The 111,979-nt window shown below is 67.5% G+C and carries 102 protein-coding genes, 5 tRNA genes, 1 pseudogene and 1 riboswitch (1 of these 109 cut by a window edge); of the genes and pseudogenes, 55 read left to right on the plus strand and 53 right to left on the minus strand.

Translation table 11 applies throughout. The annotated features are described in order from the left end of the window. A pseudogene (locus tag BLS74_RS21030) lies at positions 1-365 on the minus strand (hypothetical protein); the annotation flags it as partial. After that, positions 362-1,237 (minus strand): DUF6502 family protein, encoded by an 876-nt coding sequence (locus tag BLS74_RS21035; protein WP_348272435.1) that lies wholly within the window; start codon positions 1,235-1,237, stop codon positions 362-364. The pseudogene BLS74_RS21030 and the gene BLS74_RS21035, both read right to left, overlap by 4 nt. Positions 1,238-1,762: 525 nt before the next feature. Between BLS74_RS21035 and BLS74_RS33940 the strand changes: the two genes are divergently transcribed. Both BLS74_RS33940 and BLS74_RS34820 read left to right on the plus strand, forming a co-directional pair. After that, positions 1,763-2,098 (plus strand): hypothetical protein, encoded by a 336-nt coding sequence (locus BLS74_RS33940; protein WP_139191721.1) that lies wholly within the window; start codon positions 1,763-1,765, stop codon positions 2,096-2,098. Positions 2,099-3,162: 1,064 nt separating this feature from the next. Next, on the plus strand, positions 3,163-3,492 hold the full coding sequence (locus BLS74_RS34820) for a hypothetical protein (protein WP_212733683.1): 330 nt from the start codon (positions 3,163-3,165) through the stop codon (positions 3,490-3,492). On the opposite strand, the gene BLS74_RS21055 is transcribed toward BLS74_RS34820, so the two are convergent. The 5 genes from BLS74_RS21055 to BLS74_RS21075 all read right to left on the minus strand — a co-directional run bounded on the left by BLS74_RS21055 (position 3,489) and on the right by BLS74_RS21075 (position 10,390). Next, positions 3,489-4,799: an MFS transporter gene (locus BLS74_RS21055; RefSeq protein WP_093109099.1), complete on the minus strand. Its 1,311-nt coding sequence runs from the start codon at positions 4,797-4,799 to the stop codon at positions 3,489-3,491. The genes BLS74_RS34820 and BLS74_RS21055 overlap by 4 nt on opposite strands. Before the next feature lie 49 nt (positions 4,800-4,848). Then, a complete protein-coding gene (locus BLS74_RS21060) occupies positions 4,849-7,572 on the minus strand; it encodes a CoA-binding protein (RefSeq protein WP_093109100.1) in 2,724 nt (907 codons plus the stop codon). 16 nt (positions 7,573-7,588) lie between these two features. Continuing rightward, positions 7,589-8,884 (minus strand): ATP citrate lyase citrate-binding domain-containing protein, encoded by a 1,296-nt coding sequence (locus tag BLS74_RS21065; protein WP_093109101.1) that lies wholly within the window; start codon positions 8,882-8,884, stop codon positions 7,589-7,591. Positions 8,885-9,008: 124 nt separating this feature from the next. Further along, entirely contained in the window at positions 9,009-9,776 is a 768-nt protein-coding gene (locus BLS74_RS21070) for a class II aldolase/adducin family protein (RefSeq protein WP_093109102.1), read from the minus strand. 23 nt (positions 9,777-9,799) lie between these two features. Beyond that, positions 9,800-10,390 (minus strand): HD domain-containing protein, encoded by a 591-nt coding sequence (locus tag BLS74_RS21075; protein ID WP_093109103.1) that lies wholly within the window; start codon positions 10,388-10,390, stop codon positions 9,800-9,802. A 145-nt stretch (positions 10,391-10,535) separates the two neighbouring features. On the opposite strand from BLS74_RS21075, the gene BLS74_RS21080 reads away from it, so the two are divergent. Next, entirely contained in the window at positions 10,536-11,210 is a 675-nt protein-coding gene (locus BLS74_RS21080; RefSeq protein WP_170855675.1) for a Crp/Fnr family transcriptional regulator, read from the plus strand. On the opposite strand, the gene BLS74_RS21085 is transcribed toward BLS74_RS21080, so the two are convergent. Continuing rightward, on the minus strand, positions 11,207-12,385 hold the full coding sequence (locus BLS74_RS21085) for an ABC transporter substrate-binding protein (protein WP_093109105.1): 1,179 nt from the start codon (positions 12,383-12,385) through the stop codon (positions 11,207-11,209). The two genes, BLS74_RS21080 and BLS74_RS21085, sit on opposite strands and share 4 nt — an antisense overlap. A 234-nt stretch (positions 12,386-12,619) precedes the next feature. Here BLS74_RS21085 and BLS74_RS21090 point away from each other — a divergent pair, with 234 nt between their 5' ends. The 5 genes from BLS74_RS21090 to BLS74_RS21110 all read left to right on the plus strand — a co-directional run bounded on the left by BLS74_RS21090 (position 12,620) and on the right by BLS74_RS21110 (position 17,257). Further along, the gene (locus BLS74_RS21090) at positions 12,620-14,101 is read left to right on the plus strand and encodes a DUF4331 domain-containing protein (RefSeq protein WP_093109106.1); all 1,482 of its coding nucleotides are present in this window, start codon (positions 12,620-12,622) and stop codon (positions 14,099-14,101) included. 10 nt (positions 14,102-14,111) lie between these two features. Continuing rightward, positions 14,112-14,390 (plus strand): hypothetical protein, encoded by a 279-nt coding sequence (locus tag BLS74_RS21095; RefSeq protein ID WP_093109107.1) that lies wholly within the window; start codon positions 14,112-14,114, stop codon positions 14,388-14,390. Between the two features lie 14 nt (positions 14,391-14,404). Then, a complete protein-coding gene (locus BLS74_RS21100; protein WP_093109108.1) occupies positions 14,405-15,571 on the plus strand; it encodes a tetratricopeptide repeat protein in 1,167 nt (388 codons plus the stop codon). After that, positions 15,558-16,703, plus strand: coding sequence for a HupE/UreJ family protein (locus BLS74_RS21105; RefSeq protein ID WP_244503947.1), 1,146 nt, complete (start codon positions 15,558-15,560; stop codon positions 16,701-16,703). Before BLS74_RS21100 ends, BLS74_RS21105 begins: the two co-directional genes overlap by 14 nt. 122 nt (positions 16,704-16,825) lie before the next feature. Beyond that, positions 16,826-17,257 carry a hypothetical protein gene (locus tag BLS74_RS21110; RefSeq protein WP_093109110.1) on the plus strand — a complete coding sequence of 144 codons (432 nt, stop codon included), beginning with the start codon at positions 16,826-16,828 and terminating at the stop codon, positions 17,255-17,257. A gap of 3 nt (positions 17,258-17,260) precedes the next feature. On the opposite strand, the gene trmB is transcribed toward BLS74_RS21110, so the two are convergent. The 4 genes from trmB to BLS74_RS21130 are packed head-to-tail and all read right to left on the minus strand — an operon-like array spanning position 17,261 to position 20,997. Continuing rightward, entirely contained in the window at positions 17,261-18,001 is a 741-nt protein-coding gene (gene trmB / locus BLS74_RS21115) for a tRNA (guanosine(46)-N7)-methyltransferase TrmB (protein WP_093109111.1), read from the minus strand. Further along, positions 18,001-18,915 carry a tRNA glutamyl-Q(34) synthetase GluQRS gene (gene gluQRS, locus BLS74_RS21120; protein WP_093109112.1) on the minus strand — a complete coding sequence of 305 codons (915 nt, stop codon included), beginning with the start codon at positions 18,913-18,915 and terminating at the stop codon, positions 18,001-18,003. The genes trmB and gluQRS overlap by 1 nt, the downstream gene beginning before the upstream one ends. After that, a complete protein-coding gene (locus BLS74_RS21125; RefSeq protein WP_139191722.1) occupies positions 18,912-19,985 on the minus strand; it encodes an NAD(P)/FAD-dependent oxidoreductase in 1,074 nt (357 codons plus the stop codon). Before BLS74_RS21125 ends, gluQRS begins: the two co-directional genes overlap by 4 nt. A 58-nt stretch (positions 19,986-20,043) precedes the next feature. Next, entirely contained in the window at positions 20,044-20,997 is a 954-nt protein-coding gene (locus tag BLS74_RS21130; RefSeq protein WP_093109113.1) for a LysR family transcriptional regulator, read from the minus strand. A gap of 143 nt (positions 20,998-21,140) precedes the next feature. On the opposite strand from BLS74_RS21130, the gene BLS74_RS21135 reads away from it, so the two are divergent. The 4 genes from BLS74_RS21135 to BLS74_RS21150 are packed head-to-tail and all read left to right on the plus strand — an operon-like array spanning position 21,141 to position 23,826. Beyond that, on the plus strand, positions 21,141-21,842 hold the full coding sequence (locus BLS74_RS21135; protein ID WP_093109114.1) for a pirin family protein: 702 nt from the start codon (positions 21,141-21,143) through the stop codon (positions 21,840-21,842). 39 nt (positions 21,843-21,881) lie between these two features. Then, the gene (locus BLS74_RS21140) at positions 21,882-22,325 is read left to right on the plus strand and encodes a DoxX family protein (RefSeq protein WP_093109115.1); all 444 of its coding nucleotides are present in this window, start codon (positions 21,882-21,884) and stop codon (positions 22,323-22,325) included. A 17-nt stretch (positions 22,326-22,342) separates the two neighbouring features. Beyond that, entirely contained in the window at positions 22,343-22,912 is a 570-nt protein-coding gene (locus BLS74_RS21145; protein ID WP_093109116.1) for a flavodoxin family protein, read from the plus strand. Next, positions 22,909-23,826: a pirin family protein gene (locus BLS74_RS21150; protein WP_093109117.1), complete on the plus strand. Its 918-nt coding sequence runs from the start codon at positions 22,909-22,911 to the stop codon at positions 23,824-23,826. Before BLS74_RS21145 ends, BLS74_RS21150 begins: the two co-directional genes overlap by 4 nt. Here BLS74_RS21150 and BLS74_RS21155 read toward each other — a convergent pair. Then, positions 23,823-24,608 (minus strand): sulfurtransferase, encoded by a 786-nt coding sequence (locus BLS74_RS21155; RefSeq protein ID WP_093109118.1) that lies wholly within the window; start codon positions 24,606-24,608, stop codon positions 23,823-23,825. The genes BLS74_RS21150 and BLS74_RS21155 overlap by 4 nt on opposite strands. Before the next feature lie 63 nt (positions 24,609-24,671). Here BLS74_RS21155 and dnaE point away from each other — a divergent pair, with 63 nt between their 5' ends. After that, positions 24,672-28,172, plus strand: coding sequence for a DNA polymerase III subunit alpha (gene dnaE, locus BLS74_RS21160; RefSeq protein ID WP_093109119.1), 3,501 nt, complete (start codon positions 24,672-24,674; stop codon positions 28,170-28,172). Positions 28,173-28,181: 9 nt separating this feature from the next. Here dnaE and tolA read toward each other — a convergent pair whose 3' ends face one another. The 13 genes from tolA to BLS74_RS21225 form a co-directional block, all read right to left on the minus strand. Next, entirely contained in the window at positions 28,182-29,132 is a 951-nt protein-coding gene (tolA, locus tag BLS74_RS21165) for a cell envelope integrity protein TolA (RefSeq protein ID WP_093109256.1), read from the minus strand. Positions 29,133-29,152: 20 nt separating this feature from the next. Then, positions 29,153-29,590, minus strand: coding sequence for an ExbD/TolR family protein (locus BLS74_RS21170; protein ID WP_093109120.1), 438 nt, complete (start codon positions 29,588-29,590; stop codon positions 29,153-29,155). Positions 29,591-29,606: 16 nt separating this feature from the next. Continuing rightward, a complete protein-coding gene (gene tolQ, locus BLS74_RS21175; RefSeq protein ID WP_093109121.1) occupies positions 29,607-30,320 on the minus strand; it encodes a protein TolQ in 714 nt (237 codons plus the stop codon). Further along, positions 30,317-30,781 (minus strand): tol-pal system-associated acyl-CoA thioesterase, encoded by a 465-nt coding sequence (ybgC, locus tag BLS74_RS21180; RefSeq protein WP_093109122.1) that lies wholly within the window; start codon positions 30,779-30,781, stop codon positions 30,317-30,319. Before ybgC ends, tolQ begins: the two co-directional genes overlap by 4 nt. Continuing rightward, entirely contained in the window at positions 30,778-31,977 is a 1,200-nt protein-coding gene (locus tag BLS74_RS21185) for a pyridoxal phosphate-dependent aminotransferase (RefSeq protein ID WP_093109123.1), read from the minus strand. Before BLS74_RS21185 ends, ybgC begins: the two co-directional genes overlap by 4 nt. Further along, positions 31,974-32,507, minus strand: coding sequence for a transcription antitermination factor NusB (nusB, locus tag BLS74_RS21190; protein ID WP_093109124.1), 534 nt, complete (start codon positions 32,505-32,507; stop codon positions 31,974-31,976). Before nusB ends, BLS74_RS21185 begins: the two co-directional genes overlap by 4 nt. Further along, complete coding sequence (ribH, locus tag BLS74_RS21195) at positions 32,504-32,968, minus strand: 6,7-dimethyl-8-ribityllumazine synthase (protein ID WP_093109125.1); 465 nt, start codon at positions 32,966-32,968, stop codon at positions 32,504-32,506. Before ribH ends, nusB begins: the two co-directional genes overlap by 4 nt. Before the next feature lie 31 nt (positions 32,969-32,999). Next, positions 33,000-34,160, minus strand: a complete 1,161-nt coding sequence (ribBA, locus tag BLS74_RS21200) for a bifunctional 3,4-dihydroxy-2-butanone-4-phosphate synthase/GTP cyclohydrolase II (RefSeq protein WP_093109126.1) — start codon at positions 34,158-34,160, stop codon at positions 33,000-33,002. After that, entirely contained in the window at positions 34,157-34,810 is a 654-nt protein-coding gene (locus BLS74_RS21205; protein ID WP_093109257.1) for a riboflavin synthase, read from the minus strand. The genes ribBA and BLS74_RS21205 overlap by 4 nt, the downstream gene beginning before the upstream one ends. Positions 34,811-34,852: 42 nt before the next feature. Then, a complete protein-coding gene (gene ribD / locus BLS74_RS21210) occupies positions 34,853-35,971 on the minus strand; it encodes a bifunctional diaminohydroxyphosphoribosylaminopyrimidine deaminase/5-amino-6-(5-phosphoribosylamino)uracil reductase RibD (RefSeq protein ID WP_093109127.1) in 1,119 nt (372 codons plus the stop codon). A 429-nt stretch (positions 35,972-36,400) separates the two neighbouring features. Further along, a complete protein-coding gene (gene nrdR / locus BLS74_RS21215) occupies positions 36,401-36,844 on the minus strand; it encodes a transcriptional regulator NrdR (protein ID WP_093109128.1) in 444 nt (147 codons plus the stop codon). A gap of 15 nt (positions 36,845-36,859) precedes the next feature. Then, positions 36,860-38,104, minus strand: a complete 1,245-nt coding sequence (glyA, locus tag BLS74_RS21220) for a serine hydroxymethyltransferase (protein ID WP_093109129.1) — start codon at positions 38,102-38,104, stop codon at positions 36,860-36,862. 41 nt (positions 38,105-38,145) lie between these two features. Beyond that, positions 38,146-38,272, minus strand: a riboswitch (ZMP/ZTP riboswitch). Between the two features lie 39 nt (positions 38,273-38,311). Next, positions 38,312-39,145 (minus strand): lytic transglycosylase domain-containing protein, encoded by an 834-nt coding sequence (locus BLS74_RS21225; protein WP_093109130.1) that lies wholly within the window; start codon positions 39,143-39,145, stop codon positions 38,312-38,314. 596 nt (positions 39,146-39,741) lie between these two features. On the opposite strand from BLS74_RS21225, the gene BLS74_RS21230 reads away from it, so the two are divergent. Together BLS74_RS21230 and BLS74_RS21235 are read left to right on the plus strand one after the other, a co-directional pair. After that, positions 39,742-43,548 (plus strand): DUF748 domain-containing protein, encoded by a 3,807-nt coding sequence (locus tag BLS74_RS21230; protein ID WP_093109258.1) that lies wholly within the window; start codon positions 39,742-39,744, stop codon positions 43,546-43,548. An 89-nt stretch (positions 43,549-43,637) separates the two neighbouring features. Continuing rightward, a complete protein-coding gene (locus tag BLS74_RS21235) occupies positions 43,638-46,445 on the plus strand; it encodes a DUF349 domain-containing protein (RefSeq protein ID WP_244503948.1) in 2,808 nt (935 codons plus the stop codon). 12 nt (positions 46,446-46,457) lie between these two features. Here BLS74_RS21235 and BLS74_RS21240 read toward each other — a convergent pair whose 3' ends face one another. From BLS74_RS21240 to BLS74_RS21260, 5 genes are all read right to left on the minus strand, one after another. Next, entirely contained in the window at positions 46,458-47,243 is a 786-nt protein-coding gene (locus BLS74_RS21240) for a M90 family metallopeptidase (protein WP_093109132.1), read from the minus strand. Beyond that, on the minus strand, positions 47,243-48,004 hold the full coding sequence (locus tag BLS74_RS21245) for a UDP-2,3-diacylglucosamine diphosphatase (protein WP_093109133.1): 762 nt from the start codon (positions 48,002-48,004) through the stop codon (positions 47,243-47,245). Before BLS74_RS21245 ends, BLS74_RS21240 begins: the two co-directional genes overlap by 1 nt. A gap of 7 nt (positions 48,005-48,011) precedes the next feature. After that, positions 48,012-48,521: a peptidylprolyl isomerase gene (locus BLS74_RS21250; RefSeq protein WP_093109134.1), complete on the minus strand. Its 510-nt coding sequence runs from the start codon at positions 48,519-48,521 to the stop codon at positions 48,012-48,014. 16 nt (positions 48,522-48,537) lie between these two features. Beyond that, positions 48,538-49,110, minus strand: a complete 573-nt coding sequence (locus BLS74_RS21255) for a peptidylprolyl isomerase (RefSeq protein ID WP_093109135.1) — start codon at positions 49,108-49,110, stop codon at positions 48,538-48,540. Positions 49,111-49,182: 72 nt separating this feature from the next. Then, positions 49,183-49,764 (minus strand): tetratricopeptide repeat protein, encoded by a 582-nt coding sequence (locus BLS74_RS21260; protein ID WP_093109136.1) that lies wholly within the window; start codon positions 49,762-49,764, stop codon positions 49,183-49,185. A 190-nt stretch (positions 49,765-49,954) separates the two neighbouring features. Between BLS74_RS21260 and cysS the strand changes: the two genes are divergently transcribed. The 6 genes from cysS (at position 49,955) to BLS74_RS21290 (ending at position 55,450) form a co-directional block, all read left to right on the plus strand. After that, positions 49,955-51,331: a cysteine--tRNA ligase gene (gene cysS / locus BLS74_RS21265; RefSeq protein ID WP_093109259.1), complete on the plus strand. Its 1,377-nt coding sequence runs from the start codon at positions 49,955-49,957 to the stop codon at positions 51,329-51,331. A gap of 17 nt (positions 51,332-51,348) precedes the next feature. Then, positions 51,349-51,999: a DNA-3-methyladenine glycosylase family protein gene (locus tag BLS74_RS21270; protein ID WP_093109137.1), complete on the plus strand. Its 651-nt coding sequence runs from the start codon at positions 51,349-51,351 to the stop codon at positions 51,997-51,999. A 15-nt stretch (positions 52,000-52,014) separates the two neighbouring features. Beyond that, complete coding sequence (locus BLS74_RS21275; protein WP_093109138.1) at positions 52,015-52,995, plus strand: acetyl-CoA carboxylase carboxyltransferase subunit alpha; 981 nt, start codon at positions 52,015-52,017, stop codon at positions 52,993-52,995. Between the two features lie 35 nt (positions 52,996-53,030). Further along, the gene (gene tilS, locus BLS74_RS21280; RefSeq protein ID WP_093109139.1) at positions 53,031-53,981 is read left to right on the plus strand and encodes a tRNA lysidine(34) synthetase TilS; all 951 of its coding nucleotides are present in this window, start codon (positions 53,031-53,033) and stop codon (positions 53,979-53,981) included. 85 nt (positions 53,982-54,066) lie between these two features. Then, complete coding sequence (locus BLS74_RS21285; protein WP_093109140.1) at positions 54,067-55,335, plus strand: aspartate kinase; 1,269 nt, start codon at positions 54,067-54,069, stop codon at positions 55,333-55,335. Positions 55,336-55,357: 22 nt separating this feature from the next. Next, positions 55,358-55,450 (plus strand) — tRNA-Ser (locus tag BLS74_RS21290). 749 nt (positions 55,451-56,199) lie between these two features. On the opposite strand, the gene BLS74_RS21295 is transcribed toward BLS74_RS21290, so the two are convergent. Then, positions 56,200-56,403 (minus strand): hypothetical protein, encoded by a 204-nt coding sequence (locus BLS74_RS21295; protein ID WP_139191723.1) that lies wholly within the window; start codon positions 56,401-56,403, stop codon positions 56,200-56,202. A 267-nt stretch (positions 56,404-56,670) separates the two neighbouring features. Here BLS74_RS21295 and BLS74_RS21300 point away from each other — a divergent pair, with 267 nt between their 5' ends. From BLS74_RS21300 to fetB, 3 genes are all read left to right on the plus strand, one after another. Then, entirely contained in the window at positions 56,671-57,267 is a 597-nt protein-coding gene (locus BLS74_RS21300) for a phosphatase PAP2 family protein (RefSeq protein WP_093109142.1), read from the plus strand. An 87-nt stretch (positions 57,268-57,354) separates the two neighbouring features. Then, positions 57,355-57,963, plus strand: coding sequence for an ABC transporter ATP-binding protein (locus BLS74_RS21305; RefSeq protein ID WP_093109143.1), 609 nt, complete (start codon positions 57,355-57,357; stop codon positions 57,961-57,963). Between the two features lie 55 nt (positions 57,964-58,018). Then, positions 58,019-58,828 carry an ABC transporter permease gene (fetB, locus tag BLS74_RS21310; protein WP_093109144.1) on the plus strand — a complete coding sequence of 270 codons (810 nt, stop codon included), beginning with the start codon at positions 58,019-58,021 and terminating at the stop codon, positions 58,826-58,828. A 9-nt stretch (positions 58,829-58,837) separates the two neighbouring features. Here the strand turns inward: fetB and BLS74_RS21315 are convergent, their stop codons facing one another. Further along, positions 58,838-60,064, minus strand: a complete 1,227-nt coding sequence (locus tag BLS74_RS21315; protein WP_170855676.1) for an NAD(P)/FAD-dependent oxidoreductase — start codon at positions 60,062-60,064, stop codon at positions 58,838-58,840. After that, on the minus strand, positions 60,057-60,179 hold the full coding sequence (locus BLS74_RS35540) for a hypothetical protein (protein WP_280142649.1): 123 nt from the start codon (positions 60,177-60,179) through the stop codon (positions 60,057-60,059). The genes BLS74_RS21315 and BLS74_RS35540 overlap by 8 nt, the downstream gene beginning before the upstream one ends. 96 nt (positions 60,180-60,275) lie before the next feature. Here BLS74_RS35540 and BLS74_RS21320 point away from each other — a divergent pair, with 96 nt between their 5' ends. Continuing rightward, positions 60,276-61,106: an IclR family transcriptional regulator gene (locus BLS74_RS21320; RefSeq protein ID WP_093109146.1), complete on the plus strand. Its 831-nt coding sequence runs from the start codon at positions 60,276-60,278 to the stop codon at positions 61,104-61,106. Positions 61,107-61,139: 33 nt separating this feature from the next. Here BLS74_RS21320 and BLS74_RS34500 read toward each other — a convergent pair whose 3' ends face one another. The 5 genes from BLS74_RS34500 to BLS74_RS21340 form a co-directional block, all read right to left on the minus strand. Continuing rightward, positions 61,140-61,316 carry a hypothetical protein gene (locus BLS74_RS34500; RefSeq protein WP_170855677.1) on the minus strand — a complete coding sequence of 59 codons (177 nt, stop codon included), beginning with the start codon at positions 61,314-61,316 and terminating at the stop codon, positions 61,140-61,142. Positions 61,317-61,411: 95 nt separating this feature from the next. Continuing rightward, on the minus strand, positions 61,412-62,218 hold the full coding sequence (locus tag BLS74_RS21325) for a PPK2 family polyphosphate kinase (protein WP_093109147.1): 807 nt from the start codon (positions 62,216-62,218) through the stop codon (positions 61,412-61,414). Between the two features lie 49 nt (positions 62,219-62,267). Then, positions 62,268-62,693, minus strand: a complete 426-nt coding sequence (locus tag BLS74_RS21330) for an RNA-binding S4 domain-containing protein (RefSeq protein WP_093109148.1) — start codon at positions 62,691-62,693, stop codon at positions 62,268-62,270. Positions 62,694-62,698: 5 nt separating this feature from the next. Next, entirely contained in the window at positions 62,699-64,111 is a 1,413-nt protein-coding gene (locus tag BLS74_RS21335) for a sensor histidine kinase (RefSeq protein ID WP_093109149.1), read from the minus strand. Further along, on the minus strand, positions 64,108-64,788 hold the full coding sequence (locus tag BLS74_RS21340; protein WP_093109150.1) for a response regulator transcription factor: 681 nt from the start codon (positions 64,786-64,788) through the stop codon (positions 64,108-64,110). The genes BLS74_RS21335 and BLS74_RS21340 overlap by 4 nt, the downstream gene beginning before the upstream one ends. Before the next feature lie 102 nt (positions 64,789-64,890). Between BLS74_RS21340 and BLS74_RS21345 the strand changes: the two genes are divergently transcribed. From BLS74_RS21345 to BLS74_RS21370, 6 genes are all read left to right on the plus strand, one after another. Continuing rightward, on the plus strand, positions 64,891-65,850 hold the full coding sequence (locus tag BLS74_RS21345; RefSeq protein ID WP_093109151.1) for a Bug family tripartite tricarboxylate transporter substrate binding protein: 960 nt from the start codon (positions 64,891-64,893) through the stop codon (positions 65,848-65,850). A 77-nt stretch (positions 65,851-65,927) separates the two neighbouring features. After that, on the plus strand, positions 65,928-66,488 hold the full coding sequence (locus tag BLS74_RS21350) for a tripartite tricarboxylate transporter TctB family protein (RefSeq protein WP_093109152.1): 561 nt from the start codon (positions 65,928-65,930) through the stop codon (positions 66,486-66,488). Between the two features lies 1 nt (position 66,489). Then, positions 66,490-68,010, plus strand: coding sequence for a tripartite tricarboxylate transporter permease (locus BLS74_RS21355; protein ID WP_093109153.1), 1,521 nt, complete (start codon positions 66,490-66,492; stop codon positions 68,008-68,010). Between the two features lie 145 nt (positions 68,011-68,155). Further along, complete coding sequence (locus BLS74_RS21360; RefSeq protein ID WP_139191724.1) at positions 68,156-68,488, plus strand: hypothetical protein; 333 nt, start codon at positions 68,156-68,158, stop codon at positions 68,486-68,488. A 108-nt stretch (positions 68,489-68,596) separates the two neighbouring features. Beyond that, positions 68,597-69,667, plus strand: a complete 1,071-nt coding sequence (locus BLS74_RS35545; RefSeq protein ID WP_093109155.1) for an alpha/beta fold hydrolase — start codon at positions 68,597-68,599, stop codon at positions 69,665-69,667. Between the two features lie 141 nt (positions 69,668-69,808). Further along, on the plus strand, positions 69,809-70,762 hold the full coding sequence (locus BLS74_RS21370; RefSeq protein WP_093109156.1) for a hypothetical protein: 954 nt from the start codon (positions 69,809-69,811) through the stop codon (positions 70,760-70,762). Between the two features lie 6 nt (positions 70,763-70,768). Here BLS74_RS21370 and BLS74_RS21375 read toward each other — a convergent pair whose 3' ends face one another. Genes BLS74_RS21375 through BLS74_RS21390 form a run of 4 tightly spaced genes read right to left on the minus strand, consistent with a single transcriptional unit; the run spans position 70,769 to position 76,922 of the window. Beyond that, complete coding sequence (locus tag BLS74_RS21375) at positions 70,769-71,134, minus strand: hypothetical protein (protein ID WP_093109157.1); 366 nt, start codon at positions 71,132-71,134, stop codon at positions 70,769-70,771. A gap of 39 nt (positions 71,135-71,173) precedes the next feature. Then, positions 71,174-74,299: an efflux RND transporter permease subunit gene (locus BLS74_RS21380; RefSeq protein WP_093109158.1), complete on the minus strand. Its 3,126-nt coding sequence runs from the start codon at positions 74,297-74,299 to the stop codon at positions 71,174-71,176. Next, positions 74,296-75,447: an efflux RND transporter periplasmic adaptor subunit gene (locus tag BLS74_RS21385; RefSeq protein ID WP_093109159.1), complete on the minus strand. Its 1,152-nt coding sequence runs from the start codon at positions 75,445-75,447 to the stop codon at positions 74,296-74,298. The genes BLS74_RS21380 and BLS74_RS21385 overlap by 4 nt, the downstream gene beginning before the upstream one ends. Continuing rightward, positions 75,444-76,922 carry an efflux transporter outer membrane subunit gene (locus BLS74_RS21390; protein ID WP_093109160.1) on the minus strand — a complete coding sequence of 493 codons (1,479 nt, stop codon included), beginning with the start codon at positions 76,920-76,922 and terminating at the stop codon, positions 75,444-75,446. Before BLS74_RS21390 ends, BLS74_RS21385 begins: the two co-directional genes overlap by 4 nt. A gap of 237 nt (positions 76,923-77,159) precedes the next feature. Here BLS74_RS21390 and BLS74_RS21395 point away from each other — a divergent pair, with 237 nt between their 5' ends. From BLS74_RS21395 to BLS74_RS21430, 8 genes are all read left to right on the plus strand, one after another. Beyond that, positions 77,160-78,683, plus strand: coding sequence for a sigma-54 interaction domain-containing protein (locus tag BLS74_RS21395; RefSeq protein ID WP_093109161.1), 1,524 nt, complete (start codon positions 77,160-77,162; stop codon positions 78,681-78,683). Positions 78,684-78,834: 151 nt separating this feature from the next. Next, positions 78,835-80,031, plus strand: coding sequence for a substrate-binding domain-containing protein (locus tag BLS74_RS21400; RefSeq protein WP_093109162.1), 1,197 nt, complete (start codon positions 78,835-78,837; stop codon positions 80,029-80,031). Between the two features lie 4 nt (positions 80,032-80,035). Continuing rightward, entirely contained in the window at positions 80,036-80,800 is a 765-nt protein-coding gene (locus BLS74_RS21405; RefSeq protein ID WP_093109163.1) for an ABC transporter ATP-binding protein, read from the plus strand. Beyond that, positions 80,797-81,522: an ABC transporter ATP-binding protein gene (locus BLS74_RS21410; RefSeq protein WP_093109164.1), complete on the plus strand. Its 726-nt coding sequence runs from the start codon at positions 80,797-80,799 to the stop codon at positions 81,520-81,522. Before BLS74_RS21405 ends, BLS74_RS21410 begins: the two co-directional genes overlap by 4 nt. Continuing rightward, positions 81,519-82,502, plus strand: a complete 984-nt coding sequence (locus BLS74_RS21415) for a branched-chain amino acid ABC transporter permease (RefSeq protein WP_093109165.1) — start codon at positions 81,519-81,521, stop codon at positions 82,500-82,502. Before BLS74_RS21410 ends, BLS74_RS21415 begins: the two co-directional genes overlap by 4 nt. A 49-nt stretch (positions 82,503-82,551) precedes the next feature. Further along, complete coding sequence (locus tag BLS74_RS21420) at positions 82,552-83,616, plus strand: branched-chain amino acid ABC transporter permease (RefSeq protein ID WP_093109166.1); 1,065 nt, start codon at positions 82,552-82,554, stop codon at positions 83,614-83,616. Beyond that, complete coding sequence (locus BLS74_RS21425; protein WP_093109167.1) at positions 83,613-84,488, plus strand: alpha/beta fold hydrolase; 876 nt, start codon at positions 83,613-83,615, stop codon at positions 84,486-84,488. The genes BLS74_RS21420 and BLS74_RS21425 overlap by 4 nt, the downstream gene beginning before the upstream one ends. 46 nt (positions 84,489-84,534) lie before the next feature. Continuing rightward, positions 84,535-85,041 carry a DUF1993 domain-containing protein gene (locus tag BLS74_RS21430; protein ID WP_093109168.1) on the plus strand — a complete coding sequence of 169 codons (507 nt, stop codon included), beginning with the start codon at positions 84,535-84,537 and terminating at the stop codon, positions 85,039-85,041. A gap of 2 nt (positions 85,042-85,043) precedes the next feature. On the opposite strand, the gene hemH is transcribed toward BLS74_RS21430, so the two are convergent. Continuing rightward, entirely contained in the window at positions 85,044-86,075 is a 1,032-nt protein-coding gene (gene hemH, locus BLS74_RS21435) for a ferrochelatase (RefSeq protein WP_093109169.1), read from the minus strand. A gap of 15 nt (positions 86,076-86,090) precedes the next feature. Between hemH and BLS74_RS21440 the strand changes: the two genes are divergently transcribed. Beyond that, positions 86,091-86,816, plus strand: a complete 726-nt coding sequence (locus BLS74_RS21440) for an HAD family hydrolase (RefSeq protein ID WP_093109170.1) — start codon at positions 86,091-86,093, stop codon at positions 86,814-86,816. A 6-nt stretch (positions 86,817-86,822) separates the two neighbouring features. On the opposite strand, the gene BLS74_RS21445 is transcribed toward BLS74_RS21440, so the two are convergent. From BLS74_RS21445 to BLS74_RS21460, 4 genes are all read right to left on the minus strand, one after another. Continuing rightward, positions 86,823-87,305, minus strand: coding sequence for a hypothetical protein (locus BLS74_RS21445; protein WP_093109171.1), 483 nt, complete (start codon positions 87,303-87,305; stop codon positions 86,823-86,825). Then, entirely contained in the window at positions 87,305-87,985 is a 681-nt protein-coding gene (locus BLS74_RS21450; RefSeq protein ID WP_244503955.1) for a C39 family peptidase, read from the minus strand. The genes BLS74_RS21445 and BLS74_RS21450 overlap by 1 nt, the downstream gene beginning before the upstream one ends. Positions 87,986-87,998: 13 nt before the next feature. After that, positions 87,999-88,346, minus strand: a complete 348-nt coding sequence (locus tag BLS74_RS21455; protein ID WP_244503949.1) for a hypothetical protein — start codon at positions 88,344-88,346, stop codon at positions 87,999-88,001. Between the two features lie 81 nt (positions 88,347-88,427). After that, positions 88,428-89,432, minus strand: coding sequence for a hypothetical protein (locus BLS74_RS21460; protein ID WP_093109173.1), 1,005 nt, complete (start codon positions 89,430-89,432; stop codon positions 88,428-88,430). Positions 89,433-89,982: 550 nt separating this feature from the next. Here BLS74_RS21460 and BLS74_RS21465 point away from each other — a divergent pair. Together BLS74_RS21465 and BLS74_RS21470 are read left to right on the plus strand one after the other, a co-directional pair. Beyond that, a complete protein-coding gene (locus BLS74_RS21465) occupies positions 89,983-91,281 on the plus strand; it encodes a SlyX family protein (protein ID WP_093109174.1) in 1,299 nt (432 codons plus the stop codon). 11 nt (positions 91,282-91,292) lie between these two features. Next, entirely contained in the window at positions 91,293-92,723 is a 1,431-nt protein-coding gene (locus BLS74_RS21470; protein WP_093109175.1) for a sigma-54 interaction domain-containing protein, read from the plus strand. Here BLS74_RS21470 and hpnE read toward each other — a convergent pair. From hpnE to hpnC, 3 genes are read right to left on the minus strand one after another with little or no spacing between them, the layout of a single operon-like run. Further along, the gene (hpnE, locus tag BLS74_RS21475; RefSeq protein WP_093109176.1) at positions 92,639-93,913 is read right to left on the minus strand and encodes a hydroxysqualene dehydroxylase HpnE; all 1,275 of its coding nucleotides are present in this window, start codon (positions 93,911-93,913) and stop codon (positions 92,639-92,641) included. The genes BLS74_RS21470 and hpnE overlap by 85 nt on opposite strands. Beyond that, a complete protein-coding gene (hpnD, locus tag BLS74_RS21480) occupies positions 93,910-94,749 on the minus strand; it encodes a presqualene diphosphate synthase HpnD (RefSeq protein ID WP_093109177.1) in 840 nt (279 codons plus the stop codon). Before hpnD ends, hpnE begins: the two co-directional genes overlap by 4 nt. After that, positions 94,746-95,660: a squalene synthase HpnC gene (gene hpnC, locus BLS74_RS21485; protein WP_170855674.1), complete on the minus strand. Its 915-nt coding sequence runs from the start codon at positions 95,658-95,660 to the stop codon at positions 94,746-94,748. Before hpnC ends, hpnD begins: the two co-directional genes overlap by 4 nt. 129 nt (positions 95,661-95,789) lie before the next feature. Between hpnC and BLS74_RS21490 the strand changes: the two genes are divergently transcribed. The 13 genes from BLS74_RS21490 to BLS74_RS21550 all read left to right on the plus strand — a co-directional run bounded on the left by BLS74_RS21490 (position 95,790) and on the right by BLS74_RS21550 (position 110,818). Next, positions 95,790-97,634 (plus strand): potassium transporter Kup, encoded by a 1,845-nt coding sequence (locus BLS74_RS21490; protein WP_093109262.1) that lies wholly within the window; start codon positions 95,790-95,792, stop codon positions 97,632-97,634. 103 nt (positions 97,635-97,737) lie between these two features. Continuing rightward, on the plus strand, positions 97,738-98,904 hold the full coding sequence (locus tag BLS74_RS21495) for an efflux RND transporter periplasmic adaptor subunit (RefSeq protein WP_093109178.1): 1,167 nt from the start codon (positions 97,738-97,740) through the stop codon (positions 98,902-98,904). A 10-nt stretch (positions 98,905-98,914) separates the two neighbouring features. Next, on the plus strand, positions 98,915-102,109 hold the full coding sequence (locus BLS74_RS21500; RefSeq protein ID WP_093109179.1) for an efflux RND transporter permease subunit: 3,195 nt from the start codon (positions 98,915-98,917) through the stop codon (positions 102,107-102,109). A 111-nt stretch (positions 102,110-102,220) separates the two neighbouring features. After that, a tRNA-Leu gene (locus BLS74_RS21505) sits at positions 102,221-102,307 on the plus strand. A gap of 28 nt (positions 102,308-102,335) precedes the next feature. Beyond that, positions 102,336-103,649 (plus strand): trigger factor, encoded by a 1,314-nt coding sequence (gene tig, locus BLS74_RS21510; RefSeq protein WP_093109180.1) that lies wholly within the window; start codon positions 102,336-102,338, stop codon positions 103,647-103,649. A 94-nt stretch (positions 103,650-103,743) separates the two neighbouring features. Beyond that, positions 103,744-104,352: an ATP-dependent Clp endopeptidase proteolytic subunit ClpP gene (clpP, locus tag BLS74_RS21515; RefSeq protein ID WP_093109181.1), complete on the plus strand. Its 609-nt coding sequence runs from the start codon at positions 103,744-103,746 to the stop codon at positions 104,350-104,352. 138 nt (positions 104,353-104,490) lie between these two features. Continuing rightward, complete coding sequence (clpX, locus tag BLS74_RS21520) at positions 104,491-105,756, plus strand: ATP-dependent Clp protease ATP-binding subunit ClpX (RefSeq protein WP_093109182.1); 1,266 nt, start codon at positions 104,491-104,493, stop codon at positions 105,754-105,756. A 123-nt stretch (positions 105,757-105,879) separates the two neighbouring features. After that, the gene (lon, locus tag BLS74_RS21525) at positions 105,880-108,321 is read left to right on the plus strand and encodes an endopeptidase La (protein ID WP_093109183.1); all 2,442 of its coding nucleotides are present in this window, start codon (positions 105,880-105,882) and stop codon (positions 108,319-108,321) included. A 54-nt stretch (positions 108,322-108,375) separates the two neighbouring features. Next, a tRNA-Gly gene (locus BLS74_RS21530) sits at positions 108,376-108,451 on the plus strand. Positions 108,452-108,506: 55 nt separating this feature from the next. Then, positions 108,507-108,580: transfer RNA gene (locus BLS74_RS21535), tRNA-Cys, on the plus strand. 86 nt (positions 108,581-108,666) lie between these two features. After that, a tRNA-Leu gene (locus BLS74_RS21540) sits at positions 108,667-108,759 on the plus strand. Positions 108,760-108,781: 22 nt separating this feature from the next. Then, positions 108,782-109,414 carry a DUF6806 family protein gene (locus BLS74_RS21545; protein WP_093109184.1) on the plus strand — a complete coding sequence of 211 codons (633 nt, stop codon included), beginning with the start codon at positions 108,782-108,784 and terminating at the stop codon, positions 109,412-109,414. A gap of 69 nt (positions 109,415-109,483) precedes the next feature. Further along, positions 109,484-110,818, plus strand: coding sequence for an MFS transporter (locus tag BLS74_RS21550; RefSeq protein WP_093109263.1), 1,335 nt, complete (start codon positions 109,484-109,486; stop codon positions 110,816-110,818). On the opposite strand, the gene BLS74_RS21555 is transcribed toward BLS74_RS21550, so the two are convergent. Then, positions 110,785-111,546, minus strand: a complete 762-nt coding sequence (locus BLS74_RS21555; RefSeq protein WP_093109185.1) for a PA3715 family protein — start codon at positions 111,544-111,546, stop codon at positions 110,785-110,787. The genes BLS74_RS21550 and BLS74_RS21555 overlap by 34 nt on opposite strands. An 8-nt stretch (positions 111,547-111,554) precedes the next feature. Beyond that, positions 111,555-111,979: the 3' portion of a glutamate racemase gene (gene murI, locus BLS74_RS21560; RefSeq protein WP_093109186.1), read on the minus strand. The gene runs 400 nt beyond the window's last position; only the last 425 of its 825 coding nucleotides appear in the window; the start codon falls outside the window, past its right edge; it ends in the stop codon at positions 111,555-111,557.

Raw genomic sequence — 111,979 nt, forward strand, 5'->3', positions numbered from 1 at the left:
GCGGTGTCCGTGTCGTAGCGCAGTCCGCTGACGATGATGCTGCCCGCGCCATCGACCCCGCCGATGCCGGCCGCATCGGCGGTGCTCACGCCGGTACCGCCGGAGCCCACGCCCGATCCGTCGTCGCCGCCGGAGGCCGTTGTCGAGCCGCCATCCGTGCCGGACGAGCTTCCGCCCTGGCCGTCGCTGGTGCCGCCGCCGCCGAGCGACTCGGCGGTCAATCCTGCAATGCCGGCGCTGCCGAACGCTGCGCTTCCGGCTCCGCTGCTGCTGCTGCTGCTGCTGCTGCTGCCGCCACCGCCGCAAGAGAGCAGCAAGCCGGTCAACAGCGCCAGCAAGCCATTGCGCAGCGAGTTGTTCGTCATGCTTTTCTTCCCCGTAGTCGTTTCGAGGGCGTGGCAGCCGGTGCTTCAGCGCGCTCGGCTGCGCCGTCTTCATAGTAGGTGTAAATGCCGACCCTGATGCGGCCCGAAGCCGTTTTCTCGGCCTCTTCGAAGGCGCGCGTCATTTCCCGGGTCAATTCGTGATGAAGTTGGCTCCACCGCTCGCGCACGAGCTCGTGGATGCGTTCGCAGTCCTCCAGCGCAATCCCGGCTGCGAATACCGATCGTTCGAGCAAGGGCGGCTCTGCGCCGAGCGTGTTGGCTACGCCCGCGAGCAGGTGATCGCGCGTGTTGTCGCCCAGGAAGGCGAGCATCGTCTTCAAGTCCTTCGCCGGAACGAAGGCGGTGGCGTTGAGCTCGGCGCGGCCCTCGTGCTCGATCGCCATGTTCAAACGCACCAGCTCGTCGAGGATGGCGCGGTGGTGCACGTTGCCATGGCTGGCGCGCCGGGCAACGGTTTCGAACGATGACGCCTGGGCTTCGGCCACGATGGGCAGGGACCGGTGCGCAGGGTCGTCGTCGATCATCTGCAGCCACAGGGTCAGGGTCTTGGCCGCGGCTGACATCTCGGTGTGCGGCAACGGATCTTCCGGCTCACGCACCTTCGTGGTCACGGCCTTGCGGTTCAAGCCTGTCGTCACCGACAGCTGGCTGATGTTCGGCTCGGCGCCCTTGTTCTGGAGCCACGCACGGCGCGCTTCGTCGATCAGGAGATCCCGCAGCAATTCCTCCAGATGGGGATGCTTGACACCGAAGGCCAGCGCGAGCCTGACCAACGGACGCATGACGCGTGCGCAAGCCGCCAGGACCCAGGCAAGTTGGCCTTCTGTGATCTGTGCCTTGTCGCTGGGCAATCGGTCCTCGGACAGTGACGGGCTTAACGCCTAGTTACCAACTGGACAGCGACTTGCGTCGCTGTCTTACAAAAAGAAGCACATCACTATAAGACAAGAGAACTACAGATGTGAAGATTTCACATCCAAGGTGCTTCCTCAGGAGAGAAAAATGTCAAAGCCTGTCACACGTAGCAAGAAAAAGATCACGCCCTGGAGGAGCGGCCGCCCGGTCGTTGCGTGGCGACGCAGCATGGCGGCGCCGCGAGTCTCGATCGCTGCGCATGAAATGAGCGCGCACCGGGCCTTTGCTGCAGCGACGCACGTCAGGAAAGCGATACAGGACCGCATCGTTCGCGCCTTCCGGAGGCACATCGAGGGTGCGGGGCGCGGGCCCACGGACGCAGAGCTGCTGATGTTCGCAAGACGCGCGATCGCGGAGCAACGATTGGGGCGCAGTCTTGCGCAAGCCAAGGCAGACCGGTACTGCGGCGCCGGGCAAACCTTCGGTGAACCTGCATCTGTCTTTCGTCGAGGAGAGCATCCATGACTGCCGCTTCTGTTTCTTTTGGCGAGCCTCCAGTCACGTCTTCGGGCGTCGCCTTTGGAAACCTCATCGATCTGGCGAGGTTGCAATCAGGCACTGCGTCAGCCGAAATCTGCGAGGCCTGCAGCACCATAAACATGGGCTCTGCGCGGTATTGCAAATGCTGTTCGCACAAGCTGCCGGCCTTCTATGCCAGCAGAGATGCAGGCAAAAAAGTGCCGCTGCCGAAGGAGTCGCGCATCGTCCTGCGGCGGGCATGGGCCTTGGACTTTGCAGCCTTCTGGCTCGTGATCAATTCACTGGTAATCGTCACGAAGTTCATCCCCATCCCATAGCGCTGCTTGCACTGTCCGACGGATCATCGGAATGACCAAGTTCTGCGAGTCGTGCCACACGCCCAACAGAGACAGCGCAAGGTATTGCCGGGGTTGTGCGGGCAAGTTCTCGGGCATCCGCTCAGGCACGACAACGTTCGATACCACCACGTCCAGTGAACCGCTCGCGGTGCCAACGGCGCCGCGCTATTCGTTGGCGTTGAAGGCTGTTGCTCGCGAGCCGCGGAGCACTGGTGCACTGAGACGCGTGGGATGGATACCCGTGCCGCCAGGTGTCGACGTGTCCATCGTCTTGTTGTTGATCGTGCTGGCGCTGCTGCATGGCGCTTTCGTCCTCTGGTACTTGAGCCGCGATGCGACGCGCATTGTCCCGCCTTCGAGCGCGGCCTCATCCCTGTTGCAGCCGGCCAGCCCGGCTGCGGAGCAAGCAGCAGTTGCTTCTTCGCCGCCGCCTGCCGCGTCCGTGGACCCCGCGCCGGTGGCCTCTGTTCACCCGGCGACGGCGGCAACAAGAGGCACGCCACAGCAGCCTGATGTGCCGCAGGCTCTATCGAGCGTGGGCTCACCAGCTGAAGCCTCGGTTGATCAAGACGATCTCGTTCCCCAGCCGGCTCGAACCACGGTGGCGACTGTTCAGGTTCAGCCCAGAACGGCGCGTGTCGAAGCAACGCCGGTGCCAGCGCCGATGCCGATGCCGATGCCGATGCCAAGAGCGCAGCCACCTATCCAACCCCGAACTGCCACGGCAGACGCACCCGAAGCCAAGGGCGACGCGCCTGCCGCTCCGGTCGTGGTGTTGGCGAGCCCACCTGTGGCCGATGCGCGCCCCAGCCTCAGCGAGGCGCGACCTGCGGCGCGCTCAGGCACACAGCTCCAAGCCGCCGCTCGTCCGGCAACAAGAAGCTCGACCGCCTGCGACCGATACAACCCCTTTGGAGAGGTGCCCTGCTGGAACTTCAGGCAGGCAGGTCAGGCGCCTCAGGCATCACAAGCCGGGACTGCCGGCGCAGTGATCATCTCCAAAGGTTCGGGCGGAGGTATTGGCGCCGATCCCGGCGGCAGCGGTGGCGGTAGCTCCTCGGGTGCTGGCTCCGGCGCTGGCGCTGGCGGTGGTGCCGGTGGTGCCGGTGGTGCCGGTGGTGGCGGTGGTGGCGGTGGCGGTGCCGGCGGTGGTGGTGCCGGTGGTGGTGGCGGCGGTGGTGCCGGTGGTGGTGGTGGTGCCGGTGGTGCTGGCGGCGGTAGTGCCGGTGGTGGTAGTGCCGGTGGTGGTGCCGGTGGTGGTGCCGGCGGTGGCGGTGGGCCTGGCGGCGGCGGTGGGCCCGGTGGTGGCGGTGGGCCCGGTGGTGGCGGCGGGCCTGGTGGCGGCGGCGGACCCGGAAGATGACTTGATCTAGGCTCTGACCACCCTCCCGGCCTGGCGCCGGTACAGCGCCAGCGTCGCAATCAGCCCGCAGACCGCCGCGAAGCTCATCCAGTAGGCCGGCGCCGCCTTGTCCGCAGTCGCCTCGATCAACCAGGTCGACACGGCCGGCGTGAAGCCGCCGAAGATCGCGGTGGCGAGGCTGTAGGCCAGCGAGAAGCCGACCACGCGCACCTGCGCCGGCATCACTTCGGTGAGCGCGACCACCATCGCACCGTTGTACATGCCGAACAGGAACGAGAACCACAAGAGCACGTCGAGCATGCGGCCGAAGCTCGGCGCCGCCGCCAGCCAGGACATGGCCGGATAGGCGGTGAGGACGGCCAGCACGGTCATCGCGACGAGCAGCGGCTTGCGGCCGATGCGATCGGAGAGTGCGCCGCCCACCGGCAGCCAGATGAAGTTGGTGACGGCGACCAGCAGCGTGACGACCAGGCTGTCCTTGGCGCTCAGGTGCAGCACCGTGCGGCCGAAGGTCGGCGTGTAGACCGTGATCAGGTAGAAGGTGGCGGTGGTCATCGCCACCAGCAGCATTCCGGCGAACACGATGCGCCAGTTCTGCCGCATCGATGCGGCCACCTCGCGCGTCGTCGGATGGTGTTTGCGGGCCTGGAACTCCTCGGTCTCCTGCAGCGAGCGGCGCAGCACGAAGATGCAGGGGATGATCGCGCAGCCGACGAAGAAGGGCACGCGCCAGCCCCAGCCGGCCAGCGTCTCGGGGCTCATGAGCTCGTTGAGTGCGAAACCCAGCGCCGCGGCCAGCACGATCGCGACCTGCTGGCTCGCCGATTGCCAGGCGGTGTAGAAGCCCTTGTGCCCGGGCGTCGCCATCTCCGAGAGGTAGACCGAGACGCCGCCCAGCTCGGCGCCCGCCGAGAAGCCCTGCAGCAGCCGGCCCAGCAGCACCAGGGCCGGCGCGAGCAGGCCGATCGAGGCATAGCCCGGGACGAAGGCGATCAACACGGTGCCGCTGGCCATGATCGCGAGCGTGACGATCAGGCCCTTGCGGCGCCCGACCTCGTCGATGTAGGCACCGAGGACGATGGCGCCCAGCGGCCGCATCAGGAAGCCGGCGCCGAACACCGCGAAGGTCAGCATCAGCGAAGCGAAATCACTGGTGGCGGGAAAGAAGGCCTTCGCGATGTAGGTCGCATAGAAGCCGAACAGGAAGAAGTCGAACTGCTCGAGGAAGTTGCCGCTCGTCACGCGGAGCACCGCGCCGAGCTTGGAGCCTTGTTGAACGGACGCGGGCGCGCCGTTGGCCAGGATGGCTGTGGTCATGATGGATCGTGCTTGCGGCATGCTGACCAGAGCCTGAACAGGCCCTGGCTCAGGCGACGAACTTGCAGAGCGAGGCGGCGGTGCGCGTGTCCATGTTGCGTCCGCGGTTCAGGTGGTCGTCGATCTCGGCCGCGCAGCCGAGCATGCGCGGATAGAGGAAGATGGTGAAGGCTGCGGTCTCGAGCTCGCGTTCGCCGATCTCGCCTGACTGCAGCGGCTGCCACAGCATCTTGAGCAGCAGGGCCGCGATCACCGCGTCGACGTTCACGCAGTAGACGTTGCGCGAGACGCCGGCGTCGAACAGCTGCTGCACCAGCGCCCGGTAGAAATCGTGGAACACGTTGCAGTCGCCGCGCGCTTCCTGCAGCTTGGCGATGAACACTTCGCGCGGATCGAAGTTGACCGGCTTGTCCTTGAACACCGGATGGTTCACGCCGGGCAGCTTGGCGATGTCGAGGCTGCCCACGGTCTTCTTCTGGCTTTTGTATTGCGCGTACTGCTCCACCGCGCGCGCGGCCAGCGCCTTCAGGTCGATGCCGTGGTCGCTGGCGCTCGGATCCTTCAGGCCGCTCGCCTTGAACTGCTCGTTGAGGTAGGCGATGCCCTCATAGCCGTTGCCGCCGTGCGCATAGCCGGTGTGCGTGAGAAAGCCGACCAGCGCCTTGTTGAGCTGCACGCGCTCGGGCTGCTCGGGTCCGTCGGCCGAGACCGCGCCCTTGGCGCCCTGCGCCGAGATCGCGCCCGGGCCGTTGGTCAGGAGCAGGCCGACCAGCGTCTGGAAGGCGAACAGATCCTTCTCGCCCGGCGTGTGGCCCAGGAGCGCCGCGAAGGCGATCTCGCCCAGGCTGAGGCTTCCCAGCATCTGCTCCTGCGCGATGCCGCAGAAGCGCCCGGCCTCGTGCTTCGAGGCCTCGGCCGAAGCGCCGATCAGCGTGCCAAACAGTTGCAGCCACCAGGGGAAGTTCTCGGCGGTCAGACGCGAGATGCGCTTGCGCGAGAGCGGGCCCCAGGCCAGCGTGGCCGAGATCGCGGCCAGCACCGCGGCTTCGGTCGGATGGCCCGGTTGGTTCTGCAGCCAGCGCAGGAACACCGAACGCGCGCCGCGTGCCCGGACGCCGGCGATCAGGGCCTGGGCGCGGGCATCGGGTGTCTCGGTCGTGAGCTCGGGCGGGTCCGAGGCATCGACCGTGCCGACGTCGAAGCTCTCGCTCAGCGAGGCGCCGAACTCGGTGCCCAGCCCGGCGGCATGGAAGCGCTCGAGCATGAACTTGAGCGCAGCGCGCGCCGCTTGCTGCCGCTTCGGCCCGACGATGGCGGCCGCGGCGGCCAGCACCGCGTTGGGCGCGTTGCCGGCCTCGCGGCTGGCTTCGGCTGCCGCCAGCTCGGGCCGGCCATGCAGGTTGACGAAGGCCGCGATCGCGGGTGCGATCAGCTTGCGGTCGTTCTCGCCGCCGGCGTCGTGCACCAGCGCCAGCGCGACGTTCGACTCCAGCGGCAGCGTGGCCGCATCGAGCATGCTGGTGCCGTGCAGGCTGCTGACCTGCGTCTTCGCGTCCATCTGCGAGGCGCCGGATGCATCCTTCATGGCCTGGCGCGGCACCACGCCGCCGATCTGCGTGTTGAGCAGCGCCACCTGTTCGTTGTAGGGCGCGACCGCTTCCACCACCAGCGGACGCAGTTCATCGGGCAGATCCAGCCCTTCGTCGGAACCGAACCAGGGCTTGAGCGCCAGGTTTCCTTCGGCCGCGAAGTCGGGCATGGTCGCATTGGCGCGCATCACGGCCGTGAGCGCGGCCGGGATGTGGGCGATGTTGGTCACCAGCGCGCCCTTGGCAGAGAACACCGGGTTGTCGGGCGTGAAGATCGCGTCGACGCCGAACTTGTCCATGAACCAGCGTTCCTTGGCCAGCGCGTCGTCCGAGCCGCCGGCCATCGCGCCGGCATGGCCGACCGCGCGCGTGAGCTTGCTCTTCCAGCGGCCCACCACGCAGGCCACCACCGGCTTGGTGAACTGGGCATCGAACTCGTAGTAGCCGCCGGGTTCGCAGTAGAGCACCGCGGCCTTGCTGCGCGCATCGTTGGCCAGCGCGAAGGCGAACTCGGGCGCCGCGTAGTGGATGTAGACGTCCTTGCCCGATGAGATGACCGTGGTGGTGCCCCAGCCCGCCATGCGCAGGTACTGCGCGATGGTGGTCGAGAAGCCGCCCGAGTTGGAGAAGATCGCGATCGAGCCCGGCCTGAGCGAGTCGCCGGGCTTGTCGCCGCCCAATGCGCCGCCGATGCGCACCTGGTTCCACGAGTCGGCCACGCCGAGCCCGTTGGCGCCGAAGATGTCGATGCCGTTCTGCTGCCCCATGGCGCGGATCTCGCGCGCGTCGTGCACGGCGATCTTCTCGGTGATGATGAAGATCTTGCGCAGGTCGGGGTTGACGCGGATCAGTTCGGCCACGCCGTCGCGCGCGGCCGAGGGCGGCAGATAGACCACGCCGCAGTTAAAGCGGTGTCCCGCGGCCAGCGCGTCGCGCACGTTGTTGTAGACCGGGATGTTGCCGATGCTCGTCTCGAGCACCGCACCGCCCTTGCCCGGCGCCGTGCCGCACACCACGTTGCCGCCGGAGTACACATGGCTCACCGGCGTCACCTCGCTCGATTCACCGCCCAGGATGTTGAGCACGCAGACGCGGTCGTCGCGCGACGCCACCTGCGTGAGCGAGCTGATGCCGACGTGGTACTTGAAGTCGCCGACGCCTTTTTTTTGCCAGTTGGCTTGCATGGTGATCTCTCCTGCGTCAGTCGGCGTTGGCGGTTGCGGGGGCCTGGATGCCGAGCCGGGCCGCGATCTGTTCGCGTCCGCCGTCCTTCATCCAGTTGTTGACCTTCTTCGCGAACTGGATCACCTCGCTCATGTCGGAGTCGAAGCCGAAGAGGCGATAGGGCAGGCCCAGCGCATCGCAGGTGTCGCGCAAGGCGCCCATGCCGCGCACCAGGTTCGGCCCGCCGCGGCCCAGCACCACGTAGAGCGGCGTCGGCCCGTGCTGGCTGAAGTGCTCGCGCAGCGCATCGGCCATGGCGCGCAGGGTCTCGAAGATGTCGGTGTTGTTGCTCTTGCCGCCGATGATGAAGAGCACGTTGGCCTGCCTGAGCCAGTGCTTGAAGCAGATGCGCGCCACCTCCTTCATCTTCTCGTAGGGCGGGTTGCCGCCGAAGTCGGAGCTGATGATCGCGTCGTCGCCCAGCATTTCGGTCACCAGCGAGTTGGCGCCGCCGCCGAAGGTGGGCGCGAGCACCGTGCCGCGCTCGTTGATCACGTAGACATCGCTCTGGCCCTGGTGGGTGCGCAGCGTGTTGATCTCCTGCTCGAAGTCGGAATAGTCGGCCGCGAACAGGTGCGGCGGCAGGCCCAGGCGCAGCCAGCGCGGATCGTCGCGGTCGAAGCCGCACTTGAAGTCGCAGGCCACCGGCGTGAGCCGGCCCTTCTTGTCCTCGCGCATGCGGATCGGGTTGAGCTCCAGCGTGGTCATGCCGAAGTCGTGGAACAGCTCCCACAGCTTGGGCAACTGCTGCACCAGCGGCGAGATGATCTCCTTCGGTGCGCCGATCTCGGTCAGCGCATTGGCCACCACGAAGGCCTTGAGGCCGGTCAGCGGATCGAAGGGCACCATCGCGACCTGGCTCTTCTCGAGCTCCTCGATGTCCATGCCGCCCATGTGCGTGAGCGTCATGGTCGGCGCGCGGAAACGCGTGGAATCGCTGATCGAGAAGTAGACCTCGTGCTTGGCCGGCACGCCGGCCTCGAAGGTCACGCCGTTGGCCTTGGCCTTGACGTGGCCGACCGTGTGTTCGGCGAAATAGAGGCGCTCCTTCTCGGCCAGCGCAGTCTTCAGATCGGTGGCGCGGCCCAGGAGGCCGGCCTTGCCCTTTTTGCCGATGCCGCCCTTGAAGACCGGCTTGACGAAGATGAGCCCGTATTTGTCGATCAGCGCCTTGATTTCTTCTTCGCTGGCCGCGGGGCCCAGCACCTCGGTGGCGGGAAAGCCTGCAAATTGCAGCAGCCGCGCGCCGTGCAACATACCCGTGATCTGCATGTCGATGTCTCCTGGTGTGCGCGAACTGCGCTGTGGGCATCCAGCGTGGGGATGCCCTGGAGAAATCGTAGAAAGCGAAGCTGTCGATCCGCCGTCACGGCGATCAGGGTTTGTACGGGGCCACCTAGTTTTTGTAGCCGGGATCGATGCGGTCGAGCTTGCGGATCAGCGAGGGCCAGACGAAGGCGCCTCCGAGACCGCCGGTCTGCACCTTCATCGCCTGGCCCACGCCCTCGACGATCTTCGGATTCACCTGCGTGAGTTCACTGCCGCCGGACTGCGCGGCGATCTGGATCTGGCAGGTGGTCTCGAAGACGTACATCGAGAGAAAAGCATCGGCGATGGTCTTGCCCACGGTGAGCAGGCCGTGGTTGCGCAGCATCAGGAAGTTGGCGTCACCCATGTCGGCCTGCAGGCGCGGCTTCTCGTCGTCGCGGAAGGCCACGCCCTCGTAGTCGTGGTAGGCCAGCGAGGCGAGCACGAAGGTCGACTGCTGGCTGATCGGCAGCACGCCGTTCTTCTGCGCGCTCACCGCGATGCCGGCGCGCGTGTGGGTGTGCAGCACGCACTGGATGTCTTCGCGCGCCGCATGCACCGCGCTGTGGATCACGAAGCCGGCCGGGTTCACGGGGTAGGGCGAGTCGATGATCTTGTTGCAGTCCTGGTCGACCTTGATCAGGCTCGACGCCGTGATCTCGTCGAACATCAGGCCGTAGGGATTGATCAGGAAGTGGTGTTCGGGCCCGGGCACGCGCGCGCTGATGTGCGTGAAGACCAGGTCGCTCCAGCCGTAGAGCGCGACCAGCCGGTAGCAGGCCGCGAGGTCGACGCGCAGCTGCCATTCTTCGGCGGAGACGAGCTTCTGGATTTCGGGTTGGGTGGTGGCGTTCATGTGGGTGTCCTTGGGGTGAAATTTCAGACGGCCTCTGCAGGCTTCAACACAGCCTTGTAGATGCTTTGACGCGGCTGCGCCATCACGCGCTTTAGCATCGGTTCGAACTCGGCGATCGGCAGCGTCTCGGCCTTCGGGTCGAAGGCCGGGTTGTCGTAGAGCTCGCAGAACTCGGCCGTGCGTTCGTAGTTCGGATGGTTCCTGAAGTTGTCGCGCAGGTTGCGGTCGAGCCCGATGTGGTGGAAGAAGTAGTGGCCCTGGAAGATGCCGTGGTTCTGCACCATCCAGTGGTTCTCCTCGCGCACGAATGGCTTCAGGATCGCGGCCGCGATGTCGGGATGGTTGAAGGAGCCCAGCGTGTCGCCGATATCGTGCAGGAGCGCGCACACCACGTACTCTTCGTCGCGTCCGTCGCGCAAGGCGCGCGTGGCGGTCTGCAGCGAGTGGGTGTAGCGGTCGACCGGGAAGCCGCCGTAGTCGCCTTCGAGGATCTGCAAGTGCTTGATCACGCGCTCGGGCAGGCCGCTCGCGAACTGCATGAACTCGCCGCCGATCAGTTGCCAGTCTTCCCGCGTGCTGTCCTGCATGCGGGTGAAGTTCGCTCTTGCGTTCATCGTGTCTCCGTGGGGTGCGGCCCACTGTAGACCTGCGCTTGACCATCAACTGTCAAGAATTTGACAATCCAGGGCCCTGGTAAACCCCCGACCCTGCATGCCTCAGCCTCCCCGACCGCGCCTGTCTGCAGCGCACCGCAGCGCCATGGAAGCCAACCCGTGGTTCGCCTCGATGCCGCGCGTGCAGCGCGAGGCCTTGCTGGGCGCTGCCGACCTGGTCCACCTGCGGCGCGGCGCGATGCTGTTCCGCCAGGGCGATCCGGTGCAGGCGGCGGGCAGCGGCTTCTACGGGCTGGCGGCCGGAACGATCAAGATCTCGACCTTGCGGCACGATGGGCGCGAAGCCATCCTGGCCGTGCTCGAGCCCGGCAACTGGTTCGGCGAGATCAGCCTGATCGACGGTTCGCCGCGCACCCACGATGCCACCGCGCTGAGCGCGCTCGACCTGCTGGTGGTGCCGCCTGAAGCCTTCGCGCAGCAGATGCAGGGCAGGGCCTTCTCCCATGCGATCGCGGCACTGCTCGCGGCGCGGGTGCGGGGACTCTATGGATTGATGGAGGACGCCACCTTGCGCGACCTGCGAGCCCGCGTCGCACGCCGGCTGCTGGTGCTGGCGCGCGGCGACGCGACCCAGTCGGTGCATCTGCGCAAGCGCGTGCGCCTGCCGCAAGAGGCCTTGGCGATGATGCTGGGCGTGACGCGGCAGACGCTCTCGAAGGAGCTCAACGCGCTGGCGGAAGAGCGCGTGATCGCGCTCGGCTACGGCCGCATCGAGCTGTTGTCGCTCGATGCGCTGCAGCGCCTGGGCGGCACTGCTTAGCGCAATACGCGCCCGTCGGCCGTGATGCTGATCAGGTCGATGCTGCGCTGCGGATCGCGCAGGCCGGGGCGCAGGTTGATGCGAAAGCCGCCGACGTCGTAGTCCGTCATGCCGGCCATCACGCGCTGCAGGCTCGCGGGCGTGAAGCCGCGGCCGGCGCGGCGAACGGCTTCGCCCGCGGCCTTGGCGGCGATGAAGCCTTCCATGCCTTCGTAGGAGGCCGTCTGGTCGGAGGTGTCGATGGCGGCGAGGTATTCCTTGACGATCGGGATGGCCGAGGGCCGCGGCGAGGGCACGACCTGCGAGATCACGATGCCGCCGATGTCCTTGCCCAGCGCCGCGTAGAGCGGATCGATGCCGACGATCGAGAAGGCCATGAAGGCGCCGGAATAGCCGCTCTTGCGCAGCTTGCGGATCACATTGGCGGTGGTGCTCGAAAGCGACACCAGCACGATGGCCTGCGGGTTCTGCTTCTGCACCGCGGCGAGTGCCGCATCGAGCTTGTCGCCGGCGGCGGGCACCAGCGCGCTCGCCGCCAGGGACCCAAGCTTCTGATCGGTCATGGCCTGCTGCACGGCGGCGAGACCGGCGCGGCCCATGGCGTCGTCGTCGCCGACCAGCGCGATGCGCGTCTGCCCCACGGTGGCACATTGGCGCACGATCTTGAAGGCCTCGTCGGCCATGCTGGGACGCACGTGGAACACGTTCGGATGCGCGGCGCCGCGCAGGCTGTCCGAGGCGGCGAAGGGTGCGAAGAGCAGCGTGCCCTGTTGCGCGGCCGCGGCGGCACCGGCTTCGCTGCTGGCGGTGCCGACGAAGCCGAACAGCATGTCGGCCTTGTCGGTGGTGAGCAGGGTGCGCGCGTTGGCGGCAGCGCGCGCGGCGTCGTAGCCGTCGTCGAGCTGCTGCAGTTTCAGGTGGATGCCGCTGGCGGCCTGCGTTTCGTTGAAGTGGGTCGCGTAGAGGCGGCAGCCGGCGGCAAAGGCCAGCCCGATCTCGCTGGCGGCGCCGGTCAGCGGAACCGATTGCCCGAGGATCACCGTGCGCGCCGAGGCCGCTGCCGGCGCGGCGGCGCGCGTGGTCTGCGCCTGGCCGATCCGGCTCGCACCGAGGCCGCCGCCCAGCAGCATCGTGGCCCCCACCTTGCCCAGCCAAAGCCTGCGTGACAGATCCATCGGAAACCTTTCGCTACATCAATCTGAAAAATGTAGCAATTTTGGTGCCTCATACGAAGGTAGTAAGTCACGTTGGGCCGGTTTGCTGATGGGCGCCGCGTCGGCGGCGCGCTTGCCGGATACGCAACGCTGTATTGCGCGCTCTGCGCCGTATCCACGTGAACGATTGCCGCGTACTTCGAAGGCGCTCCGTGCGCTGTTTCGAAAACCGTTCCACTTCTTGAGGTGACGCCGATGAAATTCCCAACACATTCCCGCAGAGCCTGCGTCCTCGCCTTGTGCGCGGCAGCGGCCGGCGGCGCCTTCGCGTCCAGCCACCGCGAAGCGCCTTCCATTGCCGGTATGCCCAAGCTCGATGCGACCGACTTCTACATGTTCCGCAGCTACGAGCCGGGCCGGCAGAACTACCTGACGCTGATCGCCAACTACCAGCCCGACCAGGGTCCGTACGGCGGGCCGAACTACTTCACGATGGATCCGAACGCGCTGTACGAGATCCACCTGGACACCGACGGCGACGCGGTCGAGAACGTCACTTTCCAGTTCAAGTTCAAGAACACGCTGCGCGACATCCAACTGCCGATCTCCGGCAAGCAGGTGTCGATTCCGCTGGTGCAGTCGGGCGGCATCTCGGCGCCCAATGGCGCGACCAGCAACCTGCGCGAGACCTACACCCTGAGCGTGGTGTACGGCGACCGCCGCAAGGGGCGTGCGGAGGCGGTCACGATGGCCGGCGGCGGCACGGAGTTCGACAAGCCCACCGACAACATCGGCGACAAGACCTTCGGCGGCCCGACCGGCTATGCCGCCTACGCCAACCAGCATCTCTATGCGGTCAACATCCCGGGCTGCGCTACGCCCGGGCGCGTGTTCGTGGGCCAGCGCAAGGATCCCTTCGCCGTCGCGCTGGGCCAGGTGTTCGACCTGATCAACCTCAATCCGCTGGGTGCGCCGAACGCCAATCCCGACTCGCTGGCCGGCAGGAACATCACCACGATGGCGCTGGAAGTGCCGATCGCCTGCGTGACGGGCGCCGACCCCATCGTCGGCGGCTGGACCAGCGCCAGCGTGCGCCAGGGCCGCCTGATCGCGAGCCCGCCCAAGAGCGGCCACGGCACCACCGCGCTGAACGGCGGCGCCTGGACGCAGGTCTCGCGCCTGGGGATGCCGCTGGTCAACGAACTGGTGATCGGCCTGAAGGACAAGGATAAGTTCAACAGCTCCAAGCCCAGGGACGACGCGCAGTTCGCGGACTACGTGACCAACCCTACCTTGCCGGCCCTGATCCAGACGCTGTTCCCTTCGGCGCCCGCGCCGACCAACTTTCCGCGCAGCGACCTGGTCGCGGCCTTTCTCACGGGCGTGGATGGCGTCAACAAGCCGGCCAACGTGAAGCCCTCGGAGATGCTGCGGCTCAACACAGGCATCGCGCCGACACCGAAGGCCAGCCAGATGAACCTCGGCGTCCTGGCCGGTGATACCGCGGGCTTCCCGAACGGCCGCCGGCCGGGTGACGACATCGTCGATGCCGAGCTGCGCGTGGCGATGGGCGTGCTCTGCGTCGCGACCGGCGCGAGCGACACGCTCAAGGTTGGTTGCATGCCTGCCGACGCTCCGGCCGGCGGCGCGGCGCTGACCGACGGGGCGGCCGTGAGTCCTGCCCAGTTCCTCGACGCCTTTCCGTACCTGAACACGCCGCTGCCCGGTGCGCAGTGAGGAGAACGGCATGAACCGCAAGACCCATCTGTGGAGTGCATCCTTGCTGGCAGCGGTCGTCCTGGCCGGGTGCGGCGGCGGAGGAGGGGGCGGATCTGGGGGCTTCCCCATCGGCACCGCACCGCCGCCTTCGAACCCACCGCCCGTGATGACCGATCCGTACGACGCCTTCATCGCCTACGTGAAAGGACTGATCGACATGGCGCTCGACACCGCCGAGCCGGCCGATGTCGCGGCTTTCGATCCGCCGCCGACTTCGGACACCAAAGACCCGCTTTCCACGCAGTGATGTCTGGAGCGGCCATGCGGGTGCGCGCGCTCATGCGATGGCTGGTTCCGGCCTTCGTCGTGCTCGCCGGGGCCGCAGGCGCGGCCCCGCGCGTGCCGGCGAGCGACGAGGCCATCGTCGAGACCCTGCCTTCCATCGCAGGCTGGTCGCGCGACGAGCACAGGCTCCGGCGCGAGCTTGCCCAAAGTCCGCGCGACGAAGGCGTGGCCATCGCGGCGGCGCAGGCCTATCTGGACCTGGCCCGCGCGCAGGGCGATGCGCGCTACGCGGGCTATGCGATGGCTGCGCTGCAGGCCTGGGAACCGGTCTCGGCCGGCGCAACGCCGCCGGCGGTGCTGGTCATGCATGCGACCGTGGCGCAGTTCCTGCACGACTTCGACGGCGCCGAAGCCACGCTGAAGATGGCGCTGGCCCGGCAGCCAACCCATGCGCAGGCCTGGATCACGCTCGCCACCATCCTGCGCGTGCGCGGGCGCTATAGCGAATCGGATGCGGCCTGCCGTGCATTGGGCCGTGTCGGGCCGGCGCTGTACGCCATCGCCTGCCTGGCCGAGAACGCAGGCCTGCGCGGCGAGCATGCGGCGGCCCGCAGCGCGCTGCAGGGGCTCCTGGCCGACCCGGCGCTGGCGCACCCGCGCCAGGCCGGCACGCGCCAATGGCTGCAGACCAGCGTGGCCGAGATCGAGGAACGTGCGGGCCGCCCGGCGGCGGCCGAACTCGCGTACCGGCAGGCGCTCGATACCGAACGCTCGGGCTACCTGCTGCTGGCCTACAGCGACTTTCTCCAGCGGCACGGGCGAGCGGCCGAGATTGCGCCTCTGCTCGGCAAGGAGCCGCGCAACGATGCCGTGCTGCTGCGGCTGGCCGTGGCCGGACGGCGCGACAGCGCGCAGCGGGAAGTGCAGGAGCTGCAGGCGCGCTTTGCGGCCGCCGCGCTGCGGCCGCATGCGACGTCGGTGCATGCGCGGGAACAAGCGCTGTTCGCACTCGATGTGCAGGGCGATGCGCGACGCGCCCTCGCGCTCGCGCGCGTCAACGTCCAGCTGCAGCGCGAACCGATCGACCTGCTGCTGTTCGCGCGCGCGGCCGTTGCGGCGCGCGACGAGGCCGCATGCGGCGAAGTGAAAACGCTGCTGCAACAGACGGGGCTGCGAGATGCGCGCATCGATGCGATTCTTTGAGCGCCTTGGTGCGGTGCTGCTGTTCATCGCGTTGGCAGCCGCCTCACCGGCCGCGCGGGCCCACAAGGCGAGCGATGCCTACCTGCAGCTGCAGCGCAACGGCGACACGCTGGACCTCCGCTGGGACATCGCGCTGCGCGACCTCGATGCGGCGCTCGACCTGGATCGCAACGGCAACCGACAGCTGAGCTGGGGCGAGGTTCGCGCGCGCATGGACGACATCGGCGCCTATGCGTTGGCGCGCCTGCGCATCGAGCAGGGGCGATGCAGGCTCGCGCACGCACAGCCGCCTGCCGTCGAAAGCCGCATCGACGGGGCCTACCTTGTGCTGCAGTTGCAGGCACGCTGCGACACCGGCCCCGCCATGGAACTCGACTACCGGCTGTTCAAGGAAGTGGACCCCACGCATCGCGGGCTGTTGCGCATCGGGGCGCAAGGCGACGCGGCGCCGACGGCGCGCTCGCTGGATCCGGCAGGCGGGCCGGTGGCCGTGGCCTGGCCGGAGGGCCCGACCGGGGCGGCATCGGGCACGAGCTTCTTTCGCGATGGCGTGCACCACATCCTGATCGGCTACGACCACGTGCTGTTCCTGATCTGCCTGCTGCTGCCCGCCGTGCTGCGGCGCGGGGCGGACGGGTGGATGCCGGTCGCAAACTGGCGCGAGGCCCTGTGGCCGATGGTCGGCATGGTCACCATGTTCACCGTCGCGCACTCCATCACGCTCGCGCTGGCGGGCCTCGAACTGCTGACGATCTCGCCGCGCATCATCGAGCCGGCCATCGCGCTCACCATCATGGTGGCGGCGCTCGACAATCTCCATCCGCTGCTGCGGGGCCGGCGCAAGCTCTTCAGCTTCCTGTTCGGCCTGATCCACGGTTTCGGCTTTGCGGGCGTGCTCGGCGAACTCGAGCTGCCGGCCCGCGGCTTCGTCACCGCGCTGCTTCAGTTCAACCTGGGCGTGGAGGCCGGACAGCTGGTGATCGTGAGCGCAGCGCTTCTCGTGCTGGTGGCCTTGCGCGGCTGGCGCGGCTATCGCCCTGTGGTCCTGCGAAGCGGCTCGGTGCTGGCCGTCGCCATCGCGGCGCTCTGGCTGTTCGAGCGGGTGTTCGATGTCCAGTTGGTGGCCGTGTAGCGTCGGAGTGCTCGGATGAGGTGTTAACTTTTGTTTTTGAAACGTGCTTTTTGCACACGGCGAAAGCGCGCTCCGATGGCAACATCCCCGCTGATCCCGGGCTCTTGTCCCCGGCAATTGACATGAAGAAAAAGCCATCCGATATCGCCTTGCTGGAAAGCGCCCTCGCCACCATCGAACAGGTGCTGGCCCGTGCCGACAGCGACATGCAGGGAGCGCCGTACTTCGGCCCCACCGCCAATATGCCGTTGGACGTCCTGCACTCGAACAAGCCGTCGGAAGACGGCCGTTTTCGCACCAGTGCCGCGCAGTCGGCCATCAACATCTGCCTCGGCTCGGCGGCCGCGTTGATCGACGTGAGCCAGGCGCTGATGAACCGCTCGGTCGACCGCTCGCCGCAGACGCTGGAGCGCGAGTGGCAGACGCTGATCGCGCACACCAAGATCGCCAGCCGCTCGGCCTATCGTGCGGCGCTCATCATGGCTGCGCAGAAGCACGTGCTGGCCGCGCAAGGCGAGTTGCAGACCGACGACGTGTACGGCGTCGCCCACTGAGCGCTAGATGCGCTCGAACACCACGTCCCACACGCCGTGGCCCAGCTTGAGGCCGCGGTTCTCGAACTTGGTGAGCGGGCGGTAGTCCGGCTTGGGCGCATAGCCCGCTGCCGTGTTGCGCAACAGCGGCTCCTGCGACAGCACCTCGAGCATCTGCTCGGCATAGGGCTGCCAGTCGGTCGCGCAATGCAGGTAGCCGCCGGGCGCGAGCCGGTCGGCCAGCTTGCGCACGAAAGGCGGCTGGATCAGCCGGCGCTTGTTGTGCCGCGTCTTGTGCCAGGGGTCCGGAAAGAACACATGCACGCCGGCCAGCATGCCGGGCATCAGCATGTGGTCGATGACATCGACCGCATCGTGGGCGCAGATGCGGATGTTGGAGAGTTGCTGTTCGCCGATGCGCTTGAGCAGCGCCCCGACGCCGGGTTCGTGCACCTCGCAGCACAGGAAATTCTTCTCGGGCTGGAGCGCCGCGATGTGCGCGGTGGCCTCGCCCATGCCGAAGCCGATCTCGAGCACGGTCGGCGCAACGCGGCCGAAGGCGGCGGCAATGTCCAGCGGCTCGGGGCGATAGGGCAGGAGGAACAGCGGGCCCAGTTCGGCGAAGGCGCGTGCCTGGCCCTCGGTGGTTCGACCGGCGCGCTTGACGAAGCTCTTCAGGCGGCGATGCAGGGGATGCGGCGGAGTTTCTTCGTCGGAAGCGGGTGCGGTGGGATCGCGCGCGGGGTCGGTGGCAGGCAGGGTCATCAGGGGGAGGGATTGTAGAGAGCCCGCCAGCCGGCCACCCAGTCGGCCAGTGCCTCTGCGGGCGTTGCAGCCGTGGTGGCCGCCAGCCCGAGCACGCGCGCCGCGGCGTCGAGCGCAGCGAGCGCCGCGGCTGGCGTGCCGGTGTCGAGCGGCGCGGCGCCGTTCTGCTTCGAGAGCTTCTCGCCGTCGACGCCGAGCACCAGCGGCGTATGCAGGTAGCTCGGCGTGGGCAGGCCGAGCGCACGCTGCAGCAGGATCTGGCGCGCCGTGTTGTCGGCCAGGTCTTCGCCGCGCACCACGTCCGTCACGCCCTGGTCGGCATCGTCGACCACCACCGCGAGCTGGTAGGCCCAGGGCCCGTCGGCGCGCCTGAGCACGAAGTCGCCGACCTCGTGCGCCACGTCCTGGCATTGCTGGCCCTTGCGGCGATCGACCCAGTACACGGCCTTCGATGCGCGGGCGGCTTCGAACTGCACCGTGGCGAAGCGCCAGGCGCGCGCCGGCTTGCCGTGCAGTCCGTCGCGACAGGTGCCGGGATAGACGCGTTCGCCGTGCCGGGCGTGCGGCACGCCGCGAAAGGCCAGCGCCTCGTCGATGTCCTTGCGCGAGCAGCCGCAGGGGTAGCTCAGGCCCAGGGCTTTCAGGTGATCGAGTGCGTGCGCGTAGAGCGCGGTGCGCTGCGTCTGCCACACGGGCGTCGCGTCGGGCACGAGCCCGCAGGCTGCGAGCTGCGAGAGGATGTATTCGCCCAGCCCGGGCAGGCAGCGCTCGGTGTCGGCATCCTCGATGCGCACCAGCCAGCGTGCCTGCGGGCCGCGGGCGCGCACATCGAGCCAGCTCGCGAGCGCGGCGACCAACGAGCCCGCGTGCAGCGGTCCCGTGGGCGAGGGCGCAAATCGACCGGTGGAAATCACGCCACTTTGAGCGCCAACGTCAGACCCGAAAGAAACGCATCTTCGACCCGGTGCCCGGTGCACCAGTCGCCGGCCACGCCGATGCGCGCCTTGGCGTCCCACAGGTGCGGCTTGCCGACCGGTACCTGGGTCTGGGCTTCGGGCCAGCAGCGCGCCTGCGCGTGCGAAGGTTCGGCGCGGATGCCGGTGATCTCGGCGAAGGCGCGCAACAGCTTGGCCTGGACACGCGAGGCGTCGTCGCGCAGGTGTTCGTGCGACCAGGCCGCGCTGGCTTGCAGGGTCCAGCGCTCGATGCGATCACGGCCGGGCTTGGAGGATTCGCGCGCCAGCCAGGCCACGCGGTGGTGGGTACTGCGCGCGGCGTTCCATTGCGGGCCGAGATGGGAGAGGTTCGCCTGGTTGGCCTGCGGGAAGGCGATCATCAGCGTCCAGCAGGGCGCGATGCGCACTGCTTCGATCTTCTCGCTGATGCCGGAGGAGAGCTTGCCGTTGTCGAGCAGGGCGCGCGTGCGAGCCGGCGGCACCGCCAGCAGCACGCCGTCGAAACCGGAGTACACGTGTTGCGAATCGTCGGCGCCCGCGGTGCGCAGTTGCCAGCGCTTTCCGTCGAGCGCGTCGCGCTCGATGGTCGTGACCTGGGTGCGCGTCACGAGCGCATCGCCCAGCGGCGCGGCCCAATGCGCAACCAGGGCATCCATGCCGGGCTGGGCAACCCAGTGCGGCTCGCGCGCGGGCAGGGCGGCCTCGGCGACGCGGCCGTGCGGGTCGAGTACGCGCACGAGGTTGGCACTCCAGGGCTTGCAGATTTGCGGCACGGTTTGGAGCACGCGCGCAAAGCGCGGGTCGCGCACGGTGAAGTACTGCGCGCCGCTGTCGAACTTGCCGAAGGGCGTGGATTCGCTCGCCATCCGGCCGCCGGCGGCGGCTTCGCGTTCGAACACGCTGACGCGGTGGCCGGCCTGCGCGAGGGTGCGGGCACAGGCGATGCCCGCCATGCCGGCGCCGACGACGGCGTAGTGGCGCGGGGAGGTGGATCGGTGGCGATCGGCGGGAGGACGGGAGGTGGTCATGTTGAGCGGTCTCGTTTTCTGTTGGCGATCAAGGGAGACTCTAACCGCCTCGACACAATCACCGGCCGCGATGCCTTTCAAGGAGCGCCCGGCGCGTCCCTTCGTGCTCGAACTGTTCGAGCCACCATTTGAGCGCGCGTCCCGGCTTGCCGGCGGTGCGCTCGCGCCATGCGCAATGCATGGTGCCGATCGGCGCCACGCGTTCGGTCTTGCGCTCGACCAGGTGGCCGGCCTCGATGTAGGGCCGCGCCATCGGCTCGGGCAGGAAGCCGCCGCCCAGGCCGTGGAGCTGCGCGGCCAGCTTGGCCTGCATGGTGGGCACGGTGAGCACATCCTGGCCGCCGACGAGATTGACCGTCATGCTCGGGCCGGCGCGCGATGAGTCGGCCGCGGCCACGGCGCGGTGCTGGCGCAGCACGTTGTCGGAGAGGGGGGCGTCGATCCGCGCCAGCGGATGGTGCGGTGCCACCGCATAAACGAAATGCAACTGGCCCAGCGGCCGGCTGCGGATGCCGGTGGCGCCGAAGGCGAGGCTCGAGGCATCGAGCACGGCGCCGACGGCGAGATCGGCCTCGCCGCTGGACAGTGCCTCGATGGTGCCCAGCAGCGTTTCATCGCGCAGCTTGAGCCGGGTCGGCGGGTCGAGCGCGAAGAAGGCGGTGGCTAGGTCCAGCATCGGATCGCGCGCGATCACGCTGTCGACCGCGATCGTGAGCATCGGCTCCCAGCCGGTCGCGACGCGCTTGACGCGGTTGGCCACCGCGTCGATTTCGCCGAGCAGCCACGAGGCCTCGCGCAGCAATTCGGTGCCGGCTTCGGTCAGCCGTGCCTGGCGCGCGCTGCGGTCGAACAGCAGCACGTCGAGGGCGTCCTCGATCTGGCGCACGCGGTAGCTGAGGGCGCTGGGCACGAGGTCCAGCGTGCGCGCGGCCGCGGCAAAGCTGCCGGTGCTCACCACCGTCTGCAGCATCGCGAGCGCATCGGGCGTCAGGACATCACGGGCGCTGGGCATAGATCGTTCAAAAAAATTGAATGATGCCATCAAAAGCCTGCGCTTTCGAGGGCGGGGCCGCGACCTAAAGTTCTGGGCATCCGCTGCGCATGCGGCGCGGCATTCGAAGGCCCCAAGCCATCTGGCGGGGCAGGAGTTCAAAGATGCTTCAAGTTCGCAAGTCCCAGGAACGCGGTTATGCCGATCACGGCTGGCTGCGCTCGTTCCACAGCTTCTCCTTTGCCGGCTACTACGATCCGGCCCACATGGGTTATGGCAATCTGCGCGTGATCAACGAAGACCGCGTCGCCGCGGGCGCCGGCTTCGGCACCCACGGCCACAAGGACATGGAAATCATCAGCTACGTTCTGTCGGGCGAGCTCGCGCACAAGGACAGCATGGGCAACGTCGAATCGATCCCGCCGGGCGACGTGCAGCGCATGAGCGCCGGCCGCGGCGTGATGCACAGCGAGTTCAACCACAAGGCCGACGAGACCACGCACTTCCTGCAGATCTGGATCGAGCCCAACGTGCGCGGCATCGCGCCCGGCTACGAGCAGAAGAGTTTCCCGGATGCCGAGAAGCGCGGACAGCTGCGCCTGGTGGCTTCGCCCGACGGGGCCGAGGGCTCGGTGCTGGTGCATGCCGATGCGCGCATGTATGCCGGCCTGCTCGACGGCAACGAGCAAGCCAGCCTCGCGCTCGACCCGAAGCGCAAGAGCTACGTGCACCTGGTGCGCGGGGAGCTCGAGGTCAACGGCACGAAACTGGCTACTGGCGATGCGGCCCTGATCAAGGACGAATCGCACCTCACGCTCGGCGCCGGCAAGAATGCCGAAGTGCTGGTGTTCGACCTCGCGGCCTGAAGCTGCGTTATTTTTTCATCAACCCAGGAGTACTTTCCAATGGCATCCACCACCACCGCATCCGGCTACGCCGCCCCCGCCGGCGCGAGCGCTTCGCAAGACACGCTCGCGCTCATCGGGCGCATCCTGATCGCGGCGCTCTTCATACCTGCCGGTTTCGGCAAGATCGGCGGCTTCGCCGGCGTCGTCGGCTACATCAGCGCGGTCGGCCTGCCGCTGCCGCAGCTCGGCGCGGCGATCGCGATCATCGTGGAGCTCGGCCTCGGCCTGCTGCTCCTGGTCGGCTACAAGACGCGCATCGTGTCCATCGTGCTGGCCGTGTTCACCGTCGCCACCGCGGTGCTCTTCCACAACTACTGGGGCATGCCCGCCGACAAGGCCTATGTGAACCAGCTGATGTTCTTCAAGAACATCGCGATCGCAGGCGGCCTGTTGGCCATCGCAGCCTTCGGCGCCGGCCGCTTCAGCATCGACAAGCGCTGAGCAGCCATACTTCCCGCATGACCAACATCGTCGTTGTTTTTCATTCGGGTTACGGCCACACGCAGCGCATTGCGCAGGCGGTGGCCGATGGCGCGGGCGCCCACCTGCTCGCGATCGACGCCGACGGCAAGCTCCCGGCCGGCGGCTGGGAGATGCTGGCGGCCGCGGACGCGATCATCATGGGTTCGCCCACCTACATGGGCAGCGTGAGCTGGCAGTTCAAGAAGTTCGCCGATGCCTCCTCGAAGGTCTGGTATGTCCAGGGTTGGCGCAACAAGCTTTTCGCGGGCTTCACCAACAGCGCCGCCATGAACGGCGACAAGGACGCGACGCTGACCTACCTGTGGCACTTCGCCAGCCAGCACGGCGGCCTGTGGGTCAGCCTCGGCCTCATGCCGAGCAACGACCGTGCCGCGAAGCGCGATTCGATCAATTACGTCGGCGGCTACAACGGCCTGCTGACCACTTCGCCGACCGATGCCAGCCCGGCCGAGATGGCGAAGGGCGACCTCGAGACGGCCTATGCATTCGGCGAACGCGTGGCCGAAGTGGCAAGATCTCGATCGCCCCACGGAGAACCACGATGACCGAACCGCTGCTGCTGCTTCGACCGCATGAAAAGGACCTGGGCGGAGGCTTCAAGGTCCGGCGCCTGCTGCCGGCGGCGAAGCGGCGATCGGTCGGGCCCTTCGTATTCTTCGATCACTTCGGCCCGGCGACCGAGGAGCCGGGCAGCGAGCACGACGTGCGGCCGCATCCGCATATCGGCCTGGCCACCGTGACCTATCTTTTCGAGGGCGCGATGACGCATCGCGACAGCCTCGGCGTGGTGCAGGAGATCCGCCCCGGCGCGATCAACTGGATGACGGCGGGGCGCGGCATCGTGCACTCGGAGCGCAAGCCCGAGCATCTGCTCGATGCGAGCTATGTCAACCATGGTTTGCAGCTCTGGGCCGCGCTGCCGCAGGCCCACGAGGAAGTCGAGCCCAGCTTTTCCCACACGGCGGCTGAGCAGATCCCGGCACTCGAAGTGCAGGGCGTGGCCGTGCGGGTACTGGTGGGCGAAGCCTTCGGCGTGCGTTCGCCGGTGAAGACCTTTTCCAAGACGCTCTATCTCGACCTGCCATTGCCGGCCGGCGCGCGTTTCGAACTGCCGGCCTTGGCGCAGGAGATGGCTGTCTACGCGGTTGATGGCGAGATCCAGCTCGATGGCGAGCCCGTGGCGCAGCACACGATGGCCATGCTGCCGGAGGGCGAGGGCGGCATCTTCGAGACACGCGATGCCGTTCGCATCGTGGTCATCGGCGGCGAGCCGCTCGACGGCCCGCGCTTCATTACCTGGAACTTCGTCTCCAGCCGGCGCGAGCGCGTCCTCGAAGCCGGCGCCGACTGGTCCGCGCAGCGCATGGGCCATGTGCCCGGCGAGACCGAATTCATTCCACTGCCGGGACATCCGTTCCAGGTGCAGACGCCGGCCGATACCGGCACGACGCCGGTCTAGCGCTTGATCGCGATGTCCGGGTCCTCGGCGGCCCGGGCGCTGGCGCCGCTCGCACGCGCACTCAGGTCCGGCGCCAAAGTCTCTCGGCCATCGAACACGAAGCACTCGCCGTGGTAGTGCGCGCCGCCGACCTGCTCGAAGTACTTGAGGATGCCGCCTTCGAGCTGAAGCACGTCGGCCACGCCTTCCTCGCGCATCAGGATCGCGGCCTTCTCGCAGCGGATGCCGCCGGTGCAGAAGCTCACCACCGTCTTGCCGGCCAGGTCTTCGCGGTGCTTCTTCAGCGCCTTCGGGAAATCGGTGAACTTGCCGATGCGCCAGTCGATGGCGCCGTCGAAGCTGCCGTGGTCGACCTCGAAGGCGTTGCGCGTGTCGAGCAGCGCGATCGGCTTGCCCGCGTCGTCGTGCCCCTGGTCGAGCCAGCGCTTGAGGGTGGGCGCATCGACGCCCGGCGCGCGGCCCGCGGCGGGCTGGATGGCCGGATGGTCCATGCGGATGATCTCGCGCTTCAGCTTGACCAGCATGCGGCGGAAGGGCTGGGCTTCGGACCAGCTTTCCTTCGCTTCCAGATCGGCGAAACGCGGGTCGGCACGCAGGCCCCGGAGGAAGTCATGCGCGGCATCTTTCTCGCCCGCGAGGAACAGGTTGATGCCCTCGGGCGCGAGCAGGATGGTGCCCTTGAGCGCCAGCGCGTGGGTGGTGGCGCGCAACGCGTCGCGCAGCAGCTCGCCGTCGTCGATGGCCACGAACTTGTAGGCCGCGATATTCAAAATCTCTTGCACGGAGCGCGATTGTAGGGAGAGCCAAACCACATGGTGGGGGTGCTGCTTTCTACAATGCGCACCATGTTCGTTCACCTGCGCCTGCACACCGAGTTTTCCGTCGTCGACGGCACCAACCGAATCGACGAAGTCGTCAAGGCCGCCGCGGCCGACCGGCAGCCGGCGTTGGCGATCACCGATCTCAACAACCTCTTCGGCGCGGTCAAGTTCTACAAGGAAGCGCGCGGCAAGGGGGTCAAGCCGGTGCTGGGCGCCGAGGTGTTCCTCGAAGGCCTGGGCGCGGAGATCGGCGCGCTCACGCGCATCGTGCTGCTGGTGCAGAACATGGAAGGCTATCTGCACCTGTCCGAACTGCTGGCGCGCGCCTGGACGCAGAACGTGGGCCGCGGCCAGGCCCAGGCGGTCTGCAAGCTGGCCTGGATCGAGGAGTTGCAGGGCGGGTTGATCGCGCTCTCGGGCGCGCAGGCCGGCCCGCTCGGCGCGCCGCTGCTGCAGGGCCAGGCCGAGCGCGCGGCCGAGATCGCGCTGCAGTTGGCGGGGCTTTTTCCGCACCGCTTCTACATCGAACTGCAGCGCGCCGGCCGCCCCGAGGACGAGCCGCATGTGTTGGCCGCGGTGCAGCTGGCCGCAAGGCTCGGGCTGCCGGTGGTGGCAACGCACCCGGTGCAGTTCGCCACCGCCGAGGACTTCGAAGCGCACGAGGCGCGCGTCTGCATCTCGGAAGGCGAGATCCTCGGCAACCCGCGCCGCGTGCGCAAGTTCACGCAGGAGCAGTATTTCAAGTCCGCCGCCGAGATGGAAGCGCTCTTCGCCGACGTGCCGAGCGCGATCGCCAACACGGTCGAGATCGCCAAGCGCTGCAACCTAACGCTCGTGCTCGGCAAGCCGCAGCTGCCGAACTTCCCGACGCCCAACGGCATGCCGATCGAGGAGTACTTCCGCGTCGCCTCCTTCGAAGGCCTGGAGGAGCGTCTCGCGCACCTCTACCCCGACGCCGCCAAGCGCGATGCCGAGCGCCCGCGCTACGTCGAACGCCTCGAGTTCGAGATCAACACCATCCTGAAGATGGGTTTCCCGGGCTACTTCCTGATCGTGGGCGACTTCATCAACTGGGCCAAGAAGAACGGTTGCCCGGTCGGACCCGGTCGGGGCTCGGGCGCGGGCTCGCTGGTGGCCTATGCGCTGAAGATCACCGACCTCGATCCGCTCGAATACAAGCTGCTGTTCGAACGCTTCCTGAACCCCGAGCGCGTCTCGATGCCCGACTTCGACATCGACTTCTGCCAGGGCAACCGCGACCGCGTGATCGACTACGTGAAGGACAAGTACGGCCGCGACGCGGTGAGCCAGATCGCGACCTTCGGCACCATGGCCGCACGCGCCGCGATCCGCGACGTGGGCCGCGTGCTCGACATGAGCTACATGTTCTGCGACGGCATCAGCAAGCTGATCCCGAACAAGCCGGGGCAGCCGGTCACGATCCAGTACCCGCCTTCGCCCAAGCCCGAGGGCGACAAGAACAACTACGCGATCGAGATGGAGCCGCAGCTCGCGGCCCGCATCGAGAAGGAAGAAGAAGTCCGCATGCTGGTCGAGCTGGCGCAGAAGCTCGAAGGCATGACGCGCAACATCGGCATGCATGCGGGCGGCGTGCTGATCGCGCCGGGCAAGCTCACCGACTTCTGCCCGCTCTACCAGCAGCCGGGCAGCGACTCGGCCGTGAGCCAGTACGACAAGGACGACGTCGAAGCCATCGGCCTGGTGAAGTTCGACTTCTTGGGCTTGGCCACGCTCACCATCCTCGAGATCGCGAAGGAGTTCATCGTCCAGCGCCACAAGGGTCAGGAGAACTTCGCCTACGAGAACATCCGGCTCGACGACGCGCCGACCTACCGGCTCTTCGCCGAGGGCAAGACCGAGGCCGTGTTCCAGTTCGAATCGCGCGGCATGCAGGGCATGCTGAAGGACGCGCGGCCGACGCGGCTCGAAGACCTGATCGCGCTCAACGCGCTGTACCGTCCGGGCCCGATGGACCTGATCCCCAGCTTCGTCGCACGCAAGCACGGCCGCGAGACGGTGGAGTATCCGCATCCGCTGGTCGAAGAGATGCTCTCGGAGACCTACGGGATCATGGTCTACCAGGAACAGGTGATGCAGACCGCGCAGATCCTGGGCGGCTACTCGCTCGGCGGCGCCGACCTGCTGCGCCGCGCGATGGGCAAGAAGAAGGCCGAGGAGATGGCCGAGCACCGCGAGATCTTCCGCAAGGGCGCGGCGGTGAACGGCATCGACCAGCAGAAGGCTGACGAGATCTTCGACCTGATGGAGAAGTTCGCGGGCTACGGCTTCAACAAGTCGCACGCGGCCGCCTATTCGCTCCTGGCCTACCACACCGGCTGGCTCAAGGTCCACTACACGGCCGAGTTCTTCTGCGCCAACATGACGGTGGAAATGGACGACACCGACAAGCTCAAGGTGTTGTTCGAAGATGCGCAGAAGCACTTCGGCATGACCTTCGAGCCGCCGGACGTGAACCGCGGCAACTACCGCTTCGAGCCGGTCACCGACAAGGTCATTCGCTACGGGCTCGGTGCGGTCAAGGGCACGGGGCAATTGGCGGTCGAGGCGGTGGTCAAGGCGCGGGAAGAGGGCGGCCCCTTCAAGAGCCTGTTCGACTTCTGCGTGCGCGTGGACCGCCAGCGCATCAACAAGCGCACCGTCGAGGCGCTGATCAAGGCAGGTGCCTTCGATTCGCTGCAGCAGAACCGGGCCTCGCTGATCGCCTCGGTCGACCGCGCCTTCGAATTCGCGAGCGCGACCGAGGCCAACGCCTCGCAGGTCGATATCTTCGGCGACTGCGAGCACGGCTCTGCGACGCAGGAGCCCGAGCTCATCGACGCCACGCCCTGGGGCGTGAAGGAACGCCTGACCTACGAGAAGACGGCCATCGGCTTCTACCTGTCGGGCCACCTGTTCGACGAAGTGGCGCACGAGGTGCGGCGCTTCTGCAAGCGCGAGATCGATGACCTGATCGACAGCCGCGAGCAGCAGGTGATCGCCGGCATCGTGAGCGACTTCCGCGTCATCAACGGCCAGCGCGGCCGGCTGGCGATCTTCAAGCTGGACGACAAGTCGGGCGCCATCGACGCGACCGCCGACGAGGCGCTCTTCAACGCCAACCGCAACGTGCTGAAGGACGACGAACTGGTGATCGTGAGCGGCCGCCTGCAGCCGGGCCGCGGCGGCTTCGAGGCGCGCTTCCAGGTGCAGCAGGTGTGGGACCTGGCCGCAGCGCGCTGCCGCTTCGGCAAGTTCCTGCGCGTCGCGGTCAACGGGAAGGCGCCGGACATCGCGCGGCTGGTGCGCGACTTTCCGCCGCGCACCGAACAGAGCGAGCACGGCGAGCTGCTGCAGGGCTTGGCGGTGCGGCTGTCGATGGCGCGCGGCGGCGCGCAGGTCGAGCTGCAGCTGGGCGAGCGCGCGAAGTTCTTCCCGACCGACGCCGCGCTCGCGAGCTGGACGGCGCAGGCCGATGCGGGCCGCGCGGCGGTGGTCTACGAGTAGCGGGCGCTTTCAGCGCTGCTTTGGTTGAAGCACCACTGTCAGCGAAGGGAAGATGCGGCCATCTACGTCGCGCGGTACCTTTTCCGTTCTACGCAGCCCGCGCTCTGCGGCATCGTCCCAACTCGCCAAACCGCTCGATTTGCGTAGCTTGACACCCACGATCGTGCCATCGGGCGCCAAGTTGACGTCGAATTCCGCGGTCGGATTGCCGCTCACGAGATCGGCATCGGGGTAGACGATGTTGGGGCGCACAGCTGCCGCGATCCGAGCTCCGTAGCCGCCCGAAGGGCCGGAGGCCTTCAGCGCAGCCCCTTTCGAGTTGTCGTCACCGCTGGCGCCCGCCAGACCCTGCATGCGCTTGAGCGTGGCTGCACGGTCGGCCGCGGCCTGCGCAGCCGCCTTCGCATCGGCTTCCTTCTTCTTCGCGGCTTCGGCTTCCTGCTTCTTCTTCGCCTCGGCCAACTTCTGCTGCTGTTCCTTCTTGCGCTCGGCTTCGTCCTCGGCGCGCTCCCGGGCTTCCTGTTCCTTCTTCTCCTGCGCCGCTTTCTTCGCGGCTTCGAGCTTCTTCTGTTGCTGCTGCTCCAGCTCGCGCTCCTTCTGCTCCTTCAGCTTCTTCTCGCGTTCGAGCGCGATGTCGGGCGCACGCGGCGCCGGCGCGGGTTCGGGTGCTCGCGCCTGCGGGGGAGGTGGCGGCGGAGGGGGTGGTGCCGGCGTCGGTGCAGGCGCCGGAGTGGGTGGCGTCGGAACCGGCGGCGCAGTGAGGCGCGGCGCGGCCTGCTGCACGGTCGACGACCAGAGCTCGGCCTCGATCGCGGCGTCCTCCGCTTCGCGGCGCCAGCTCACGCCCCAGGTCAGCGCGATGATGAGCAGCCCATGCGCCAGCAGCGCCAGCAGCACGGCACGCGGCGTGCCGCGTTGCGGCGGCGGCGCGAACTCCGGGCGATCGGCGCCGAGCGACATCAGCGAAGAGGCCAAGGCCATCACTTGGCGCCCGTGGTCGTGACCGAAAGGCCGACGCGCTCGACGCCGCTCCTCTTGAGCGCGTTCATCGCCTTGACCACCGTCTCGTACTTGACCGACTTATCGGCGCTGATGACCACCGGCCGCTGGTCGTCGCCGCCCTGCGCGGTCTTGGCCGCCGTGCCGATCTGCGTCATGGGGATCGAGGTGGCGCCGCTGCCGGTGGACGGGTCCTTCTTGATCTGGACCTCGTCGTCGCTCTTGATGACGATCTCGATCGGCTTGTCGGGCTGCTTGTTGGCGCGATCCACCGTGGGCAGGTTGATCACGCTCGGCGTGATCAGCGGCGCCGTGACCATGAAGATGATCAGGAGCACCAGCATCACGTCGATGAACGGGACCATGTTGATCTCGTTGATCGTTCGGCGGCCGCGGCCGCGGGAGGACATTGCTGGCATGGCGTGGTGCTCCGCTTCAGCGGCCGGTCGCCGGCGTCACCGATGCCGGGTTGACGTGGGCCGTCAGGTTGCGCTGCAGGATGTTCGAGAACTCTTCGATGAAGGTCTCGAGCGCGATCGCGATCTTGTCGATCTCGCGGGCGAAGCGGTTGTAGGCCACCACGGCCGGAATGGCGGCGAAGAGGCCGATGGCGGTGGCGACCAGCGCTTCTGCGATGCCGGGAGCGACGGTGGAGAGCGTCACCTGCGCCAGCGCTGCGAGGCCGGTGAAGGCATGCATGATCCCCCACACCGTGCCGAACAGGCCGACATAGGGCGAGACCGAACCGACGGTGGCGAGGAAGGACAGGTTCTGCTCCACCGCATCGAGCTCGCGCTGGAAGCTCGCGCGCATCGCGCGGCGTGCGCCGTCAAGCAGCGTGCCGGCGTCGGAGACATGGCGCTCGCGCAGCTTCTGGTACTCGCGCATGCCGGAAGCGAAGATGCGTTCCATCGGGCCGGCGAACTTGGCGTTCTGCGCAGCCGAGGAGAACAGTTCGTTCAAGCTGGTGCCGGACCAGAACTCGCGTTCGAAGTCGTCGTTGAGCGCGCGCGTGCGCTTGAGAGAGAAGAACTTGCGGAAGATGGCCGCCCAGCTGGCGACGGATACCACGAGCAGCAAGGCCACGACAAACTGCACCGGAAGGCTGGCATGGAGCAGGAGGGAAAGGATCGACAGGTCTTGATTCATGGCTTCTGAGGTTGAGACATGGAGCCGGCATGGCGCCCGAGGGTTCCCGAAACTTGGGGTGGGATGCGCGCGGGCCGCAGCGTGGCCGCGTCGACCCAGCCGATGCGGATCGTGCCTTCGCAAAGGACCGCAGTATCGGGCGCCGGGCCGGTGGCCGGACCGTGCTCTGAATTTGATAGCACGCGCTGGCCGATTATCAGGGACGCGGAGCCCATCTGACGCAGCTCGGCTGTAACCAGCAGTTCGTCGTCGAGCCGCGCCGGGCGGTGGTACTTGAGCTGCGTCTCGCTGACCACGAAGATGCCGCCGGTCTCTTCGCGCAGCCGGCCTTGCGCGATGCCGAGCGAGCGCAGCCACTCGGTGCGGGCACGCTCCATGTACTTGAGGTAGTTGGCATAGAAGACGATGCCGCCGGCATCGGTGTCTTCCCAGTAGACGCGGATTGGAAATGCAAAGCTCATGCAGCGACGGTGGCGCCGGCCCAGGCGCGCAGGCGCTCCACCGATTCCTCGAGATGCGCCATCGAGCTGGCCGTCGAGAAGCGCACGAAGCGGGCGGTTTCGGCCGAGCCGAAGTCGCGGCCTGGCGTGATCGCGAGATGGGCTTTCTTCATCGCTTCGAAGGCGAAGTCCCAGCTGTTCGAGATGCCGAGCTTCTCGCCGAAGGCAGAACAGTCGGCCCAGGCATAGAAGGCGCCGTCGGGCACCACCGGCACCTTGAGGCCCAGCGCGTCGAGCTGCGGAATGAACCAGTCGCGCCGGGCCTTGAACTCGGCGCGGCGGCGCTCGTACTCGGCGATGCTCTCGGGCTCGAAGCAGGCGAGCGCCGCATACTGCGAGACGGTGCTCGCGCAGATGAAAAGGTTCTGCGCCAGCCGCTCGACCACCGGCACCAGCGCATCGGGCACCACCAGCCAGCCGAGGCGCCAGCCGGTCATGTTGAAGTACTTGCTGAAGCTGTTGATGCTGATGACCTGGTCGTCGATCGCGAGCCCGGTGTGGCCGAAGGCGTCGTCGTAGGACAGGCCAAGGTAGATCTCGTCGATCAGCGTGATGCCGCCGCGCTTCGACACCACCTCGTGGATGCGGCGCAGCTCGTCGGGCGCGATCGAGGTGCCGGTCGGGTTGGAGGGCGATGCGAGCAGCACGCCGCGCGTGCGTTCGGTCCAGGCGTCTTCGACCTTGGCGGCGCTGAGCTGGAAGCGCTCGGCGGCCGTGGTCGGCACCAGCACGGCACGGCCGTCGGCTGCGCTCACGAAGTGGCGGTTGCAGGGATAGCTGGGGTCGGGCAGCAGCATCTCGTCGCCGGCCTCGATCAGCGCCAGGCAGGCCAGCTGCAGCGCGGCCGATGCACCGGCCGTGACGACGATGCGGCGCGCCGGCACGTCGGCGCCGAAGCGTTCGCGGTACCAGCCGCTGATGCGCTCGCGCAGGTGGTCGAGGCCGATCGCATGCGTGTACCGCGTCGCGCCCGCGCGCACGGCGCGTGCGGCGGCTTCTTGCACCAGCGGCGGCGCGGTGAAGTCGGGCTCGCCGATGTTGAGGAAGATCATCGGCCGATCGGTGTGCGCGACTTCGCGCGCCAGCGCGGAGGCCGCCTTGGCGACTTCCATCACGTAGAAGGGCTCGATGCGCTCGGCGCGCTTCGAAATTCTCATGGCCGTGCCTTGCCCGTCGCTCGATCGGCTTCGACCTCGGCCGGGCGCAGTTGCGGCGCGAGGCCGTTGAGCACCGCGTTCACGTACTTGTGGCCGTCGGTGCCGCCGAACTCCTTGGCGAGCTCGATGCATTCGTTCAGCACCACACGCCAGGGCACGTCGAGGCAGTGCTGGAATTCGTAGACGCCGATCCACATCACGGCGTGCTCGACCGGCGAGATCTCTTCGAGCTTGCGGTCGAGCAGCGGCACGATCAGCGCATCGAGCTCGCCCGCGGCCGCGATCGAGCCGTGCAGCAGCGCGTCGTAGTGCGCCGCGTCGGCCTTGTGGAAGCCGGCCAGGTCGCGCGTGAACTGGTCGATGGACGCGGCGTCGTTGCGTCCCACCAGGTGCTGGTAGAGCGCCTGCAGCGCGAACTCGCGCGCGCGGCTGCGGGTCGACTTGGCGGAGGCCTTGCGTGCGCCCGTGCTGGTCAGCCCCGTGCGGGATTGGCGCGGCTTGTCGCCGGCGGTCTTGTTGTCTTCGGTCATGAAAGGGTGGCGAGCAGCTGCGCCATCTCGACGGCCACGCGCGCCGCATCGCGGCCCTTGTCGGTCTGCCGCGCGATGGCCTGTTCGAGGTTTTCGGTGGTGAGGATCGCGTTGGCGACCGGGATGCGGTAGTCGAGCGCGATGCGGCTCACGCTCGCGCCCGATTCGTTGGCAACCAGCTCGAAGTGGTAGGTCTCGCCGCGGATGATGCAGCCCAGCGCGATCAGCGCCTGGTAGCGGTTGCGCTCGGCCAGGGCCTGCAGCGCGACCGGCACCTCGAGCGCGCCCGGCACGCTGACATGGTCGATGTCGGCGTCGGCGACGCCGAGCACTCGGAGCTCGCCCAGGCAGGCCTCGGCCAGGGCGTCGGTGATGTCTTCGTTGAAGCGCGCCTGCACGATGCCGATGCGCAGGCCCTTGCCGTCGAGCGTGACATCGCTGCCCTTGTTCGCGTGCTGCATTAGGCTTCCCGCCTCGCGTGTGTGTTCTTCTTCATTGCTCTTCTTTCGTGATGTAGCCCGCGATCTCCAGGCCGTAACCTGCTGCCATGCTGGGCATGCGGCGCGGCGTGCCCAGCAGGTTCATCCTGTGCACGCCGCACTCGCGCAGGATCTGCGCGCCGATGCCGTAGCTGCGCAGGTCCATGCGCCCACGTTCCGGCGCCTGCGCGGGCCGTGCAGTGCCGTCAAACTGCGACAGCAGCTCGGCGCCGGTCTCGCCGCAGTTGAGCAGCACGGCCACGCCCTTGCCTTCGGCCGCGATGTGGGCCAGGCTGGCATCGAGACTCCACGAGTGCAGCGAACGGTTGACTTCCAGCGCGTCGAGCACCGAGAGCGGCTCGTGCACGCGCACGTCCACCGTGTCGCCCGGATTCCAGTTGCCGCGCACCAGCGCCAGGTGCACGCCGTGGCTGGGCTTGTCGCGGAAGGCATGGGCGGTGAACCAGCCCCAGGTGGTGTGGATTTCGCGGCAGCCGACCTTTTCGACCAGCGACTCGGTGCGGCTGCGGTGCTCGATCAGTGCGGCGATGGTGCCGATCTTGATGCCGTGCTCGGCGGCGAAGAGCTGCAGGTCGGGCAGCCGCGCCATGGTGCCGTCCTCGTTCATCACCTCGCAGATCACGGACGCGGGCGAGCAACCGGCCATGGCGGCGAGGTCGCAGCCGGCCTCGGTGTGGCCTGCGCGCATCAGCACGCCGCCGTCGACCGCCTGCAGCGGAAAGATATGGCCGGGCTGCACCAGGTCGGCCGCGACGGCATTCGGTGCGACGGCGGCCTGCACGGTGCGCGCGCGGTCGGCGGCGGAAATGCCGGTGGTCACGCCCTCGGCCGCCTCGATTGACACGGTGAAGGCGGTCGAGTGCTTGGCGCCGTTGCGCGCCACCATCGGCGGCAGCTGCAGCCGCTCGCACATCTCGCGGGAGAGCGTGAGGCAGATCAGGCCGCGCGCATGGCGTGCCATGAAGTTGATGGCCTCGGGCGTCACGTGGTCGGCCGCGAGCACGATGTCGCCCTCGTTCTCGCGGTCTTCCTCGTCGACCAGGATCACCATGCGGCCCGCGGCGAGCTCGGCCACAATCTCTTCGACCGACGAAATCGGCGCGGGCGCCCGGCCGCTGCGCGGGGCGGTGATCGGCGTGACGGAGGCGTTCATGGGGTCTTGTCTTTCTGTGGGACGGGCAGGGCGCCGGCCTGGAGCATGCGCTCCACGTAGCGGGCGACGGTGTCGATCTCGAGGTTGACGCGGCTGCCTTGCTTCAGGCTGCCGAGCGCGGTGTTTTCGACCGTGTGCGGAATCAGGTTGATGCTGATCTCGCTGCCGTCAGCGCCGTCGCTCACGCTGTTGACCGTGAGGCTCACGCCGTTGACGGTGATCGAGCCCTTGTAGGCCAGGAAGCGGGCGAGCGCGGGCGGCGCCAGCACACGCAGCTCCCAGCTTTCGCCCACCGGCGCGAAGTGGCTGACCGTGCCGATGCCGTCCACGTGGCCCGACACGATGTGGCCGCCGAGCCGGTCGCTGGCGCGCAGTGCCTTCTCGAGGTTGACGCGGCCCGCTTCTTCGGCGAGGCCGGCCGTCTTGTCCAGCGATTCGGCCGAGATGTCGATGGTGAAGAGCTGCTTCGCCGGGTCGAGGGAGGTGACGGTCATGCAGGCGCCGTTGAGCGCGATGCTGTCACCGAGACCCACGTCGGCCAGATAGCCGTCGGGCACCGCGATGCTGAGCCGCTTGCCGTGGGATGAAGAGCTGCCGAGGTCGTGGACGGCGGCGATGCGCCCCACGCCGGTAATGATTCCGGTGAACATCGCGGCATTTTCGCAGAGATGCGAAGGCCGCTCGGCCAAACCCTAAAAGCGGTCTCGACCAGCGACCCGGGCGACGATTCGCAGGTCCGGGCCGATCGGCTCGAAGGACTTGAATTCGAGCGCCAATGCATCGCCAAGCACGGTCAGGGGGCCCGATGCATGCGGCTGGCTGGCCATGCCGAGCCCGTCTCCGATGAACTTTGGCGCCAAGTAAACCAGCAGTTCGTCGACCAGCCCTTCGCGGATCAGCGAGCCGTTGAGCTTGTGGCCAGCCTCGACATGGAGTTCATTGACCTCGCGTACGGCGAGATCGCGCAGCATGGCCGCGAGGTCGACCTTGCCCTGGGGGTTGGCGAGGTAGCTGACCGTCGCGCCCTTGGCCTCCAGCGCGGCCTGCCTGGCGTCGTTCCGGTTGGCGGCATAGATCCAGATGGGCCGGGCCGCGCCGAAGATCTTTGCCTCCGGCGGCGTCTGCAAATGGCTGTCGACCACCACGAGATGGGGCTGCCGCGGCGTTGGGACCAGCCGCACATCGAGGCGCGGATCGTCTTCGAGTACGGTGCCGACACCCGTCAGTACCGCACTTGCGCGCGCGCGCCAGGCGTGGCCGTCTGTGCGCGCTGCTTCCGAAGTGATCCATTGGCTGGTGCCGTTGGCCAGCGCCGTCTTGCCGTCGAGCGAAGCGGCGACCTTGAGCCGCACCCAGGGCGTCTTGCGGACCATGCGGCTGAAAAAGCCGAGGTTGAGTTCACGCGATTCATCAGCGCCCGCGCCGACCTCCAATTCGACGCCGGCGGCGCGCAGGCGCTCGAAACCCTGGCCTGCGACCAGCGGATTGGGATCGGCGATGGACGCCACGACTTTCTTGATGCCGGCCGCGATCAATGCGTCGCAGCAGGGGCCGGTGCGGCCATGGTGCGAGCAGGGCTCGAGCGTCACATAGGCCGTGGCGCCTTTGATCGGGCAATTGCGGGCGGCGGCGTCGCGCAAGGCCATGATTTCCGCATGAGGGCCGCCCACCGTTTGCGTGGAGCCTTGACCGATCACCGCGCCTTCTTCGTCGAGCAGAACGCAACCGACACGGGGATTCGGCTCCGCCTCGACGCTCGCCTGACGGGCGAGATCGAGCGCCTGCGCCATGGCCTGGATATCTCTATTCATGGGGCGTCAATTCGCAATTCTTCAAATTCAGATTTGATTCAGATTTAGCGAGATTTCCGCTGATCCTTCAATTCAGTCCGTTTGTCGAAAGATTTATTCATGCATCGCTTCCGGAATTTAGACTTCGCGCCGAATTGATTGAGCCAGGGGGGGAAGTTCGCGCCGGCCTGTCGGCGCGGATTGAATCTATGAAGCGACCATTTTGCTCGGGCCGGGACGGGTCTCGCCGGCGACCTGCAGGGATTTGCGGTTTTACTCGAACTGTTGGTCGTGGTTGCGCTCTTGGCGACCCTGGCGTCGTTGGCTGTGCCGAGCTTCAACTCATTCCTCGCACGGCGTGCCGTAGACGCCACGGCAGATGGCCTCCGACGCCTGCGGTGCTCTGACGATCACGAATACCGGCGTCAGAGGTGCCGCTTCCGGTGCGTCTCAGATATCCCGCAGCAACTGCCGGAACTCGTCCACATCCTCAAAGCTTCTGTAAACCGAAGCAAAGCGCACGTACGCCACCTTGTCCATGCGCTTGAGCTCCCGCATCACCAGTTCGCCCACCTTGGTCGATTCGATTTCCCGCAAGCCGCTGGACAGGAGCTTCTGCTCGATGCGCAGCAGCGCATGGTCGATCTGCTCGATGCTCACCGGCCGCTTGCGCAGCGCCAGCATCATCGAGGCGCGGACCTTCTTGGGATCGAAGTCGGCGCGGCTGCCGTCCTTCTTGACCACGACCGGGAAATTGACGTCCGGCCGTTCGTAGGTGGTGAAGCGCTTGTCGCAGGCGCCGCACTGCCGGCGGCGCCGCACGAAGTCGCCGTCTTCCGAAACGCGGGTCTCGACGACCTGCGTTTCGAGGTGACCGCAAAAGGGGCACTTCATGCGGTCACTTTCGGTTCAACCGTAGACGGGAAAGCGGCTGGTCAGTGCATGCACCTTCGCACGCACCGCTTCGATGGTGGCGGCATCGCGCGGGTTGTCCAGCACGTCGGCGATCAGGTTCGCGGTGGCGCGCGCCTCCTCGTCCTTGAAACCGCGCGTGGTCAGCGCCGGGGTGCCGATGCGCACGCCGCTCGTGACCATCGGCTTTTCCGGATCGTTCGGGATCGCGTTCTTGTTGATCGTCATGTGGGCGCTGCCCAGCACGGCCTCGGCTTCCTTGCCGGTGATGCCTTTGGCGCGCAGGTCGACCAGCATCACATGGCTCTCGGTGCGGCCGCTCACGATGCGCAGGCCGCGCCCGGCGAGCGTTTCGGCAACGATCTGCGCGTTCTTGACCACCTGCTGCTGGTAGGCCTTGAACTCGGGCGAGAGCGCCTCCTTGAAGGCCACCGCCTTGGCCGCGATCACGTGCATCAGCGGTCCGCCCTGGAGGCCCGGGAAGATGGCGCTGTTGATCGCCTTCTCGTGCTGCGACTTCATCAGGATGATGCCGCCGCGCGGTCCGCGCAGGCTCTTGTGGGTGGTGGAGGTCACCACGTCCGCGTGCGGCACGGGGTTCGGGTAGACGCCGGCGGCGACCAGACCCGCGTAGTGGGCGATGTCGACCATGAAGATGGCGCCGACGTCCTTGGCCACCTTGGCGAAGCGCTCGAAATCGATGCGCAGCGAGTAGGCCGAGGCGCCCGCGATGATCAACTTGGGCATCGATTCGTGCGCCTTGCGCTCCATCGCGTCGTAGTCGATCTCTTCCTTTTCGTTCAGGCCGTAGCTCACGACGTTGAACCACTTGCCACTCATGTTGAGCGGCATGCCGTGGGTCAGGTGGCCGCCTTCGGCCAGGCTCATGCCCATGATGGTGTCGCCAGGCTTCAGGAAGGCCAGCATGACGGCCTCGTTGGCTGAGGCGCCGCAATGCGCCTGCACGTTGGCCGCGTCGGCGCCGAAGAGCTGCTTGACGCGGTCGATCGCCAGCTGCTCGGCCACGTCGACATGTTCGCAGCCGCCGTAATAGCGCTTGCCGGGATAGCCTTCGGCGTACTTGTTGGTGAGCTGCGTGCCTTGCGCGGCCATCACGGCAGGCGACGCGTAGTTCTCGCTCGCGATCAGCTCGATGTGCTGTTCCTGCCGGGCATGCTCGGCCTGGATGGCGGCCCAGATTTCGGGATCGGTCTGTTCGACCAGGATATTGCGGTTGTACATGGCAGTCCTTTAAGACGATGGTCCTTGTTCTTCAACCAAACAAGGGCTGCCCAGGCGAACGGCTGAACGCCTGCTCAAGACCGCGGGCGGCACGCTTCCCAGTGGTGTTCCACGTCAGCGCAATGCACCTGAAAAGGGTTGCGCCTATCGCCAGTCGCGTGCCGGTCGAGTGTAGCTGACGGCGATGGCCGCCGTCTTCGAAAGGGCCTACAGATCGGACAGCAACGCCACGCTCTGCGTGTTCGCTTCCGGCTTGGCGGGTGCCACCACGGGCAGCGGCTGCGCCCGCATGCCGGGCGGTGTCGGCGTGGTGGTGGGCGGCGTGCGTCCGCCGACCACCTGTTGCAGGCGCGCATGTTCGGCCAGTACCTTGCCGGCATAGCCGCCGTCGTCGGGCAGATTGGCGGCGCCGACATAGAACTTGAGGCCGCCCTCGAGCGAACCTGCGCGCGCGATGCATTCCTGCAGCACCTTGACGCCCACGCGCATGTTGGTCACCGGATCGAAGGCGGTCAGGGTGCCGCCCGCGCGTTCGTACTTCTCGCCGTGCACGCGGGTCATCACCTGCATCAGGCCCTGGGCGCCGACGTGGCTCTGCGCAAAGGGGTTGAAGCTGGATTCGACCGCCATGATGGCCAGGATCAGGGTCGGGTCGAGCTTGGTGCGCTTGCCGAGTTCGAAGGCTTCGGCCACCAGCACGCTCAACGGCTCGACGGCCACGCGGTACTTCTTGCTCAGCCAGTAGGCGACGGCGGCCTGCTGCTTGGGCAGCTCGTGCGGGCTCGCCGCCGTGGTGCGGTCGATGGCCGTCGGCTCGAGATCGGTTGCCTCCGGCGGCGGCTTGCGCGACTGGAGCCAGCCCATGAGCTGTTCTTCGCCGGACTGGCGCAGGTCCGGGCGCGCGGCCAGCGCCAGCGCAGCGAACACGATGGCCAAGCCGACCAGGGCAAAGCCGTTGTGGGTGATCTCGAAAAAACCGTCGGCCACATCGGACACGACGGTCCGCAGCCCGCGGGCCGTGGCTTCAAACGCCTGTTTCATCGCTCTTCCTTTCTGTGCGGCACCTGAGTCGCAGCGCCAGAAGGGCGATGGTCGAAGGCAGCGGCGCTTGGATTGGTACGAATCAGGTTCCGCGCAAGGAGGGGGAGTGGAGCGCGGCCACCTGACTAAGCCGAAAGAATTCAGCAGCGGATATTGGTGGAGTCCCGGCTGCCAAGTGGCGGCGGGGGCAACGGGCATTCTAGGAGGGGCTAAATACACGGTCAAGAATAAGGATTTGAGTTTTTATGCTAACAAGGCTTGAAAAGAAGAGGGGCGAATCGCCGGCCGCCGATCCATTGAAAAGCTCATTTGCAATCCTTGGAGCGCGCGCCTACCCTGAGGAGGCCTGAGCTTTCAGGCGTTAAACCAAGGTCCAGCAACCGGAAGAGCAATCGAACGGTTCAGCGGCCGAGGCCCAACGGTGGCAATCTCTTGCTGCCAGCACGGTCGGAACAAATTCACTTCCGGTCGAGCGAAAAGATGGCATGGGCGTTGCGCCCGCCATCGAGCCCGGAGGCCAGACTTCGCGTCGAGCCACCGGGCTTTCTTGTTTCTGGGAAGGTGCTCGCACTTTTGCGGCACACTCGCCCCCGATGATGAATGCTGCTTCGCTGAAACAGAACAAATGGGTGCGACGGGGAGTGCTGGCGTTGCTGGTGCTGCTCGGTCTCTGGCTGCTTGCCTGGTTGGCGGTGCCGCCGATCGCCAAGAGCCAGATCCAGAAGATCGCGAGCGAAAAGCTGGGTCGCCAGGTCACGGTCGGCAAGATCGACTTCAAGCCCTGGACGCTCGAGCTGACGCTGAAGGACCTGCGCATCGCCACGGCCGACGGCAGCCAGCCCCAGGTGGCGGTGGCGCGCATCTATGCCGATGCGGAGCTGCAATCGATCCTGCGTCTGGCGCCGGTGATCGATGCCATTGCCATCGACGCGCCGGCCATCCTGCTGACGCACCTGGCGGACGGCAAATACGACATCGACGACATCCTGGCCAAGCTCGCCAGTGCGCCCGACGCGCCCAAGAGCGAGCCGCCGCGCTTCGCGATCTACAACATCGCCATCACCGGCGGCGCGGTCGATTTCGACGACCAGACCGTCAAGCGCAGGCACGAGCTGCGCGACCTCGTGCTCAAGGTACCCTTTCTCAGCAATCTGCCTTCGCAGCGCGAAATCAAGACCGAGCCCAAGCTGGCCTTCGTCCTGAACGGCAGCGGATTCGATTCGGCCGCTTTCGCCACGCCCTTCGCGGAAAGCCGCAAGACCGACGCGCAGGTGCACTTCAAGGATCTGGACCTGGTGCCTTACCTGGGCTACATCCCCGGCGGCCTGCCGGTCGCCCTGCGCGCCGGCAAGCTCGACGCGGACCTCAAGATCGACTTCGAACGCACCGCCACCGCGGGCCTCAAGCTCTCCGGCACGGTCGCGGCGCACAGCATCAAGCTGGCGGATTCGAAGGGGCGCGATCTGCTCGGCTTCGATTCGCTCAAGGTCGCGCTGGCCGACGTCCGGCCGCTGGAGGGCGTGGTGCATCTGGGCGAGGTGGCGCTGGCCGCGCCGCAGCTGGTCGTGGCGCGCGATGCAGCCGGGCAGCTCAACCTGCTGGCCACCGACCGGGCCACCGGCGCAACCGAAAAAGTGACACCCGCCGCGGCACCCAACACGAACGGCGAACCTGTACCGAAGCCGGCCGAGCAGCCGGCCTGGCGGGTTCGGGTCGACAAGCTGGCGCTTTCCGGCGGCGAGATCGGCTGGCGCGACCAGACCACCCAGCCGGCCGCGGCCATCGACGTGAAGCAGCTCAACATCGAAGCCAGCGCCCTGACCTGGCCGATGGACAAGCCGTCGCCTTTCAGCGGTTCCACCTCGGTCGGCGGGGCCCCCCTCAAGTTCAGCGGCGAGGCGACCGACAAGGTGGCCAAGGTCCAGACCGAGGTTGAGGGCTTGCCGTTGTCGCTGGCGGCCCCGTACCTCGCGCAGAGCCTGGAGCCCACGCTCGACGGCAAGCTCAGCGGCCAGATCGACGTGGCCTGGGCCCAGCCCGATCTGAAGCTCAAGGCGCGCCGCGTCGCGGCCGACGGGCTCGCGCTGACGCAGGCCAAGATCGCGCTGGCGAGCGTCGGGCGCTTCGAGCTCGTGGATGCCGAAGTCGACATGACGAAGCACACGCTCGCGATCGCTTCGTTCACGGCCACCAGTCCCAAGGTCGTCGTCGAGCGCGACAACGAAAAGCGCTGGATGTTCGAACGCTGGCTGAAAACCCCGGCGGGCGGCAGCCAGAGCAACGGCGCGGCTGCCAAGGTCGCGGCGCCCAAGCCCGCCGGGGCGGCCGCTGCGCCGGGCGCCAACACCAAGCCGTGGGAGCTTTCCATCGGCACGGTGGCGGTCGACAATGGCGCGCTCTCTTATTCGGACAAGGCCGGCGCCACACCGGTGGCCTTCGAGATCAGCGCGCTGAAACTCAACGCGCAGAAGATCGCTCCCAACAGCGCCACCGCTTCGCCCTTGCAGCTTTCGGGGCGCATCGGTGCCGGCCGCGCGGAAGCCGGGCGCTTCGATTACAAGGGTTCGGTCGTGCTCAAGCCGGTGGCGGCCGAGGGTCGGCTGGAGGTGGCCGCCATTCCGGCCCATGCCTTCAAGGCCTACTACGCCGATACACTGAACATCGACATCCGGCGCGCGTTCGCCAACTACCGCGGCACGGTCAAGTTCGCGACGGCACCCGCGGGCATGAGTCTCAAGCTGGCCGGCGATACGGCGCTGGACGACTTCCGCGCCAACAGCGCAGCGCTGACCCAGTCGCCGGGCTTGGCGACCCGCAGCAACCAGATCCTGAGCTGGAAGACGCTGAGCCTGCGTGGCCTGCAAGTCAACATGGCGCCCAGCGTGCCGCTGGCCGTGGACGTGCGCGAAACCACCTTGACTGACTTCTTCGCCCGCGTGATCGTCGATCCGACCGGTCGCCTCAACCTGCAGGACCTCACCAAGAAGCCCGGCCAGACGACCGCCGCCGTAGCGCCGGCAGGCGAACCCACCACGCGCCGCAGCCTCGGCGGCACGACCACCACGACCACCGCCAAGCCCGCCGCACGCTCGGGCGGCGCCCCCGTCTCGGCGGAAGCCATGGTCGGCGGCGCAACCGAGACCGCCGCACCGGCCCCGGCGGCTGTGGCCAAAGCGCCTGCGCCCGACAGCGGCGGCCCGGCGCCGGTCATCAATTTCGGTCCGATGAGCATGGTCAACGGACGCATCGATTTCACCGATCTGTTCGTCAAGCCCAATTATTCCGCCGACCTCAGCGAGCTGACCGGCAAGCTCAGCGCCTTCTCGTCGAAGCCGCAAGGCGACAAGCCAGCGCTGGCCGATCTCGAATTGCGCGGCAAGGCGCAGCAAACCGCCCAGCTCGAGATCACCGGCAAGCTCAATCCGCTGGCCAAGCCGCTCGAACTCGACATCACGGCCAAGATGCGCGAGCTCGATCTGCCGCCGCTGTCGCCGTACTCGGTGCGCTACGCCGGGCACGGCATCGAGCGCGGCAAGCTCAGCATGAACGTCACCTACAAGATCACGCCCGATGGCCAGCTCACCGCCACCAACAAGCTGGTGCTCAACCAGCTGCAGTTCGGCGACGAAGTGCAGGGCGCGCCGAACAGCCTGCCGGTGCGCCTGGCCGTCGCCCTGCTGGCCGACCGCAATGGCGTGATCGACATCGACTTTCCCGTCAGCGGCTCACTCAACGATCCGCAGTTCAGCCTCGGCCCGCTGATCTTCAAGGCGATCGTGAACCTGATCGTCAAGGCCGCCACCTCGCCGTTCAGCCTGCTCACGGGCGGACTGGGCGGCGGCAGCGGCGAGTCGAGCGCGATCACTTTCGCGCCCGGCAGTTCGGATCTTTCGCCGGCCGCCAAGGAAAGCCTCGACAAGGTGGTGAAGGCGCTCACGGACCGACCCGGGCTGCAGATGACCGTGGTCGGCACCGCCAGCCTCGAGCAGGAGCGCGAGGCCTACCAGCGCCAGCGCCTGCGCGCACTCGCCCAGACCGAGAAACGCCGCGCCGCGGCGCGCAGCGGCAGCCAGAATGCAGCCGAAGTCACGCCCCTCACCGATGCCGAATACCCGGAGTTGCTGGCCGCGGTGTACAAGCGCTCCGAGATCACCAAGCCGCGCAACATGATCGGGCTGGCGAAGGATCTTCCGACCAAGGAGATGGAAGACCTGCTCATGGCCAGCATCCCGGTCGACGAGGAATCGATGCGGCAACTCGCCGTGGTGCGCGGCGCCGTGGTGCGCGACTACCTGCTGGCCCAGAAGCTTCCCAGCGAGCGGCTGTTCCTCGGTGCCGTGCGTACGAAGGCTGCCGGCAACGATTGGAAACCAGGTGCCGAACTGAATCTGGCGACCCGCTGAAAGCAGGGCACAAGTCGGTGAAAATGGCGGAGTGCGCCGGCAAATGCCGGCGCCTTCGCTTTTCTTCTTCAGATAACGACATTCGCGCAGTGACTTCAACTTCCACCAAGCCCAACGACCTCCAGTCCCTCGACACGATGACCGGCGGCGCCTTCACTGCACCGACCTCGGGTGAGCGTGCCCAGCGCATCCGCGATTGGCTCGCGGGCAATCCGGCGCCCGAGCAGATGCAGGAGGTATTCAAGGAATTGAGCGGCCGCGACAAGGGCGCCGCGCGCCTGCTGCGCGAGAAGCTCGACGAGCTCAAGCGCGCCAAGGGCCAGGAAGCCATTGCCGCCGAATGGGCGCACAAGGCCGAGGCGCTGCTGGCCCAGCCCAAGCTCAATATCGCCGACGCGCTGGCCTGGCAGCGCGACGCGGCCAAGGCGGGTGCGCCCCTGTCGCGCGAGCCGCTGGCCGGCTTCAAGGCCCGGTTGGCCGAACGCGTGAAGGGCATCGAGGACCTGCAGCATCGCGCGCAGGTCCATCGCGAGGCCGCCGTGCTGCTGGCGCAGCGCTTCGAAGTGCTGTCGACCAAGAGCTGGCGCGATGCGCAAGCCGCCGAAGAAGCCTTGCGCGCCGACGTCGCGCACTGGCAGCAGCAGGCCGCGGAGATCACGGCCGACGGCAACTGGAACAGCCTCGACGCCAAGTTCGCGCCGCAGCTGGAGTCCTCCAAGGCGCAGTTGCTGGTGGTGTCCGATGCTTTCCACCAGGCGCTGGCGCAGACCGTCGCGGCGGCCGAGGATGCGGCTGCGCCGCTGCCGCCCGTGCCGGTCTGGGCCGACGAGCTGCGCGTTGCGCGTGGCGGCGTGGCCGAGGCGGCTGCGCCCGCGGCGCAGAAGCCTCCCGTGCCGAAGGTCGATCCCGAGAAGCGGGCCGCCGCGCAGGCTGCCGTGGAGGCCGCGCTCGCCAAGCTCGAAAAGGAAACCGCCGAAGGCCATGGCAAGGCCAGTGCCGGTGCAGCCGCCGCACTGCGCGCCGTGCTCAAGGAGCACGGCAAGCTGGTCGAGCCGCCGCTCGAAGCCCGCGTGCATGCGGCCCTGGTCGCCGCCGGCGAACTCGAAGGCTGGCAGCGCTGGAGCGCCGACAAGGTGCGCGAAGAACTGGTGGCCAAGGCCGAAGCCCTGCTCAAGCGTCCCGAAGGCCAGGCCCTGGGCGGTCGCAAGATGCAGGAAACCTTGCGCACCCTGCGCGAGCAATGGAAGCAGGCCGACCAGGGCGGCGTGCCGAATCACGCGCTCTGGAAGCGCTTCGACGAAGCCTGCAACGAAGCCCACAAGGTGGTCGAGGCCTGGCTCGAGAAGGTGCGCGCCGACGCGGCCGAGCATCGCGCCCAGCGCCTGGCGCTGATCGAGGAAGTGAAGGCCTGGGCCGCGGAGCACGCGGATGCGTCCGACCTCAAGGCGCACAACCGCGCGCTGCACCAGTTCGCCGATCGCTGGCGCGATGCCGGCCATGTGGGCGAGAAGGTGTTCGCCGAACTCCAGCCGCAATGGAACGAGGCCTTTGGCGCTGCACGCGCGCCCTTCGAAGCGCAGCAGAAGGCCAGCATCGAACGGCGCCAGGCGATGATTGCCGAGGCCGCCGAACTCGGCGCCGCGCCGATGCTGCGCATCGATGCGGTCAAGGCGCTGCAGCAGCGCTGGCAGGCCGAGGCCCAGAGCGTGCCGCTGGATCGCCGCCAGGAACAGAAACTGTGGGACGCCTTCCGCGCGCCGATCGACGAGGCCTTCAATCGCAAGAGCGCCGAGCGCGAAAAGGCGGCTGCCGCCGTGAGCGAGCACGACCGCAACGTGCTCAATGCCTCGAAGGCGCTGGATGCCGCCAACAGCACCGGCGATGCGCAGAAGATCCGGGCCGCCGTCGCGCAGCTCGAAGCCGCGCTGCGCGGCGAAGCGCCTGCGCCTGCGTCCACGGCAACGTCCAACGGTCCCGCGGTGGGTGCCACCGAAGTGGTGGCACCGGGCCAGGCCGCGGCCGAGTTCGGCGAGAGCGCCGAACAGGCCCCCGCGCCCAGCGACGCCGAGGCGTCGCCCGTGGCGCCCGCCGAATCCGCTGCATCGGCGCCCGATCTGGTGGCGCCGGCCGACGGTGCCGACCCCTCCGCGCGCACCGATGCCGCGGAGGCCGAAGCCAGCCCGGCACCCGCTGCGCCGCCCAAGCCCGCGCCGAAGCCGGTGATCGCCGTGCGCGGTGACGACCGTCCCGGCAACAAGAAGGCCGAGGCCGTGCCGGCTCAACGGGGCGGCAAGTTCGGCGATCGCCGCGACAGCCGCGGCGCGCCGGGCGGCCGTCCCAACGACCGGGCGCCCCGCGCCAACGATCGCGGTGCGCCCGCCGGCGGAGGCCGCTTCGGCGACCGCCCGCCGCGCTTCGAGGACCGCGGTCCGCGCCTCGGCGACGCCGCCTTCCGCGCGCAGCGCGAGGCGCTCGAACGCGCCGAGTTGGCACTGCGCAAGCTCGCGGCTCAGGCGCACGGCGAGGCGCTCACGCAGGTGCTCGGCGCCTGGGAGCAGCGCGACGCGTCGAAGCTGCCCAGCGCTCAGGAACTGGGCCGCGCCGTCACGCCGGCGGTGCGCGGCCAGTGGTCGCAGGCCCTGGCCGCAGGCCCGACGGCCGCGGCCGACGATGCGGCCGAGGCCTTGCTGCGCCTCGAGATGGCGGCCGAAGTGCCGACGCCGGCCGAGCAGCTCGATGCACGCCGTGCGCTGCAGCTGAAGCTGCTGACCAAGCGCGGCGATCCGGCGCCGGTCCAGACCTGGGGGCAGGATGCCGGCAAGGTGCTGGCCGCTGCGCACGACGCAGCATCTGCGCGCCGGCTGCAGAACGCGCTCAAGGCCTTGCTGCGCAAATAGGGGGCAGGGCGCCTAGCGCTTGATGAAGAATTCGTCGAACAGGGCCACCAGTTCGGCGAACTCCGCGGCCAGCTGCGTGCGGTTCACGAAGTAGGCCTCGCAGGCCACGGCAAAGAACTCGCCGGGCGATTCGGCGGCGTAGGCATCGAGCCACGGCGGCTCGCCGCCGAAGCGCTCGGCCACGATGGTTTTCTCGCGGAAGGCGTCGTAGGCCGGTTGCAGCACAGCGAACCAGGCGGCGCGTGCATCGCGCGCCGACGAAGTGCCTGCGAAGCCGGCCGGCAGCGGCGGGCAGCCATCGGCGGCGCCGCCGCGCATGTCGATCTTGTGGGCGAACTCGTGGATCACGACGTTGTAGCCCGCGTCGCGCGTGACGCTGCTCGCGAGCACGTCCTGCCAGCTCAGCATCACCGGGCCGCGGTCCATGGCCTCGCCGGCCAGCACCTCTTCGTATTCATGCACCACGCCGGTCTCGTCGGTCGTCTTGCGGCGCGCCACGGCTTCGGAGGGATGCACCACGATGCCGACGAAATCGTCGTACCAGGTGAGGCCGCCTCTCAGGTGCAGCACCGGCAGCACCGCCTGCGCCGCCACCGCGAGCGCGACTTCGTCGGTGATGACGAAGCCGTGCGCGCCGTGGAATTCCTTGTCGCGCAGGAATTCCGCCGCGAGGCGGCGCAGGCGCTCCAGGTCGGCCGCCGGCCGCTCGGCGAGGAAAGGGTAGCGTGCCAGCGTGGCCTGCCAGGCAGGCTCGGGAATCGGGGGCGGGGCGCGCAGGTTGCGCAGCCAGCCGAACATCAGCGCAGATCGACGCGTTGCGCGCCGGCGCTCGAAAGACAGAGCAATTGGGCGCGCGCCGGGTGGGCTGTCAGGTCCCAGTCGCTCAGTACGATGCGCTCGAGCCCATCGCCGAGTGCATGTGTCGCGGGCCGGTGCGTGTGGCCGTGGACCAGCGTCGCCGCGCCGGCCTGCGCGAGCCATGCGCGCGCGGCATCCGCATCGACATCGGCCCAGACCATGCCGGGACTGCGCTTGCGGTCTTCGCTCTGCGTGCGCATCGAGCGGGCCAATGCGCGACGCTCGGCCAGCGGCCGTGCCAGAAAGGCGCTCTGCCAGGCGGGCGTTCGCACCTGGGCGCGGAATTGCAAGTACTCGGTGTCTTCCAGGCAGAGGAGGTCGCCGTGGCTCAGCAGCCAGCGCCGCTCATGCAGGACCAGCACGGTCGGATCGTCGAGCAGCGTCAGCTTGCACTGCGCCGCGAATGCGGCGCCGACCAGGAAGTCGCGGTTGCCGTGCATGAAGAAAACGGGCCGCCGTTCGGCCACTGTGCGCAGCAATTCGGCGCATTGCGCTTCGAAGCCGGGTTCGGCCGCCGCATCGTCGCCGACCCAGACCTCGAACAGGTCGCCGAGGATGAAGATCGCATCGGCCGGCGTGGTTTGCAGATAGCCGCGCCAGGCGTCGAAAGTGGCCGCGTCCGAGGCCTGCAGGTGGAGGTCGGAGAGGAGGTCGACCGTGTGCCACGCCGCAGGGGCCACGAGCTCGGCGAAAGCCGTCATCGATGGATCAGTCTTTGACGACGGCCTTCTCGATCACCACGTCTTCGAGCGGCACATCGTCGTGGAAGCCCTTGCGGCCGGTCTTCACGGCCTTGATCTTGTCGACCACTTCCTTGCCGCCCACGACCTTGCCGAACACCGCGTAGCCCCAGCCCTGCGCCGACGGCGCCGTGTGGTTCAGGAAGCCGTTGTCGGCCACGTTGATGAAGAACTGGGCGGTCGCCGAATGCGGTGCACTGGTGCGGGCCATGGCGACGGTGTAGTTGTCGTTCTTGAGGCCGTTGTTGGCCTCGTTCTGGATCTCGGCGCCGGTCGGCTTCTGCGTCATGCCCGGCTCGAAGCCGCCACCCTGCACCATGAAGCCGGGGATGACGCGGTGGAACACGGTGTTGTCGTAGTGGCCCTTGGTCACGTAGGCGAGGAAGTTCTCGACCGTCTTCGGCGCCTTGTCCTGGTCGAGTTCGAGCGTGATCACGCCCTGGTCCTTGATGTGCAGTTCGACTTGGGGATTGCTCATGGGGTTGCTCCTTGGGTTACTTCGCCACGGTGGCGGACTGGATGGTGATGGTTTCGACCGGCACGTCCTGCATGCCGTTCTTGTTGCCCGTGCGCGCGGCGCGGATTTTGTCGACCACCTCGGTGCCCGCCACCACCTTGCCGAACACGGTGTAGCCGTAGCCGTCGGGGTTGGGTGCGTTGAGCATCGCGTTGTCCTTCACGTTGATGAAGAACTGCGAGGTGGCGGAGTTGGGGTTGCCGGTGCGCGCCATCGCGATCGTGTACTTGTCGTTCTTGAGGCCGTTGCCGGCCTCGAGCGGGATCGGCGCGCGCGTGGCTTTCTGCTGCAGGTCGGCCGTGAAGCCGCCGCCCTGGATCATGAAGCCGTCGATCACGCGATGGAACACCGTGCCGTCGTAGTGCTTGTCCTTGACGTACTGCAGAAAGTTCTCGACCGTCTTCGGCGCTTTGTCCGCCGCGAGTTCGACCACGATGTCGCCGGCCGAGGTGCTGAGCTTGACGCGCGGCGCGCTCTGCGCCCAGCTGGGGCTCGCGATGGCCAGGCTCGCGGCCAGGACGAGTGCCGTGCGGCGTGAAAGGACGTGCATGTTCAAGAGGACTCGCTTTCGAATGAAGAGCGCTGCGCCGTGCCGCTGCACGGGAGGCAGCGAGGGGCCTATTTATTGACGAACGGGCTTGCGGATGACGCTGGTCGCGGGCGGCAGCGCGCCGGAGGTCGGCGTCGTGAAGAGCTGGCGGATCAGCGCGAGCTTCGGCGCCACGGTGGTGTTGCCGGCTTCGAGCTGTTGCGCGCGGCCATAGGACTGGCCGGCGAGGCGGGCGTAGACGTCGCCCAGGTTTTCGTGCGCGGTGGCATAGCTCGGGTTGAGCTTGATCGCCATTTCGAGCGCGGCACGGGCCTTGTCGAACTGGCTCTGGGCTGCGTACAGGGCCGCGAGGTTGTTGTAGGGCTCGGGCAGCTCGGGGAAATCCTGCGTGAGCTGGGTGAAGACCGCGGCCGCGTCGGCCTGCTTGCCCTGCTCGGTCAGGATCACGCCGCGCAGGAAGCGCATTTGCGGATCGCGCGGCTTGCCTGCGATGTAGGCATCGGCTTTTGCCAGCGCTTCTTGGGACTTGCCCTGACGCAGCAATGCGTTGACGTCGGCATAGTCGTCGGCTTGCGCCGCACCGGCGGCGAGCACGAACAGGAGGGCCGAAAGAATGCGTAGAACCATGGGGAAGGGGAGAGCGGCGTGCTTCATGAAGCCTCGAGAGATGGGGACGCGGGCCTCGAAAACATCCGGAAAATATCCGGCGGCGGCCGTTTATACTGGGGTGGATTGTAGCCGAGGGGCCGCGTTCAACCCCTCGTTGCCACAGCATCCACACCCCTGAAAAACCCCTGTCGCCCGCCTGTATCGCATGGGTGCGAAGCGACGCGTTCCGAGCCTCATGAGTCTTCGCATCTACAACACGCTCTCGCGTGAGCTGGAGGAATTTTCTCCGTTGCAACCCGGCCGGGTGCGCATGTACGTGTGCGGAATGACGGTCTACGACTACTGCCACCTGGGCCATGCACGCTCGATGATCGCCTTCGACGTGGTGCAGCGCTGGCTGAAGCAGTCGGGGTTCGAGGTCGACTACGTGCGCAACATCACCGACATCGACGACAAGATCATTCGTCGCGCGGTGGAGAACGGCGAGAGCATCCGGGCGCTCACTGACCGCATGATCGATGCGCTGCACGAGGATGCCGACGCCCTGGGCATCGAGCGGCCCACGCACGAACCGCGCGCCACGGAATTCATTCCGCAGATGCTGTCGATGATCGCCACGCTCGAGAAGAATGGCCTGGCCTATCGCTCGACCAACGGCGACGTCAACTATGCGGTGCGCAAGTTCCCCGGCTACGGCAAGCTGAGCGGGAAGACGCTGGACGAGCTCCATGCCGGCGAGCGCGTGGCCGTGCTGGACGGCAAGGAAGACCCGCTCGACCCCGTCCTGTGGAAGAGCGCCAAGCCCACCGAGCCCGACGAGGTCAAGTGGTCCAGCGACTACGGCGCGGGCCGTCCCGGCTGGCACATCGAGTGCTCGGCCATGGCCTGCCAATTGCTCGGCGAGACGGTCGACATCCACGGCGGCGGCATGGACCTGCAGTTCCCCCATCACGAAAATGAAATCGCGCAGAGCGAGGGCGCAAGCGGCAAGCCATTGGCCCGCGTCTGGATGCACAACGGCTTCATCAACATCGACGACGAGAAGATGTCCAAGAGCCTGGGCAACTTCTTCCTGATCCGCGACGTGCTCAAGCAGTACGACGCCGAGACCGTGCGCTTCTTCGTCGTGCGCGCGCACTACCGCAGCCCGCTCAACTACAGCGACGTGCACCTCGACGATGCGCGCGCCTCGCTCAAGCGGCTCTACACGGCGCTGCACCTGGTGGCGCCGGCCGCGGTCGCGATCGACTGGCGCGAGTCCTACGCCGCGCGCTTCAAGGCAGCGATGGACGAGGACTTCGGCACGCCCGAAGCGGTGGCCGTTCTTTTCGACCTGGCCGGCGAGGTGAACCGCACGCGCTCGGCCGAGGCTGCCGGGCTGCTGAAGGCGCTGGGCGGCTGCATCGGCCTGCTGCAGGCCGATCCGCAGCAATTCCTGCAGGCCGGCAGCACGCTCGACGATGCCTCGATCCAGGTCCTGATCGCACAGCGCGCCGAAGCCAAGGCGGCAAAGAACTTCGCGCAGGCCGACCGCATCCGCAACGATCTGCTCGCCCAGGGCATCGTGCTGAAGGACTCGCCGACCGGTACGACGTGGACCGTGTCCAAGTAAGGGGTCGAGAAGAAAAAATGCCTGCCGCCAAGAAACCGACCATCGAGGTCTTCACCCCCGACTACTGGGAAGAAGCCTGCAAGCACCTGGCCAAGAAAGACCGCGTCATGAAGCGGCTGATCCCGCAGTTCGGCGACGCCTGCCTGGAGTCGCGCGGCGACGCCTTCACCACGCTGGCGCGCAGCATCGTCGGCCAGCAGATCTCGGTGAAGGCGGCGCAGTCCGTCTGGGACCGCTTCGCCGAGCTGCCGCGCAGGATGACGCCGGCCAACGTGCTGAAACTCAAGGTCGACGACATGCGTGCCGCCGGCTTGTCGGCGCGCAAGATCGAGTACCTGGTCGACCTGGCCTTGCACTTCGATGCGGGCGTGGTGCACGTCGACGCCTGGGAAGACATGTCCGACGAGATGATCGTCGCCGAGCTGGTCGCGATCCGCGGCATCGGACGCTGGACCGCCGAGATGTTCCTCATCTTCCACCTGATGCGGCCCAACGTGCTGCCGCTGGACGACATCGGGCTGATCAACGGCATCAGCCAGAGCTATTTCTCGGGCGACCCGGTGAGCCGCAGCGATGCCCGCGAGGTCGCCGTGGCCTGGGCACCGTATTGCAGCGTCGCGACTTGGTATATTTGGCGATCGCTCGACCCGCTACCGGTCGCATACTGACAACAGGAGAAGACGTTGGCGAAACGAACCTTCCTCGACTTCGAGCAACCCGTTGCGGAGCTCGAATCCAAGATCGAAGAACTGCGCTATGTACAGACCGAATCGGCGGTCGACATTTCGGAAGAGATCGATCAGCTCGGCAAGAAGAGCCTGCAGCTCACCAAGGAAATCTACAGCGACCTGACGCCCTGGCAGATCACCAAGATCGCGCGGCATCCGGAACGGCCCTACACGCTCGACTACGTGGGCGAGATCTTCACCGACTTCGTCGAACTGCACGGCGACCGCCACTTTGCGGACGATCTTTCGATCGTCGGCGGCCTGGCGCGCTTCAACGGCACGCCCTGCATGGTGTTGGGCCACCAGAAGGGCCGCGACACCAAGGAGCGGACCGCGCGCAACTTCGGCATGAGCAAGCCCGAGGGCTACCGCAAGGCGCTCAGGCTCATGAAGACCGCCGAAAAATTCAAGCTGCCGGTGTTCACCTTCGTCGACACGCCGGGCGCTTACCCGGGCATCGATGCCGAGGAGCGCGGCCAGTCCGAAGCCATCGGCCGCAACATCTTCGAGATGGCGCAGCTCGAGGTGCCGGTCATCGTGACCATCATCGGCGAAGGCGGTTCCGGCGGTGCGCTCGCCATCTCGGTCGGCGATCAGCTCCTGATGCTGCAGTACTCCATCTACTCGGTGATCAGCCCCGAAGGCTGCGCCTCGATCCTCTGGAAGACCAGCGACAAGGCACAGGAAGCGGCCGATGCGCTCGGCATCACCGCGCACCGGCTCAAGGCCCTGGGCCTGGTCGACAAGATCGTCAACGAGCCGGTCGGCGGCGCGCACCGCGACCATCGGCAGATGGCGGCCTTCCTCAAGCGTGCCCTCAACGACGCCTTCCGCCAGGTCAGCGACCTGAAGCCGAAGGAACTGCTCGACCGCCGCTACGAGCGCTTGCAGAGCTACGGCCGCTTCGCCGACACCAAGGCCGAAAGCGCCAAGTAGGCATCGCGCGGGCAATTGCCCGCCTGCCGCACCCCATGGAGAATCCTGCCGCCCCAGCGCTCGCGTCCTGGGTGGCGCCCTTGCCGCTGGGCATCGCTTACAGCGGCGGCGCCGATTCCACGGCGCTGCTGCATGCCGCGGCGCAGCGCTGGCCCGGACAGATCCAGGCGCTGCACGTGCATCACGGCCTGCAGCAGGCGGCCGACGACTTCGAGGACCATTGCGCCGCCACGTGCAGCGCGCTGGGCGTGCCGCTGCACGTGGGCCGTGTCGATGCCCGGCATGCGCCCGGCGAGAGCCCTGAAGACGCGGCGCGCCGGGCGCGCTACGCGACGCTGGCGGCGCTGGCCCAGGCCCATGGCCTGCGGCATGTCGCGCTGGCCCAGCATGCCGACGACCAGGTCGAGACGATGCTCATCGCGCTCAGCCGAGGTGCCGGCCTCGACGGGTTGGCCGGCATGCCGCGGCAGATCGAGCGGCATGGCGTCGACTTCCACCGTCCGCTGCTCGATGTGCATGCGAGCGCGCTGCGCGAGTGGATCGCCGCCAGCGGCGTCGCGCACATCGACGACCCGAGCAACGCCGACCTGCGCTACACGCGCAACCGCATCCGGCTGCAGGTGCTGCCGGCGCTTGCCGCGGCGCTGCCGCAATTTCACGAAACATTCGCGCGCTCGGCACGCAACGCGGCCAAGGCGTCGGGCCTGCTGACCGAGGTCGCCGCCGGGGACATCGCGGTCGCGGGCTCGCCGCCTGCGCTGGCCGCCTTGCGTGCGCTGCCGCGCGAACGTCTCGCCAACGCCCTGCGCCACTGGCTCAAGCGCGATCACGGCGCGGTGCCCAGCGAGGCCCAGCTCGAGCAGCTGCTCGACCAGATCGAGGCCTGCAGCACGCGCGGCCACCGCATCCGCCTCAAGGTTGCCGACGGTTACGTCCTGCGCGAAGGCGAGTCTCTGCGTTGGTACAATGCCCGTCCCCTGCCGTAGCCCGCAGCCCTCGCGCTGAATGGCCCGCGGCGGGACACGGATGCCGTCATCGCGGTATCCGAATCCTTCTGTCCTGACTTCACCCATGGCATTGATCGTTCACAAATACGGCGGCACGTCGATGGGCTCGACCGAGCGCATCCGGAATGTCGCCAAGCGCGTCGCTAAGTGGGCACGCGCCGGCCACCAGATGGTGGTGGTGCCGAGCGCGATGAGCGGCGAAACCAACCGCCTGCTCGGCCTCGCCAAAGAGCTGGCCCCGCCCAAACCCGGCGACGACCACAACCGCGAGCTCGACATGCTGGCTTCCACCGGCGAGCAGGCTTCGTCGGCGCTGCTGGCGATCGCGCTGCAGGCCGAGGGCATGCAGGCGGTCAGCTACGCCGGCTGGCAGGTTCAGGTCAAGACCGACAGCGCCTTCACCAAGGCCCGCATCGAAAGCATCGACGACGAGCGCGTGCGCGCCGACCTCGACGCCGGCAAGGTGGTTGTCGTCACCGGCTTCCAGGGCGTCGACGAGGCGGGCAACATCACCACGCTGGGGCGCGGCGGCAGCGACACCTCGGCGGTCGCGATCGCGGCGGCGATGAAGGCGCACGAGTGCCTGATCTACACCGATGTCGACGGCGTCTACACCACCGACCCGCGCGTCGAACCCGACGCGCGCCGGCTGACCACCGTGAGCTTCGAAGAAATGCTCGAGATGGCGAGCTTGGGCTCCAAGGTGCTGCAGATCCGCTCGGTCGAATTTGCCGGCAAGTACCAGGTGCCGCTGCGCGTGCTGTCGAGCTTCACGCCGTGGGACATCGACATCAAGGAAGAAGCTCGCTCCGGCACCCTGATCACATTCGAGGAAGACGAAAACATGGAACAAGCCGTCGTATCCGGCATCGCTTTCAACCGCGACGAAGCCAAGATCTCCGTGCTCGGCGTGCCCGACAAGCCGGGCATCGCGTACCACATCCTCGGCGCCATCGCCGATGCGAACATCGAGGTCGACGTCATCATCCAGAACCTGAGCAAGGACGGACGCACCGACTTCAGCTTCACCGTGCACCGCAACGACTATGCGAAGGCGGTCGATCTGCTCAGGGCCAAGGTGCTGCCGACCCTGGGCGCCGCCGACATCGTCGGCGACACCAAGATCTGCAAGGTCAGCATCGTCGGCATCGGCATGCGCAGCCACGTCGGCGTGGCGAGCAAGATGTTCCGCGTGCTGAGCGAGGAGGGCATCAACATCCAGATGATCTCGACCAGCGAGATCAAGACCTCGGTGGTGATCGACGAAAAGTACATGGAGCTCGCAGTGCGCGCGCTCCACAAGGCCTTCGATCTCGATCAACCGGCCGCCTAAGCTGGCATAATTGCGGCTTCCAGGAACTGTGACCGAGTGGCCGAAGGTGCTCCCCTGCTAAGGGAGTATGGGGTGTAGAGCCTCATCGAGGGTTCGAATCCCTCCGGTTCCGCCAGATAGCTAGTAAAGACGGCCCTTCGCGGGCCGTTTTGCTTTTGTACGCCCTTCATACCCGCCTCTCCGCTGGCGGGGGATCCCCCGAAAAATAGGGCACTACTTCTCGGCGACATCTTTGGAAGCTGGGGCGGAAGCCGCTCGGGCGCGCGCATCGTTCCAGTTCGGGCAGTGTTATCCGACGCCGCCTCGTTCCTCACCCCCGAACCCTCAAGCCACCGAAGAACGGCCGGCGTCTGTTGCGATCCCATGTACTTGACCATGCACACGATCCATGGATGGTGAAGACATGGGACGGCGCCCGTCTCTAGCCTCGATAGCGTTGAGTGCCGAGCATGCAGTCACCGCATATACGAGTAAATCGGCACCGGCCAGGTGAAAGCCTGACGAGCCGACCGCGATGGGGAAGGTGTCTTCAAAGCCCGCTGACTGCGGGCTTTGCTGTTTTTGGTTGCGCCTCGTTTCTCCATCCAGTTGAGGAGGCGGCTGATGGTTCGGCGATATCGGACCTGACTCTCGGGAGATGGCCATCGGGTCAGTGGACGCATTGGGCAGCGGCGACGTTCTGCCGAGACGCGAGTTCGGTGTCGCCGTCACTTGTGCCGACGACTGGGCAGGTTCGGGGCTGGGCTGGACCGGCAAAGGGAAGGGCAAGAAGCAGACAGAGGAGAGCGCGGAGCACTGGGAAAAGCGGCCCATGTCAGGGCGAGGGAAAGAGAACGGGCGAGATCATAAGAGGGTAAGAGGGCGTCAGGCCTCGCGTTCCTCGATCCAGTGAGTGCCGGCGCCGTAGGTCTCGTTGCCGGCCGCCATGACCTGTTCAAGGGTCCATCGGTTGCCGGGCGTATCGGGGTGCCACAGCCCTCCGCCCGGGTGAACCGGCACGCCTTCAACGGTGAGCTGCTCATCGTCTTTAGCGATCCCATCGGACCAGCGTAGTCGGATCTCTTTCATCGGAGCCTCGCTTTTGGTCAACTGTCGCACGCCCGTGCATGCTTCGTACAGGTGGCCTTCCCGGGTGCTCCGCTACCGCATCCCGCGACGATGCAGGGGTGCACGCCACTGGTGGATTGCAGGCGGTCCTCCCGCGAGGACTTGGGCGGTCCGCTCCATTGGCACTAGCAGACATGCCAAAGCTGAATCCGGTATTCAGCTTGCCTTCACAAGCGCCACCTAGAGTGGCGCCATGCCGACCACGCGCCTTCGCGGCTTCATGCTCGTATGAAGGCGCTGAATCTTGCCCTGCTTCAATGGATTGCGGCGGGCTACGAGCCCAGCCCGTGGCTTCTGCCCGTGGCGTCGGCCATCGCGCTCGGCGCGGCCTGGGCCGGCATGGCCCTCATGGGATGGGCCGCCTGGCGGCGGCCGTCGGAACGCGGCTACGTGATGGCGACGCTGGCCTTTGCGGTGGCCACCGCGGTGATCGCGCATGCCATCGCCACGGCGCTGAATCTGCCGCGCCCCTTCATGCTGGGTTTGAGTCCGGCCTACATTGCCCATGGCGCGCGCGGATCGCTGCCGAGTGCGCACGCTGCGGTGATGTTCACGGTTGCGCTGGTGTTTCTGCTGCGTCCCCGGCTTCGTGACTTGGGCATCGGCGTGGCGGCCCTGGCCGCGATCACCGGCTGGGCGCGTGTCTACGTCGGGGTTCATTTCCCGGTCGACATCGTGGCCGGGCTCTTGCTGGCCGTCGTGATGGCGGGCGTCTTCGTCGGGGTCCCGCGGCTCTGGCGGCGCCATGTCGCGCCGAGGATCGCGCGCGGCGACCTGCGCGTGCGAGCGCCAGTCTTCGACGCCGACCCTCAACGACGCGCATGATGCTTGACCAGCCATGGACTGGCTGGGTATCGGCGGAGGGACCCACATGCTGCGCAACGACGTCTGTGGATGGATGATCGAGGAGACATGAGTTCCCCCTTGCTCTCCATCCGCGGGCTGCACTCCGCCTTCGGCGGCCCCTTCGACATGGAGATCGGCCATGGCGAATGCGTGGCCGTCCTCGGCAAGTCGGGCTCCGGCAAGAGCGTGCTGCTGCGCCTGATTGCCGACATGGACCCGGGCACCGGCGAGGTCGAGCTCGAAGGGCGCAGCCGCGACAGCTGGCCCGCGCCCGAATGGCGGCGGCGCGTGGTCTACCAGGCGGCCGAGCCGGCCTGGTGGGCGCCGGACGCCGCGGCGCATTTCCGTCCGGGCGATGCGGCGCTGATCCATGCGCTGCTGCCAACGCTGGATCTCGCGCTCGACGTGCTTCGCGTCGACATTGCAAGGCTGTCGACCGGCGAGCGCCAGCGGCTGGCGCTCGTGCGTTCGCTGGCCCGCGCGCCCCGGGTGCTGCTGCTCGACGAGCCCACCGCCTCGCTCGATCCCGCCTCGGCCTCGGCCATGGAGGCCCTGCTTCGCAACCGCCTCGATGCCGGCCTGGCCATTCTCCTGGTCACGCATTCGCGCGAGCAGGCCGGGCGAATGAGCCGGCGTGCCTTCGAGATGATCGAAGGGAAGCTGCATCCGCTATGAGCCGCCGGGCCGTTCCCAAGGCGAATACCGTAGCACGTAGCGCGCAGGTTATCCAATGAGTGTCGTCCACCTCGATATCGTGGACGTCGCGCTGGCCGCGCTGCTCGTGCTCGTCAATGCAGGCGCATCGCTCGTGCTGCGCTTGCGGCTGCACTGGCCCATGCTGTGGGCGGCGCTGCGGATGATGGTTCAGCTGCTGCTCGTGGGCCTGGTGCTGCGGCTCGTGTTCGGCGCGGCATCGGCCGCCGCCACGCTGGCGATCGTCGTGCTGATGATCCTGGCCGCGGCGCGCGAGGTGGCCGTCCGGCCGAGGCAAAGGCTCCAGGGCGGCGGCAACTACCGCATCGGCGCGATGGTGGTGACGCTGTCGAGCGTGGCGACCGTGGTGCTGGCGCTGGCGACCGCGATCAGGCCCGAGCCGTGGTACGACCCGCGCTACGCCATTCCCCTGATGGGCATCGTGCTGGGCAGCGTGCTGAACTCGGCCAGCCTCGGGCTGGACAGCTTCTTCGGCGAGGTGGCGGCGCGCCGCGCGGCGATCGAGGCCCAGCTGGCGCTGGGCGCCACAAGCCGCGAGGCGCTGGCCGAACCCATCCGCTCGGCGATACGCCGCGGCATGATCCCGATCGTCAACCAGATGTCTGCCGCGGGCATCATCACGCTGCCGGGCATCATGACGGGGCAGTTGCTGGCCGGCATGGACCCCGTCGAATCGGCCAAGTACCAGATCCTGCTGCTCTTTCTGCTGACCGGCGCCGGCGGGCTGGCAGCGGCCGGTGCGGTCTACCTCGCTGCGCGCTCCATCACCGACGAAAGGCATCGCCTGAGGATCGATCGCCTCGCGCATTCCTCCGAAAGCGCCTGAGCACCGAGGCTATCCCGGCCGCGCGGCGAGCATGCCATCGGCAATGCGCTGCGCGGTGTTGATGGAATCCGTGAGGCCCAGGTGCCCGTGGCCGACCGCGAGCCACAGGCCGGGCCGGCCGGCCGCCGGGCCGATGACCGGCACCGAATCGGGCATGCAGGGCCGGTGGCCCATCCACTGCGTGGACGACAGCGCCTCGAGCCCGCCGAAGGTCTCGCGTGCAATGCGCTCGAGGATCGCGGCGCGGCGCGGTTCGGGCGGGCTCGCGAGGCCGCCGAACTCCACCGTGCCGCCCACGCGCAGGCCGTCTTCCATCGGCGTGACGAAGACCTTGCGGTCGGCCAGGATCACGGTGCGCGAGACGGTGTCGCGACCGCCGTCGAACTGCACGTGGTAGCCGCGCTGGCTTTCGAGTGCGAGCCGCACGCCGAGCGGATCCAGCAGCCGGCGCGCCCACGCACCGGCGGCCACCACGACCCGATCGAAGGTGTTGGCCGCGGCATCGGCCTTGGCGGCCGTGCGCAGCTGCCAGCGCCCGTCGGCCAGCGGCGTCATCGCCTGCACCTCGTCGCGCCGCTGTTGGCCGCCGCGCCTGGCGAAGCCGCGCACCATCGCCTGCACGTAGCGGAAGGGATTGACGATGGTCGCGTGGTCGGCCATGAAGACGCCGACCTGGTAGCGCTCGCCCACGCGCGGCTCGAGCGCCAGGATGCCGGCGCGGTCGAGTTGCTGAAACTGGTAGCCGTAGTACCTGCGCATGCGCCAGGTGCCGGCGTCCTTGGCCAGCGCCCGCGCGTCGGGATAGAGATGCAGATGTCCGCGGCGCACGAACAACTCGGGCACGCCCAGCTCGCGCGCAAGCTGGGCGTGGCGGTCGACGGCGCCCGCGTGCAGCGCGGCCAGCTTGGCGGCCGAGAGCGCGACGCGCGAGGGCTGCGCGGAGGCGACGAAGCGCAGCAGCCAGGGCAGCGCCGTCGGCAGGTAGCGCATCGGAAGGTGCAGCGGGCTTTCCTCGTCCAGCAGCATGCCGGGTACCGAGGACAGAATCCCCGGCATCGCGAGCGGCGCCAGCGAGCCCGGGCTGATGGCGCCCGAGTTGCCGTAGCTGCAGCCGCGCCCGGGCTCGTCGCGATCGATCAGCGTGACCGCGGCGCCGCGCTTCTGCAGCGCGAGCGCAATGCAGCTGCCGACGACGCCTGCACCGACGACCGCGACGGCGAGCTGCGTTTCACGCACCGGCACGTCCGGCATCGGCAGCGGCGCCGGATCGTCGGCGCTGCAGCGCGTGCGCCGCGGCGCCGGGCAGGGCGGCGGCGAGCAGGAAGGCGGTCAAAAGGGAACGTCGCAACATCGAGGATTCGTGAATCGCGCACTGTATTACCTGCCATATTGTCTATCAATATGTGATATCGCAATGCAATAATGCGCGATCGATCTCGAGGCAAGCATGTCCCAAGCCAGATCCACCGCTGCAGCGGCCGCCCGCAAGGCGCGCAAGGCCGGCGCCGGGCTCGAAAGCCCGCTCTTCATGGGTTCGGTCGCCAAGTGCTTCCAGGTGCTGGAGGCGCTCAACGCCGCCGGGCGCGCGGTGGCGTTGACGGAACTGTCAGCCATTGCGCAGATGGACCGCAGCGCGGTGCAGCGCATCACGCACACGCTGCACGCGCTGGGCTACCTGCGCCAGCATCCCGTCACGCGGGCCTTCACGCTCTCAGGTCGGATGCTCGAGTTCGGCCACACCGTGCTGGCGACGGACCGCCTGCGCGACAAGGTGACGCCGCATCTCGATGCGCTGAACCGCAAGACCGGCGAAACCGTGAACCTGATGGAGCTGGAAGGCCAGGAGATCGTCTATGTCGCGCGTTTCCCGAGCCTGCACGCGGTCAGCGTCGACCTGCACGTGGGTTCGCGCCTGCCGGCCTTCTGCAGCGCTGCCGGCCGCGCGATCCTGGCGCAGCTCGACGAAGAGGCGGCGCTCGCGATGCTGGCGGCGGCCAAGCGAACGCCGATGACCAAGCGCACCGTGACCGATCTACCGGGGTTGCGCGCAGTGCTCGCGAAAGTGCGCGAACTCGGCTATGCGCTGAATGACCAGGAAGCCTTTGTAGGCGACATCTCGATCGCGGCGCCGCTCGTGAACCGCGCGGGCGAGCCGGTCGGCGCCGTCAACATCGCGGTGCCTTCGCCGCGCTGGCTGCTGGCGGACGTGCTGCGCCGCCTGGTTCCGGATCTCATGAAGACCGCGCGCGCCATCAATGACGAGCTGACCGATCTTTGATGACAGCCGGCAGCGCTCCGGCTGTGGCGGAGGTCAGCGCGAGGGCGCGTCCTTGCAGTCGTCGAGCAGGGCGATCGACTGTTCGACCCGGTGCGCGATCTCGTCGTGCAGCGCCTTCGGCTCCCTGCTGGTTGCCGTGAGGAGCAGCATGCCGGTGCCAAGGGCCGCAAGAAGGCCCGTGAGCAGCTCTGAGTAGGTCAAGACGTCCATCTTTGTCCTTGGCGTTAGTGATGGCCCGGAATCGAGCGAGCGCGAAGTCTCCCACCGGGCCCCAGCCCCTTCAATACGCCATTTGGGGGAGGTGGCTACTGAACGACCAGCCCGTCCAGGGCCGAATCGACGGCCGGCGCCTTGAGCTTCATCTCGCGCAGGGTCTTCACAAGCAGCTGCGCGATCATCAGGTTTCGATGGCGCTTGCTGTCGGCCGGCACCACGTGCCATGGCGCGTGGGCGCTGGAGGTGGCGGCCAGCGCCTGCTCGTAGGCACGCTGGTAGTCGTCCCACTTCTTGCGCGCGTCCAGGTCGCCCAGCTTGAATTTCCAGCGCTTGTCGGGCTCGTCGATGCGCGCCTGCAGGCGTTCGCGCTGCACTTCCTTGCTGATGTGCAGCATGCACTTGACGATCACCGTGCCGGTCTCGGCGAGCAGTCGCTCGAAGTCGTTGATCTGCGCGTAGCGGCGCCGAATCTCGGCCTTGTCGATCCAGCCTTCGACCACCGGCACCAGCACGTCTTCGTAGTGGCTGCGGTTCCACACCATGATCTCGCCGTTGCGCGGTACCGCGGCGTGGCAACGCCACAGGTAGTCGTGTGCGCGTTCCTCTTCGCTCGGCACCTTGAAGGCCGTCACCCGCACGCCGAGCGGCGAGGTGCGCGAGAACACCCAGCGGATGGTGCCGTCCTTGCCGCTGGTGTCCATGCCTTGCAGCACCAGCAGCAGCTTGCGTCGGCCCTCGGCATGCAGCAGGTTCTGCAGCTCGTCGAGTTCGACCGCCAGCGCATCGAGCCGCTCGCGCTGCGTGTCCTCGTGCCCTTCGATGAAAGTCGTATCGGCGGAATCGATGGCGGCGAGCTTGAACTTGCTGCCGACGCGGTACTTCTTGAAGCTGGGCATGCGCAGGTACTCCTCTCGGAAACGACAAGCCCGAGAGGGTACGCGATGTTCAACTGTCGTCGGGATCCAGCGATGCGCTCCAGCGGCTGTCCCAGTCGACGCGACGCGCCTGGTCGAGCTCGCGCCGGTCGCGCTTGGTGGGCCGCCCCTGTTCGATGCTGAGCGCCGGCTCGCTGCCCATGCGGCGCTGCTCGCGCGCGGCCGCCTGCGCCGCCAGGCTCTCGGGCGTTTCTTCGTAGAGCTGCTGCGCCACCGGCGCCGGGCCGCGCTGGCCACTGAGGCCGCGCACCAGGACGATGCGCGTCAGGGCGCCGAGCCGCATCGCCACCGTGTCGCCCACCTTCACCTCGCGCGAGGCCTTGGCCACGTCGCCGTTGACCTGCACGCGGTTCTTTGCGATCTCTTCGGCCGCGAGCGAGCGGGTCTTGAAGAAGCGTGCGGCCCAGAGCCACTTGTCGATGCGAAGTCGATCCATGTGCTTCAAGTATCGCGCGCCAGCGGGAGATGCACGACGGCATCCAGCCCGACATGCTGTCCGCTGGCTTCCCGGTTGTCGAGTGCGATGCGCCCGTCCAGCGCGAGCACGATTTCGCGGCAGATCGCCAGGCCGAGTCCGGAGCCGCTGGCCAGGTCGCCGGCCGCGAAGGGCGCGAAGAGGCGCTGCCGCAATTCGTCGGAGATGCCGGGTCCATCGTCGCGCACGCCGAGCACCGCCATCTCGCCCTCGGCATGCACGCGGACCGCGAGCGCGCCGCCGCGGGGGCTGTGCTTGATGGCGTTGTGCAGCAGGTTGCGCGCGAGTTCCTGCAGCATCCAGCGGTGCGCGCGCACCCATACCGGCGCCGCGTCGACGGAGAGCTCGAAGTCGAGCGCCTTGTCCGCCAGCAGCGGCGACAGGTCGAGCGCCACCTGGCGCACCGCCTCGCCGAGCTCCAGCGTCGCCGACTCGGGCTGCTGCCGCAACTGCTCCACCTTGGCGAGCGAGAGCATCTGGTTGGCAAGCAGGGTCGCGCGCTCCACTGTTTCGCTGATCTCGCCCAGCGCCTGCGCGGTCGGCACGTCGCCGCGGCGCGCCGACTGCACCTGGGCCTTGAGCACGGCCAGCGGCGTGCGCAGCTGGTGCGCGCTGTCGCGCACGAAACGCTTCTGGTGGTCCAGGAGCCGCTGCAGCCGACCCATGACCCGGGTGGTGGCGTCGACCAGCGGGCGCAGCTCGCGCGGCGCATCGGGTGCGTCGATCGGCGAGAGGTCGTCGGCGGCCCGGGCCTCGATGGCTTCGCCCAGCTCGCGCACCGGCCGGGTCGCGCGCTGCACCACGAACACGGTGACCCCCGCGATCACGCCCAGCAGCACCAGCTGGCGCCAGAGCGTGTCGATGAGCAGCTTGCGCGCCAGCGTCTCGCGCAGCTCCAGCGTCTCGGCCACCTGAACCACGGCCATGCCGCGCCCGCGCGCGCTTGCCACCGGCTGCAGCAGCACCGCCACGCGCACCGGCTGCTCGCGGAAGCGTGCATCGTAGAAGTCCACCAGCGCCGCATAGGGCGGCCGGTCCGGCAGCTTGCCGCGCCAGAAGGGAAGTTCGGCAAAGCCCGAGATCATTTCGCCGTCCTGCGCCGACACGCGGTAGAACATGCGGCTCTTGTTGTCGGCCTCGAAGGCTTCGAGCGCGGAGTAGGGGACGATGGCGCGCAGCGACGCGGCCTCGTCATAGCCCTCCACATCGAGCTGCTCGCCGATGGTCTTGGCCGAGGCGAGCAGCGTGCGGTCATAGGCGGTGGTCGCGGCCGCAAGGCTCTGGCGGTAGAGGCTCACGCTGTTGATCACGATGAACAGCGCGACCGGCGCCAGGATGCCGACCAGCAGCCTGGCGCGCAGCGAGAAGGGCCGGATCATCGTTCTTCGCGCAGCAGATAGCCCAGGCCGCGCAGCGTCATCAGGGCGGCGCCGGTGCCGGCCAGCTTCTTGCGCAGCCGGTAGACGACGACCTCGATCGCTTCGTACTGCACGTCCGTCTCACCGGGAAAGACCAGCTCGAACAGGCGTTCCTTGCTGACCGCGTGGCCCGGCTTGACCATCAGCGCCTTGAGCAGCGCGAGCTCGCGCGGCGTGAGCTCGAGCACCTCGGCGCGGTGGTAGATGGCGCCGCTGTCGGCTTCGTAGCGCAATCCGCCGACCTGCGGCAGCTGGGTCAAGGCCTCGGGCCCAGCGCTCCGGTGGCGCCGGTGCAGGGCGCGGATGCGCGCTTCGAGTTCGTCGAGGTCGAAGGGCTTGGGCAGGTAGTCGTCGGCGCCTGCGTTGAGGCCGACGACGCGGTCGCCGACCGTGCCGCGCGCGGTCAGGAGCAGCACCGGCGTGCGCAGGCCTTCGGCACGCGCCTGCGCCAGCACCTGCAGGCCGTCCAGCGTGGGCAGGCTGAGGTCGAGCGCCACCACGTCGGGCTCGAGGGCGCGCCATTGCGCGAGCGCCTCCGCGCCGTCGCCGCAAAGACGCACGTCGATCATGCGGCGCCCGAGCGTGCGCTGCAGCGTGGTTTGCATCGACGGATCGTCTTCGACTAGCAGCAGCTTCATGGCCGGAATTTCGGTGTTTACCCCAGTGTGCCGGACAGCCAACTGACAGCGGGGCGGCGCATCATAGCGGGCGTTCAGCTTCCTAGATCCAAGGAGACATGCATGCGTCGAGATACCTTTCTGAAGTCCCTGGCCGCCCTGGCCGCCACCGGTGCCTTGCCACTCTCGGCTTGGGCCGGCCCCAACGTCAAGATGATGATCCCGGCCAATCCGGGCGGCGGTTGGGACACCACGGGCCGTGCGCTGGGCAAGGCGATGACCGACAGCAAGCTCGCCGACACGGTCACCTACGACAACAAGGGCGGCGCCGCCGGCGCGCTCGGCCTGGCCCAGTTCGTCAACGGCTCCAAGGGCGACCCGAATGCGCTGATGGTGATGGGCGCCGTGATGCTGGGCGGCATCATCACCGGCAAGCCGCCGGTCAACCTCTCGCAGGCCACGCCGATCGCGCGCATCACGAGCGAGTACAACGTGTTCGTGCTGCCGGCGAGTTCGCCGCTGAAGACCATGAAGGACGTGGTCGAGCAGCTCAAGAAGGACCCGGGCAGCGTCAAGTGGGGCGGCGGTTCGCGCGGCTCCACCGAGCACATCGCCGCGGCCATGATCGCGCAGAAGGTCGGCGTCGATCCGTCCAAGATCAACTACGTCGCCTTCCGCGGCGGCGGCGAAGCCACGGCGGCCATCCTGGGCGGCAACGTCACCGTCGGCGGCAGCGGCTACAGCGAGTTCGCCGAATACATCAAGACGGGCAAGATGCGCGCCATCGCCGTCACCTCCGGCACGCGCCTGCCCGGCAGCACCGTGCCGACGCTCAAGGAGCAGGGCATCGACGTCGAGATCGGCAACTGGCGCGGCGTCTACGGCGCGCCCGGCATCACGGCCGAGCAGCGCAAGGCGTTGACCGACCTGGTGCTGGCGGCGATCAAGACGCCGACCTGGGCCGAGGCCATGAAGAAGAACGACTGGACGCCGGCCGTCCTGTCGGGCGAGGCCTTCGCCAAGTTCGTGGACGACGAGTTCGCGAGCCTGCGCGCGACCATGATCAAGTCCGGCATGGTCTGAGCGCGCATTCGCGAAAGCGCGGGAGCACGCTCGGCGGCGTGCTCCTTTCTTCCTTGACCAACGCGAGGTCCAGAACAATGTCCAACATCGACCCCCTCTCGAGCGGATACGCGTCGCTCGAGCCCCAATCGCCGCCGCCCGCCGTCTGGCCCCAGACGCTGGTCGGCGTCGGCATCCTTCTCACCGGCCTGGCGCTCGGCTTCGGCGCGATCGGCATTTCGTCCGAGGCTGGCTACGGCGGCGTCGGCCCCAACTTCCTGCCCTGGCTGGTGTCGGTCGCGCTCACGGTGTGCGGCGCCTGGATCATCTGGGAGTCGCGCACCGGCGGTTTCCGCGAGATGGATGCGCCTTCCGGTGCGGTGCAGACCTACTGGAGCGGCTTCGCCTGGGTGACGGCCGGGTTGCTGCTCAACGCGGCGCTGATCACCACCATCGGCTTCATCCTGAGCTGCACGCTGTGCTACCTGCTGGCCGTGCAGGGCCTGCGGCGCGCGAACGGCCAGGCGGCCGTCAATGCGCCGCGCACCTGGATCACCGACATCGTGACCGGCCTGCTGATCTCGGCACCGGTGTTCTGGCTCTTCACCAAGTTCCTGGCGATCAACCTGCCGGGCCTGACGACCACGGGATGGCTCTGACATGGACATCTTCAATGCATTGATGCAGGGCTTCGCGCTCGCGATCACGCCCGTCAACCTGCTCTGGTGCCTGGTGGGTTGTGCCCTCGGCACGGCCGTCGGCGTGCTGCCCGGCATCGGCCCCGCGGTGGCAGTGGCGATGCTGCTGCCGATCACCGGCAAGGTCGACATCACGGCCTCGATGATCTTCTTCTCAGGCATCTACTACGGCGCCATGTACGGCGGCTCGACCACCTCCATCCTGCTCAACACGCCGGGGGAAACGGCGAGCATGGTGACGGCGATGGAGGGCAACAAGATGGCCAAGAGCGGCCGCGCCGGCGCCGCGCTGGCCACCGCTGCCATCGGCTCCTTCGTGGCCGGCAGCATCGCCACCGTGGTCGTCACGCTGTTCGCGCCCTTCGTGGCCGACTTCGCCGTCCAGCTCGGGCCGCCCGAATATTTCCTCTTGATGGTGCTGGCCTTCACGACCGTGAGCGCCGTGCTCGGCAAGAGCACGCTGCGCGGCATGACGGCGCTCTTCATCGGCCTCGCAGCCGGCTGCATCGGGCTCGATCAGATTTCCGGCCAGGGGCGCTACACCGGCGGCATTCCCGAGCTGCTCGACGGCATCGAGATCGTGCTGGTCGCGGTCGGCCTGTTCGCGGTGGCCGAGGTGCTCTATGCGGTGCTCTACGAAGGCCGCGTGGTCGAAAGCCAGAACAAGCTGAGCCGCGTGCACATGACGGCGCGCGACTGGAAGCGCTCGATCCCGGCCTGGCTGCGCGGCACCGCGATCGGCGCGCCCTTCGGCTGTATTCCGGCCGGCGGCACCGAGATCCCGACCTTCCTCAGCTACGCGACCGAGAAGAAGCTCGCCAAGGACCCGGACAGCAAGGCCGAGTTCGGCACCAAGGGCGCGATCGAAGGCGTGGCCGGCCCCGAAGCCGCCAACAACGCGACCGTGACCGCCGCGCTGATCCCGCTGCTCACCCTCGGCATCCCGACCTCGAACACCACGGCCATCCTGCTCGGCGCGTTCCAGAACTACGGCATCCAGCCCGGGCCGCAGCTCTTCACCACCTCGGCCGCGCTGGTGTGGGCGCTGATCGCGTCGCTCTACATCGGCAACGTGATGCTGCTGGTGCTGAACCTGCCGATGGTCGGCCTGTGGGTCAAGCTGCTCAAGATCCCGAAGCCGCAGCTCTACGCCGGCATCCTGATCTTCGCCACGGTCGGCGCCTACGGCATGCGCCAAAGCGCCTTCGACCTGGTGCTGCTCTACGTGATCGGTGTGCTGGGCGTCGTCATGCGGCGCTTCGATTTCCCGACCGCGCCGGTGGTGGTGGGCATGATCCTTGGCCCGCTCGCCGAAGCGCAACTGCGCAACGCGATGTCGATCGGCGAGGGCAGCGCGGCGGTGTTCTTCCAGCGGCCCATGTCCTTCGTGCTGATCGTGGTCGTGCTGGCGGTGCTGATCCTGCCGCGCGTGGCCAAGGCGATGGCGGAGCGCAAGGAGCGGCGCGCGGGCGCTGCGGCCTGAAGCGGCGGGTCCGCTAAGCTACGATCTCTTCGCCGCCGCGCTGATCGCCAAGCCACAAGGCTGGCGAGCGGCGCGCGTGACGACGGTGTTTGGTCTTGGCGCGAGTTCTTGAAGCCGGACCACAAGCCATGCACAAGATCTCACCATGAGTCGACAACCCCTGCGAATTCGATTGGGCAGCCGCTGGACCTTCTTTACCTACTCGCGTACCGACGTGCGCTTGCTCGGGACCGTTCAGGAAGGCATGCAGATCGGCGCATTGGCGCAGATTGAGGACGGCTCCTATGCGCAGATCAATGGTGACGTGGTTCGTGTGCTCAATACCAGCCGCGTCAAGAAAGTCCTGGGGCGCGACTTCGAGGCGCATGTTCCGAGCCAGTCCGGCCATCGAACGCCGCCGCTCGTGGTTCCGACCGTTGTCGTCAAGAAACGTCGCCTTGTCCAGCGACCCGTGGTGCGAGCCGCTGACGAAGAATGAGATTTCGATTCCGGATGACGTGGCGCGCATGCTAGAGCGCGGCTGACAAGCCGATCCCGCCATGGCACCATAACCCTCCGCTGGCACTGCCCAGCCGGGGGTGATGGGATGCCGCTGAAACAGCAGATCCGCTTCTGCACCGCGCCCGACGGCGTGCGGATCGCCTATGCCACGAGCGGCAGGGGGCCGCCCCTGCTGAAAGTCGGCAACTGGCTCTCGCATCTCGAGTTCGACCTCACCAGCCCGGTCTGGGGCCACGTCCTCGAGATGCTGTCGTCCCGCAACACCCTGGTGCGCTATGACCAGCGCGGCACCGGCCTGTCGGACCGGGAGGTCGAGCAGGTGAGTTTCGAAGTCTGGCTGCAAGATCTGGAGACGGTGATCGATGCCGCCGGCCTCGAACGCTTTCCGATGCTCGCGATCTCCCAGGGCGTCAGCCTGGCCATCGCCTACACGGCGCGCCATCCCGAGCGGGTGAGCCGCCTGGTGCTGCAGGGCGGCTATGCGCGCGGGCGCAGGAAGCGCGGCGGTGGGCGGGTGCTCGACGAGGAAGCCGAAACGCAGGCGAAGCTGATGGAGATCGGCTGGGGCCGTGCGGATGCGGCCTTCCGCCAGTTCTTCACGAGCCAGTTCCTGCCCGAAGGAACGCCCGAACAGCATCAGTGGTTCAACGAGCTGGCGCGCGTGTCGACCTCGCCCTCCAACGCGGCGCGCACCTTGCGGGCCTTCGACAGCATCGACGTGTCCGACCTGCTGCCGCAGGTGCATTGCCCGACGCTGGTGCTGCATGCCACCGGCGATCTGCGCGTGCCCTTCGACGAAGGCCGCCTCATCGCGGGCGCCATCACGCAAGCCCGCTTCGTGCCGCTGCACAGCGTGCACCACCTGATGCTCGCGCAGGACGAGGTCTGGCCGCTGTGGGTCGAAGAGGTGCGGGACTTCCTCGGCACCGCCGATGCCGGGGCGCAAGACCCGGCGCTCGCACGCCTGACTGCACGCGAGCGCGAGGTGCTGGAACTCATTGCGCAGGGCCGCGACAACACCCAGGCGGCGGCGGCGCTGCAGCTCAGCGAAAAGACGGTGCGCAACCACATCACCAGCATCTTCGCCAAGCTTGAAGTCGAAAACCGGCCGCAGGCGATCGTGCTGGCCCGCAACGCCGGTTTGGGACGCGGCTGAGGCCTACCCCGGACCGTGGTCCCGGGCTTTGCGTGTCGTGCGGCCCGCCGAACGCGATTTCCGGGACCACCGCCTCATGGTCCCGAAGGCTGCTTCTTCGAACAATGAGTTCATCCCCTGACGCGTTCGAAGGAGCCCACCATGCAGTCCGTACAGACCGTGTCGTCCCAGGCGACATCCACCCTCCGCTATGCCCGTTGCATCGAGAACTCGAAGCGCATCCGCTGGGACATCGATCGCGACGTGATCCGCCAGCGCGAGTTCGGCGCGGCCGACAAGTTCCTGCCCGACGGGCTGACGCTGCTGCAGGAGCGCCTCGCTTTCCTGAGCTCCGGGGAGCGGCGTTTCCTGAACCGAATCCAGGGCCGCACCTATGCCAACATGTTCGGCCTGCTCGAACGCTTCGTCGGCGCCAAGATGCTCGAAGTGAGCCGCGATCACTGGTTGGGCGACCAGGTGGCGCTGGAGGCGCTGGTGCGCTTCACCGACGAGGAGCTCAAGCACCAGGAGCTGTTCCGCCGCATCGAAGGCCTGGCCGCGCGCTGCATGCCGGCCGGCTACCTGTTCGTGCCCGAGCCCAACACGGTGGCGCAGTTCGTGCTCGGCAAGTGCACCTGGGCTGTGCTCGCGCTGACCTGCGACGTCGAACTCGTCACGCAGGTGCACTACCGCGAGAGCATTGCGGTGGATGCCGAGATCTCGGCGCTCTTCAAGGACGTGTTCCTCTTCCACTGGAAGGAGGAGTCGCAGCATGCCGTGCTCGACGAACTCGAGTGGCAGCGCGAGGACGCGAAGCTCACGCCGGAAGAACGCGATGCGGCCGTCGACGATCTCATCGCGCTGGTGGCCGGCATCGACGGCCTGCTGCAATTGCAGGCGGAGGCCGATAGTGCGTACTTCATGGCCAACAAGCCGCAGGCCGGCGTGCTGGACGCGGGCGAGGTAGAGACCATCCGCAAGACCCTGCTGTCGGCCTACTGGTGGCAGTACATCCACTCGGGTGCAGGCCAGGCGCGCTTCGGCGAACTGCTGACGGGGCTGATCACGCCTGCGCAGGGCCAGCGCATCCAGGCCGCCCTGGCCGGACTGCAATGATGCCGGCTAGCGAGGCGCGGTGCGATCGGCCGGCAGCACGATGGTTGCGCGGCCGTCGCGCGAGCGAACTGCATCGGAGCCGCTGGAGGGCGGTGGCGCGCCGGCCGGGCTGACGATCGTGGCGCGGCCGTCGGCGGAGGGCGCCGTGACGTCCGTTGGCGGGCCGCCGAGGGCGCGGTCCAGCGCGTTGCCGGCGGCGCGGATGCAGGCTTCGCGCGCCGGCGCCGCCAGCGTGCCGCTGTTGCAGGCCGCGATCTCTCTTTCGTAGCGTTGCCGGGCCTGCACCTCTTGGGCCGATTGGGCGCCCGCGGCCGTGGCCGCCGCCAGCAGGACGGCGCAGAACATCGCGGCAGGAATGCGCTTCGGGTTCATGGTTTGCCTCCGTGTGGGATCACGATGGCCCATGCTGCCTCAGTTCGGCGTCGGCTGCTGCTTCAGCGGCGGCGCCCCTTCCGGCGCATCGGCAGGGTCGGGCGCGCGGCCGCGGATGCGCGCGACCGTGCGCTTGATCCAGTGTTCGATGTCATCGATGTAGGTGAACACCGCCGGCACCACCAACAGACTCAGCACGGTGGAGGTGATCAGGCCGCCGATCACCGCCATCGCCATCGGCGCGCGGAAGCTGGAGTCGGCCGCACTCAGCCCGAAGGCGATCGGCGTCATGCCGGCACCCATGGCCAGCGTGGTCATGATGATCGGCCGCGCGCGCTTGTGGCAGGCGTCGCGCAACGCGTCCCAGCGGCTCATGGCGTGGTCGCGGCGAGCGACGATCGCGTATTCGACCAGCAGGATCGAGTTCTTGGTCGCTACCCCCATCAGCATGATGAAGCCGATCATCGAGGGCATGGAGAGCGCCTTCTGGCCGATCAGCAGGCCGAGGAAGGCGCCGCCGAGCGCCAGCGGCAGCGCGCACAGGATCGTGACCGGGTGCAGGAAGTCCTTGAACAGCAGCACCAGCACGATGTAGATGCACAGCACGCCGGTCAGCATCGCCAGGCCGAAGCTCGCGAACAGCTCGCTCATCATCTCGGCGTCGCCGACCTCGGCCACCCGCACGCCGGGCGGCAGGTTCTGGATCGAGGGCAGCTTCATCGCCGCGGTCTTCGCATCGCCCAGGCCGACGCCCGAGAGCTCGATCTCGAAGTTAACGTTGCGCGAGCGGTCGTAGCGGTCGATCACAGCCGGGCCGCCTTCCATCGTCAGCGTGGCGACCTGGCCGAGCATCACGGGGCCGTTCTTGCCGGGCACGCTGAGCCGTTCGAGCAGCGCGAGGTTCTGGCGCGCCGAGTCCTCGAGCTTGACCACGATCGGCACCTGGCGCTGCGCCAGGTTGAGCTTGGGCAGCGCCTGGTCGTAGTCGCCCAGGGTCGCGACGCGCAGCGTCTCGGCGATGGCCGAGCTGGTGACGCCCAGGTCGGCCGCGCGCGCGAAGTTCGGGCGCACCGCGATCTCGGGACGAATCAGGCTCGCGGTCGAAGTGATGTTGCCCAGGCCGGGAATGGTGCGCAGGTCCTTCTCGACCGCGCGCGCCGCGCTTGTGAGCGCCGCCGGGTCTTCGCCGGTCAGCACCAGGATGTACTTCTCGCCCGAGCCACCCAGGCCCACGGTGCTGCGCACGCCGGGCAGGGTCTCGAGCGCCCTGCGGATCTCGTTCTCGATGCCCTGCTTGCGCGGCCGGTCGCCGCGGTCCGCCAGCTTGATGGTGAGCGTGGCCTTGCGCGTTTCGGGCGTGCCGAAGTTGGCGAAGGGATCGCCGCCCGCGCTGCCGCCGCCCACTGTGGTGTAGACGCTCTTCACATGCTCGACCGCCATCACGCGTTGCCGCGTCTCCTCGGCCATCGCCATGGTCTGGGTCAGCGTGGCGCCCGGCGGCAGCGACAGATAGACCTGGGTCTGCGAGTTGTCGTCGGGGGGGATGAAGCCGGTCTTGAGCAGCGGGATCATCGCCACCGAGCCGAAGAAGAAGAGGGTGGCCAGCACCATGGTGGTGAAGCGGTGCCGCAGGCTGCGCTCGGCCAGGCGCATGTAGAAGGCGAGCCAGCGCGGCTCCTTCTCGGCGCCGACCAGGGGCTTCAGGATATAGGCCGCCATCATCGGCGTCAGCATCCGCGCCACCACCAGCGAGGCGAACACCGCCAGCGAGGCGGTCCAACCGAACTGCTTGAAGAACTTGCCGGCCACGCCGCTCATGAAGGCGGTGGGCAGGAACACCGCGATCAGCGTGAAGGTGGTGGCGATCACCGCCAGGCCGATCTCGTCGGCGGCCTCCATCGCCGCCTGGTAGGGGCTCTTGCCCATGCGCAGGTGGCGCACGATGTTCTCGACCTCCACGATCGCGTCGTCCACCAGGATGCCGACCACCAGCGAGAGCGCCAGCAGCGTGACCACGTTGATCGAGAAGCCCAACAGGTACATGCCGATGAAAGCCGGGATCGCCGACATCGGCAGCGCCACGGCCGAGACGAAGGTGGCGCGCCAGTCGCGCAGGAACAGCCACACCACTAGCACGGCGAGCAGGGCGCCTTCGTAGAGCAGGTGCAGCGAGCCGTCGTACTCTTCCTGCACCGGCTCGACGAAGTTGAAGGCCTCGGTGAGCTGGATGTCCGGATGCTGCGCGCGCAGCTCGGCCAGCGCCTTCTGCACCGCGCCGCCGACCTCGACCTCGCTCGCGCCGCGGCTGCGCGCGACTTCGAAGCCGACCACCGGCTTGCCGTCGAGCAGCGCGGCAGCGCGCGGCTCGGCGATGGTGTCGGAGACGCGCGCCACCTGGTCGAGCCGGATGCGGCGGCCGTCCGAGAGCGGGATCTGCATGTCCGCCAGCTCGTCGGCCGAGCGCACGGTGGCCAGCGTGCGCACCGGCTGCTCGCTGCCGCCCAGGTCGGTGCGGCCACCGGCGCTTTCGGTCTGTACCTGGCGCAGCTGGCGCGAGATGTCGGCCGCGGTGGCGCCGAGCGCCTGCAGCTTGCCCGGATCGAGGTCGATGTGCACCTGGCGCGTGACGCCGCCCACGCGGTTGACGGCGCCGACGCCGCTGATGGCGAGCAGCTTTTTGGTCACCGTGTCGTCGACGAACCAAGAGAGCCCCTCCGGGTCCATGCGCGAGGAGGCGATGGTGAAGGCCAGCACCGGCTGGGCCGCGAAGTCGAGCTTGTTGATTACGGGGTCGCGCACGTCGGCCGGCAGGTCGGCGCGCACGCGCTGCACCGCGGAGCGCACGTCGTCGACCGCTTCCTGCACCGGCTTCTCGAGGCGGAACTCGACGATCAGCGTGGCCGCGCCGTCCTGCACCTTGGTCGTGATGTGCTTCAGGCCCTGCACGGTGGCGATCGAGTTCTCGAGCTTGCGCGCGACGTCGGTCTCGAGTTGCGAGGGCGCGGCGCCCGGCAGCGAGGCCGAGACGGTGACGGTCGGCAGGTCGATGTCGGGGAAGTTCTGCACCTTCATCGCGTTGAAGGACAGCAGCCCCGCGAAGGTGAGCAGCACGAACAGCATCACCGCCGGGATCGGGTTGCGGATGGACCAGGCCGAGACGTTCATGGACGCTGCTCCTTGTTCGGCAAGGCGTCCACCACCCGCACCAGGTCACCGTCGTTGAGGAAGCCGGCGCCCTGGACCACCACGCGCGCATCGGCCGGCAGCCTGGTCGTGATCTCGACGCGATCGCCGACGCGGCGGCTGGTCTCGACCTTGAGCTGCGCGACGCGGTTGTCCGGCTGCAGCAAGAGCAAATGGTTGAAACCGTCGCGCGGCACGATCGACGCCTGCGGCACGGTGAGCGCGCTGCTGCGGCCGAGCTGGAAATCGCCGCGCGCGAACATGCCGGCCTTGATGCCGGTGTTCTCCAAAACGTTGGGAATGTCGACGTACACCAGCGCCGCGCGCGTCTGCGGATCGACCGTCGGCGCGATGCTGCGCACCTTGCCGCTGACCTGGGCGCCGCTGGCGCTGATGACGATGGCCGGCGTGCCGACCGCGACGCGGCTCAGTTCGGCCGAGGTCACCTCGGCGCGCCATTCGAGCCGGCCCTGGCGGATCAGCCGGAACAGCTCGGTGCCGGCGCTGAGCACACTGCCTACGGTGGCGGTGCGCGAGGAGATCACGCCGTCGTCGGGCGCCAGCACCTGCGTGTTGCGGCCGCGCACCTGCTGCGCCGCGAGCACGGCCTCGGCCGCTTCAACGCGGGCCTTGGCCGTCTGCTCGGTGGTCTGGTACTGGTTGATCTGCTGCTGGCTCAGCGCGCCGGTGGCCTGCAGCGTGCGGGCTCGCGCGGCGTTGCCGGCTGCATCGGCGGCGGTGGCCTTGGCCTCGGCGAGCGAGGCGCGTGCCTGCGCGACGTCGGCCTGCACGGTCTCGGCCGAGAAGGTGGCGAGCACCTGGCCCTTCTTGACCACGTCGCCGACGTTGACCCGCACCTCGGCCAGGCGCAGGCCGTTGGATTCGGAGCCGATGCTGGCTTCCTGCCAGGCCGCGACATTGCCGTTGGCCGCGAGCGTGACGGTGAGCTCGCTGGTCTCGGGCTTGGCGACGGTCACGGTCAGCGCCGGCTTGGCCGGCGCTGCCGCCGCATCCTTGGGCTTGGCGGCAGCGCCCTCCGGCTTGCCGCGCGAGAACATGAACGCGGCCGCGGCGAGCAGCACGACCACGGCGAGCACGATGACGAGGGTGGAACGCTTCATTCTTTTCATGATGGCGACGTTGCTGTCGTTGAGGTCGTTGTTGTCGTTGCGGATCCGGGCCGCGTCCAGCCGCCGCCCATCGAGCGATAGAGCGCCACCCAGGCCTCGGCGCGCTCGCGCTGCAGCGAGACGCGCGCGGTCTGCGCCGCGAACAGCGTGCGCCGCGAATCCTCGAGTTCGAACAGGCTGGCCAGGCCGCTCTGGTAGCGCGCGCTGGTGGCATCGAAGGAGGCCTGGTAGTTCTGCACCGCGGCATCGGCATCGCCGGCGCGCGCATCGGTGCTCTGCAGGTTGATCAGCGCTTCCTCGACTTCGCGCACCGCCTGGCGCACGTTGGCGCGGTAGAGCGCGACGGCCTCGTCGTAGCGCGCCCGCGCGGCATCGACATTGGCCGCGAGCGTGCCACCGTCGAAGATCGGCACGCTGAGCGCGACCGGGCCGATGGTCCAGCTGTCCATCGTCTCGCGGATGCCGCTGGTGCGGATCTGCAGCCGCCCGATCGAGCCTTGCAGCGTGAGGCGCGGAAAGCGCTGCGCCAGCGCCGCGCCGGCGTCGGCGCTCGCCGCGGCCACGCCGAGCTCCGCCGAGTACACGTCGGGCCGCTGCGCAAGCGCCTCGGCCGGCACGCTGGCGACGGCCTGGACTGCCGGCAGCGGGCGATCGACCGGCGCGGCATCGAGCTTGGCCTGCAGCGTGCCCGCATCGATGCCGCTCAGCGCGACCAGCGCCTGCTGCTGCACCGCGCACTGCGCCCGCTGCTGCGTGAGGCGCGCCGACGCATCGGAGGCACCGGCGCGTGCGAGTGCGGCGTCGGCCGGCGCGGTGAAGCCGGCGCGCATCGACAGATCGTTCAGCCGTGCGGTCTCGGCACGCGACTGCGTGTCGGATGTGGCCACGGCGAGTTGGCGCCGGCAGGCGCGTTCGCCGAGGTAGGCGGTGGCGGTCTCGGCTGCGATCGAGACCCGTGCCTCGTGCCATTTCGCATCGGCGCCCGCAAGCCGAGCCTGGCTCGCATCGCGGCTCGCGCGCAGGCCGCCGAACAGGTCGATTTCCCAGCTCGATTGCAGGCCAGCCTGGATCGTCGTGACCGGCGGAATCGCGGTGAGGCCGCTGCCGCTGCTACCGGTGCCGCCGAAGCCGCTGGTGGGCGAGTTGCCGCGGCTGGCCGATACGTTGCCCGTGAGATTCGGTGCCAGTGCCGCACCCGCAGACACGCGCGTCGCGCGCGCCTCGGCAATGCGCGCGGCCGCGCTGGCCACGCTGGGACTCGCGGCCTGTGCCGCGTCGATCAATTCGACCAGGAGCGGATCGTCGAGCTGGCGCCACCAGTCGGCCAGCACGGGCAGCGAGCCGCCATGGGGCAGGGGCGTGTGCCATTGCGCGGGCGTCGGTGCCGTCACCTGCTCGGGCGGGCGCGGCAGTGCGCAGGCCGACAGCAGCAGGGGAAGCGCGAGCCAGAGCGCGGGAAGCCGGGAGTTCCTCATGAGAAAAGCGTTCCGCAAAAGTGGCGTGGCTGGCGAACCGATCGTTCGCCGCTGGGCCGGGGCGCAGCCGGGTGGGCCGTGCAAGGCGCGCAGCATAGCAAGTCTGCGAGCCTCGAGAACCATTTGCCCTTACTGCAATTCGAAAAACCTCGCATCCTAACCAAGTGCTAAGAATTCGTTGATGCCGAACTCGTCGGCCATTGATGCGCCGCAGGATGCGCGCGCTACGATCCGGCCATGTCCGCCGCCACCGCGCCACCGCCCGCACTGCCGCTCGATGCCGATGGCATCCTCGCGCTCGCCGCGCGCTCGATGTTCCATTTGTTCTCCAGCATCAGCCAGGGCATGTTCCTGGTCGACCGCGGCGGGCGCATCGTCTGGGTCAACGAGGGCTACCGGCGCTTCCTGCCGGCGCTGGGCTTCTCGTCCATCGACCAGTTCCTCGGCCACCAGGTGGAGGACGTGATTCCCAACACGCTGATGCATCGCGTGCTTGAAACCGGCGAGCCGATCCTGATCGACCTGCTCACCAACAAGGCCGGCACCTTCGTCGTCAGCCGCATTCCCTTGCGCGAGGAGGGCGAGGGCGGCGCGGCCGGCGCGGTCATCGGCGCGATCGGCATCGTGCTGTTCGACCATCCGGAAGACACGCTGCAGCCGCTCATCAGCAAGTTCGCGCTGCTGCAGCGCGACCTCGACGATGCGCGGCGCGAACTCGCGAGCCAGCGCAACAACCCGCTCTACCAGCAGTCGGCCGACGGCTTGCGCCGCTCGAAGTACACCTTCGCCAGCTTCATCGGCAGCAGCCCGGCGGCGGTGGAGGTCAAGCGCCATGCGCGGCGTGCGGCGCAGTCTTCCAGCCCGGTGCTGCTCCTGGGCGAAACCGGCACCGGCAAGGAGCTGCTCGCGCATGCGATCCACGCGGCCTCGGCGCGCGCACAGAAGCTCTTCGTGAGCGTGAACATCGCGGCCGTGCCCGACACGCTGCTGGAGGCCGAGTTCTTCGGCGTCGCGCCCGGCGCCTATACCGGCGCCGACCGCAAGGCGCGCGAAGGCAAGTTCAAGCTGGCCGACGGCGGCACGCTGTTCCTCGACGAGATCGGCGACATGCCGCTCGGCCTGCAGGCCAAGCTGCTGCGCGCGCTGCAGGAGGGCGAGATCGAGCCGCTGGGCTCGAACAAGCTGGTGCCCTTCGATGCGCGCGTGATCGCGGCCACTTCGCGCGACCTCGCGGTGCTGGTGCGGGAAGGGCGTTTTCGAGAAGACCTGTACTACCGGCTCAACGTGTTGCCGGTGCGCGTGCCGCCGCTGCGCGAGCGGCGCGCCGACATTCCGGCGCTGGTCGAGGCGCTGGGCGAGGACATGGCGCTGCGCAGCGGTGAGGCGCCGCCCGAGCTCACGCCCGATGCGCTGGCGCTGCTGGCCGCGCAGCACTGGCGAGGCAACATCCGCGAGCTACGCAACGTGCTGGAGCAGGTGACCATGCGCAGCGATTCGCAGCGCATCGACGCGGCGCAGCTCGAGCGCATCCTGCGCGAGACCGGGCAGGAAAAGATTGCGGCGCCCGATGCGCTGCCGGCGGCCTCCGAAGCCGACGACGGCAAGGCGCTGCTGCGGCCGCTCGCGCAGCAGATCGCGGAGCTGGAACGCCGGGCGATCGCCGCCGCGATGGCGGAGACCGGCGGCAACAAGCTGGCGGCGTCCAGGCTGCTCGGCATCTCGCGCGCGACGCTCTACGAACGTCTGGAAAACCCTGACTGAGAAACGTACAACTGTCTGAAATTAAGGCATTTCAAGTGTCTTGATTCCAGTCTTCCGCGTCTTCGTACGAGGGAAAGTCCTTTGCCATCAAGGCGATCGTGACTGGCACGAACTGTGCAATATTCAGTCATCCCAAATCAGGAGACAAAGAATGCACCGTCGTCACATCGTCGCTATCGCGGCGCTCGCCACCTTGGCCGCTTCGGCTCTCACGACCCCCGCCTGGGCCCAGTCGAACGAGATCAAGATCGCCCACATCTACAGCAAGACCGGTCCGCTCGAAGCCTATGGCAAGCAGACCCAGACCGGCTTCATGATGGGCCTCGAATACGCCACGGGCGGCACCATGGCCGTCAACGGCAAGAAGCTCGTCGTGATCGAGAAGGACGACCAGGGCAAGCCCGACCTCGGCAAGTCGCTGCTGGCGGCGGCCTATGCCGACGACAAGGCAGCGCTCGCGGTCGGCCCCACGTCCTCCGGCGTTGCGCTGGCGATGCTCCCGGTGGCGGAGGAATACAAGAAGATCCTGCTGGTCGAGCCCGCGGTGGCCGACTCGATCACCGGCGACAAGTGGAACAAGTACATCTTCCGCACCGGCCGCAATTCGAGCCAGGATGCGATCAGCAATGCGGTGGCGCTCGACAAGCCCGGCGTCAGCATCGCCACGCTGGCACAGGACTATGCCTTCGGCCGCGACGGCGTGAAGGCCTTCAAGGATTCGGTCAAGAAGGCCAAGGTCGTCCACGAGGAGTACCTGCCGCAGAACACCACCGACTTCACGGCCGGCGCCCAGCGCCTGATCGACAAGCTCAAGGACCTGCCGGGCCGCAAGGTGATCTGGATCGTGTGGGCCGGCGCCGGCAACCCGTTCAAGATCGCCGACCTCGACCTGAAGCGCTACGGCATCGAGATCGCCACCGGCGGCAACATCCTGCCGGCGATGGCCAGCTACAAGCAGTTCCCGGGCATGGAAGGCGCGACCTACTACTACTTCGGCATCCCGAAGAATCCGGTGAACGAGGCGCTGGTCGCGGCCCACTACAAGCAGTTCAAGACGCCGCCGGACTTCTTCACGGCCGGCGGCTTCTCGGCTGCGATGGCGGTGGTGACGGCGCTCAAGAAGACCGGCGGCGACACCGGCACCAACAAGCTCATTTCCACCATGGAAGGCATGAGCTTCGACACGCCCAAGGGCCCGATGACCTTCCGCAAGGAAGACCACCAGGCGCTGCAGAGCATGTACCACTTCAAGATCAAGGCCGACCCGGCGTTTGCCTGGGGCGTGCCGGAGCTGGTGCACGAGATCAAGGCGTCCGAGATGGACATCCCGGTAAAGAACAAGCGCTAGCCCGATGCTCGAAACGCGCGGACTCACCGTCCGTTTCGGAGGCCATGTCGCCGTCAACGATGTCAGCTGCAGCTTTGCACCCGGCACGCTGACCGCGATCGTCGGCCCGAACGGCGCGGGCAAGACCACCTACTTCAACCTGATCTCGGGGCAACTCAAGGCGACGGCCGGCACGGTGTTGCTCGACGGGCAGTTGCTGTCGGGGCAGAGCGCCTCGGCGCGCACCCGGGCCGGGCTGGGCCGGGCCTTCCAGTTGACGAATCTCTTTCCCAATCTCACGGTGCTCGAGAACGTGCGCCTCGCGGTGCAGGCGACACGCGAGGGCGCGCACCGGCGCGGGCTCAATCTCTGGAGCATCTGGAGCGATCATCGCGCGCTGACCGAACGCGCCGATTCGATCCTGGCCGAGGTCGCGCTCAAGGCCAAGGAGCATGCGACGGTCGCAAGCCTGCCCCACGGCGACCAGCGCAAGCTCGAAGTCGCGCTCCTGATGGCGCTCGAACCGAAGGTCTTCATGTTCGACGAACCGACGGCCGGCATGAACGCGGCCGAGGCGCCGGTGATCCTCGACCTGATCCGCGCGCTCAAGAAAGACGGGACGAAGACCATCCTTCTGGTCGAGCACAAGATGGACGTGGTGCGCGAGCTCGCGGACCGCATCATCGTCCTGCACAACGGGCAGCTCGTGGCCGACGGCGAGCCGTCGGAGGTGATCGCTTCGCCGATCGTGCAGGAGGCCTATCTGGGCGTCGCGAAGGAGGCTGCATGAGCGCGAACCTCCTGGAGCTTCAAGGCGTCCATACCCACATCGGCGCCTATCACATCCTCCACGGCGTCGACCTTGCGGTGCCCCGCGGCCAGCTCACGATGCTGCTGGGCCGCAACGGCGCCGGCAAGACCACCACGCTCAGGACCATCATGGGCCTGTGGCATGCGTCCGAAGGCCGCGTGCGCTTCGGCGAACAGGACATCACTGCGCTGCACACGCCGCAGATCGCCGGGCTCGGCATCGCCTACGTGCCCGAGAACATGGGCATCTTCTCCGACCTCACGGTCAAGGAGAACATGCTGCTCGCGGCGCGCGCGGCCAAGAACGCCGAGCAAATGGACGACGCACGCCTGAAGTGGATCTTCAAGCTCTTCCCCGCGGTGGAGAAATTCTGGAATCATCCGGCCGGCAAGCTCTCGGGCGGCCAGAAGCAGATGCTCGCGGTGGCCCGGGCGATCGTCGAGCCGCGCGAGCTGCTGATCATCGACGAGCCCAGCAAGGGTCTCGCACCGGCCATCATCAACAACATGATCGACGCCTTCAGCGAGCTCAAGAGGAGCGGCGTCACGATCCTGCTGGTCGAACAGAACATCAACTTCGCGCAGCGCCTGGGCGACACCGTGGCCGTGATGGACAACGGGCGCGTGGTGCACAGCGGGACGATGGCGGCCTTCTCGGCCGACGAACAACTGCAGCAATCGCTCTTGGGGCTGGCACTATGAAACTCGACTTCGACTGGAAGCCGATGGCGCTCGTGCCGGTGATCGCGCTGATCGCGTTCCCGCTGACCGGCTCCTTCTCCACCTGGCTCACGCTCACCGTCGCCGGACTCGCGATGGGCATGATCATCTTCATCATCGCCTCGGGCCTGACGCTCATCTTCGGCCTGATGGACGTGCTCAACTTCGGCCACGGCGTGTTCATCGCGCTGGGCGCCTTCGTGGCCAGCACGGTGCTCGGCGGCATGAGCGACTGGACCGGCTCGCAGGAGCTGTGGCGCAACCTGGTAGCGGTCTTCCCCGCCATGCTGGTCGCGATGGCGGTGGCCGGCGCGGTCGGCCTGGCCTTCGAGCGCTTCATCGTGCGGCCGGTCTACGGCCAGCACCTGAAGCAGATCCTCATCACCGTGGGCGGCCTGATCATCGGCGAAGAGCTGATCAAGATGATTTGGGGTCCGGGACAACTTCCGTTGCCGCTGCCTGATGCACTGCGCGGCTCGCTGCTGGTGGGCGATGCGGCGATTAGCAAGTACCGCATCCTTGCGGTGGCGGTCGGCGTCTTCGTTTTCGGGGTCCTGGCCTGGACGCTGGGCCGCACCAAGATCGGCTTGCTGATCCGCGCCGGCGTGCAGGACCGCGAGATGGTCGAGTCGCTCGGCTACCGCATCGGGCGCCTGTTCGTCGGCGTGTTCGTGGTCGGCAGCGCGCTCGCGGGACTGGGCGGCGTGATGTGGGGCCTGTTCCAGCAGAACCTCATTCCGCAGATGGGCGCGCAGGTCAACGTGCTGATCTTCATCGTGATCATCATCGGCGGCCTGGGCTCGACCACCGGCGCGCTGATCGGCGCCTTGCTGGTCGGCCTCATGACCAACTACACCGGCTTCCTGCTGCCGACCGCGACGCAGTTCGCCAGCATCGCGCTGATGGTGGCGGTGCTGCTGTGGCGGCCGCAGGGCGTGTACCCCGTCGCCAGCAGCCGTTGATCCTTCGACCCTTCGACAAGCTCAGGACTCAGGACGATCGGATTCATTCATGCTGTCTCGCCTTCTTTCCAACGACATGCCGCGCAGTCGCGTGCTCGCGGTGCTGCTCGTCGTGCTGGTGCTGGGCCTGGCCTTCGCGCCTTTCATCTTCCCTGGCGTCAAGGCCTTAAGCGTCGCGGCAAAGGTGCTGGTGTTCATCGTGCTGGTCGCGAGTTTCGACCTGCTGCTCGGCTACACCGGCATCGTGAGCTTCGCGCACACCATGTTCTTCGGCATCGGCGCCTATGGCATCGCGATCTCGGCGACGCGGCTCGGGCCCGGCTGGGGCACCGTGCTGCTGGGCCTGGGCGCGGCGCTCGCGGTTTCGCTGGTGCTGTCGCTCGCGATCGGGCTGTTCTCGCTGCGGGTGCGCGCGATCTTCTTCGCGATGATCACGCTCGCGGTGGCCTCGGCCTTCCAGACGCTGGCCTCGCAGCTGTCGGATTTCACCGGCGGCGAGGACGGCCTGACCTTCAAGCTGCCCGAGCTGATCTCGCCGAGCTTCGAGTTCGCCGAAGAACCTTTTCTCGGCGTCTCGCTCGACGGGCGGCTGCTCTGCTACTACCTGCTGTTCGTGACCGCGGTGGTGCTCGTGCTGGCCTTGCTGCGCATCGTGAACTCGCCCTTCGGCCGCGTGCTGCAGGCGATCCGCGAGAACGAGTTCCGCGCCGAGGCGATAGGCTACCGCGTGGTGGTCTACCGCACGACGGCTTCGGTGCTGTCGGCGCTGTTCGCGACGCTGGCCGGCGCGATGCTCGCGATCTGGCTGCGCTACAACGGACCCGACACCTCGCTCAGCTTCGAGATCATGGTCGACGTGCTGCTCATCGTCGTGATCGGCGGCATGGGCACACTCTACGGCGCGGCTGTCGGCGCGGCGCTCTTCGTGGTCGCGCAGAGCTACCTGCAGGACCTGCTGCGCATCGGCAGCGAAGCCACGAGCGGCGCGCCCTGGCTGGCGGCGCTGCTCTCGCCCGATCGCTGGCTGCTGTGGCTGGGCGTGCTGTTCGTGCTCTCGGTCTACTACTTCCCGACCGGCATCGTCGGTCGCCTGCGTGCGAGGGCTCTCCGATGAACGCACCGACTTCGAACTACCTGCAGATCGCGGGACGCGAGATCCACTGGATGGATTGGGGCACGCCCGGCGGCCCTGTGCTCATAGCCTGGCACGGGCTGGCCCGCACCGCTCGCGACATGGACGAGCTGGCCGTGCGCTTCGCCGAACGCGGTTTCCGCGTGATCTGCCCCGACACCATCGGCCGCGGCCTGAGCCAGTGGAGCCCGGCGCCGGACGACGAGTACCAGTTGTCCTTCTATGCCCGCCTGGCGACCGGTCTCTGCGACGCGCTCGCGCTCGAGCGCGTGCACTGGGTCGGCACCTCGATGGGCGGCGCGATCGGCATGGTCTGTGCCGGCGGGCTGCTGGAGCCGCGCATGAAACCGCGCATCGCGAGCCTGGTGCTCAACGACAACGCGCCGCAGATCGCGCAAGCCGCGGTCGAGCGCATCCGTTCCTATGCCGGCCAGCCGCCCGCCTTCGACACCGTGGCCGAGCTCGAGGCTTTCTTCCGCACGGTCTACAAGCCCTACGGCTGGCTCAGCGACGCGCAATGGCGCCGGCTCACCGAGACCTCCACGCGCCGCCTGCCCGACGGCCGCGTGACGCCGCACTACGACCCGGCCATGGTGCGCCAGTTCGTTGCCCATCCGGAGGACTACCTGCTCTGGTCGCACTACGACGCGATCGAAGTGCCGGTGCTGTGCCTGCGCGGTGCGGAGTCGGATCTCGTGCTGCCGGCGACGCTGGACGAGATGCGTCGCCGAGGCCCCGGCGCCGCGGGGCGCCTGCAGATCATCGAAGTGCCGGGCTGCGGTCATGCGCCGGCGCTCAATGTGCCGGAGCATCTGGCGCCGATCGAGGCCTTTGTGCGCGCCGCCGGCACGTGATTGATGCAATGGCCACAATCGGCCGCTGCATCAATCCGGAGCTTTCATGACGCTTTCCCTCTACGACATCTCGATCCCGGTGTTCATCCGCGGGCTCGGCCAACTCTCCCATCTGCTGGACAAGGGGCTCGCGCATGCGCAGGCCTCGGGAATCGACCCAGCGACGCTTGTCGATGCGCGGCTCGCGCCGGACATGCTGACCTTGGCAGGGCAGATCCAGCGCGCCAGCGACGCCTCCAAGCTCGGTGCCGCGCGGCTGGCCGCGATCACGGCGCCGAGCTTTCCCGATACCGAGAAGACCTGGGGCGAACTGCAGGCGCGCATCGCCAAGACGGTCGACTTCCTGAACAGCGTCGATCGCGCCCAGATCGACGGCTTCGAGGAACGGTCCGTCTCGATGAAGGTGGGCAGCAACGAGCTGGAGTTCACGAGCCAGCGCTACCTGCTGCAGTTCGCGCTGCCCAACTTCTTCTTTCACGTAACCACGGCCTACGACGTGTTGCGGCACAGCGGCGTGCCGATCGGCAAGCGCGACTACCTGGGCCGCTATTGAACTCAGGCCGAACGCGTCGGCCAGCCGCTCAAGTGGCGTTCCGCGATCGCGGCCAGCGCCGTGATCCACGCGCTGCTGTCGTTGAGGCAGGGGATGTAGTGGAATTCCTTCCCGCCCGCATGCAGAAAGGCCTCGCGGCCTTCCATCGCGATCTCTTCCAGCGTCTCCAGGCAGTCGGCCGGAAAGCCGGGGCACATCACGTCGACGCGCGCGACGCCCGTCGCGCCGAGTTCTCGCAGGGTCGGATCGGTGTAGGGTTCGAGCCATTTCGCGCGGCCGAAGCGGGACTGGAAGGTGACGCGGTACTGCTCGCGCGTGAGTTGCAGCCGTTCGGCCAGCAGGCCGGCGGTTACTAGGCACTGGGCCTGGTAGGGGTCGCCGAGCCGGATATTGCGCTCGGGGATGCCGTGGAAACTCATCACCAGCTGGTCGGGCCGGCCGTGGTCTTTCCAGTAGCGGAGCGCGCTCTGGGCCAAGGCCTCGATGTAGAGCGGCTCGTCTTGGTACTGATTGACGAAGCGGAACTCCGGCACGCGGCGCACGCGCGCGCTCCAGGCGTTGACGGCATCGATCACACTCGCCGTGGTGGTGGCCGAATACTGGGGATAGGCCTGCAGCACCAGCACGCGGGTCGCGCCTTCGGCCTTGAGCGCATCGAGCTGCGCGGCGATCGACGGGTTGCCGTAGCGCATCGCGTCGCGCACCGTCACGCGGTGGCCGCGCTCGCCGAGCCAGCCCGCCAAAAGGGTGGCCTGCTTCTTCGTCCAGACCTTGAGCGGCGAGCCTTCGGGCGTCCAGATGCTGGCGTACTTGGCAGCCGACTTGGCGGGTCGCGTGCGCAGGATGATGCCGTGCAGGATCAGCGCCCACAGGGCCCGCGGAATCTCGACCACGCGCGGGTCGCCCAGGAAATCGGCAAGGTAGGGACGCACCGCGGCGGCGGTCGGCTCGTCGGGCGAGCCGAGGTTGCACCAGAGCACGGCGGTGCGCTCCTGGTTCGTTTCGACGGCAGGAGCTTCAGGGCGAAAAGGCATGCGCTATTCTCGGTCATGGCCTTTGCGACCCCCGATTCCCTGACCCTCGACGTGAAGCGCATCGCCGCGATCACGCTCGACCTCGACGACACGCTCTGGCCGATCTGGCCCACCATCGAACGCGCCGAGCGCGTGCTCTACGAATGGCTGGTGCGCGAGGCGCCGAAGACCGCGAACCTGCTGGTGACGCCCGGCGTTTTGCGCGAACTGCGCGAGGCCACGGCCAAGGAGCGTTCCGATCTTGCGCACGACCTGAGTGCGCTCAGGCGCGAATCGATACGCACGGCGCTCAGGCGCGCGGGCGAAGACCCGGCGCTGGCCGATCCGGCCTTCGAGATCTTCTTCGCCGAACGCCAGCGCGTGACGCTCTACGACGACGCCTTGCCCGCGCTCAAGTGGCTCAGCGAACGCTATCCGCTGGTGGCCGTCTCCAACGGCAATGCCGATGTCCATCAGACCGGAGTCGGGCGCTGGTTTCGCGCCGCCTTCAACGCGCGCGAGTTCGGCAGCGGCAAGCCGCATGCACCGATCTTCCGCGCCGCCGCGGCCTCGGTCGGCTTGCTGCCCAAGGATGTGCTCCACGTCGGTGACGATGCGGCGCTCGACGTGGTCGGTGCGCTCGATGCCGGCATGCAGGCCGCCTGGCTGGTGCGCGACGAGCGGCCCTGGGAACATGGCGCGCGGCCGCAGCTGATCGTGCCGAACCTGCATGCCTTGTGCATGGCGCTCGACGCAGGTTGAGAGGACTCAGCGCGGGGCAGCCGAACGGGTCAAGGCATCGTTCAGCGTGTTCTGGATATTGAGGTTCTTGATCATGCCCATCGCGTTGCTGCGGGCATCGATCACGGTCTGATTCACGATGTGCTGGTTGTTCAGCGTGTTCTGGATGATGGTGCCCGCGCCCGTCGACAGGACGTCCGGAGCGACACTGTTGCTCGGCCCGGTTTGCACCAGGTTCAGCGCCGTCATCTGCTGGTTGAGCTGCGCGGCTTGCGCCGGCGTCAGCTCGGACAGCCGGCCGAAATTGAGCGTGGTTTGAGTGACCAGGTCGCCGTTGATGTAGACGGCACGCGTGATGCCGAAGCTGACCAGCAGGCCGCCGCCCACATCGAAGCCGCCGCGCAGGCCGTCCAGCGTCCGGTCGCTCACGGCCTCCCACACGGCGTCGGCCCGCGCCGGCAGGCACAGGGCCAAGCCGAGCAGGGCGCAGAGCAGGCGGGCGGTGCGCATCAGAACTCTCCCGGTCCCAGCTTGGGCAGGGTGATGTGGGAGAGGCCTTCACGGCTGACGCCGCCGCCCAGCGGCGCACGCGGCGCCACGCGCCAATCGGCCGCCAGGTTGAAGCGCGCCGACTCCATGCGGTTGTGAACCACGAACAGCAGGTTGTTCTTCCAGATGGCTTCGAAGGTCTTGCGCGGCAGCGCGCGCGTGCCTTGCGCCGGGTCGCCGATCAGCACCCGGTCGGCCTGCACGCCCTTGACCACCACGAAATGGTGATACCCGTTCTCGTTGATCAGCACGATGGCGGGAACGCGTGCCTCGTTGAGCTTGTCCAGCGGCTGTTCGAAGCCGTCGGCCTCGAAGCCGTGCGCGGCCAGATAACGCTTCATGTCGAGCAGCGAGAAGCCCTCGGTGTGAATCTTCTTCTTGTCGCCGCGGGCGTACATCTCCTCGAACACCATCTGCTCCGTGACCGGGTGGCCGTAGTGGTGCGTGAGCAAGGTGGCGAGCGCCGCCGATCCGCAGCTGAAGTCGTACTTCTGCAGCAGCGTGCCGGCCAGGCGTGCCTGCCGCATGCTGACGACCGGCATGATCACGTCGCCCGTGCCCATGGACGGCAGGTGCGCCACCTGACCCGGTGCTGCGCTGGCCGCCGCGATCAGCGAGATGAAGAGCAAGAGGCCGCGCAGCATCGGGCCCCCGTCAGTTCATCTGCAGGTGAAGGATCACGGCGTTCTGGATCAGCACGTTCGCGCCGGTGTTCTGGATCACCACCGGCAGGCCGGTCATGTTGGCAAAGGATCCTGAACTGATGGCGTTGCTGCCCGTCGTGACGTTGCGGGCCGTGTTGTCGGCCGTTGTGCCCGTCAGTTCCATCTCGTTGTGCACCAGCTGGTTGCCGCCGCGGTAGGTGGCGAGCACCGCCGAATCGACGGGTTTGGAGAACGCCGTCGTGCCGTTCGGCACCACCGACGTCTGCGCCGCGGCGCTTTGCGCCAACATCAACGCCGCGACCAGGCCGACGGACCCGAAGAGTGCGATCGATCTCATGTGTCTCTCCGGTGAGCGAGCCGGCATCGCCGCGCGGCCTGCATGCGCTGCAGGCCGCACGGCGAGTGCGAGCTCTGGGGCCTACCGTCCCACGGCCAGGTTGGCCTGCACGTTCACGCTTTGCTGGACCAGCGACGAGAAGCCGCTGTTCTGGTTCGCAATCATGATGCCGGCCGCCGACTGTCCGACGCTGGTCATGGTGTTGGACATGTTGAATGTCCCGGCGTTGACCGTGTTGGTCCCGCCCGCACCGCCGCTGCCGCCTTCGCCCACGCCGCCCGTGCCGCCGTTGCCGGTGTTGGTGCCGCCGTTGCCCGCACCACCGGCGCCGCCCGCGCCGCCGCTGCCCGCGGTGTTGTTGCCGTTACTGGCGCTGCCGTTGGTCGCGCTGCCGTTGGTGGCCGACCCGCCGGCGCCGCCGGTGCCTGCGCCTGCCGTGCGCGAGCCGCCATTGGTGCTGGTGGCCGTGCCGTCGTCATCCGCAACCACGATGCCGCTGGCATTGAAGCCATTCGCACCGCCGCCGTAGCCGTCGCCGCCTCTGCCCGCACTGGCGCTGCCATTGGTCGCGCTGCCATGGCTGATGGCGCCGTTGGAGGCGTTGCCGCCGGTCGCACCGACTGCGCCGTTGCCGCCGGTGCCGGTGCCGGAGGCCGAGCCGCCGCGGCCGACGCCGCCGTAGCCGCCATTGCCGGTGCCGCCCGCGGCGGAGCCGTTGTTGTAGGCCTGGTTGCCGATGTTGTAGACACTGTTGCCCGTCACCACGCCGGTCAGATTGCTGGTGGCCGTCGCCTTCGTCACGTTGAAGGCATTGCTGAAGGTTCCGGTGGAGCCGTTGTTGAGCGCGGCGGAGCGTGCAGCGCTGGTGTAGGCGTCACCCGAATCCTTGTTGGTGCTGCTGTCGCTGCGCGACGAGGTGCGCGTGCTGGTGCTGGTCCTCGTGCTGCTGGAGGTACTGGTGTTCGTGCTCGTGTTGTCGCCTTCACCGGTCAATTGAACCGCGAGCTGGCCCGTGTCGTTGGCAAACGCCACACCGCTGAACCCGAATGCAACCGTGATGGCCGAAGCCAGAAGTGTCTTCTTCATAGGGTCTCCATTTGTTGACGTGACAAAGCGCGGATGAGTTGCGTTCCCGCAATTCAAGAGACCTCGTGCAACTTCGGTGCCAACACAGCGTGGCCTCATTCGCATGGCGCTCGTCTCCGAGGGAAGCGCCCCTCCGGTTGCCCTGGCCGTGCGCATTTCGCCGGCGCGCGCACGGCCGTGCAATCGAACGATTTGTCACAGCGCCTTGACGGTTGTGTAGGACCGATCGCACGTGCGGTAGTGCTTTCGCCTTGGGGGACTCCGGGTTCGGCCGGACGACTGGATGCGCCTGCTGTCTCACCGCTGTGACAGGCGGCCGCGCCATGGAGCGAGCGCGTTGCCGGTCTCTTGCGTTGTGCCGCAAGGACTTGCGTCGCACTGCGTGCGCTGCGAGGCGCCAGGGAAGCTCGAGCGAAACTGCATCAGTTTTGAGACAGTGCATTCGCCATTACTTTTGTTTTCAACTTGCATCTTGCCACGTTTTGAAAGATGCGTTTACGCTGGTGCGCGACATTCAACCCCCGAGCGAAAAAACAAGGGAGGTGGAGATATGGAGACATCCCGGCAGCACAGGACGCTTGCGTTCCTGGCCTGTTCTTCATTGGCATGGTCGGGCGCTGTTGCGCAGGCCCAGGGTACATCGCCCGCCAGGAGCGCGACCAAACGCATGGAGGCGCTGCAGCAGCAGTTGACTGAGCAGGGACGTCAGATCGAGGCACTGCGGCAACAGGCGCAGGAGCAGGAGGCCCGGTATCGCGAACTGCAGGAGCGCTTGCAGACCCAGGAGGCGCGCAGCGCACCGCCACCCGAAAGCAAGCCCGCGGCGACCGAGGTCGCCGACACCGGCCCGCGACCGGTGCGGGTAGGCGTGGCGCCCAGCGGCGATGCGCTTCAGATGCCCGAGGTGGCGCCGATCTTCGATCAGCCCGGCATCCTCACGCCGCGCGGCAAATATGTGATCGAGCCCTCGCTGCAATACGCCTATTCGTCGAACAACCGCGTCGCGCTGGTGGGCTACACGGTGATCCCCGCGTTGCTGATCGGCCTGGTCGACGTGCGCGAGGTCAAGCGCAACACCCTGACCGCCGCGGTCGCCGGCCGCTGGGGCATCACCAACCGGCTGGAACTGGAAGCGAAGGTTCCCTATGTCTATCGTTCCGACTCCACCATCAGCCGCGAGATCTTCACCGGCTCCGCGAACGAACGGGTGTTCGACACCAGCGGCCGGTCGATCGGCGACATCGAGCTTGCGGCGCGCTACCAGTTGAACGAAGGCAAGGGCAACTGGCCCTACATGATCGGCTCGCTGCGCTTCAAGACCCGCACCGGCAAGGACCCCTTCGAGGTGGTCACCGACTGCATCACGCGCTGCATCGGCAACACGACGGGCAGCGGCCTGCCACTGGACCTGCCGACGGGCTCGGGCTTCTATTCGCTGCAGACCGGGCTCACCTGGCTGCTGCCCACCGATCCGGCGGTGTTCTTCGGCAGCTTCACCTATACGCACAACTTCGGCCGCGACAACCTGAGCCGCCTGGTGCTGAACGGCGAGCGCGAGTTCATCGGTTCGGTCAAGCCTGGCAATATCTTCGGCGTCAACTTCGGCATGGGGCTGGCGCTCAACGAGCGCTCGTCATTCAGCGTCGGCGTGGAGCTCAATTCCATCGGCAAGACCAGGCAGAACGGCATACCGGTGGTGACCTCGGTACGCACGCAGCTGGGATCGCTCAATCTGGGCTACTCGTACCGGATCAGCGACAAGACCGCGGTGAACGTGACCGTGGGTGCAGGGCTGACGCGGGATACGCCCGACCTCACATTGACGGTCAGGGTGCCGATGTCTTTCTAGCCGGGTCTCTCATGCAACTGCGAACCCTTCTGTACGTGGCGCTGGGCGGCGACGCGGGCGGTGTCAAGGAGCAGTTGCTCGCCCGCGGCTGGGAGCTCATGCATGCGACCGACCTGGCGGCGGCGAATCGCATCCAGGCGCATCGTCATCTGCCGGTCGGCCTGTTGGTGGTCGGCGCCGCGCTGACGGTGCCGGAGGCGGCGATCGAGGCCTGCGTCAATGCATCGCATGGCATGGAGTGGGTGAGCGTGTGCGAGGCGCAGGCGCTGGAGTCGCCCGGTTTCCGCGAACTGGTTCTCGGCTGCTTCTTCCACCATCAGGTCCTGCCGCTCGACTGGCGCGAGCTCGAACTGGTGCTGGACCATGCCTGCCAGCGCGCCATGCTGCGGCGCCGGCACAAGACCCACACGCATGTGGTGGATGCAATGGGCATGGTGGGGCAGGGGCCCGCCATCACGCGGCTGCGCCAGCAGATCCGCAGGGTGGCGGCGACGGATGCTCCGGTGCTGATCGGCGGCGAGAGCGGCAGCGGCAAGGAGCTCGCTGCGCGCGCCATTCACCAGTGCTCGCTGCGTTCGGCCGGCCCCTTCGTGGCCGTCAATTGCGGCGCCATCTCGCCGTCGCTGATCCAGTCCGAGCTGTTCGGTCATGAAAAAGGCGCGTTCACCGGCGCGTCGTCCGAGCGGCGCGGGCTGATCGAGGCTGCCAACGGCGGCACGGTGTTCCTCGACGAGGTCGGCGATCTGCCGCTGGAGCTGCAGACCAACCTGCTGCGCTTCCTGCAGGAAAAGACGATTCAGCGCGTGGGCGGCGTGCGCAGCCTGCAGGTCGACGTGCGCGTGCTGGCGGCTTCGCATGTGGACCTGGCCGAAGCCGTGGCGGTGGGCCAGTTTCGCGACGACCTGTTCTACCGCTTGAACGTGCTGTCGATCGACGTGATGCCGCTGCGCCGCCGCATGGAGGACGTGCCGATCCTGGCGGAATACTTCTTCCAGCGCTGCGCGGGCAAGAGCAAGACCCGCGTGAAGGGCTTCAGCCGGCAGGCGCTGGCGGCCCTGATGGCGCACGGCTGGCCGGGCAATGTGCGCGAGCTGTACAACCGCGTGCAGCGTGCGGTCGTGATGAGCGAGCAGCGGCTGATCGGGCCGGCCGACCTCGGTCTTGCCGCGGTCGAGACGCCGGTGGGGATGGGCCTTGACACGGCGCGCACGATGGCCGAGCGCGATGCGATCTGCCTCACGCTGACCCGGGTCGGGCGCAACGTCACGCACGCGGCGCGCGAGCTCGGCGTTTCGCGCATGACGCTGTACCGCCTGATGGGCAAGCACAGCATCGCGTTGAATGCGCTGCAGAGCCCTTACGCGGACCCGCAACCGGCGGCCGCCGTGCGGCCGCTGCGCACGGCGCCTTCGATCGTCGCGGGATACGGACCTTCGACATAGTCTCCGCAGGCCAGCAGGCCCGGCGCCACCTGGGCCGCGGGGCGCACCAGCGCCGGTGTGCAGGCGAAGGTGGCGCGGCGTTCCACGACGGTCTGCACCGGCTGCAAACCGGTCAAGCCGAGTTGCTCGCGGGCTTGCGCGAGCACCTGGTGTTGCAGCGTTTCGCGCTCGTCGCCGCTGGCGCTGACCACGAAGGCCAGCAGGCCTTGCGGTCCGCCGAGTTGTCCGCGATCGAAGACGAACTGCGCCGGCGCGCCGGCACTCGCACGCAGCGCCAACATCGGCGCACTCAATGCAGCGCCGCCTGCCATGTAGAGGGTCGCGATGCTTTCGTGTTGCAGCACCTCGGCCGTCTGCGACCAGGCCGCTGCGGCGGGCAGCGTCACGCCAGCGGCCAGGCGGGCGGCTTCCCACGGCGCGCAGGCGAGCACCACGCGGTCGAAGCTTTCGCCGTCGACCTGCCAGCCCGCTGGTTCGTGGTCGATGGCCTGCACGCGCGTGCCGCTGCGCACCTGGGCGCCCTGCTGCGCGAGCCAGCGCGCCGCGGCATCCGGGAACAGCGCGCCGAGGTCGACGCGCGGCAGCAGCAGGTCGGCGCCGCCGCGCTCGACGAACAGGGCGTCGTGCAGCACGCGCAGGAAGACCTCGCCGCTCGCGTATCCGGTCGGCGTGTTGAGGGCCGAGACGCACAGCGGCTCGATCAGCTCGGCCATGACGCGCGGCGGCAGCGTTGCGCAGAGCGCGGCCACCGATGCACCGGGGTCGCAGCGAAAGCCATTCCAGCGCCAGCGCAATGCGGCGCGCATCAGTGCGGCCTTGTCGCGCCAGGACCAGCCGCGCGCCCCCAGGATGCCGGCCAGCAGGTCCAGCGGCGGCGGCCAATGCGGCACCTGCAGCCCGCCGCCGTCGGCAAATCGCAGCGTGAGCGGCATGCGATGCAGCACGGCACCGGGATCGACGCCGAGCTCGCGCATCAGCGCCAGCGTGGCGCTGTAGGCGCCGATCATGATGTGCTGGCCGTTGTCCAGCAGCACCGGTTGCCCGTCGGGCATCTGCGCCGGCAGCGCGCGTGCACGGCCGCCGAGGGTGCGGGCGGCTTCGAACACGGTGATCGCATGACCGGCGCGCGTCGCTTCGATGGCGCAGGCCAGGCCGGCCCAGCCGGCGCCGATGACGGCAACCTGACTCAAAGCTTCCCTAGCGCTTGGACTCGCCACGCGAGCCACAGCTTGCGCACCGGAGTCAGGCTCACGCGCTGCTGCAGCACCTGGAAGTCGTCGCGTTCGATCTCGCGCAGCAGCGTGCGGTAGATGCTGGCCATCATCAGGCCCGGCTTCTGGGTGCGCCGGTCGGCAGCCGGGAGCAGGGCGAGCGCCTCGTCGTAGGCCGCATGCGCGCGCTCGGCCTGGAACTTCATGAGCGCGACGAAGCGCTCGGAGTACAGGCGGTTCAGGATTTCGTGCGCCTTGACGTCGAACTGCTGCAGCTCGCTGACCGGCAGGTAGATGCGTCCGCGCAGCGCGTCCTCCCCGACGTCGCGGATGATGTTGGTCAGCTGCAGCGCCAGGCCCAGCTTGTGGGCGTAGGCGGTGGTCTGCGCGTCGGTCTGGCCGAAGATGCGCGCCGCGCCTTCGCCCACCACGCCGGCCACCAGGTGGCAATAGCGCTTCAGGGCCTGGAAGTCGAGGTAGCGGGTCTGGTCCAGGTCCATCTGGCAGCCGTCGATCACTTCGTGCAGCTGGCGCTCCTCGATACCGTAGACCGTGGCGTGCGGCATCAGCGCCTGCATCGCCGGATGCTGCGGCCGGCCCGCGAAGGACTGGGCGACCTCGGTGCGCCACCAGGCCAGCTTGGTCGCCGCGACGCCGGGGTCGCTGACCTCGTCGACCACGTCGTCGATCTCGCGGCAGAAGGCATAGAAGGCCGTGATCGCGGCGCGCCGCGGCTTCGGCAGGAACAGGAAGGCGTAATAGAAACTGCTGCCCGAAGCGGCAGCCTTGTCCTGGACGTACTGCTCGGGCGTCATCGTGGAAAACTCTTCATCGCGGGGGATTGTCTCCGCATCCAGAAGGCGCGCCAGGCCAGAAGCGTCGCATCCGCCTTGCCGATGGTCGGACGCTGCGAAAAGCTGTCGCAACCCAGCGCCTCGATCTTGTCGAGGATGCGAAGTCCGCCCTGCACCACGAAGCGCAGTTCCCAGCCGGCCCGGCCCGGCAGGCGGTGCACCAGCGGCGCGCCTTCGTTCATCAGCGCACGCGCCCAGGCCACCTCGCCGGCGATCAATGCAATGGCGGCGGGTGGCGGTGCGGCGGGGGCCAGCGGCCGGAAGCCTTCGAAGTCCTTCGCTGCGAGGCCATGCACGGCGCTGTCGGCGTGCGGCAGGTAGAAGCGGCCGCGCGGCAGGTCCACGCTCAGGTCCTGCCAGAAGTTGATGAGCTGCAGCGCGCTGCAGATGGCGTCGCTCTGCGCGAGGGCGCGTGCATCGTCCACGCCGTAGAGGTGCAGCAGCAGGCGGCCGATCGGGTTGGCCGAGCGGCGGCAGTAGTCGAGCAGTTCAGCGCGATCGGCGTAGCCCTGGCCGTCGCGCGTCTTCTCGATGTCCTGCATGAAGGCGGAGAGCAGGTCGGCCAGGAGCGGCTCGGGCAGCGCGAAGCTGCGCATGGCATGCGCGAGCGGACCGAAGACCTCGGGCCAGCGCGCCGATGGCGCCGCGCCGCGGGCGGCGGCGGCGAGATCGGCGCGAAAGGCGCGCAGATCGTCGAGCCGCTCGGCCGCGCCGGCCTCGCCTTCGTCGGCGATGTCGTCGGCCGTGCGCGCAAAGCCGTAGATCGCGGCGATCGGCGGCCGCAGCCGCGGCGGGCACAGCCAGGAGGCGACCGGGAAATTCTCGTAGTGCGTCGGCGCAGGCGCGGCGACCGGGTGGGGCGAGGAGGACACGCGCCGGATTGTCGTGTACCGCGCAGTACCATCGTCGCGCCACCGCTCGCACACCGCACCATGACCTCTTCCGCGCAGACCTTGAGTCCCACGGAGCCTGCCGCCTATGCCAAGGGTGGGCCTGTTCTTCTGATCGCCGCGCTGGGCGTGGTCTTCGGCGACATTGGGACCTCGCCGCTCTATGCCTTCAAGGAGACGCTGAACCCCGACCATGGCGTGCCGCTGACGCCGGACGCGGTGCTGGGCCTGCTGTCGATGGTGTTCTGGGGCCTGACCTTCGTGGTGACGCTGAAGTACGTGGTGTTCGTGCTGCGCGCCGACCACGACGGCGAAGGCGGCATCCTCGCGCTGCAGGCGCTGGCGCGCAACGCGGTCGCCGGCCCGGCCACGCGGCCCTGGGTCTGGCAGATGGTCGGCCTGCTGGGCCTCGTGGGCGCCGCGATGTTCTACGGCGATTGCCTGATCACGCCGGCCATCTCGGTGCTGTCGGCGGTCGAGGGCCTGGAGGTGCAGGCGCACGGGCTCAAGCCCTTCGTGATCCCGATCACGATCGCGATCCTCGTCGGTCTGTTCTGGGTGCAGCGCAAGGGCACGGGCGCGGTCGGCAAGGTCTTCGGGCCGGTGATGCTGCTGTGGTTCGCGGTGCTCGCGGTGGCGGGTCTGTGGCAGGTGCTGCAGCAGCCGCAGGTGCTGGCGGCGCTCGATCCGCGCCATGCCATCGGCTTTCTCGTCTCGCACCGCGCGCAGTCGCTGGCGGTGCTGGGCGCGGTGTTCCTGGCTTTCACTGGTGGCGAAGCGCTCTATGCCGACATGGGGCATTTCGGCGCCCGGCCGATCCGGCTGGCCTGGCTCTTCATCGCCATGCCCGGGCTGGTGCTCAACTACTTCGGGCAGGGGGCGCTGGTGCTCGCGAATCCGGCCGCGATCGACAACCCTTTCTTCCGGCTGTTCCCCGCGTGGGGCGTGCTGCCGATGGTGGTGCTGGCCGCGATGGCGACGGTGATCGCATCGCAGGCCGTGATCTCGGGCGCCTTCTCGCTCACCACCCAGGCGATGCGCATGGGCTACCTGCCGCGCATGCGCGTGGTGCAGACATCCGGAGAGTCGATCGGCCAGGTCTATGTGCCCGTTGTCAACTGGCTGCTGATGGCGGGCGTGCTGCTGCTGGTGCTGGGCTTTCGCACATCGAGCGCGTTGTCGGCGGCCTACGGCATCGCGGTCTCGATCACGATGGTGACGACCACGCTGCTGGCCGGCGTGGTCGCCTACCGGCTCTGGCGCTGGAACCGTGTCGCGGTCGTGGTCGGCGTGCTGGCCTTCGCGGTGATCGACATCACCTTCGTCGTCGCCAACAGCCTCAAGGTCTTCGACGGCGGCTGGCTCACGCTGGCGGTGGCGGTGCTCGTGATGGTGTTGTTCACCACCTGGGCCAAGGGGCGGCGCCTGGGGCTCGAGGCTGCCGCGGCGCAGAGCATGCCGCTCGAGCCCTTCGTCGAATCGCTTGCAGCCAACATGCCGCATCGGGTGCGAGGCACCGCGGTGTTCCTGAATTCGGACGCAGACGCGGTGCCGCATGCGCTGCTGCACAACCTCAAGCACAACCAGGTGCTGCACGAGCAGGTGATCGTGCTGCGCGTGCTGGCCTGCCACACGCCGCGGGTCGACGCGCGGCAGCGCATCGAGGCCCGCTCGCTTGGGCATGGCGTGTGGGTCGTGACCGCGCGCCATGGCTTCATGGAGCGGCCCGACGTGCCCGAATTCATCCGCATCCTGGCGTACCAGCAGGGGCTGGCCTGCGAATCGATGAGCACCTCGTACTTCGTCTCGCGCGCCTCGCTGGGCGACAAGCCGCTGCCGGGCATGAATCCGGTGCGCCGGGCTTTGTTCGGTTGGCTGCAGCGCAATGCGGGGCGTGCGTCGGACTATTTCGAAATCCCCGGCAACAGATTGGTCGAGCTGGGACAACGAACGTAAATGGGCCCCCGACGGCGGCCGTGATTGACACGGGTTCTCGTTTACCCTAGATTACTAACCGGCTGGTCATTAATGACCCCGTTTGTCTTTTCTAGGGTGTTCCATGACCGCGTCCGCCTCCCCCGTTTTTCGTTCCGCCAGCCTCTTGTTGCTCGCCGCCCTGGCGCTCGCCGGCTGTTCCCGCCCGCCGGCCGCTGAGGAGCCCCTGCGCGCCGTCAAGGTGATCACGGTGGGCACCAGCGCCTATGGCACCGAGCCCGAGTTCTCGGCCGAGGTGCGGGCCCGCGTCGACTCCCGGCTCGGCTTCCGGGTGGCCGGCAAGATCACGCGCCGCCAGGCCGAGCTCGGCCAGCATGTGCAGGCCGGACAGGTGCTGGCGCAGCTCGATCCGCAGGACTACCGGCTGGCCGCCGATGCCGCCCGCGCGCAGCAGGCCGGGGCCCTGACCAACCGCGACCTGGCCGAGGCGGACCTCAAGCGCTACCGCGGCTTGCGCGAGCAGAACTTCATCAGCGCGGCGGAACTGGAGCGGCGCGAAACCACCTACAAGGCCGCCCAGGCGCAGCTCGAGCAGGCGCAGGCCCAGCTCACATCGCAAGGCAACCAGGCCAACTACACGACGCTGGTGGCCGACGTGCCGGGCATCATCACGGCGATCGAGGCCGAGCCGGGCCAGGTGGTGTCGGCCGGCACGCCGGTCGTGCGCATCGCACAGGACGGCGCGCGCGATGTGGTGTTCGCGGTGCCGGAAGACCGCGCCGCGCTGGTCAAGCCGGGGTCGCCCGTCACGGTGCGCGGCTGGGCGGGCGGCGCCGAGATGGAAGGCAAGGTGCGCGAAGTGGCGGCCAGTGCCGACGCGGTGACCCGCACCTACAGCGTCAAGGTCGCGATCGATGCCGCCACCGCGCCCGCGCTCGGTGCCACCGTCTATGCGCGGCCGCAGGCGCTGTCGCGCACCGGCACCCCGGTGCTCAAGCTGCCGACCAGCGCCTTGCGCCAGGAAGGGCAGGGCAGCGCGGTCTGGGTGCTCGACAAGAGCAGCATGACGGTGCGCTCGCAGCCGGTGCAGGTGGCCACGGCAGACGGCAACGAAGCGGTGATCGCCGCCGGCATCACGCCGGGCACGACGGTGGTGGTCGCGGGCGTGCACGTGCTGTCGCCGGGCCAGAAGGTCTCGATCTACAGGGAGAAGACGGCCGCGCCGGCCAATCCGCTGCGTGAGGCCGTCAACGTGCAGGCGCCAGCGGCGGCTCCGGTTGCCACCCGCTGAGGACGCCGCCATGACGTCGCAGCAGACCGCAGCTGCCGGCAAGGCCGGCTTCAATCTCTCGAAATGGGCGCTCGAGCACGCCGCGCTCACGCGCTACCTGATGCTGGTGCTGATGGTGCTGGGCTTCGCGGCCTACTTCCAGCTCGGCCAGGACGAGGACCCGCCCTTCACCTTCCGCGCGATGGTGGTGCGCACCTACTGGCCGGGCGCGACCGCGCAGCAGGTGGCCGAGCAGGTGACCGACAAGCTCGAGCGCACGCTGCAGGAAGCGCCCTACGCCGACAAGATCCGCAGCTATTCGAAGCCGGGCGAGTCGCAGATCATTTTCCAGATCAAGGATTCGTCGCGGCCGGGCGATGTCGCGAACGTCTGGTACACGGTGCGCAAGAAGATCGCCGACATGCGCGGCACCCTGCCGGCCGGCATCCAGGGGCCCTTCTTCAACGACGACTTCGGCGACGTGTACGGCGTGATCTACGCGCTGGAGAGCGATGGCTTCAGCTACGCCGAGCTCAAGACTTTTGCCGACGACGTGCGCCAGCAACTCCTGCGCGTGCAGGACGTGGCCAAGGTCGAGCAGTTCGGCGTCCAGGACGAGAAGGTCTTCATCGAGGTCTCGCAGAAGCGCGTGGCGCAGCTGGGGCTCGATTTCAACGCGGTGCTGGCGCAGATCGGATCGCAGAACGCGATTGAGAGCGCCGGCACGATCCAGTCGCCGCAGGATGTGGTGCAGGTGCGCGTGGGCGGCCAGTTCACGAGCGTGGAGCAGCTGCGCGCGATGCCGATCCGTGGCAGCTCGGGCAACCAGATGCGGCTCGGCGACATTGCGGAGATCCACCGGGCCTACGTCGATCCGCCGGCGGTCAAGGTGCGGCACCAGGGCAAAGAGGTGATCGCGCTCGGCGTCTCGATGGGCAAGGGCGGCGACATCATCGCGCTCGGCAAGGCGCTGCGCGTCGCCACCGCCGAGATCGACAGGCGGCTGCCGGCCGGCGTGACGCTGGCGCAGGTGCAGAACCAGCCGGTGGCGGTCTCCAGATCGGTCAACGAATTCGTGAGCGTGCTGATCGAGGCGGTGGCGATCGTGCTGGCCGTCAGCTTCGTCGCGCTCGGCCTGCACAAGGGCGGGCGCTTCGGCTGGTACATCGACATCCGGCCCGGGCTGGTGGTGGCGATCACCATTCCGCTGGTGCTGGCCGTGACCTTCCTGGCGATGAACTACTTCGGCATCGGGTTGCACAAGATCTCGCTCGGCTCGCTGATCATCGCGCTCGGCCTGCTGGTGGACGACGCGATCATCGCGGTCGAGATGATGGTGCGGAAGATGGAGGAGGGCTACGACAAGGTGCGTGCCGCCACCTTCGCCTACGACGTCACGGCCAAGCCGATGCTGACCGGCACCCTGATCACGGCCGCGGGCTTCCTGCCGATCGGCATTGCGAAGTCGGTGACCGGCGAATACACCTTTGCGATCTTCGCGGTGACGGTGATCGCGCTGGTGCTGAGCTGGATCGTCTCGGTGTACTTCGTGCCCTATCTCGGCACGCTGCTGCTCAAGGTGAAGCCGCACCCATCATCCGGTCATCCTGAGCTTGGCGAAGGGCCGCACGAGCTCTTCGACACGCCCTTCTACAACACCTTCCGGCACACCGTGAACTGGTGCGTGAAGCATCGCTGGCTGACCATCGGCGCCACCTTGCTGATCTTCGCGCTCGGCATTGTCGGCATGGGCAAGGTGCAGCAGCAGTTCTTTCCCGATTCCAGCCGGCCCGAGATCATGGTCGACCTGTGGTTCCCCGAAGGCACGTCTTTCGCGGCCAACGAAGAGGTGGCCAAGCGGGTCGAACAGCGCCTGCTGAAGGAAGAGGGCGTCACCACCGTCAGCACCTGGGTCGGCTCCGGCGTGCCGCGCTTCTATCTGCCGCTCGACCAGGTGTTCCCGCAGACCAACGTCTCGCAGCTGATCCTGCTGGCCAAGGACCTGAAATACCGCGAGACGCTGCGCCTCAAGCTGCCGGCCTTGCTGGCCGAGGAGTTCCCCGAGGTGCGCGGCCGCGTGAAGCTGCTGCCCAACGGGCCGCCGGTGGCGTACCCGGTCCAGTTCCGCGTGGTCGGAACCGAGCCGCAGCAATTGCGCATCCATGCCGACGAGGTCAAAGCCGTGATGCGCGAGAACGCCAACATGCGCGGCGTCAACGACAACTGGAACGAATCGGTCAAGGTGATCAAGCTCGAGATCGACCAGGACAAGGCGCGTGCGCTCGGCGTCACCAGCCAGGCCATCGCGCAGGCTTCGCGCACCATGTTCAGCGGCACGAATGTCGGCCAGTACCGTGAGAACGACCTCTTGATCGACATTGTGCTGCGCCAGTCGCCGGACGAGCGCGAGGCGATCTCGGACATCGGCAACGCCTACCTGCCCACGAGCTCGGGCCGCTCGATCCCGCTGACGCAGATCGCGCGGCCGGTGTTCAGCTGGGAGCCCGGCGTGATGTGGCGCGAGAACCGCGACTACGCGATCACCGTCCAGGGCGACATCATCGAAGGCCTGCAGGGCGCGACCGTCACCGAGCAACTGCTGCCGGCGCTGCGCAAGCTCGAAGCCAAATGGCACGCCGACGGCCAAGGCGCCTACCGCATCGAGGTGGCGGGCGCGGTGGAGGAAAGCAGCAAGGGTTCGGCCTCGATCGTGACGGGCGTGCCGATCATGCTGTTCCTGGTCTTCACGCTCCTGATGCTGCAGCTGCACAGCTTCAGCCGCTCGATGCTGGTGTTCATCACCGGCCCGCTCGGCATCGCCGGCGTGGCGGGTGCGCTGCTGGTGCTGAACCGGCCTTTCGGCTTCGTGGCGCTTCTGGGCGTGATCGCGCTGATGGGGATGATCCAGCGCAACGCCGTGATCCTGATCGACCAGATCGAAAGCGATCGGGAAGCCGGCGTGCCGACCTGGGACGCGATCGTCGAATCGGCAGTCAGGCGCCTGCGGCCGATCGTGCTGACCGCCGCGGCGGCCGTGCTGGCGATGATCCCGCTGTCGCGCAGCGTGTTCTGGGGGCCGATGGCGGTGGCGATCATGGGCGGACTCATCGTGGCCACCGTGCTCACCCTGCTGGCGCTGCCGGCGATGTACGCGGCCTGGTTCCGCGTCAAGCGCGACGAGCCCAGGCCGGCCGATGAGGCCGAAGAGGCCCTGGTTCGCGCTTAAAATACGCGGTTGACCGATTTCAGGCGGGAGGCCTCACAGGCCGCCCGCCGCGAATGACCGAAGGCGGCCTCCGGGCCGCCTTCGGTATTCATCACCTGAAAAACTGGAACCGCGCGGGTGGCGAAATTGGTAGACGCACCAGGTTTAGGTCCTGACGTTCGCAAGAACGTGCCGGTTCGAGTCCGGCCCCGCGCACCAGCACAAGACCCTCTCAAGGAAGATTCAAATGACCGTGAACGTTGAAACCCTCGACAAGCTCGAACGCAAGATCACGCTGACCTTGCCTGTCGGCACCATCCAGTCCGAGGTCGATTCGCGCCTCAAGAAGCTGGCCCGCACCGTCAAGATGGACGGCTTCCGTCCGGGCAAGGTGCCGATGAACGTCGTGGCCCAGCGCTACGGCTACTCGGTCCACTACGAAGTCATGAACGACAAGGTCGGCGAGGCCTTCTCGCAGGCGGCCAACGAGGCCAAGCTGCGCGTGGCCGGCCAGCCGCGCATCACCGAGAAGGAAGAGTCGCCCGAAGGCCAGCTCGCCTTCGACGCGGTGTTCGAGGTCTTCCCGGACGTCAAGATCAACGACCTGGCCAACGCCGAAGTCGAAAAGCTCAGCGCCGAAGTGGGTGACGACGCGATCGACAAGACGCTCGAGATCCTGCGCAAGCAGCGCCGCACCTTCGCGCAGCGCGCGCAGGACGCGGCCGTGCAGGACGGCGACCGCGTGACGGTCGACTTCGAAGGCAAGATCGACGGCGAGACCTTCCAGGGCGGCAAGGCCGAGGACTTCCAGTTCATCGTCGGCGAAGGCCAGATGCTCAAGGAGTTCGAAGATGCCGTGCGCGGCCTGAAGGCCGGCGACAGCCGCACCTTCCCGCTCTCCTTCCCGGCCGACTACCACGGCAAGGACGTGGCCGGCAAGCAGGCCGACTTCATGGTCACCGTGAAGAAGGTCGAGGCTTCGCACCTGCCCGAAGTCAACGAGCAGCTCGCCAAGTCGCTCGGCATCGCCGACGCCACGGTCGAAGGCCTGCGCGCCGACATCAAGCGCAACCTCGAGCGCGAGGTCAAGTTCCGCCTGCTGGCCCGCAACAAGACCGCGGTCATGGACGCGCTGATCGCCAACGCCGAACTCGATCTGCCCAAGTCCAGCGTGCAGGCCGAAGTCGACCGCATGGTCGAAGGCGCCCGCGCCGAGCTCAAGCAGCGCGGCATCAAGGATGCCGACAAGGCCCCGATCCCCGACGACATGTTCCGCCCGCAGGCCGAGCGCCGCGTGCGCCTGGGCCTGGTGGTGGCCGAACTCGTGCGCGCCAACAACCTGCAGGCCAAGCCCGAGCAGATCAAGGCCCACATCGACGAGCTGGCCGCCAGCTACGAGAAGCCGGCCGACGTGGTGCGCTGGTACTTCAGCGACAACCGCCGCCTGGCGGAGGTCGAGGCGGTGGTGATCGAGAACAATGTCACGGATTTCGTGCTCGGCAAGGCCAAGGTCAACGCCAAGCCGGTGTCCTTCGACGAACTGATGGCCCAGCAAGGCTGAACGCCGGTTCGCTGCTTTCCCATGGGGCTTGTGCTTTGATGCGCGAGCCCCATTTCGTCTGGATACAGTACAACCCCTCTCTGGAGAGCAAAACATGAGCGCACAGGAAATTCAGGGCCTCGGCATGATTCCGATGGTCATCGAGCAATCGGGTCGCGGCGAGCGGTCCTACGACATCTATTCGCGGTTGCTCAAGGAGCGGGTGATCTTCCTGGTCGGCGAGGTCAACGATCAGACCGCCAACCTGGTGGTGGCGCAGCTGCTGTTCCTCGAGAGTGAAAACCCGGACAAGGACATTTCGTTCTACATCAATTCCCCGGGTGGCAGCGTGAGCGCCGGCATGGCGATCTACGACACCATGCAGTTCATCAAACCCGACGTGTCCACCCTGTGCATCGGCTTCGCGGCCAGCATGGGCGCCTTCCTGCTGGCAGCCGGCGAGAAGGGCAAGCGTTTCTCGCTGCCCAACTCCAAGATCATGATCCACCAGGTGCTGGGCGGCGCCCGCGGCCAGGCCACCGACATCGAGATCCATGCCCGCGACATCCTGAAGACGCGCGAGCAGATGAACCGCATCCTGGCCGAGCGCACCGGCCAGTCGTTCGAGAAGATCGCCCGCGACACCGAGCGCGACTACTTCCTGACGGCCGACGAATCCAAGGAATACGGACTGATCGATCAGGTGATCGCCAAGCGCAGTTAAGGTACCCCGGCGCCGAGGCGCCCAGGAAAAAACGGCGCTTTCCGTGTGGAAAGCGCCGTTTTTGTTCCGGTGTTCGCCGGGTCGGGGGGCTTTCATCTTCGCTATCATTGTTAAACCCCTGTTACGAGGCATCTGTCCATGGCCGAGAAAAAAGGCTCCTCCAGCGAAAAAACGCTTTATTGCTCGTTCTGCGGGAAGAGTCAGCACGAGGTCAAGAAGCTGATCGCAGGACCGTCGGTTTTCATCTGCGACGAGTGCATCGATCTCTGCAACGAGATCATCCGCGACGAGCTGCCCGCCGGCGAAGAGGCGCGCGAGGCGCGCAGCGACCTGCCGACACCGTCGGAGATCAAGGCCAACCTCGACAACTACGTGATCGGCCAGGAGCCGGCCAAGCGCATGTTGTCGGTCGCGGTCTACAACCACTACAAGCGCCTGCGTCACAAGGACAAGGCCAAGGGCGACGACGTCGAGCTCAGCAAGAGCAACATCCTTCTGATCGGCCCCACGGGCTCGGGCAAGACCCTGCTGGCCCAGACCCTCGCGCGCATGCTCGACGTGCCCTTCGTGATGGCCGACGCCACCACGCTGACCGAGGCCGGCTACGTGGGCGAAGACGTCGAGAACATCATCCAGAAGCTGCTGCAGAGCTGCAACTACGAGGTCGAGCGCGCCCAGCGCGGCATCGTCTACATCGACGAGATCGACAAGATCTCGCGCAAGTCCGACAACCCCTCGATCACGCGCGACGTGTCGGGCGAGGGCGTGCAGCAGGCCTTGCTCAAGCTGATCGAAGGCACCATGGCCAGCGTACCGCCGCAGGGCGGCCGCAAGCATCCCAACCAGGATTTCCTGCAGATCGACACGACCAACATCCTGTTCATCTGCGGCGGCGCTTTCGCCGGGCTCGAAAAAGTGATCGAGAACCGCACCGAGGCCTCGGGCATCGGCTTCGGCGCCTCGGTCAAGAGCAAGAAGCAGCGCAGCATCACCGAGGTGTTCCGCGAGGTCGAACCCGAAGACCTGATCAAGTTCGGCCTGATTCCCGAGCTCGTCGGCCGCATGCCGGTCGTGGCCTCGCTGGCCGAGCTCAGCGAAGACGCGCTGGTGCAGATCCTGACCGAGCCGAAGAACGCCGTGGTCAAGCAGTTCACCAAGCTGCTGCAGATGGAAGGCGTCGACCTCGAGATTCGTCCGACGGCGCTCAAGGCCATCGCTCGCAAGGCGCTGGCCCGCAAGACCGGCGCGCGTGGATTGCGCTCGATCCTGGAGCAGTCGTTGATCGACACCATGTTCGAACTGCCGAATGCCACCAACGTCGACAAGGTCGTGGTCGAAGAATCGACAATCGACGAAAACAAGCCACCGCTCCTCGTGTACCGCGAGGCGGCCAAGAAGGCCTGACTGAGTGACTTCCTGGCCGGCTCCTCCGATACAGGCGACCGGCGTCTTCGGCGATTACCGTGCCCGCGGGCTTGAAAAGCGCGCGTGGCCGACCATCTTTCCATGATCAAGTAAAGGATTCCCATGTCCGGTCATACCCCCCTGCCTGCCACCGAACTCGACCTGCCGCTGCTTCCGTTGCGCGATGTGGTCGTCTTCCCCCACATGGTGATTCCGCTGTTCGTCGGTCGCCCGAAAAGCATCAAGGCGCTCGAGCTCGCGATGGAAGCGGAGCGCCGCATCATGCTGGTGGCGCAAAAGGCCGCCGCCAAGGACGAGCCCTCGGTCGAGGACATGTTCGAGGTCGGCTGCATCTCGACCATCCTGCAGATGCTGAAGCTGCCCGATGGCACGGTCAAAGTGCTGGTCGAAGGCCAGCAGCGCGCGCGCGTCAACCGCATCGACGACGGCGAAACCCACTTCTCGGCCAACGTGACGCCGGTGGAAGTGGTCGAGGCCGCCGCTCAGAAGGGCACCGAGGTCGAGGCGCTGCGCCGCGCGGTGATGCAGCAGTTCGACCAGTACGTGAAGCTCAACAAGAAGATCCCGCCCGAGATCCTGACTTCGATCTCGAGCATCGACGATCCGGGCCGCCTGGCCGACACCATCGCCGCCCACCTGCCGCTCAAGCTCGACAACAAGCAGGCGGTGCTCGACCTGGCCGACATCAAGTCGCGGCTCGAGAACCTCTACGGGCAGCTGGAGCGCGAGGTCGACATCCTCAACGTCGACAAGAAGATCCGCGGCCGCGTGAAGCGCCAGATGGAGAAGAACCAGCGCGACTTCTACCTCAACGAGCAGGTCAAGGCGATCCAGAAGGAGCTCGGCGAAGGCGAGGAGGGCGCGGACATCGAGGAGATCGAGAAGAAGATCAAGCTCGCCAAGATGCCCAAGGAAGCGCTCAAGAAGGCCGAGGGCGAACTCAAGAAGCTCAAGCTGATGTCGCCGATGTCGGCCGAGGCGACCGTGGTGCGCAACTACATCGACGTGCTGATCGGCCTGCCGTGGAGCAAGAAGACCAAGATCAAGCACGACCTCGCGCACGCCGAAGAGGTGCTCAACGAAGACCACTACGGGCTCGAGAAGGTCAAGGACCGCATCCTCGAATATCTCGCGGTCCAGCAACGCGTCGACAAGGTGAAGGCCCCGATCCTGTGCCTGGTCGGCCCGCCGGGCGTGGGCAAGACCTCGCTCGGGCAGTCGATCGCCAAGGCGACCGGCCGCAAGTACACGCGCATGGCGCTGGGCGGCATGCGTGACGAGGCCGAGATCCGCGGCCATCGCCGCACCTACATCGGCGCGCTGCCGGGCAAGGTGCTGTCGAGCTTGAACAAGGTCGGCACGCGCAATCCGCTGTTCCTGCTCGACGAGATCGACAAGCTCGGCACCGACTTTCGCGGCGACCCGTCGAGCGCGCTGTTGGAAGTGCTCGACCCCGAGCAGAACCATACCTTCGGCGACCACTACGTCGAGGTCGACTTCGACCTCTCCGACGTGATGTTCGTCGCGACTTCGAATTCGATGAACATCCCGCCGGCGCTGCTCGACCGGATGGAAGTCATCCGCCTCGCGGGCTACACCGAAGACGAGAAGACGCACATCGCGCTGAAGTACCTGCTGCCCAAGCAGATGAAGAACAACGGCGTGAAGGAAGAAGAACTCCTGATCACCGAAGAAGCCGTGCGCGACATCGTGCGCTACTACACGCGCGAAGCCGGCGTGCGCTCGCTCGAGCGCGAGCTCTCGAAGATCTGCCGCAAGGTGGTCAAGGGGCTGCTGCTCAAGAAGATGACGCCCAAGGTCGTTGTCGAAGGCAAGAACCTGAATGACTTCCTCGGCGTGCGCAAGTACAGCTTCGGCCTGGCCGAAAAGCAGAACCAGGTGGGCCAGGTGGTCGGCCTTGCGTGGACCGAAGTGGGCGGCGATCTGCTGACGATCGAAGCGGTCACGATGCCCGGCAAGGGCGTCATCAGCCGCACCGGTTCGCTCGGCGACGTGATGAAGGAATCGGTCGAGGCCGCGCGCACGGTGGTGCGCAGCCGCGCACGGCGCCTCGGCATCAAGGACGAGGTCTTCGAGAAGCGCGACATCCATATCCACGTGCCCGATGGCGCAACGCCGAAGGACGGCCCCAGCGCAGGCGCCGCGATGACGACGGCCTTCGTTTCGGCGCTCACCGGCATCCCGGTGCGCGGCGACGTCGCGATGACCGGAGAGATCACGCTGCGCGGCGAGGTCACGGCCATCGGCGGCCTGAAGGAAAAGCTCTTGGCCGCATTGCGCGGCGGCATCAAGACCGTGCTGATTCCCGAAGAGAACGCGAAGGACCTGCAAGACATTCCGGAGAACGTGAAGAACGGCCTTGAGATCGTGCCCGTGAAGTGGATCGACAAGGTGCTCGAGATCGCGCTCGAAAAGACGCCCACGCCCTTGTCCGATGAAGAGGTCGCAGCCTCTGCAGCGGCCGTGGCCGAGCTCGCGAAACAGCGCGGCTCGCAACCCGCGGAAGGTTCAGTCAAACATTGAGTCGCGAGACTTGCGGGACCTCGAAAAAATACTATATAATTCGAGGCTCGAAACGCGGGAATAGCTCAGTTGGTAGAGCGCAACCTTGCCAAGGTTGAGGTCGAGAGTTCGAGACTCTTTTCCCGCTCCAGTTTTGAAAAAGGGAAGCTTCGGGCTTCCCTTTTTTTCGCGAGTTCAAACAGCAGGGCGCGATAGCAAAGCGGTTATGCAACGGATTGCAAATCCGTCTAGCCCGGTTCGACTCCGGGTCGCGCCTCCATCCATATCGATATCGATCCGACAGCCCCACCAACCATCGTTGCCGGGGCTGTTTTCGTTTCGGGTATCGTGCATATCTGCCCGGCCGCCCGGATGGTGAAATTGGTAGACACATCGGACTTAAAATCCGCCGCTTCCTGCATAAGGGGCGTACCGGTTCGACCCCGGTTCCGGGCACCATCACATACAAGGGAGCAATGACATGCCTCGCTACAACGCTCCGTTCGAAATCCATGTGCACGGCGATGTGCCGCTGCGCTCCGATGTGAGCTTCGAGCAGATCCAGGAAGCGCTCAGGCCACTCTGGAAATATGCCGGCGCCAAGTCGCTGGCCGATGGCGCGACCAGCGTCTACGAAGAAGAGCCGGGCATCCGTTTCGAGCAGAAGGAGCACATGCTCCAGATCTGCTGGACGGTCGCCGGCGACGAGGATTTCCGCCAGGCACTCGACGAGATGTGCATGGCACTCAACGAGCTCGCCGAACAAGGCGCTGCGCTCGAAGTCACTTTCTACGACACCGATTTCGACGAGGAAGAGGGCGACCCCGACGAAGAGTCGCGCGACGACTTCCTCATGCTCTTCGTGGGGCCGAACCCGGCCGCGATCATGCAGGTGCAGCGCGACCTCCTGGTGGAAGACGTGGTCAACCTCATGGAGCGCCACTTCGACGGTTCCGAACTCGGCGGCGTGGTGGCGGAAATCGACAAGCTCTTCGGCGACCGCTTCGATGCGCTCGTGAACTCGCTCGAGATCGGCAAGCGCCCCCGCGGCGGCACCGGTGGTCCGGGTACGGGCGGCCACGGTGGCGGACGCCGCCCGCGCCACCTGCACTAGCAAGAGCGTGCCACGGAGCGGTCAAGCCGCTCCGCTATGCTCGGCGACCTTCTGTTCGAGGAGAGTCGCTTGGCCTTGTTTTCACAATCTGCCCTCCGTCCCGGCGTGCGCAAGCGCGAAGTCTTCGGCTGGGCGATGTACGACTTCGCCAACTCGGGCTACACCACGGTGGTCATCACGGCGGTGTTCGCTGCCTACTTCGTCGGCGGCATCGCCAAGGGCGAGCCCTGGGCCACCTTCGCGTGGACGGCGGCCCTGAGCATTTCCTATGCGATCGTGATGCTGTCGATGCCGGCGATCGGCGCCTGGGCCGATCTGCATGCGGCCAAGAAGAGGTTGCTGGCCATCGTCACTGCCGGCTGTGTGCTCGGCACCGCGGCCCTTGCGCTCACGCCGAAGCTCGGCGGTCCGTATGCGGTGGCCTTGGCGATGGGCCTGGTGATCTTCTCCAACACCTTCTACTCTTACGGCGAATCGCTGACCGGCGCCTTCCTGCCGGAACTCGCCACGGCGGAGGGCATGGGCAAGGTCAGCGGCTGGGGCTGGGCCTTCGGCTACATCGGCGGCATGCTCTCGCTCGGCCTGTGCCTGGCCTATGTGCTCTCGGCGCAGGCCAAGGGTTTGCCTGCCGCGCATTTCGTGCCGGTCACGATGCTGATCACGGCTGCGCTCTATGGCGTGGCGGCCTGCGCCACCTTCGCGCTGCTGCCCGAGCGTGCGCTGCCGCAGCCGGCCGGCGCGCGGCAGAGCGCCTGGCGGCAGCTGCGCCACACTTTCCGCGAGGCGCGCGCCTACAGCGACTTCATGTGGCTCCTGGCCTGTACCGTCTGCTACCAGGGTGGGGTGGCGGTGGCGATCACGCTCGCGGCGATCTATGCCGAGCAGGTGATTGGCTTCGTCCCCAGCGAGACCATGGTGCTGATCTTCGTGCTCAACGTCGCGGCCGCGCTCGGCGCCTTTGGCTTCGGCTACCTGCAGGATCGCATCGGCCACCGGCGGGCGCTGTCGGGTGCGCTCGTGGCCTGGATCGCCGTGTGCGTGATCGCCGCCTCGGTCACGACCAAGGGCGGCTTCTGGTGGGCTGCATCCATCGCCGGCCTGGCGATGGGTTCGAGCCAGTCGGCCGGCCGCGCCATGACCGGCGTGCTGGCCCCGCCGCGCCAACTCGCCGAATTCTTCGGGCTCTGGACCTTCGCGACGCGGCTGGCCGGCATCATCGGGCCGCTGAGCTACGGCGCCATCACGTGGATGACCGGGGGCAACCAGCGCATCGCGATCCTCTCGACCGCCGCGCTGTTTGTCGGCGGCCTCTTGCTGTTGATACCGATCGACATGCGGCGCGGCCGCGCCGCTGCGCTGCGCGAAGTGTCTCAGTCGGAAGCCGTGCCCTTGGAGGCACGGTAGATCGTCCCGTCGTAGTGCAGCGTCATCGACGTGAACTTCGCCGGCCGTTCCTGCGTCACGCACTCTTCGCCCTGCGGGCTGGAGCGGCTCAGAGTGCGGGTCTGGCGCAGCAGCAGGTCGGCATAGCCGTTGCTCGTGCTGCGCGCGATCGACAGGCTGCCGCGCACGGTCTCGAAGTTGCCGGCGCAGTTGGTGTCCCACTCGCCGCGCTCGAGTGCCGTCTCGAGCCCGTCGAGCACCTTGGCGAGCTTCGGGCCCTGCGGCACGTAGAGCGTGAGCGTTTCGTTTGAGTACGGGTTCGCACGCGACGAGCCCTGGTGGACGACCCGCACGCCGAATGCGCGCGCGTCGCCGGCCAGCGCGTAGCGCGCGGTGTCGACCTTGATCTCGCCGATGCGGATCGCGTCTTCGGTCAGCGCTGCGGGCTGGAACAAGCGGCTGACGACCGTTGCACGCTCGGTGTTGCCGTTGTCGGCCTGCTGCACCACGAGCACGTCAAGATCGAACTCGGTTAAGTTCGGTTCGGACGATGGGCGCGGCATCGGCAGCACCACGATGAAGCGGCCCGCGAAGCCGCGCCAGGGCTGGCACACGGCGCGTTCATGGTCGAGCAGGCGCTTCGGATGCAGCTTGGCATGCATGCGCTCCGCAAGGCCGGTATCGCAGGCGGCGTGGCCGGCAACGCAGAAGGCGGCCAGCAGCGGGGCGAGAAGCAGGCGGCCGCGCATGGACAGGATCAGGTGCTTGTTGCCGTCGATGCGCCGGCGGTCGTCGCAGGGCCGGCTGGGCGCGTGAGCCAGCGTGCGGCCGCGGCATCGAGCGCATCGGGTGCAGCGCTGCTGACGAGTGCGACGGCGCCGTCGTCTGCTTCGGCGAGTTGCCCGGCCTGGGACAGCAGCCGCCGCGTCTGCTGCGCGACCGGCGCGCCGGTATCGATGAAGTGCACCGTGTCGCCGGTATGGCGGCGCAACTCGGCCGCGATGAAGGGGTAATGGGTGCAGCCCAGCACCAGCGTGTCGATCTGTCCCGGTGCGCTGCCGAACGTGCCCGCCGCGCTCAGATAGCGTTGGCTCAGTGCCGCGATCTCGGCGCTGTCGGAACGCTCGATGGCGCCCGCCAGGCCGTCGCAGGGAACGATGCGGAAGACCGCTTGTGTGGCCA

The sequence above is a fragment of the Variovorax sp. CF079 genome (genome assembly GCF_900101545.1).
Taxonomy (GTDB): Bacteria; Pseudomonadota; Gammaproteobacteria; order Burkholderiales; family Burkholderiaceae_C; genus Variovorax.

What these genes read in the sequence shown, in the direction of transcription:
- BLS74_RS33940 (WP_139191721.1), top strand. Translation starts at nt 1,763, where the DNA reads ATGACTGCCGCTTCTGTTTCTTTTGGCGAGCCTCCAGTCACGTCTTCG.
- BLS74_RS21055 (WP_093109099.1), bottom strand. Translation starts at nt 4,799, where the DNA reads ATGACCACAGCCATCCTGGCCAACGGCGCGCCCGCGTCCGTTCAACAA.
- BLS74_RS21060 (WP_093109100.1), bottom strand. Translation starts at nt 7,572, where the DNA reads ATGCAAGCCAACTGGCAAAAAAAAGGCGTCGGCGACTTCAAGTACCAC.
- BLS74_RS21065 (WP_093109101.1), bottom strand. Translation starts at nt 8,884, where the DNA reads ATGCAGATCACGGGTATGTTGCACGGCGCGCGGCTGCTGCAATTTGCA.
- BLS74_RS21070 (WP_093109102.1), bottom strand. Translation starts at nt 9,776, where the DNA reads ATGAACGCCACCACCCAACCCGAAATCCAGAAGCTCGTCTCCGCCGAA.
- BLS74_RS21075 (WP_093109103.1), bottom strand. Translation starts at nt 10,390, where the DNA reads ATGAACGCAAGAGCGAACTTCACCCGCATGCAGGACAGCACGCGGGAA.
- BLS74_RS21080 (WP_170855675.1), top strand. Translation starts at nt 10,536, where the DNA reads ATGGAAGCCAACCCGTGGTTCGCCTCGATGCCGCGCGTGCAGCGCGAG.
- BLS74_RS21085 (WP_093109105.1), bottom strand. Translation starts at nt 12,385, where the DNA reads ATGGATCTGTCACGCAGGCTTTGGCTGGGCAAGGTGGGGGCCACGATG.
- BLS74_RS21090 (WP_093109106.1), top strand. Translation starts at nt 12,620, where the DNA reads ATGAAATTCCCAACACATTCCCGCAGAGCCTGCGTCCTCGCCTTGTGC.
- BLS74_RS21095 (WP_093109107.1), top strand. Translation starts at nt 14,112, where the DNA reads ATGAACCGCAAGACCCATCTGTGGAGTGCATCCTTGCTGGCAGCGGTC.
- BLS74_RS21100 (WP_093109108.1), top strand. Translation starts at nt 14,405, where the DNA reads ATGCGGGTGCGCGCGCTCATGCGATGGCTGGTTCCGGCCTTCGTCGTG.
- BLS74_RS21105 (WP_244503947.1), top strand. Translation starts at nt 15,558, where the DNA reads ATGCGATTCTTTGAGCGCCTTGGTGCGGTGCTGCTGTTCATCGCGTTG.
- BLS74_RS21110 (WP_093109110.1), top strand. Translation starts at nt 16,826, where the DNA reads ATGAAGAAAAAGCCATCCGATATCGCCTTGCTGGAAAGCGCCCTCGCC.
- trmB (WP_093109111.1), bottom strand. Translation starts at nt 18,001, where the DNA reads ATGACCCTGCCTGCCACCGACCCCGCGCGCGATCCCACCGCACCCGCT.
- BLS74_RS21125 (WP_139191722.1), bottom strand. Translation starts at nt 19,985, where the DNA reads ATGACCACCTCCCGTCCTCCCGCCGATCGCCACCGATCCACCTCCCCG.
- BLS74_RS21130 (WP_093109113.1), bottom strand. Translation starts at nt 20,997, where the DNA reads ATGCCCAGCGCCCGTGATGTCCTGACGCCCGATGCGCTCGCGATGCTG.
- BLS74_RS21135 (WP_093109114.1), top strand. Translation starts at nt 21,141, where the DNA reads ATGCTTCAAGTTCGCAAGTCCCAGGAACGCGGTTATGCCGATCACGGC.
- BLS74_RS21140 (WP_093109115.1), top strand. Translation starts at nt 21,882, where the DNA reads ATGGCATCCACCACCACCGCATCCGGCTACGCCGCCCCCGCCGGCGCG.
- BLS74_RS21145 (WP_093109116.1), top strand. Translation starts at nt 22,343, where the DNA reads ATGACCAACATCGTCGTTGTTTTTCATTCGGGTTACGGCCACACGCAG.
- BLS74_RS21150 (WP_093109117.1), top strand. Translation starts at nt 22,909, where the DNA reads ATGACCGAACCGCTGCTGCTGCTTCGACCGCATGAAAAGGACCTGGGC.
- dnaE (WP_093109119.1), top strand. Translation starts at nt 24,672, where the DNA reads ATGTTCGTTCACCTGCGCCTGCACACCGAGTTTTCCGTCGTCGACGGC.
- tolA (WP_093109256.1), bottom strand. Translation starts at nt 29,132, where the DNA reads ATGTCGCTCGGCGCCGATCGCCCGGAGTTCGCGCCGCCGCCGCAACGC.
- BLS74_RS21170 (WP_093109120.1), bottom strand. Translation starts at nt 29,590, where the DNA reads ATGCCAGCAATGTCCTCCCGCGGCCGCGGCCGCCGAACGATCAACGAG.
- tolQ (WP_093109121.1), bottom strand. Translation starts at nt 30,320, where the DNA reads ATGAATCAAGACCTGTCGATCCTTTCCCTCCTGCTCCATGCCAGCCTT.
- ybgC (WP_093109122.1), bottom strand. Translation starts at nt 30,781, where the DNA reads ATGAGCTTTGCATTTCCAATCCGCGTCTACTGGGAAGACACCGATGCC.
- BLS74_RS21185 (WP_093109123.1), bottom strand. Translation starts at nt 31,977, where the DNA reads ATGAGAATTTCGAAGCGCGCCGAGCGCATCGAGCCCTTCTACGTGATG.
- nusB (WP_093109124.1), bottom strand. Translation starts at nt 32,507, where the DNA reads ATGACCGAAGACAACAAGACCGCCGGCGACAAGCCGCGCCAATCCCGC.
- ribH (WP_093109125.1), bottom strand. Translation starts at nt 32,968, where the DNA reads ATGCAGCACGCGAACAAGGGCAGCGATGTCACGCTCGACGGCAAGGGC.
- ribBA (WP_093109126.1), bottom strand. Translation starts at nt 34,160, where the DNA reads ATGAACGCCTCCGTCACGCCGATCACCGCCCCGCGCAGCGGCCGGGCG.
- BLS74_RS21205 (WP_093109257.1), bottom strand. Translation starts at nt 34,810, where the DNA reads ATGTTCACCGGAATCATTACCGGCGTGGGGCGCATCGCCGCCGTCCAC.
- ribD (WP_093109127.1), bottom strand. Translation starts at nt 35,971, where the DNA reads ATGAATAGAGATATCCAGGCCATGGCGCAGGCGCTCGATCTCGCCCGT.
- nrdR (WP_093109128.1), bottom strand. Translation starts at nt 36,844, where the DNA reads ATGAAGTGCCCCTTTTGCGGTCACCTCGAAACGCAGGTCGTCGAGACC.
- glyA (WP_093109129.1), bottom strand. Translation starts at nt 38,104, where the DNA reads ATGTACAACCGCAATATCCTGGTCGAACAGACCGATCCCGAAATCTGG.
- BLS74_RS21225 (WP_093109130.1), bottom strand. Translation starts at nt 39,145, where the DNA reads ATGAAACAGGCGTTTGAAGCCACGGCCCGCGGGCTGCGGACCGTCGTG.
- BLS74_RS21230 (WP_093109258.1), top strand. Translation starts at nt 39,742, where the DNA reads ATGAATGCTGCTTCGCTGAAACAGAACAAATGGGTGCGACGGGGAGTG.
- BLS74_RS21240 (WP_093109132.1), bottom strand. Translation starts at nt 47,243, where the DNA reads ATGTTCGGCTGGCTGCGCAACCTGCGCGCCCCGCCCCCGATTCCCGAG.
- BLS74_RS21245 (WP_093109133.1), bottom strand. Translation starts at nt 48,004, where the DNA reads ATGACGGCTTTCGCCGAGCTCGTGGCCCCTGCGGCGTGGCACACGGTC.
- BLS74_RS21250 (WP_093109134.1), bottom strand. Translation starts at nt 48,521, where the DNA reads ATGAGCAATCCCCAAGTCGAACTGCACATCAAGGACCAGGGCGTGATC.
- BLS74_RS21255 (WP_093109135.1), bottom strand. Translation starts at nt 49,110, where the DNA reads ATGCACGTCCTTTCACGCCGCACGGCACTCGTCCTGGCCGCGAGCCTG.
- BLS74_RS21260 (WP_093109136.1), bottom strand. Translation starts at nt 49,764, where the DNA reads ATGAAGCACGCCGCTCTCCCCTTCCCCATGGTTCTACGCATTCTTTCG.
- cysS (WP_093109259.1), top strand. Translation starts at nt 49,955, where the DNA reads ATGAGTCTTCGCATCTACAACACGCTCTCGCGTGAGCTGGAGGAATTT.
- BLS74_RS21270 (WP_093109137.1), top strand. Translation starts at nt 51,349, where the DNA reads ATGCCTGCCGCCAAGAAACCGACCATCGAGGTCTTCACCCCCGACTAC.
- tilS (WP_093109139.1), top strand. Translation starts at nt 53,031, where the DNA reads ATGGAGAATCCTGCCGCCCCAGCGCTCGCGTCCTGGGTGGCGCCCTTG.
- BLS74_RS21285 (WP_093109140.1), top strand. Translation starts at nt 54,067, where the DNA reads ATGGCATTGATCGTTCACAAATACGGCGGCACGTCGATGGGCTCGACC.
- BLS74_RS21295 (WP_139191723.1), bottom strand. Translation starts at nt 56,403, where the DNA reads ATGAAAGAGATCCGACTACGCTGGTCCGATGGGATCGCTAAAGACGAT.
- BLS74_RS21300 (WP_093109142.1), top strand. Translation starts at nt 56,671, where the DNA reads ATGAAGGCGCTGAATCTTGCCCTGCTTCAATGGATTGCGGCGGGCTAC.
- BLS74_RS21305 (WP_093109143.1), top strand. Translation starts at nt 57,355, where the DNA reads ATGAGTTCCCCCTTGCTCTCCATCCGCGGGCTGCACTCCGCCTTCGGC.
- fetB (WP_093109144.1), top strand. Translation starts at nt 58,019, where the DNA reads ATGAGTGTCGTCCACCTCGATATCGTGGACGTCGCGCTGGCCGCGCTG.
- BLS74_RS35540 (WP_280142649.1), bottom strand. Translation starts at nt 60,179, where the DNA reads ATGTTGCGACGTTCCCTTTTGACCGCCTTCCTGCTCGCCGCCGCCCTG.
- BLS74_RS21320 (WP_093109146.1), top strand. Translation starts at nt 60,276, where the DNA reads ATGTCCCAAGCCAGATCCACCGCTGCAGCGGCCGCCCGCAAGGCGCGC.
- BLS74_RS34500 (WP_170855677.1), bottom strand. Translation starts at nt 61,316, where the DNA reads ATGGACGTCTTGACCTACTCAGAGCTGCTCACGGGCCTTCTTGCGGCC.
- BLS74_RS21325 (WP_093109147.1), bottom strand. Translation starts at nt 62,218, where the DNA reads ATGCCCAGCTTCAAGAAGTACCGCGTCGGCAGCAAGTTCAAGCTCGCC.
- BLS74_RS21330 (WP_093109148.1), bottom strand. Translation starts at nt 62,693, where the DNA reads ATGGATCGACTTCGCATCGACAAGTGGCTCTGGGCCGCACGCTTCTTC.
- BLS74_RS21335 (WP_093109149.1), bottom strand. Translation starts at nt 64,111, where the DNA reads ATGATCCGGCCCTTCTCGCTGCGCGCCAGGCTGCTGGTCGGCATCCTG.
- BLS74_RS21340 (WP_093109150.1), bottom strand. Translation starts at nt 64,788, where the DNA reads ATGAAGCTGCTGCTAGTCGAAGACGATCCGTCGATGCAAACCACGCTG.
- BLS74_RS21345 (WP_093109151.1), top strand. Translation starts at nt 64,891, where the DNA reads ATGCGTCGAGATACCTTTCTGAAGTCCCTGGCCGCCCTGGCCGCCACC.
- BLS74_RS21350 (WP_093109152.1), top strand. Translation starts at nt 65,928, where the DNA reads ATGTCCAACATCGACCCCCTCTCGAGCGGATACGCGTCGCTCGAGCCC.
- BLS74_RS21355 (WP_093109153.1), top strand. Translation starts at nt 66,490, where the DNA reads ATGGACATCTTCAATGCATTGATGCAGGGCTTCGCGCTCGCGATCACG.
- BLS74_RS21360 (WP_139191724.1), top strand. Translation starts at nt 68,156, where the DNA reads ATGAGTCGACAACCCCTGCGAATTCGATTGGGCAGCCGCTGGACCTTC.
- BLS74_RS35545 (WP_093109155.1), top strand. Translation starts at nt 68,597, where the DNA reads ATGCCGCTGAAACAGCAGATCCGCTTCTGCACCGCGCCCGACGGCGTG.
- BLS74_RS21370 (WP_093109156.1), top strand. Translation starts at nt 69,809, where the DNA reads ATGCAGTCCGTACAGACCGTGTCGTCCCAGGCGACATCCACCCTCCGC.
- BLS74_RS21375 (WP_093109157.1), bottom strand. Translation starts at nt 71,134, where the DNA reads ATGAACCCGAAGCGCATTCCTGCCGCGATGTTCTGCGCCGTCCTGCTG.
- BLS74_RS21380 (WP_093109158.1), bottom strand. Translation starts at nt 74,299, where the DNA reads ATGAACGTCTCGGCCTGGTCCATCCGCAACCCGATCCCGGCGGTGATG.
- BLS74_RS21385 (WP_093109159.1), bottom strand. Translation starts at nt 75,447, where the DNA reads ATGAAAAGAATGAAGCGTTCCACCCTCGTCATCGTGCTCGCCGTGGTC.
- BLS74_RS21390 (WP_093109160.1), bottom strand. Translation starts at nt 76,922, where the DNA reads ATGAGGAACTCCCGGCTTCCCGCGCTCTGGCTCGCGCTTCCCCTGCTG.
- BLS74_RS21395 (WP_093109161.1), top strand. Translation starts at nt 77,160, where the DNA reads ATGTCCGCCGCCACCGCGCCACCGCCCGCACTGCCGCTCGATGCCGAT.
- BLS74_RS21400 (WP_093109162.1), top strand. Translation starts at nt 78,835, where the DNA reads ATGCACCGTCGTCACATCGTCGCTATCGCGGCGCTCGCCACCTTGGCC.
- BLS74_RS21405 (WP_093109163.1), top strand. Translation starts at nt 80,036, where the DNA reads ATGCTCGAAACGCGCGGACTCACCGTCCGTTTCGGAGGCCATGTCGCC.
- BLS74_RS21410 (WP_093109164.1), top strand. Translation starts at nt 80,797, where the DNA reads ATGAGCGCGAACCTCCTGGAGCTTCAAGGCGTCCATACCCACATCGGC.
- BLS74_RS21415 (WP_093109165.1), top strand. Translation starts at nt 81,519, where the DNA reads ATGAAACTCGACTTCGACTGGAAGCCGATGGCGCTCGTGCCGGTGATC.
- BLS74_RS21420 (WP_093109166.1), top strand. Translation starts at nt 82,552, where the DNA reads ATGCTGTCTCGCCTTCTTTCCAACGACATGCCGCGCAGTCGCGTGCTC.
- BLS74_RS21425 (WP_093109167.1), top strand. Translation starts at nt 83,613, where the DNA reads ATGAACGCACCGACTTCGAACTACCTGCAGATCGCGGGACGCGAGATC.
- BLS74_RS21430 (WP_093109168.1), top strand. Translation starts at nt 84,535, where the DNA reads ATGACGCTTTCCCTCTACGACATCTCGATCCCGGTGTTCATCCGCGGG.
- hemH (WP_093109169.1), bottom strand. Translation starts at nt 86,075, where the DNA reads ATGCCTTTTCGCCCTGAAGCTCCTGCCGTCGAAACGAACCAGGAGCGC.
- BLS74_RS21440 (WP_093109170.1), top strand. Translation starts at nt 86,091, where the DNA reads ATGGCCTTTGCGACCCCCGATTCCCTGACCCTCGACGTGAAGCGCATC.
- BLS74_RS21445 (WP_093109171.1), bottom strand. Translation starts at nt 87,305, where the DNA reads ATGCGCACCGCCCGCCTGCTCTGCGCCCTGCTCGGCTTGGCCCTGTGC.
- BLS74_RS21455 (WP_244503949.1), bottom strand. Translation starts at nt 88,346, where the DNA reads ATGAGATCGATCGCACTCTTCGGGTCCGTCGGCCTGGTCGCGGCGTTG.
- BLS74_RS21460 (WP_093109173.1), bottom strand. Translation starts at nt 89,432, where the DNA reads ATGAAGAAGACACTTCTGGCTTCGGCCATCACGGTTGCATTCGGGTTC.
- BLS74_RS21465 (WP_093109174.1), top strand. Translation starts at nt 89,983, where the DNA reads ATGGAGACATCCCGGCAGCACAGGACGCTTGCGTTCCTGGCCTGTTCT.
- BLS74_RS21470 (WP_093109175.1), top strand. Translation starts at nt 91,293, where the DNA reads ATGCAACTGCGAACCCTTCTGTACGTGGCGCTGGGCGGCGACGCGGGC.
- hpnD (WP_093109177.1), bottom strand. Translation starts at nt 94,749, where the DNA reads ATGACGCCCGAGCAGTACGTCCAGGACAAGGCTGCCGCTTCGGGCAGC.
- BLS74_RS21495 (WP_093109178.1), top strand. Translation starts at nt 97,738, where the DNA reads ATGACCGCGTCCGCCTCCCCCGTTTTTCGTTCCGCCAGCCTCTTGTTG.
- BLS74_RS21500 (WP_093109179.1), top strand. Translation starts at nt 98,915, where the DNA reads ATGACGTCGCAGCAGACCGCAGCTGCCGGCAAGGCCGGCTTCAATCTC.
- tig (WP_093109180.1), top strand. Translation starts at nt 102,336, where the DNA reads ATGACCGTGAACGTTGAAACCCTCGACAAGCTCGAACGCAAGATCACG.
- clpP (WP_093109181.1), top strand. Translation starts at nt 103,744, where the DNA reads ATGAGCGCACAGGAAATTCAGGGCCTCGGCATGATTCCGATGGTCATC.
- clpX (WP_093109182.1), top strand. Translation starts at nt 104,491, where the DNA reads ATGGCCGAGAAAAAAGGCTCCTCCAGCGAAAAAACGCTTTATTGCTCG.
- lon (WP_093109183.1), top strand. Translation starts at nt 105,880, where the DNA reads ATGTCCGGTCATACCCCCCTGCCTGCCACCGAACTCGACCTGCCGCTG.
- BLS74_RS21545 (WP_093109184.1), top strand. Translation starts at nt 108,782, where the DNA reads ATGCCTCGCTACAACGCTCCGTTCGAAATCCATGTGCACGGCGATGTG.
- BLS74_RS21555 (WP_093109185.1), bottom strand. Translation starts at nt 111,546, where the DNA reads ATGCGCGGCCGCCTGCTTCTCGCCCCGCTGCTGGCCGCCTTCTGCGTT.